This is a genomic window from Clostridium sardiniense, from assembly GCF_019753795.1.
Taxonomy (GTDB): domain Bacteria; phylum Bacillota; class Clostridia; order Clostridiales; family Clostridiaceae; genus Clostridium; species Clostridium sardiniense.
In genome coordinates, this window is sequence record NZ_JAIKTU010000005.1 from 173,014 (window position 1) to 288,356 (window position 115,343).

Below are 115,343 nucleotides of genomic sequence, written 5' to 3' on the forward strand. Positions count from 1 at the left end.
AGACTTAAAACAAATCCATTTCCACTATCATAAATAGTAATACCTATAACACCTAATATCACTATAATTCTAAAGACTAAATTATAACTTTTCATCTCAAAATTTATCATTTTATCACCTAAGTAACCTTAATTATTTTACATTATTATACTATAAAAAAATGTATATAAGATATCTTATATACATTTTACATAAATTATTATTTATATAAATTTCAATTCATATAAACACTAATTTTCCTTTTGTATTTTTCTTTTTCTAAAGTAATATGCTAAGCTCACCATCACAGATGGTACCGTAATTCCTATAAGCATTACTATAGAGATTAGATATAATATAAATAATAAATTATTATCATTTAAAATTTCTTTAAATGATAATCCAAGTAAAATTATAAATATCATTATTACTCCACTTATGATCCCCATCTTATTACACCTGGATCTAATTACCTCATACTTATTTTTGTAGCTTTCTTTATCAGTATATATTGGTGTAGTTCCTCTATCTGCTCTAAAGAAATGGAAACCTTCAGTAGAATCTACATGCTCCCACCCACCACTTTTAAATATATCAAAATACTCATCTAAATCTTCTTTGCTTTCATTATAGTCCATTGAATAAATATAGTCATTGCACTCTCCTCTAACTAACTTGTATCTAAGTGGACCTACACTTTCAAGTATCCACCCTTCCTTTGATAAATCACTAAGTTTTTTAGTTATTTTTTCTTCATCAAAGGCATATCCCCCATTAATTAAATATTTATACTTTTTCTTTTCTCTCATAATTAAACTCACCCTTCTAAAATTTTTAAAGCTTTTTCTCCATAGGAGACCATAAGCCTTCTTCTTTCAATATCCTTTTTAATTAATTCTTTTCCCTTATCTGTTAGTATATAAGTTTTTCTTCTATCTCCATTATCATCTAGTAATTTTATTAATTCCCCATCTTGTAGTTTCTTTAAAATAGTATATAGACTTGCAGGTCCTATATCTATCTTGTTATTTGATAGCTCCTTAATCTCTTGCATTATCCCATATCCATGCATTGGTCTTACTAAAGTTAATAAGATATAGTAAGTTGAATCTGTTAGTATATCCTCTTCTAATGCTTTCTTTCTAGCCATATTACCTCCTTATATCATTAAATGATATATCGTTTAATGATAGTATATATTATATCTTCTAATTTGTAAATATATACCACGGAGAATTTTTCTATAATTAATGTTATAATATGGTTAAATAGGATGAGGAGGTATATACTTTGAATAAAGAACTTAAGATTAAAAAAATTGATGAACTCATTAAAGAGCTTACTGAATATAAATTATCCATTGAAAAAGGAGTTCCTTATTTTGAAGAGAAAAAATTAGATAAACTTATGTACGATAAAGAAAAGAGCGTGGAAGAATTATTTAATTGGAAATCCTCAAAAATTAAGATTGAATACACTGAATACACTGATAGTAAGCATGAAGCTGTTCTTATGAGTAGAACTGAAAATTTCTTTGCAAAAGATACCCTTGATGGATACGAAGTGGCTGATGAAAATGGTAATACAATAATACGTCCACTAGAAAGACTAAGCGATTTTGTTGCTGAGGTGGAAAATAAGTTTATAATTGATGAAAAATATATTCTTGAACTTTGTAAGTTAAATAAAAACAGACAATTAATTATAGATTTTATGGAAGATTATAAATATGATTCAATGAATGAATCTCCTGGAGATATCAGATTTGATTTTGATTGTAATTATATCTCTTTTAAATATGATAATGAAGAAATAGAAGTTATAGACCCTTCATTAGAATTATTTGATAAGTTTAAAGAGATATGCCCTCAAGCTGTAATTAGCAGTATAAGACCACTTTGTTTTTAATATAATTATAATTTTCAAATTATAATTAGTTATTTTTAGCAATCATATAATTTAATGTTGATTTTTTGATATTTTATATTGACAGAGCTTCTCATTGTTATTATATTTATAACCATGGGATACCTTTAAGATAGTCCAGAGAGGCTAATAAGGCATATACATAATAGTCATTATACTATAGTATTTTACCTTAGCATCTTAATTGGTGTTAAGGTTTTTTTATGGTGTCCTATAAAAATTATTTACTTAGGAGGACATTATGAAAATTAAATCACTTAAAAACAATCAAAACAAACTTGCAATTCAAATGGGAATTGCACTTATCTTAGGTCTACTACTAGGTGGCGCCTTTATGCTTCTTAGAGAATATCTAATTAATAATTCTAATGCTGATTTATGGACTAAGATAAATCAAATTCTATTTCAAGATATAACAACACCTGAAGGTAAAAATTCTTTAGGTATATTCTATATAATTGGTCAATTATTCGTAAATTCACTTCAACTTGTTATAGTACCTATGGTATTTACTTCAATAGCTCTTGCAATGTGTCATATAACTGATACTAAAAAGCTTGGACGTATATCATACAAAACTATAATGGCATTTTTAATAACTTCTATATTTGCTTTAATCCTTGCAGGGGTCTTTGCACTTACTGCTCATAATCTAGGATTCTTTAATGTAAGTATAAATGGAGTCTCAGCTCAAGCTGGTAATACTGGTAATAATCCATTGCTTGTTTTAGTACAAGCTGTGCCAAATAATATAACATCAGTATTCTCTGAAAATGGTAAGATACTAGCTGTTGTATTCTTAGCAGTTTCTACAGGACTTTGTGTTAATAAACTTGGTGATGAAATTAAGATTTTAAAGAAAATATTAGAAGAAATAAATAAGATAATAACAGTATTCTTAACATTTATAATAACTAAGTTTGGTCCAATTGCAATATTTGTACTTATCACAAGAACTTTTGCAATATACGGTATTGATCATTTAAGACCTGCGCTTGCTTATGTGGGTACAACAACTGTTGCACTTTTAATTTTCTTAGTATTTGGATATGCATTATTTATATTCTTATCATCAAGACTTAATCCATTTATATTCGTAAGAAAGATCGCAAAGGTTGCTTTATTTGGATTTTCAACTTCATCATCAGCTTCAACACTTCCACTAAACACTAAAACTACAGTTGAAGAACTTGGTGTAGATAAAGATATAGCTTCATTTACTCTACCTCTTGGAATGACTATAAACATGAACGGAACTGCAATAATGCAAGTAATTGCTGCAACTTTTATAGCTTCAAGTGCTGGATATGAAGTAACTCCAACTAGCTTAACAATAATCGCTATACTTGCATTGATATCATCAATTGGAACACCTGCTGCCCCTGGTGCTGGTGCAATAATATTATTTACAGTTTTAACTGGAATGGGCTATCAAAATGATGCTGCACTTCTTGCATACTCACTTATCCTTGCAATTAATAGACCAGTTGAAATGCTTGTAACATCACTTAATGTTGTTGGTGATTCAGCAGCTGCTATATATGTTGCAAAGTCTGAGAATTCATTAGATGAGGAAATTTATAACAGCTCTTCATTAAAAGAAGAAATTTATAATAGCTAATACAAAATTCAATAATATTTATATCTTATTACTTTAATTGCAAATATTTTAAATATTTACCATCCAAAACCTCCCTTATTAGTTAATCTTATAGTATATTTATTATATACTTTAAAAACTAAGGGAGGTTTATTTATGGTAGAAAAGATTTTTTATAATGGTGATATATTAACTATGGAAGATAATATATATGCTGAAGCTATTTTTATAAAGGATGGATTTATAAAAAAAGTTGGTACAAAAGATGAGGTTTTAAAACTTAAAAGTGATAATACAGAATTAATAAATCTAAATAACAAAACACTTATGCCATCATTTATTGATTCTCACAGTCATATAACTGCTGTTGCAAACACTCTTACTTTAGTAAATTTAAGTAATGCAAAAAGCTTTGAAGATTTAGTTACTATACTAAAGACTTATAAGGAAGAAAATAATTTAAATGATACCGATTGGATTATAGGATTTGGATATGATAATAATTCACTAAAAGAAAAGATAAACCCAACTAAAGAAATATTAGATAAAGTATCTACTACAAATCCTATAGTTATAACTCATATATCAGGCCATATGGGTGTTTTAAACTCTACCGCCCTTAAAGAAATAGGAATATCAAAAGATACTAAAAATCCTGAAGGTGGAAAGATTGGACGTGTAGGTACATCAAATGAACCTAATGGTTATGTAGAAGAAACTGCCTTTGTAAATGCATCATCTAAAATCCCAGCTCCCTCTTTAAATAATCTAATTAAATTACTAAAAAAAACTCAAAACATTTATTTAAGCTATGGTATTACAACCGCTCAAGATGGGCTTGTTAAAGATGAATCATTTGCTTTACTTAAAAATATATCTGACAATGAAGACCTAGATATAGATGTAGTTGGGTATGTTGATTTAAGAAACTGTAAACATATAATTGATAATAATAAACAATATGTTAAAAACTATGTTAATAGATTTAAAATTGGTGGATTTAAAATCTTCTTAGATGGTTCTCCTCAAGGAAAAACTGCTTGGATGACAAAACCTTATCTAAATGGAGATAAGGATTATTGTGGTTATCCAGTTTATCAAGATAATGAAATTAAAGATTTTATTAAAACTTCTTTAGACTATAATGTTCAATTACTCTCTCACTGTAATGGTGATGCTGCTGCAAATCAACTTATAACTTCATTTAAGTCAGTCTTAAGCGAAAATCCTAATTCTAAGGCAATTAAACCAGTTATGATTCATGCACAATTATTAAGAAAAGATCAGATTACCTCTCTTAAAGACATTAATATGATACCATCTTTCTTTATTGCACATACTTATTACTGGGGAGATGTCCACATTAAAAACTTTGGAGAAGAAAGGGCTTTTAATATAAGCCCTGCAAAAACTGCTCTAGAAGATAGAGTTTTATATACATTCCATCAAGATAGTCCAGTTATTATGCCAAATATGCTTGAAACTGTTTGGTGTGCTGTAAATAGAATAAGCAAAAATGGAGTTATAATTGGAGAAGACCAAAGGATATCCCCTCTTAATGCCCTAAAAGCTGTAACAATAAATGCTGCATTTCAATACTCTGAAGAAGATAAAAAAGGCTCTCTTAAAGAAGGTAAGTTAGCTGATTTAATTATTTTAGACAATAATCCCCTTAAAGTTGATCCTATTAAAATTAAAGATATAAAAGTTCTTGAAACTATTAAGGAAGGTAAAACTTTATATAAGTTATAGTATTTAAAAATCACACTATATTATTAAAAACAAAAGTAATATGCATTGTTCTAATTCTGCATATTGCTTTTATTTTATACATTATGTATTTCATATATTTTTAATTCTATATATGATTTTTATTTTATATAAATTTATCTTCCCCAATCTATTGCTATTAATCAAATTTGTAATGATAACATATAATAATTAAAAAACGTCATGTTCTTGTTAATTATTTCAAGTGAGTACTTTTATTAAAAAAATATGATAAGATATTATATATAACTCAAATTTTATTATATCGTGCTTTTTATTGTCTCCCTTAATATTTACAATTTATTTATTAGGATTCCAAATATTAAAGATATAATTATATCAGTTTATGAAATTATTTTATAAAAGGGGGGAATTTTTATGTTTAATAGAAAAGTAGTATTAGAATTTACTAATGTTTACTATAACATGAATGATTTATTAGATGCAGTAGTAAAGTATTATAAAGATGAAGGAATATTATGTAGCGTTATTGGAAAAGATAATCTTGGTAATCCATTATTACTTATCAATTTTAGGACTTATGAGCTAAAGGTTAAGAATCTTAGTCCAGGATATGTTCAGTATACTTTACCTCCTGATGACGTGTGGCCTCCATTAATGGCAATTCAACAAATTGTTCTGAGAGAAATATAAAAAAGGTGATTCATAACTTTGAATCACCTTTTCTTTTTTTATTCATTAGTATATTTTTCAAAGCTTACTTTATTACTTTTTTATAACTTTGAAAACTTTTACTTGACCTAAAGCTCACTTTAAGGTTTATTATTAAATTAGACTATGTGATATGGGAGGGGTATTAAAATGAAATATTTAAACATTTCAAATACAGAATTAAAATCATCAAATATAATTATGGGTAATATGCGTATTAATGAGCTATCTTTAGATGGAGCTGAAAAATTAATACGTACTGCTATGGATGAAGGAATTAACTTCTTTGACCATGCAGATATATATGGTAGCGGAGAATGTGAGGAAATGTTCTCTACTGCAATTAAAATGAATTCCGATATTAGAGAAAAAATGATTCTTCAAAGTAAATGTGGTATTAATACAAAAGGAAACTATTATGACCTTTCAAAGGATTATATATTAAATTCAGTTGATGGTATATTAAGTAGACTTAAAACTGATTATTTAGATATTCTACTTCTTCATCGTCCTGATACTTTAGTTGAACCTGAAGAAGTTGCAGAAGCATTTTCAAAACTTAAAGAAAGTGGAAAGGTTAAACACTTTGGTGTATCAAACCATAATCCAGCTCAAATTGAATTATTACAAAAGTATACTGATGAAAAACTTATAATAAATCAATTACAATTTGGAGCAGCACACACTAACATTGTTGATTCAGGTATTGCAGTAAATATGGATATTAATCAATCCTTCGATCGTGATGGTAGTGTTCTAGAATATTGTCGTCTAAAGGATATAACTATCCAAGCTTGGTCACCATTCCAACATGGATTCTTTGATGGAGTATTCCTTGGTGATATGGAAAAATTCCCAGAGCTTAATCAAACTATTAATGAACTTGCTGAGAAATATGGAGTTACAAGTACAGCAATAGCTACTGCTTGGATTACACGTCATCCTGCTAATATTCAAGTTATTTTAGGTACTACTAAACCAAGTCGTATTATAGATGCTTGCAAGGGATCCGATATACCATTAACTAGACAAGAATGGTATAAGATTTATAAAGCTGCTGGAAATATGGTACCTTAAAACCAACATTTAGCTATATATTTTAAATTTAAATAATACAAATGAGAGGATGAGATTTATTCATCCTCTTATTTAATTTTTTATTTATTCTAAATATCTATATCGTCTAATTATTCCACATCCTATTTCCATTTTTTACTATAAATATCATAATAAGTACCAATAAAATCTACATCTCATATATTGAATTAAAACCTTGTTTCTATTGAGGTGTTTTTTTGATGAATAATGAAGAAGAAAGTACAAGACTCCCACCTGAACTGGAAGAATATCTTGCAAATCTAGGCTTAGAACTTGCGGATATTGAGATACTTGGATCAATATTTTTAATTGTAGGATATTCTTATTTTATAATTGCAGCTAATGAAGATAAAGAAAATATACTTAATCCAAATATCCCAATAGCCCCTGGTAGTAGGGGTAGACCTACACATTTACTTCTTATAGGTGAAGAATTAATTTTAGAAGGACTTATTATTCTTTGGATAGTTGCTATAAGAAGAATACATGAAAAGGCTTTAGAAGGTTCCGATGAGTCCCTTGACCCTTATAAAAGATTGGCTAATGCATATTTTCTAAGTGTAATAGCAAATAAAGAAAGAGTTATTGCACTTGCTGAAATTGATAGAACAAATACTGATGATGAAGCTTTTATATAAACTATACTTAAATAATAATTGTAAAATTCTTATTTAAATTACACTCTATGAGGTGTTAAATGGATATTAATAATTTTAATATGGATAATTTCTTTAGCCCTTATACGTTCAATGCAAATCTTGGTGATGAAAGCGGTAATCCTGAAGATGAAGAACGTAGACAATATTTCCTTAGAATAGATTTAGAGATAGTTAATATTGAACTATTTGGTACTTGTTTATCTGTTATGTCATCACTTTATTATCTTAAAGCCTCTCTTATTGGTAAAGAAATAGTACTTAGTGCACTTAACGGTATAGATTCTGGGCTTGATGCCACTCCTTATGTAAATGTTGGAGAAACCCTCGGTTTAATGGTTAACTTTATATTTGCTTACTCAGCATTTAAAAGATATGAGGAAAAATCTGAACAAGACCCTGAGCATCAAGATCCTTATAGACGAATAGCAATGAGCTATATTCCAACAATACTTGCTTATCTTGTTAGAGTAAATGCTAGAAGAGAACTAATTTCTACTCTTCCTAATATCTAAAAAGGATTGTTTAACATTACAATTAAACAATCCTTTTTAAGTTTCTTTTTTTATTATAATCACTTATTTATTATTTTTCTCTATATTAAGTAATTTTTCTTTTATATCAATTCCACCTAAATATCCAGTAAGCTTTCCATTACTCCCAACTATTCTATGACAAGGTATAAATATTGGTATTGGATTTCTATTACAAGCAAGCCCTATTGCTCTTGCTGCTTTTGGCCTACCTATCTGATCTCCCATTTCTTTGTATGTAAGTACCTCCCCATACGGAATTTCACATAATCCATTCCATACTTCATTCATAAATTCTGTACCTTTTGGTGATAATGGTAGGTTAAATCCTTTAAGTTCACCACTTATATATTTATTAAGCTGAATTGATGCTTCTTTTAGAAGCTTTGTCTCTTTAAATTCTATATTATCTTCAATGTCATCTTTCCCAAAATAAACATTTGATATAAACCCATTTTTTTCTTCTATCCCTATAGTTCCTATATCTGTTTCATAAAAAAATACTGCCATTAACTAATCCTCCACTATATAGCCTTATTTTAGTTATTATGTATTATACTACTTTATAAATTTATTTTCCTCTTTTTTAGTCTATTATATGATTTATCTGTTATATCAACTATACGAATATTCATTATAAAAAAGTATTTTATTATTATTTTTTAGTATTTTTTAATCTACATTAGCCCCATTATCTAAAATATTAAATTGATAACCTAGTAGTATTTTAGAATATGTAGGTGAATAGTAATTTAAAGATAGTCTTTATATAATTAATAAAATATAATAAATTAAAAGTATGCCCATTCAGACATCCTTTTAATTTATTCTTTAAGTAATTTCCTTTATCCAATTATAAAATCTAAAAAGTTTTGGATGATTTTCTCGCTCTTCTCTTTCATGCATTAATTTTGCCATTATTATAGCTGGTTCTAAAAGACTTATAGTATCATTATATCCTTCTTTTATTCTCATTCTCTTAGCTGCCATATCTAAATTAAGAGTTCCCTTAAGAGTACTTTCATTTAAATTTCTAGGAACTAATTCTAATATCTTAGTATTTGGATAAAGAGTCTTATCAACTCTTTCCTCCTTTGATAACAATACAACTATGATAATATCGCAATTTTCTCCATATACAGGCTGTATTGGAGTATTATCTGCAACACCTCCATCAATATATTTGCCACCTAAAACTTCTGTACAATCATATATCATTGGAAGAGATGCAGATGCAACTATCATCTCTTTAGCTGTTATATCATCATAGTCATTTATTCTAAAATACTTTGCTGTAAAATCAGGTAACTCCGTACATGCAGCGTAGCATATCTTACCTCTTTCCTTTACTTTTCCTATATTTAAATAATCCTCTATTATTTCTCTTGCACCATCTTTTGGAACTCCACCTTCTTCTAGCTTTTGAACCATATATTTCTTAGCTAAGTTTAAATGATGTGATCCTATTGCAAGTTCTATTCCTCTTTTTAGAAGTTGAAATTTACTTATAGGAACAAGCTTATCCATAGTAACTTCATCCCATAAAGCTTCAGCAGCATTTATATCATCTTGAGCAAATAAAACTGCGTTAAATGCACCTATTGAAGTACCTGCAAAAACATCTATGTACTTGTCTAACCCTAATTCTTTTAATGCTTTCCATACACCAAGTTCGTAGGCACCTTTGCCCCCTCCCCCTGATAGCACTAATCCTATCTTCATATAAATCTCCTTTTTTTAAACTTATCCACTATTATATCCAAATAATTATTATTAAAACTAAGTATATCATAAATTTGTGTATAAATTTAAAGATACTATATTACTATATTTTTAATAAATCATATACAATATTCGTTTAAATATAAAAAGCAATCTTAGTCTTAATAATATTAAAACCAAAACTGCTCTTTATGTTTGTTCAATAATTTTACTAGTAAATAGTTTTTCACTTTATTATATGAATTTATTGCTTTAAATATTACATATAATAAAATTATTTTTCAGTTAATATGGACGTTATAACTATCTTTCTTTTTCAACTACTATGTGCAAATATTCTGTGGAATCTCTATATTGAGGATATTCACAAGTTTCTGCTGATACATTAGTCCATTAATAATATTGCATCATAGGAATCACTTTCAAGCAAACGTAGATTTAATGCATTTTCGCAAATATACGCCTGTGCTTTAAATCCTAACCTTTCAATACTCTGTATAGCATATTAATCAACATATTAATTATACAACAATGTTAATATATGTATAAATCATTCCAGAGATTTATCCACTAATTTTTTACTAATATTTGAAAAGAATCTATTTACTTCATTGAAATATTATATAATTAGTATATAAACTAATGATTAGTTATATTAAATAGCGAATCAACAATTATTTTTATATGAAAGGGAAAAAATAATGAATTTAAATATTATTGATATGGAAAAGTGGGAACGAAGAAAGTGTTTCGAGCACTATTTTAATAATGCAAAATGTACTTATAGTATAACTGTAAATATTGAAATAACAAATTTATATAAATATATTAAAAACAATAATTTAAAGTTATATCCTGTATTCACTTGGATTACCACAAAGTGCTTAAATAATCATAAAGAATTTAAAATGGCAATTAATGATGAAGGTAAGCTAGGATATTATGATGAAATTAGTCCATGTTATTCTGTGCTGAATGATAAAACAAAAATTATGGACGAATTATTTACGTTATATAGTAGCAATTTCAATGAGTTTTATAGCAATATGCTATATGATATGGATATGTATAAAAAAGACTCAACATATTCTCCTAATTTTCAAAAGAATTTTTACTTAGTTTCATGTATTCCTTGGATTAATTATTCATCCTTTAACGTTAATAATGAGACTAATATGCCTATGTTATTTCCAATGGTTACTTGGGGTAAATATTATAATGAAAATGAAAAAGTATTTATGCCACTATCACTTCAAGTACATCATTCAGTTGCTGATGGCTATCATTGCTCATTATTTTATGATGAGGTCCAAGATATAGTATCAAATCCAGAATTATATTTGAATTAACTAGAAAATTTAATCAGTATATATACATTAGAGAATAACTTTAATATAAGACAAATTAAAACTCAGCAATTGATTGCTGAGTTTTTTATTTGTACTAACTTCATTTAACTATATTTATTATAAATCTCTATATTTTCTATAGTAGAAGTAACTATCACTTTCCATGTTCGGTTGTTTATGTCCAATAGGTATTCTTTTTTCAAATAATTCAAATCTACATTTCTCTGCAAGATTACAAGAAGGGATATTTGCACAATCAATAGTTAAAATAATATACTTTATATCTGATACATCAAAACACCAGTTAACTAATGCATTTACCGCTTCTCTTGTATACCCTTTCTTTTGATATTTTTCTGACATAAAATAAGCTACTTCAACTTCATTTAAGGTATCTTCAATCCCCATACCAACCATTCCAATCATTTCATCTGTATCATTTAATGCAATTACATATCTTTTGTTTTCATAAATATCAGTTAAATTTTTTTGTGCTTGATGCCAATCAATATAACCAAAATATGATTGTGGTGAATCTCCGATTTCTGCCCAATCAGGCATAAATCTTAAAATCTCCTTCTCTCTAACAATTCTATAAAGGTTTTCTGCATCTTTCCTTTTAAAATCTCTAATTATTATATTATTTGTTTCTATTCTCATACCATTTCTCTCCCCATAAATTAAAATAATTTTACAATCAATAAAATACTATTATTAGTTAACTTTCGAATTTATTTTACCATATATTTGATATTAAAGCAGTTACAGAATTAGCTTTATTATAAATTCAATTAGTTTAAATCTAGCACTATAGTTGATATTAGTTATATAAGAGAAATCTCTGAATAAATAAAATTTTTATCTATCTTCCATTCCTCCCGTAATTTTCTCTTATAGATTTTCAAATAAAGTTTGTTTTATATCCTTAACTAATCTCTCATTATTTTTTGCAGCATAATTAAATTCTATAAATGAAACTATAGGATCTACTATCATATTTAAAGCAAAATTTAGAGTTATACCAATCAATAGATCCTTTAGCTGCACTTTCTAATCTGAATATCTGTTCTAATGTAAAGTTAAGAATATTAAAGACTTACTATTTTAAATTTATATTGTAATTTAAAATTAACATATCCAATATTCCCATAAATATTATATATTCAGAATCATACATTGTTTACTCTATAGTTAATATATAATATAATTTAGTAATATATGGTATTTTAAATAAATTTTTTCTCTTGTCTGGAAGGATTTAAATATATGAAAATTTCTAGCTGCCTAGGTTGTAAGCTATCACATAAGCAATTACCTGTTTATGTTGTTTACGAAGATGAGTATGTAATTTGTATTTTAGACCACAGCCCTTTTAATAAAGGCCATACATTAATATTAACTAAACATCATTTCTTTGATTTAAATGAATTTGATGTTGAAACTTCAAATGCAATTATGAATGCATCAATACTAATTTCAAAAGCTATAAAGTTAGCTTACAATCCAGATGGTATAACTATTTGCCAAAATGGTGGTATTTTTAATGATTTAACTCATTATCATATGCACGTTATTCCAAGATATAGAGATCAATGTTTTTCAAACTTTTATTTAGATGATGAAATTAATATCAAAGATCAAAAAACTAATCTAAAGGAAGTAATGGTAGATATAATAGATGTTTTAAAAACAATTTAAATAAGCACTTTAATCTATCTATTAAAAATTATGATCTGAAACCTTAAAATATTAGATGTTAGGAGTTATTATGAATATTTATTTAAAAGATATTAATGAAGATAATTGGCAAGAATGTATTTTTCTAACTACAAACAAAGATAATAGCCACTCTATTTGCGAGGAGTTTGTAGCTTCTAATGCTTTATCTATTGCACAATCTAAAATTGAAGATGGTTGGATTATAAAAGCTATCTATAATGAAACCTCTATGATTGGTTTTACTATGTATGGTTACTGCTATAATCAAAAATTTTATGAGATATGTAGACTTATGATAGACCATAAATATCAAGGAAATGGGTACGGAAAGATAGCCCTTATAAAAATCATTAATGAAATGAAAAAATTTAAAGATTGTGATGAAATTTATTTATCCTTTGAACATGATAATAAGATTGCTCAAAAGCTTTATGAAAGTCTTAATTTTAAAGATACAAATAAAATTATTGATGATGAAATTTTATACAAGCTATCATTATGACGAACTTATTTTTAAAAAGCTCTAAAAAACGTTTTATTATGACTACACTATCTGATATTACTACATTCTGTTTCTTTTACACAGTCTTATCAATATAATATTTAGTCTTAAATTATATTAACTTTATTTAATATTATTAATTTTCTAATGAAAATCTATCTATTATTTTTTGTATTATTTTTTGGAGGTAACGGTATGAATAATTTCTTTGAATTAATAGAAAAACGTGAAAGTTGCAGGCGCTATACAGGAGAATCTATAGAAAAAGAAAAACTTATAAAATGTATTGAAGCTGCTCGTTTAGCTCCTTCTGCTTGTAATGGTCAACCTTGGCAATTTTATCTAGTTACTAATTCAGATATAAAATCAAAATTAGTAAAGCTTACTCAAGCATCTAGTAAAAATGCTTCAGCCTTTATAGTAATTTTAGAAGAAAAACCTAGACTTCAAACTAAGATTGTAAATAATCTAAAAAATCAAGAATATACACAAGTTGATATAGGTATAGCTACATCTCATATATGCCTTGCTGCTACCGAACTTGGATTATCTACTTGTATTCTTGGATGGTTTAATGAAGATAAAATAAAAGAACTTTTAAACATACACCTTTCAAAAAGAATTAGATTAATTATAAGCATTGGATATAGTTCAAATAAAGAACCATCTAAAAAGACTCGTAAATCCTTAGATAAAATCTTAACCATTATTGATTAATAATTATAATATTTAAAACTAACTGATGAAAAAGGACTGATTAAAATAGATATAAAATTAAGATTATATAAAAAAGATGACTTAACTACCCTTTGCTATTTCATTTAAGCACTCTTCAGCTTTATAGCATAGTACTTTAAATCTAAGTCTAGTCTTAATACTCTAATTAAAATAAAAAGCATTACTGACCTAAGTAATGCTTTAAATATTTTCTAATTATTTTCTAAATGACTTCTTTATCTTTGATTTTAGCTTATTAAACTCACTACTTGATGGATACTTAGTTTCTGATTTTGATGCTCTGCTTATTGTATCATTTGCTCCAATATAATCATATGTCCTATACTGTGCCATAGCTAAATGATATAAATAAATTGGTGAATCTTCATCCTTATCTAGCAAAGCATCATAATATTCTGCTACCTTTTCAAAATATATATCATCATATTTATTTGTTTGCCTTATTCCATCCTTATAAAACTCATAAATAGATACATTATAAGCTTCATCAATATCTCTAGTCCATAAAATTAACTCTTTCCTGCCATCACCTTTTATATCTTCTAAAAACATCTTTTCATAAGGTGGTAAATTATATCTAAATGCCTTATTTATCTCTCCATCTTTAAGTGATAATATATCCATACTATTTTCTGTATTACCATCTCTCCAGCCAACTAATATATAATTTTGCCTATTAACTTCAACTACATCTAAATCCTTAATACTATATCCCTTTCCTTCAAATCCATCTATAAAATATATTCCATCATCATATTCTTTATTTAGTCCAACATAGGGCTTACCCTTTAAAGTATATGCAATTAATAGTTCCTCTTCTCCATCACCATCAAAATCTCTCTTTATAACTTTACTATTAGAGATTTCATTTAGTGGTATGTTTATAGCCTCAGGTGGTATATTAAGAATTTCTTCCTTATCTACCTTTTCATCTCTTGGCACCATACCTTCTTTTGATCCTGGTATTAGTATCCATACTTCCGTAATTCTTGGAATATTATTTATTAATGTAACATTGCTTTCAATAACTCCAAGTAAATCCTTATCATCTACTCCAAGTATAGATTTAGCAAGTACCAAATTATATATATCTCTAACATTAGATTCAATTGGATCTACACCTCTTAAATTTGCTACTCTTATACTTGCATTTTCTTTAACTTTTCCCTTCTCATCATAAATTTGATTTAAGTATACTTTAGGTCTTAATGACAAATCAACTATATACCTTTCCTTTGTATCTTGTGATATTACTTCTGCTCTATAATTATCTAAGTATCTAGCATCAAACTTAAACATTGTATTAAATATATTATGATTGTAAATCTCTTCTAAGGAATTATTTTTGTAAGTGTATACAGCAAGGAAGTATGTCCCTATATCATTTTCAAGGATACCTCTTATCATAATTTCTGCTTTTCCATCTCCATTTAAATCACCAAGAAATAGGCTTATATTATATCCGGAATATGGAACATCTTTTTTTATAACCTCTCCATTTCCTTCTGTGTTAACAGTTATTGATATATTGCTGACATAATTACTATCACCATCTTTTTTAAAACCTGTAAGTATTACTTTATCTAAAGAAAATTTATCAGTTACATTTCCATCTTTAACATCAATAATGCTTTTTTCATGATTTTGTGGCATCTCTATCCTCCAAAAAAATTCTTTTAATACCATACTATTACTGAATATGTCTTATTGATATAGTTTGTTTATTTATCTTATAGAAAACTTATACTCCTATCTTTTCATTCTAATAAATCTTTCCAAAATCTTTTTTGTATATATTTTTTTATATATTTTTCTTTAGTATATATAGCATTAGTATTCTTTGGTACTGATTTTTGATCGTCTCATCCTGTGTCAAATTCGGACCCCCTATGTGAATTTTTACCGCCTCCTTTTTGGCGCACTTATCTAAAGGTATTTTATAGTATAAAAATACCCCTATTATAGTTAAAATTAATTTTTTTCATATATATTTTATAATCTAATTAGATTGAAGCTTCCAATTATTATATATGCAGTAATTACAATTTACTAAAATAAATTTTTATATTTTTACGTGAGTTTTTATAATATTTCTAATATTAATTTTAATTATGTACTTACATTAACTAATTTAAGTTATACAAATACATTGAATACAATTTTTAATTAATATAAAAGACAGGTGAATATTTTAATTATTCACCTGCCTTTATTTGCTATATTTCTTATCACCATATATCAATAGAATTATTAGAGCTACTATTAATATAGTATCAATTATAGCTGCAATTAACACTGATTTACTAAGAAAAGTAACTAGTGCTATTACAATAATTAAAAGCCCAAAAGCTAATAATACTAAGCCAATCCAATTTAGATAGGACTTCTCATCTATTATATTTTTGATTTTATAATCATTTATAAAGATTGACCTTTTCTTAAACTTTATTTTGTATCCAAAGAATATAGCTAACGCTCCTACTATTAGATTTAATACAATAAAGAAGTTCATATTATCCCCCTTTTCTATGTCTAATTAATATGCTTTTATTGGTTAAATTCTATTCCAATGTTGCATATAAAACAGTATCTAAAATTGATTCAGAATAATGTCTTAAATATAATTTATATTCAGGCACTAGCTTCTTTATAAGAAGTGGAATTTCATATATATCACGTGCTCTATGATAGACACAAATAGCTAATTTAGGCTTGTACTTTTTTATTATTTTTTCTGCCCCTTCAATAGTTTGACATTCTGCTCCTTCCACATCCATTTTAATAAATGTTACAGGTGCAATATCAAATAATACATTATCTAAACTATTAGCATTAGTTGTTGAATTACCTTTACTATAAATTTGAGATATAAAGGATCCATCTTCATAAAATCTAAGAGTCTCTTTTTTGTTCCAACTTGCTAATTTATAAGTTACTACATTATTTATATCATTTTCTAATATATAACTATTTAAAGAAAGCATATTTTCATGATCAGGTTCAAAAGCAATAATCTTTTTATAGCTTCCATCAGCTTGCTCAATAAAACTCTCTATAGTATCTCCTGTATAAGCCCCTAAATCAATAAAGAATTCATTATTTGATAGTTTAATTATATCTTTATCAAAATACTGTTCATTATATGTTGAAATATCTTCTAGTAAAGACGTATCTCCAGTCTCATATACCTTAATACGAGTTTCTAATACTCTTTTTGATTCTTCATCCTCTAATAAATTCTTTACTTCATCTATTTTATACGTTGTATCATCTGACTTACATTTATTCCAATCTTCCATAAAATACTTAATCATCTCTATGCCTCCTACTAATATTACAATCGATTTCAATCTTTAAATTACTAATATCTATAATCAAATTTAGAATTATTCTAATATCAAATTTTAATAACTTAATTCTTATAAATAATTATATCACCTGAACTTATTTATTTCCATATTTTTACTTTTTTATTTTATAATTTATTTATTTTTAATCATATAAGAAAAACTTAAATAACATTTTATTACGTAATCTTTTCTTATTATATCAACATAATAATTCATATGGTAAAATTAACAATTTCTAATAATGCTATATATTAATATCCTTCTATTTTAAAATTTACTATTAATCCAATGTAAATTAGTTATTTGAGAAGATCACTTTGAAAGAAATAAAAAATGCTAGGAATAATCCTAGCATTTTTTATTTCTTTAATTTATCTTCTAAAATATTTTTAAATGAACTTAATGATTCTTTTGACTCAAATATATTCTTAGGAATAATAATAATAGCATATGGATTTTTAGGACTCTTTTTATAGGAAATCACAATTCCAAAAATATTATCTAAATCCGATACTTCTTGCAAAATACTATTACTTAATTCTATTTTTCTATCATCAACAGTATAATATATTTTTTTATTTTCAATTTCCAAATTATGAACGTATCCCTTATCATACTCTTTAAGCAAAGTTTTATTTTCTATAAAATTAATATAAATATTTCTAAATATCCAAACAACAGATATAGCAGCAATATATATTATAATATATTCTAAAAATATATAAATGAAATCCCTGTCATATTTGTTTTCAATAAAACTTTTTATAAATAAAACAATTGCTAAAATTGCTCCTAAAATTGCTCCCAAAAGCATTTGTTTTTTTCTGATTTTTTTTAAAGCAACGCTATTTTTTAGGAAATCGTTTATTTCATTATTATATAGTCTATCATCTACCGAATACTTGTAATTCATATTTCCCCACCTTAATACCAATTTTGATATATTTTAGCATAAGAGAATAGTTTGTACAAGTTAAATCTAATAATAATGTTTATAATAATACTAAACATTATTATACTTATATTAATCAAAATAAATTTATTATTTGATTAATACCATTTAGAAAAATATACTATTGGTTTCCTATACTATCTATCTTCCAGCTCCCATTTTCTTTTATTAAATTATAATATTTACTATCATCACCACTATCTTGTGGCTCAATATTCTCATCATTATATTCTATATGATAATCCACATTAAAAATCTTTATATTATTCCTACTTATATTATTTATGCTTCCCAAGCCACTTGAAAAATATTGATTATACATTTCTTCATCTTTAATTAATTCTACTTTCTTTAAAGAAACCTTTTTTATATTATATAATCTGAAATCTGAATCCTTATTTCTATCTGTATAGCAATCTAATAATTTTTCCAAATTTTTATTATTAGTATAATCAAAGGATTTTTTTATTGTATTCTCTGGCATTTTATATTTAAATACACATAATCCAATAAAAATTATTATAATGCTAGCTATATAAAATACCTTCTTTTTACTTATTCTAAAAAAACTTTTCCCCATATACCTCCCATAACCCCCATAAATATTCTATTTATCATTTATATCAAAGAAACCAAGTTTAAATATATACTGAATACTTTCATTAATTCAGCTCCCTATCTTTAAATTTATAAATGTGAATTATAAAATAATTAGATCACATTACATTTCTTCCATATACACGCTACCATATTTTAACATATTATTGCGTATTGTGTTATTTGTAATATGCTTTAAATAGAAAATTTTTAAAGTAACTTTACATCATACTCTTTAAGTCCCTCAATAATATTCTCACTTGGCAGTTCCTCTGTAATAATACAATCAATATCTTTCAAATTAGAAAAATTAAATGCTCCATCCATATTAAATCTTTCATTTGGTGCTATCAAATATCTCTTTCTTGATATGCTTATAACCGCTCTTTTAGTACCTGCATCCTCTGACTCTGATACACTAACACTTCCATCTTTAATATCTATACCACTACACCCTATAAAAGCTTTATTACATCTATAAAGTTTAATTTGATCAATAGCATACGAGCCCACACTTCCACCTACAAGTGCATTATAATCTCCTCCAATAAATATAAAATTTATCTTTGAATTTAATGGAATTAGAGATGATATTTCAAACATATTAGTAATTAAAGTTATCTCTCTGTCACTCTTTATAAGTATTTTCGCAAGGATATATGAAATACTTGATGCATCTAAAAATATCGTATCTTTATCATAGACCTCCTCAGATGCTTTTCTTGCTATAACCTCTTTAAGTTCAGTATTTTTTCCTACTCTTTTTAAGAAGCTCTCCCCATTTACTATAATACGCTCTCTCTTAATAGCACCTCCATAAGTACGTTTAAGAAAGTTTTCTTTCTCTAATACTTGAAGATCCTTTCTTATCATGCTTTCACTTACTTTAAATTCCTTGCTTAAGTCTTTAACAAATACTTTTCCATCACGGTCAAGCATTTCTAATATATATTTATGTCTTTCTTCAATAAACATAATATTCTCCACCTATTCCTATTTATTATCATTATATTAATGATAATATAACTCCAATATAAATTCAATTGACTTTTACAATTATTTACTTTAAAATGATAATAAACAGTAATAAATGATAACAATTAAATGTGGACTAGCTATGAAATTTAATATTAAATAGAAAAGAGGTTGGGATTATGAAAAAAGCAATATTTTTTGATATCGATGGGACTCTTATAGATTGTGTAAATGGGTTAACTGATATCACTCCTAAGGTAAAGAAAGCAATTAAAAAATTACAATCAGATGGAAACTATGTATTTATAGCAACTGGTAGACCATATGCATTTCTTAGTGAGTCCTTATTAAATTTTGGATTTGATGGATTTGTTCTTACAAATGGTGCTCAAGTAATTGTTAATAACAAAATGATTTATAAAGAACCTTTGGACAAGGATTTTGTAAAAGAATTAGCTGAAAACTTTGATGAACTTCACATTCAATATATTCTGCAAGGTGAAACCTACTCATATATAAAGAATGAATTTAAAGAATTTTATTCATTATATACTAGTATAGATATACCTGAAAAATATCTAACTAGAAATTATGATATTAATGATATAGATGTTTATAAGATAGAAATGTTATGTCCAGATGATAGAGCTATGGATTACTGCTTATCTATAGTAAATACCAATAAAGATTATACTAATACATACGATATAAATTTAAAAACTTTTGAGCTATATTCAAAGCATAATACTAAAGCAACTGGAATCTTAAAAGCATTAGAATATTTAGATATTCCACTTAAAAATAGCTATGCCTTTGGTGATGGCATGAATGATATTGAAATGCTATCTACTGTTGGTTGTGGAATAGCTATGGGAAATGCTAATGATGATGTAAAGATTTATGCCAAAGAAATAACTGATACAGTTCATAATGATGGTATAGCTGTAGGAATAGACAAGTTTATACTTTAAAAGCTTTATTAATAAAAAGTAGAAATACCTTTATGTATTTCTACTTTTATTTAATACCTTAAAGTCTATTTACTTTTTATTAATCTTGCCTTTTCTTGCTATACAAGAAAATTAATCCAAATCCAATTAAAGCAATCAAAGCACCTACCTTTACTAACGTACCACTCATACCTGTTTCTGGGAAATCGTCTTTATTTTCATTAGGTTTATTACTATTGCTTGGATTTTGTTGCTTATCAGGATCTGCTGGCTTCTCATTATCTGGCTTATCCGTATCTGTTGGCTTATCCTCGTTTGGTTTATCTGGGTCTGTTGGTTTATCTTCGTCTGGTTTATCTGGGTCTGTTGGTTTATCCTCGTCTGGTTTATCTGGGTCTGTTGGTTTATCCTCGTCTGGTTTATCTGGGTCTGTTGGTTTATCCTCATCTGGATCATTAGGATTTGTTGGTTTTTCTTTAAGTTGATTAATTGCTTCTTGAAGTTTTTTAATCATTGAATCACGTTCTGCTTCTGAATTAATACCATTTCCTACGCCTTCTTGCACCTCTTTAAGGACTGATATAAATACTTCTTTTGTCTCGTCTGTAATATTTTCTAAATTTATATTCTCAGCCTTTTCAATTAATGCAGTTAAATCTCTAATATCTATTTGCTCCTTTGCATTTTCAATCGTAAATGTTTTAAATTCAAGTGAACGTCCATTTTCATGAATAATTCTTATAACAATTTCATCACCATTTTCAACTTCAATTGTATCTGTTCCTTTTAAAGTCTCTACTTTAACTCCACTTCGCTTCATAACTGATACATTTGCATTCTTATCATTAGCTTTAGCATCAATTACAACTTTATTTGTCTTATTTTCTAAATCAATTTTATCTGATTCAAGATCTACACTATTATTATTTAAAACTATTGATTTAATACCCTTTTCGATTGGTGCATATCTCATTACATGTACAGTATGCTTTGTCTTTGTAATACCATCATGAGCAATAGCTTCAAAAGCAATACTATTTACACCATTATATACTGGAGCAGTAACTGTTGCTTTATTATCTACTTGGTTTACTTCATACTTAATTCCATGATCATGATTTTTTGCAATAAGCTTATTTGTCCCTTCAGTTAATTCAACTTCAAATGTTATAGTGCTATCTTTTTTATCTGTATTAATAAATGAATTTTTATCATCAAGATTAATTTTTCCAAACCCTTTTGTATTAATAGATTTAATTCCAGTAGCACTTGATTTAATTTTATTAAGCTTTATACTACCAAACTTTCCATTTAGTATATCTTTATTTTTAATATCAACAACTTCTTCAGTTTTATTATCATAATCCTTAACATGAAGCTTTGTAATCATTGATGGTATAGTAATTGTATCTCCATCAACAACTTTCTTTCCATTTATATATACACCTTCAAGTTCTTGTGCTTTATGAGAAATTGTTGTATCAAGTATATTTGAAAATTTGCCACTTGGTAATTGTGAAACAACATATATCTTATAATCACCATCTTGTGATAACATAACCTTAGTTCCTTCTATAAGATGTGTATTACCATTTCCATTAACAATTACAAAGTTCTTACCTTCGTAATTTGAATCAAATGTCATATTTATAGATTCATGATTAATAACTTCATGACTTAAATTTGAAATTGTAAATTCTGATCGATCTAAAATCATAATTGGCAAAGATTTAATTCCCATCACGTCATCAACTGTACCATTACCTATTTTTATATCTGTAATCTTTAAATCTTTATTTGCTTGAGCATTCCCCCATCCTGCAATAGCAAGTTTTAAATTATCACCAAAATTTTTAATGTCAACTGTTTGTACTTTATTTTTAACTCCATCTATTATTGAATATAAATTTACTAAAGTTCCTTGTTTTTCTATTGCAAATGTTGCTTTACGGACACTATTTTCACTTGTATTATTAGTTGAATATTCAGATCCTCTAGCATTTACTTCATGAACTGTACCAATTCCATCTGCATGAGCTCGTTTCCCTATTGATAGATAATTATTACGATCAACTGTGCCATCAGCCTTTTCCTTCATAATTAAGAAATATGCTGAATCCCAATTAGAACTAGCTCTCTCTGGTAGACCATCAATAGTTACAATTCCTGTGAAATTATTTTTATCAGCGGAATCTAAATTAATAGTTACGAGATTACTTAGTGTATTATCATTTCCCCATAGATCATTTCCACTTTGACGTGTTATATTAATGCTATCTTCACTAATTACACTATGATTATCTTTATCTTCAATTTTAATAATAGGGTTTAAAACTTTTTGATCATCATTTTTATTTACAACCATAAATAGGTTCTTTTCTACACCTTCATACTTTGCAGTAATTCTTGCTAATCCTGATTTTAACCCATAGAATTTATTATTATCAAATCGAATAATATCTTCATCATGAATTACATATTCAATTTCATCAGCATTAATATCTCCCTTAACTTTGAAGCTTACACCTGATTCATCATTTATACTCATTACATCTGACTCAAATTCAAAATCTATTACTGGTATATCTGATGCTTTTGAAACTTTTATTTCTTGTTTATTCGATTCAATAATTGTATCGTTCCATATATAATATGCAAACACTTCAACGCTACCTTCTTTATGAGCTGTCATCTTTCCATTTTTATCAACACTTAAAACCTCTGGATTTGTAGATGCGTACTGAATATCGCTTACTGCCTCAGAAGGTTTTGTATTTTCACGTTTCGTTAGAACCTTTAGGTTATCAGTCATTTTAAGATTATCAGTACTCATTCCTTCTAATAAAACATTTTGTTTTAATCCATCATCATAAAAATTATTTTCTAATACAACATTCTTACTATTTTTAAATTCTAAAACGTTTGCAACACTTCCTGAGTTTCCTTCTGGTCCACCTGGTAATGTCTTAGGACCTTCCACTACATTACCATCATAAGTTAGCTTTAAATTACTTTGGTTACCAACTTGTAATTCTGTCTTACCTTCAATATTTAGCTCTACACCTGGATCTAATCTAAATACTTTATTATTTCTAAACGTTAGATTTTCTACACTCTCAGCACGTACTGCTCCATCACTTTCTAAATAAAATGTATTATCCTCAATTAAGATATTCTTGTGTATTGGATTTGATTCATCTGGCAGACCTCCACCTTTTGTTACTGGATGAACATATATTCCTGGTGCATATTTCCACCATGTACGTCCTAGTGTTCTAATATTAAATGTATTATTTCTAATTTCTAAATCACGAATAGGTCCAGATTCATACCATTCATCTGAATCATTTGAGAAAAACATTGTTGGCATTGATGGTGACTCAAAATAGTTATCTTCAATTACAACCTTTTTACGTGATGTTGCAAGAATCATACGAGTAAATACATTTTTAAATTCATTATTTTTAATTAATATTTCTGGAGTGTATGTGCTATTCTCAGCAACAAATTTTGGCTCGTTTCCAATACGCTCATTTAAAAATGATGGTACTTCTTCTTCAAATTCTACAATCATCTCTTTTAAATTATCACTTGTTGGTCCTTCAACACTTTTAACTGTATATTCTTTTTCATTATCACGAGACTCTAGTGTATCACGTGTATAGAATACAACTTTATCACCTTTATAATACTGTTTAAATCCACCTTGTTGTGCATGAACATATTTAAGTTTAAGCTTATGAGAACCTATAATCTCTTCTACTCGTGTAAATGTACCATGAATGTTTATTGGGTCATCATGTGTGTTATTAAAGAATGAATTTTTTATTTCAATCTTACCTTTTGCACCTGAAACATGTATTCCGTCTGCAAAACTTGATGTATTACGTCCAGTTTCTATATCTGTTTCCATACGGATACCATCAAAAGTTACGTTTTCTGCCATCTGTACTAAAAAGCCAAATCCATGCATATATGATATTTTTGTATTAATAATATTTACATCTTTACTTTCCCATACAAAAGCACCTGCTGTAGGACGTTCTGCATTAGATACTAATTGAAAATTCATTCCTTTTACTAGATCAAATGCTGGATTTGAATTATATTTAATTCTAACCCTTGAATTATCTAATTTTTCAATTGATTTAGCATTAGTAAATGGATTCTGATGTGAATAATAGCTACGTCCCATTAATTCTGTAGGATATTTAACTGAAATCCCATAATTTCTGTGATCATTACGTTCTTGCCAGTAATATTCACCATTAGATTTTTGTTCTGATTTCCACAAAATATTTGCACCTTGAATTTCATAATTTAAATATTCTGGAATAAAGTAGTCAACAGTCTTGTTGTCCATATCATAATCAAGTACTGTCATTTCTGATGTTGTAGGTATCTGATAGTCTATGCTTATATTTTTAATCGTTATATTTTCAGACTGTAAAACTGCAAGAGCCATCATATCTCCATTAATAATAAACTTTGCTCCTCCCCCATCAATAGTTAAGTTTTTTTGTCCTTCAATTAATATTCCTATTGATTTATTAGGAAATCTTACACTATCAGTATTTGAAGTATGAATTTCACGAATCTGAGAATTCTCTTTATGAACCTGATAGATACCATTGTCAAATTTTAAAGTAACATTCTTTCCCTGCTTACCTAATTCTTTTACTGCTTCAAACACTTTAACTAACGCCTTTGCATTATCATTTTTTCCAGTTGGATCAACCCCATAATCATGTGCATAAATGACTATATCACTATCATCTGCTGCAAATGCCATAAATGTTGTACTACTTATGTTTGATACTGTTAATGCTACTAACATAAAAAATATTATTGTTTTTTTATTTATTTTTTTCATTTCCCCCTCCTATGAAAACCTTTTCTAAAATAACTATATTAATTTATTGATACTATCTTTTCTTCCCCTCCTTTTGTTTATATTTGTACAAAATTAAATATTTTTTCTATATTACGCATTTTATTTAAGATCTCTAAATCAATTTTTAAAGATCTAAAGTACACATCTTTTTTACTTAACAATTTTAAAATTAACTGATTTAAGTTATAGGTTAATTTATCTTATTATTAATTGTATTTATTGGATACATAATTAATATATTTGTCAATTTGATATTTAATGAGTCATTATAAATACTTTTTATTAATAAAAAATGATTGAGTTTATTTAAAAATCAATATTTTTAATATACATAGGACATTAATATCTACTGTTTCTTGTGGAATTGCTATGGAAAATGCTAATTATGTAAAGATTTATACTAAAGAATTAACTGATACAGCATATATTATGGTCTTGCTTTAGTAATAGGCAAATACTTTAAAGTCTGATAAAAAGGATCTATTTATATAAATTCTTTTTGTCATAATAGAACCTTAAATATATAAAAAATAAGATTTTCATCTTCTGAGTATAATAGTATAACTATTTTTTATAGAATATAATTATTATTTTTACTTTTATTGTATATCCTTTTTTCAATTTCGATATATGAGTGTAGATATATAGTATAAAGTTTCTTATGTAATGATAATAATAAGCTTGATAACGGTATATTAGTTGGGCTACAAGGTTTTAATCCAAATGATATTGATCATTATTTTATAATAAAAGATTATGATGCTATTAAAAATGGTGGTAATTGATTAATTGATAAAGGTACAATATCTAATAATGGCCAAGTTAAATTTTTTCGATAACTGATACAGTGCATAATGATGGTATAGAAATAAAAATAGACAAGTGTACACTTTAAATTTAAAAGAGTAGAAATCTACTCTTTTTCTGTCCAAATATCCTCGCAATGTTTATGCTCTTCCTTATTCTAGCTAACTCTATAAAACCGAAAGTTGTATATGGATAAATTGTTATTGTCAAACCAAATGATATAAAGGGTAAGACTAGTCCACATACTCCCCTTTAAAATTTCCCTCATATTTCCATTATATATTAAATATTATTCCTTATCAACAAGCTCTTATGTCATATTAATAACTGAATTTATTTATAAATACTATTCTACTTAGGAAATTTATTTAAAACTAAAACATTATTTGTATTTTAGAATTATACTAACAATATTTTATTCTCTTTTAATTCTGTAACAACAAAATAGTTAAATACCTACTATTAAATAAATCATGCTTAATATATTAAGAGTGTCCTATATATCCCAACATATCACCAAATAATTTAACATTCTATGATGCAGTATTAGAGCCAAATATTGTAGCATTTATATATTTTGTTATCTTAGTTATAATTTTAAAATATGATATAATAAAATTAAACAAGATAGTATTTAAACTAAAGATAAGATCAAATATATTTAAAAACTTTAGTTATAATACATAGTTGAAGGAGAAGAAAAATGAAATATTTTATGGTTGAAGGGATATTAAAAAATCCAGATTTAATTAATGATGATATTATGAAAGAACATATGGCTTATTCTCAAAAAGCAATGGATAACGGATTAATATTAATGTCTGCTCTTAAGTCAAATATGAGTGGTGGACTATTTGTTATGATAGCAGATTCTATTGAAAAGATAGATGACTACTTATCTATTGAACCATTAAAAGTTCATGGGATACAAGATTATAAAATTATAGAATTTACTCCTCATTACTTTAATCAATCCTTAGCAAATGATTTAGTAAATAATTAATAAAGTGATTTTAAATTCTTATCTCATTATTTTCTCGTTTATATAATTCACTTTAACGAATAATATAAAAATTATATAGAGTAACTTGTTAATTTTCAGCAAAACTATAAGGTAGTCCACCATTGGGCTACCTTATAGTTTCGCTTCTTCATATTAAATTTCATCTAATTTTAGTCTGTAGATATGCTGATTTTTAATTATTATAAAAGTTAAACTTTTTTCCAAATAATTTCAATATATAATTTATCATTATCCAACTTAGCTCTTATATTATGTCCAAGTTTTTCAACAAATGTCTTTGTTATAGCTAATCCTAAGCCTGTATTGTTTTTTGTTCTTGATTTATCTCCTATATAAAATCTATCAAATATCTTATGAACCTGTATCTCTTCACTATGATCAACAGAGTTTATGAATTCAGTTACTATAAAATTCTCCTCTTCTTTTAAATTAATACTTATAAATTTCCCTCCATGTTTTATCATATTTCCAATAAGGTTTGAAAATACCCTATTGACAGCATTCTCATCAGAAATTATATTTGAAGTATTATCTTGAATTTCAATACTAGGTTCAATATCATTACTTATAAAACTACCATAATATGTAGCTATGTTTTCAACTAAAATATCCTTTAAATTGATATTCTTAAAGTTAAATATATAATCATTACTGTTTAGCCTTGATAAATCATAGAAATTTGTAATCAATCTTTGTAAACTTCTTGCTCTTTTATCTACTATATCAAGATACTTCCTTTTTTCCGCTTCACTACTTTTATCATTTTTTATAAGTTGTATATATCCACTAATAGAGGTTAGAGGTGTTCTTAAATCATGTGACATATTTGATATACTTCTTCTAAGCTCCTCATCCATTCTTTTATTTTCTGCTCTAACCTTTTGATTCTCATCATAAATACCATTTATATCTTTTACAAGTTCCTCTATTTCATTATCTATATAATTAGTTTTTATGTTAATATTCTCCCCACGCCACTCCCTTATCTGTCTTGATATATTTTTAATTTCCAACTTAATCCTTACTATGTAAAATACTAAACATATAATAAGAAAAATCAATACGCTCTTTATACCCATACTACTCTCCCATAAAATACTAATAAGGTGACTCCTAAAAGAAGCACCTTAATTTAGTAAAAATCTTATTTTATATCCTGTTTATCAAATATCTTAGTTCCTATTCCTAAAGAAATACCCATTGTTACTAAAGAAATTCCTATAGATCTTATTAAATCGCTAGTCTCTGCATTCTGTGATGTTGCTAAAGCATTATTATAGTATGGAGTCATTTCATATATGGAATCAAATGTAGGATAAGTTCCATAGAATATACTTATTATTGTTGGAATTAATACAAATAAAACCACTGTAATTCCTATGGTTGCTCCATTTCCTTTTACCAAGGAACTTATTATCATAATTAAAGCTATTACTGCTGAACTTGCCATTATTGAAGCTAAGAATGTCATCGCCATTTTACCTACATCAGCTAACACTATATCTTCGAAACCATTAATAAAACCCGTTCCTATAAAAGATATTAAAGTTATAATTAATGTGAATATAGAAACTCCTACCATCATAGCTATAAACTTTGATAAATAAAATTTTGTTCTACTTTTTCCATAAGCTAGTATATTTTTCATAGTTCCTTCCGAATATTCCTTGGCTAAGAACCCACCAACTAAAACTCCTATTAAAATTTCAATAACACCTACTCCAAAGGATACATAATAAATATCTAATGGGCTATTTCCCCTTGGCATATTAAAGCCTATTCTTCCTGGAGTAACAATTGCTCCATTGGCTTCGCTTGTTTGAACCATTACCTGTACCTCCTCAGGAATATTAGACATGGATTCTTTCATTAAATTATTCATTGTATCTGAAACTGAAAATATACTCATAAAAGCGAATATAACACAAATCATGCATAATACCTTAAAAGCCTTATTTTTCATTAGTTTAAATACTTCTGCTTTAATTAATCTATTCATTATTTAGCACCTCCAACTAGTGTCATAAAATATTCTTCTAAACTTTCACCCTTTAAACCTATACTTTCAACTATAACTCCATTTATTGAAAGTGTTGAATTTATTAATCCAACTTGGTCTAAGTTATCAAAGATTTTTATAATATTGTTTTCTAGTACTATATAATTTTTTATTCCCATTTCTTTCTCAATTAAAACAACAGCTCTATCTTTATCATCAACCTTAATCTCTACATTTTGTCTACATTTTTCATTAAGCACTTCTTCTGAAATCTCTTCTATAAGCTTACCTTCACTCATAATCCCATAGCAAGTTGCAAGTTCTGAAAGCTCCCCCAAAATATGACTTGATATTATTATGGTCATATCTTTTTCTCTATTTAATTTTTTAAGAAGCTCTCTTATTTCAATTATTCCCATTGGATCTAACCCATTTATAGGCTCATCTAATATAAGTAGTTTTGGATTTCCAAGTAAAGCATTTGCTATCCCTAATCTTTGCTTCATACCCAAAGAAAAATTTTTAACTTTTTTCTTGCCTGCATCACTTAATCCAACTAAATCTAAAACTTCATCAACACACTCCTTGCCTGCTATATTCCTAAATATTCTTGAAACCTCTAGATTTTCCCTTGCTGTCATATTAGGATAAAAAGCAGGAGATTCGATTAAACTTCCTATCATAGTTCTAGAATCATTTAATTTCCTTTCTCCACTTCTACCAAATAGCTCAATATGTCCACTTGTTTTATGAGCCAAACCCGTTATAACTCTAATCAAAGTTGTTTTTCCTGCTCCATTTTTACCTATTAATCCATAAATATCACCTTTTCTAACAGTGATGTTTATATCATCATTTGATAGCTGATTTCCGTATTTTTTAGTTATGCCATATGTTTTTAAAACTAAATCTCTCATTTAAAATCTCCTCCTGATATCTTATGGCTTATTCTATAGAGAATTTTGTAAGATATCATAAATCAAAGATTAAGCAAATCTTAAGTTTTTATTTAGCTCTCTTAAGATATTTATTTTATATCTAGGCTTTAATAACTAGTTAATTAATCTCTTCACCTAATTTAAAGCCTATACCCCACACGGTTTTTATATATTCGTTTTCTTGGTCTAGTTTTGAAAGCTTTGTTCTTAAATTGCTTATATGGACATTTACTGTGTTATCATCACCTAAGAACTCATTGTTCCATGCGGATTCAAATAAGTTTGCTCTTGTAAAAACCTTCTTTGGATTTGATATTAGAAGTTCTATTATAGAAAATTCCCTTGCAGTTAATAGTACTTCTTTATTTCCTATAAAAGCTTGTCTAGTTTCTAAATCTAGAACCAAATTTTTATATGTAAACTTAATTTTTTTAACTTCTTTTTTAGAAAACTTTTTATATCTTCTAAGCTGAGCCTCTACTCTAGCAAGAACTTCATCATTATCAAAAGGTTTACTTATAAAATCATCAGCTCCTAACTTAAGTACATTTATTTTGCTCTGAACTCCTTCCTTGGCAGATATAACTACTATTGGAACAACACTCTTATCCCGGATCTTTTCTATAAGCTCTTCTCCACTAATTCCAGGTAGCATTAAATCAAGAATTACAAGATCATACTCAAATTGCTCTATACACATCATTCCTTCTGAACCAGAATATGCCGCCCTTACTGAGTACCCTTCAGTCTCAAGTATTCTAGAAATAAGATTATTTATATCAACATTATCTTCAACAATTAAAATATTCAATTTTATCCCCCCATAACCATACTCAAATATTAATTTTATACATATAAATATTTATCATATTTATTTTTCCTACTACTTTATTACTATCTACATCAATTAAATTTTCTTCACCATCTATTTTTAAGTTTCTATAAATTGTTCCAGTAGCAATCGCAATTATAATGAATATATATCATAAAAATACCCATATTATAAGATTAATGATACTATAGTACCATTAATTTTATCAATAATTTTAATTTATACATTTATATTCTTTGGATTTAACCAATTAAAAGTACCAATAAATTATGATTTATTAAATACTGAGACTATTTAACATAACCTTTTTATTAAACAATCAAGCATTACTACTTTTTATAATTTAATTTCTCAGATAAGTTAGAAATTACTTTTTCTTAATGTTCATCCCTACAACCATTCCACCAAGCATTCCAAAGCAGATACCATAAGTAAGAGCACTTGTCCCAAATGCCTCCATAAATGCTGAACCTATTGCTACACCAAAACATATTCCGAGACTCATTCCAATTGACATATAATCTTCTTCGGTATTTTCTTTTTCCTTCACAACATTTGTATCTTCAAAATCATTTTGACTTTCTGTAGTATTTCTACTTTTCTTTTTCTTACTGAAATTAGTTAGAACTACTGCAATAGTGATTCCAAAAACTACCCATGACAAAGCCGCTAAAGTAAAGTCTGTCATAACTTCTCCCCCTGTAACTTTTATAAAAATTTTTCCTTAGTAAATTAATATTTCTTTTTCCCTATGTAACACACTACTTGTGAACTAGTCTTTCTACATAATATATACAAAAATATATTACTTTTAAAAAGCATATATAAGAATTCCTATAATTATAAGCATCAACCCAAATGTTCTTGTAATAGTTATACTTTTCCTTGCCCCAACTAACTCTATAAAACCAAAAGTTGTATAGGGATAATTTATTATTGTCAAACCAAAAGATATAAAAGGTAAAACTAATCCCCATACTCCATTTAAAAAGCAACCCAATATAGATACAATACAGCTAATTATTATTAGTAATAAAAACTTATTTTTGTTTTTCTCTATATCATTATAGTATTTATTAAATCTCTTCTCACACTCATCACAGCATGTACAAAAAGTGATATTATCTATAGATACTTTTCTACTAGTTTCTGTACATCTCTTTCCACAGTAAATACAATTCAAAAGCCACCATATCTTTCCTCTTATTTCCATTGTATCTTAAATATTATTTATTATCCAACAAACGTTTCTATCGTATTGATAATTAAGTTCATTTATAAATATTATTTTACTTAGTAAACTTATTAAAAACCGAAATGTTATTTATCTTTTAGGGAAATATTAACAATATTTTATTCTTTTTTAAATTCTGCAGTAACAAGATAGGCAATACCTATTATCAAAGAAATTATGCTTAATATATTAAGAGTTCCCCCTACATATTCCAACATAGCACCAAATAATTCAGCATTCCATGATACAACATTAGATCCGAATATTGCAGCGCTTATATATTTTGTTGAAAATAAAATTACTGATATTAAACAAAATACTGACCCTGTAAATCGTCTTCCCATACTTACCTCCATACTTATTAATGAATAAGTTATTACTATTACCCTATATTTTATATATTAATCACACCATCCATAACCATATGAATCTTATTTTCAATAAATAAAAATAAGGTAAATTATATTAACCTATAACTTACCTTACTTTTACTTATACATCTATATATTTGATTGCTGTATTAAAGACTTATTTAATATGACATTCCTCTTTTGATACTTCACTAAGAGATAAGAATATACTAACATTACCTGCTAATGCCTTTTCCATGAAGTCTATTCTAGCTCTATCTACAGGTCTATGACAATAAAATTCTTGCATTGGTGAATATCCAATAGCTGGCTTCTTATCTCTTCCTGCTATAACAGATAAATCTGTTCCAAAATCCCAATAGCCATACTTAACTTCTTGTCCTACATTCTCTAAAGCTTTAGCTGCTGCCTTTACAAATTCACTATCTCTATCAATCTTCCACGCCTCTTTAATATTTGGTACCTCAACAGTTTTTCCTGTATAAGTTGTTCTAGGAACTGATGCAACTTTAACATTAGCTCTAAAATCTTTGTCTTCCTTTGAAAGTTCATCAATTACACCTTGTATTTGCTTTATGCACTCTTTATACTCCTCCCCTGGGACAAATCTTCTATCATAAGTTATATAACATCTGTCAGGAACTATACACATAGAACCTGGTGTACAATTAATAATTGTTAATGCTATACTTGATTTTCCTAGATGCTCATCTTCCTTTGTATTTTTACTAACAACCTTTTCAATTTTATCTATGAGTTTTGTGGATTTATTAACTGCATTTACTCCAAGCCAAGGGGCACTGCCATGTGAGGTCACACCTTCAACTGTGACTAAAATTTCAACCCGTCCTCTATGTCCTAAATATAACTTCAAACTTGTTGCTTCACTTGAAACAACTCCATCATATTCTATTCCCCTCTCTTTAAAAGTATTATCTAAAAGCATTTTCATACCTAACTGTTCAGCAGGTTCTTCAAGGACAACTCCTGTAAACATATATCTTCCTTTAAATTTATATCCCATCTCCCTAAGCTTTATCAAAATGCCTCCTGAATATATTTGACATGCTCCACCAACTTTAACATCAGCTGCTGCCCTTCCATGTATAACTTCTGTTTTTTCTATTTTAATTTGGTCCTGATCAAATATCTCACAGATATCTATCTCTCCTCCATAAGGATCATATCCTCCCCATTCACTTAAATCACCTGTATCCACATGATCCAAGTGGGAATTATACATTATTGTTCTGCCATCTTCTTCTCCATTTATTATCCCAACAACATTTCCAAAATCATCTCTAAATACTTCATCATAACCTAATTCTTTCATTTCTTTTATATAAAGATCTGCAACTCCCTTTTCATCTCCTGAAAGAGCTGGCACTTTTAAAAGCCTTTTTGCAAAGTCTACAGCCATTGGATGCATATCCCTTGCAAGCCTTGTTATTTCTTCATATATATTCATAAAAAATCCTCCTCTAATTAGTAGTTTATAAAATTATAGGAGAATTTCTCCTTAAGAACTCTCCTCTTCCAATCTTTCCAACAAACTCACCTTTATTTGCAATAATTTCCCCTCTACTTAATGTAACCTCTGGAAATCCCTTCAGCTTAAATCCTTCATAAGGTGTATAATCTACATTTTCATGAAGCTTTTCTGAAGTAATATCTACTTCTTTTTTAGGATCAAAAATAACTAAGTCAGCATCACTACCAACAGCTATAGTTCCCTTCTTAGGATACATTCCATAAATCTTTGCTGCATTTGTTGATGTAACTTCTACAAATTTATTTACACTAATCTCTTTATTAAGAACACCATAAGTATATAAAAGAGCCATTCTAAGCTCTATTCCAGGTGCTCCATTTGGAATTTTATCAAAAGATTCCTTTCCGAGTTCCTTTTGCTTCATAAAAAATGGACAATGATCTGTAGCAACAACTTGAAGTGTATTATTCCTTATAGCCTTCCATAAGTATTTAAAATTCTCTTTATTCCTAAGAGGTGGAGACATAACACATTTTGCTCCTTCAAATCCATCCTTGAAATACTCATCTTCTGATAACAATAAATATTGAGTACAAGTTTCACCCATTATAGGATATTCTTCCTCCCTTGCTCTAGCTATTTCATCTACAGCTTCTTTGCAAGTATTATGAACTATATATAGTGATGCCTCTGCCATCTTAGCAATTTTGATAGCTCTTCCTACAGCCTCTCCTTCAACTAGTGGCCCCCTTGATATAGCATGATATTTAGGTTCTATCTTTCCTTCATTAAGTAATCTTTCCACATTGCATTTTATAATATGAAAATTTTCAGCATGTACACAAGTAAGTCCACCACTTTCATTAACCTGCTTTAAAGTTTTAAATAGGATTCCATCATCTACTCTCATACCTTCATAAGTCATAAACACCTTAAAACTTGGATACCCGTCCTTAATCATTAATGGAATTTCATTTAGAATTTCATCATCCATATTAGTTATATTCATATGAATTCCATAATCAATTACAGCTTTCCCCTCTGCTTTTTCTCTCCAAATACTTGCAGTTTCTTTTAGATTCGCACCCTTTGGTTGAACTGCAAAATCAACTATAGTAGTTGTACCTCCACAGGCCGCGGCTATGGTTCCGGTTTCAAAATCATCACTTGAAAAAGTTCCACCAAAAGGCATATCTAGATGAGTATGTGGGTCTATTCCCCCTGGAAATATATATTTCCCTGTGGCATCAATGGTTATATCTCCATCCTCATCTAAAGAAATACCTATTTTATTTATCTTTCCCTTTTTTATTCCTATGTCACCTCTAAAAATGTCGGTAGCAGTTATAATAGTTCCATTTCTAATAATAGTATCAAACTTCATATAATCTCCTCCTTAATTAATATTTAGTTAAACATAGCACGCTACCATATTTACATTATATCAGTTATATGTAAATGTCTTCCTGAACTTAAATATCAATATCCCTCATTATATTTGACTAGTAGTCAATTATTCTCTTTTTTATAATACATATATAGATTTTCTTCAATTTAATCCACTTTTCTCTATATATCTAGATATCTAGTTTTTTTAAACTTTATTTTACTATACTAAAAGATCTCAATTTAATAGTTTTTAATAAGAAACTTAGTACTCTCAGATAAAAAAGAGAGATTAAAAAATCCCTCTTTACTTTATTTATTATATTATCCTTTATAAGGTCTTATAGTTTCTGAAACTTTAATAGGTCCTATCTCACCTGATGAAAGAGTTGCAAACTCATTTATATTTGGATCATCTGGAGGGATATTAAAGTCCATTGGGCCACCAACTGTAAATACTTTTCCTCCAACACTCACTGTTCCTCCATCAACAAAATCACTTTTGTCACCTTTATATATCTTAACTAAAAGTCCACCTTCTCGTGCTTTGTTATAATATATAGTCATTCCATCATTAACATACTCTATTCTATACTTACCTCTATAGCTTGCTGGTAGATCAAATTGTATCCCCAATTTAGGAGAAACAACATGAATTGAACCTCCTTGAGTGGTGCCTTGTGAAGGTATATTAGTTGCAGCAAAACTATCTATAGACTTTACTTTTGCCTCTTCCTTGGCTTTTTCAGCTTTTTCTTTTGCTGCCTTTTCCTTTACTTCTTTTTCTTTTTGTATCTTTATATCTTCTTCTTTTTTCTTTTGCTCTTCTCTTATCTTTTTCCCTTCACTTATAATATTATCTATCTCTTTTTTCTGCTCATCTGTAGCATATGCTGTATCTATTTTTATTAAGTCCTTCTTACCTTCTTTAAACTCTTGAGTTTTTAATATTTCTTTATTTTTTTCTATGTCTTTTGATACAGTTTCTATTCCTTTTTGAACTTTATCTATATTATTTTTAAGATTATCTATATCTTCCTTTATAGAATACTCTTCATATTCCTTTGGTATTTCATCAATGTACTTCTTAGCCTCATTATAATCTTTTTTATTATAGCTTTCATTTGCCTTTTCATAGGTTGAAATTATGTTTTGAAGTAATTTAATATCTGAATTTTTATCATATATATTTGCAGCTGCTTGTAAATCTTTAAGTGCCTCATAATAATTTTTATTATCAATAGCTTGCCTACTTAGAACCAAGTACTTTTTATACTCCTTATATTTATAACCTAATGTCCCAGCTGTTAATACTATAACTACAGCTAATCCCCCTATTATTAAAGTTAAAGTCTTTTTCTTCATATATTTTTCCCTTCTCATTTGTCCAATTTATATATTAAATATAAACACATATTAATATATCCAATTTTATTTTTCTATATTTTATATTTTATTGTACAATTTTCTAACAGAAATTTTCTTAACTAATTCATCATTGATTTCTATATTTTCATATTTTTTAACTTCCTCTTCACTCATAATGTTTTCTTTATTCATAAGCTCTTCCTCCTTTGTAATAAAATATTTTTAAATTACTAGTAAATGAATAACAAACAAATTTTTATATTAATAATTATAAAAGGAGCTATGTCTGAATAATTAAGACACAGCTCCTTAAAAATTAAAAATTCATTAATTTAATGATATATAAATATTTTTATGCAGAAGTTTCTCCAGAATTAATAACTTTAGTTTTACTTTCATCGTCCCACATGTAAATTTGAGCTCTAGATTCATTCTTATAAAATATTACTAATACACTATATGGAAAAACTCCCCCTTTAAGTGGGTTATAGAATGAACTTATACTTTTTATATCATCCTTAGTATAACCTTCTTCAGATAATTGCCATATAGTAGCTTCTAATATTTGTTCTCTTTCAATTTGATTTCCCTTAAAATATACTTTCGATCCTAAAGTAGCAATAATAAGGATTAATATTACAATTAATATTATCTTTACAAACTTCTTCATCTTACCTATCCTTTTTACTTTTATTTTATCCTTATAAATTTTTATTGAGATTATTGTACCTACTCCTACTAAATAATATTATTAGTAGGATCTTAAAGTTTTTTTCTCATATGTTTTCTCTTTTCATTTAAATACTATATTAAATATCTTTGTCTGTTCATACATATAATTACTCTCCTAACTATTCCTTAAAACCATATAATTTTATTCTTAAAGTATTACATGCCTCTTTATTTCCTTTAAATAGATTAATTTTAACTTTCATTATAAATCAGCTCCTATTTCATCTTTTGTTTTAGTAAAAATTCCTTATTAAGTTAGATTAATATTTATTTTCTATATTGTCAAATAATTAACAGCCCTGTATTTCTGTAACTTATTAACTAAAATCTTAGCTAATAATTATATATAACCTTATTGGGAACAATTATTTATATACAAATTAACTTTAAGGAGACATAAAAATGTTAGTAATAGGTTCTCATTTATCAATTGCAAAAGGATTTACAAAAGCAGCAGAAACAGCTTTAGAAATGGGTGCAAATACCTTTCAATTCTTTAGTAGAAATCCAAGAGGAAGTAATTCTAAAATTCTTGATGAAGATGATATAAAGCAGTTTCAGAAAATAAGAATAAAAAATAATTTCGGGCCTCTATCAGCTCATGCACCCTACACTATGAATCTTGCAAGTGCAAAAGATGAAGTATATGAATTTTCAAATAGCGTTATAAAAGAAGATATACAAAGAATGGATTCACTCTCAATAGAATATCTTTGCATGCACCCCGGAAGTCATATAGGTTGTGGCATTGATACTGGGATAGATAAGATAATAAGTGGTTTAAATCAAGGTATGACTAAAGATCAAAATATAACAGTGCTTTTAGAAACTATGTCTGGTAAGGGTACTGAGATAGGCTTTAAATTTGAACATTTAAAAAGAATATTAGATGGTGTGCACCTTAATGAAAAGTTAGGAGTATGTCTAGATCTTTGCCATGTATTTTCTGCTGGATATGATATAGTCAATAACCTAGATAAAGTTCTTGAAAATTTCGATAAAATTATAGGACTTAATAATCTAAAAACAATTCATTTAAACGACAGTATGATGCCCTTTGGCGCAAATAAAGATAGACATACAACAATAGGTGATGGTCAAATTGGAATGCAAGCTATAATTAATTTTATGTCTCATCCTAGTATAAAAGGTAAACCATTTTTCTTAGAGACTCCACTTGAACTAGAAGGTCACAAAAAAGAGATACAAACTTTAAAAAATATTTTAGGTTACATTTAAATTATAGCTTAGCCTATGATCTTCTTATACCGATATACCTACTTTAAGTAAATTATTTATCAAAATATATTTTCTACTTATCATAGAAAACATATTGTAATAAAAAGAGACAGTAATACTTTAAATCTTACTATCTCTTTTTATTGCATATCTATACCTTTTCTATACTTTTAAAAATATAAGAAAATTACCTTAGATATCATATTAACATTAAACTCTAAATATTTATAACACTCCCAGTTGATAAATACTTAATCTGTTCCCCAAGTTCATCTCTTAAAATATTAAAAGCTCTTATCCCAGTACAATGACAAGTATAAAATTCAGTATCTTTAATAGCTAAAATATCACCTATAGATTTAATTAATTCCTTACTCTCATGCTTTCTCATTGCTGGATTAAATAGATGGAAACCACCAATTACAGTATTTAGGTTTTGTCCTACTATTTCTTCACCTTTATCTAAGATGTTTACTATTCCATTATGAGCACATCCAGCAATTAATGTATGTCTATCCTTCTCTGTTATTATTAGATTTTGCTCATGTTTAAAATTATCCTTAATATACTTATTGTCAATCTTCATAAGTAATGAGTTATTAGCTTTTGCTACTAACTCTCTCCTTGATACATTTGAAAATAAATATAGCTCATCATCTATCTTCAAATTATTATCTACAAATATAATTCTATCATTAAATTTATTAGAAATATCTAGTCCTATAAAACCTTTAAATATACCAAATATAGATACATAATGTGGCATAAAAGCATTTCTATTAATATATATCTTTGCTTTTTTATTTTCCTCTAAAAATGTACTAAGTCCTCCACCATGATCCCTATGCCCATGAGATATAATTACTATATCTATATCTTTTATATCAATATTTAACTTTTTAGCATTTTCAATAAATAGATCATCTGATCCTAAGTCAAATAATATATTATGATTTGAAGTTTTTATATTCAAACATAATCCATGCTTGCACCTATAGTCAGTTGATACAGTAGTATTCTCTACTAATGCTGTTACTTTCAAATATTTCACCTCTACCAATAAAATTTTATTATTAATTCTAATTAATTTATATTATAAGTACAATCTTTCAATTCCATAAATTTTGTATATTTTTATTTTTTATATAATTTAATATCCTAAATAAATTTTTATATTAGATGATATTATAAATAAAAAGCATGTCAATTTAACATACCTTTTATTCATACTTTATATAAATTAAACAGTAATATTACTTACTTTTCCCCATTCGTTCTTATAGATTTCATAAATTTTCACATTGCAAACTCCCTTATCATTAGGTTTTTGAATTCCCTTAACAGTTTTAATATACTTCATTCCATTCTTAATCATAACCTTGCCTGAAGCAATATTTCTTGTATCATGCCTTGCTGTTATCTTATTAAAATCAACTTCTCCAAATAAATAATCAATTACAGCATTTAAAGATTCAGTCATTATTCCCTTGCCCCAATATTTCTTTGACATACAATATCCTATATCACAAGATTTATTTTTTTCATCAATTTCTACTATAACAATGCTACCAATAACCTCATTTTCATCTTTTAAATGAATAGCCCAATTATAATTATCATACTTCTCATATTCATTAACCCATTGCTCTATTAATGATCTTGTAACACTTAAATCACCATGTGGATTCCATGTTAAATATTTTGTAACTTCAAGATCATTAACCCAATTCTTAAAAGCAGCCTTGGCATCATCTAGTTTAAATTGCTCTAATGATAATCTGTTTGTATCTAATTTTTGAGTACCTTTATGTATCATTTTTACTCCCCCTTAAATCCAAAATTTAGTTCAATCCAGTATATTCCATAAATATATGTTATATTATAACTCTATCATAACCAATAATTTTATCTGTTTTATATAAATTTAAAATATTAGCCACCTACCCCTTAGATAATCTTTTTTAGTATATATATTTAATTTATTATATATACTAAAATTTCGAATAGTTTTGTAAACGTTATATATAAGTGTTTAATATTAAAAAAATACTGCCTCAAAGCCTAATTTCTCTTATAAAAGCTAAATTTAAAGAATACGATATTAGCTAAAATATACTAATTCGCAGTATAATATTTATATACAAACATTGGATAATAATATAAACTAAAGCATTTTATTACAGGAGGTTATTATGGAGATTTTTTTCTGGATTGTAGATTTAATAATACCAATAACAATGATAATTATAGGTAAAATATATAGTGTTAATCCGCCTACTGAAGTAAGTAGTTTATGTGGTTACAGAACAACTCGTTCTATGTCATCTAGACAAGCTTGGGTTTATGCCCACCGTTTAAGCGGCAGAATATGGAGTACATTAGGGATAATATTACTTATTTTTGTTGTTATCCTAAAAATAAATGCTCCTATGAATTCTGAATACCTAAGTCTTATAAATTCAGTATTAGGACTAGCAGCACTAATAATTCCTATACCTTTTGTTGAAATTAAATTAAAATCAAAATTTAATATACAATAAATACTAATACCTAACTTATAAATGCAAGAAAGGACTGGTTTTCAGTCCTTTTAGTTTTGTGGCTATATTTAAGAATTACTTTCTAAAATTTTTATAACTTTCTCTATAGATATAACATCAGCAAAACGTTTATTCCAAATCTTATAGTTATAAAACTCATAAAGTTTTTCACCAGATAAATAATCATTATCAAAAGTTGTATTTGTTTCTTCTGGCATAATTATTTTATAACCATAATCGAAGGCACTTTTACAAGTAGCATCAATACAATATTCTGTTTGAAGACCAACCAATATTATAGTATCTATATTATTGTTGTCTAAATATATCTTTAAATCAGTTTTATAAAAAGCACTATTATACTGTTTTTCAAATATCAACTCATTACTATTAGGTACTATTTCATTATAAACCTGCCATCCATATGTGCCATTTTCAAATTCAGTACCTTGTCCACCATCATGACGTACATATACAACTTCTTTTTTATTATCTCTTGCAGTTAAAATAAGTTTTTTAATATTTTCAATTACTCTTTCTTCATTATAAGGATGTTCATTAATTAATGCATTTTGAACATCTACTACCAATAAAACAATATTACTCATATATTTATTTCCTTTCATTTTAAAATACAATTGACTTAAATATATAAATTACAGCATTTAAAGCATTAGATATTGTTCACTCGTTCAATCCTTCTATAATATGCAATATCCTATATCATAGAATTTATAGTCTCTAACCATTTCTTTAATACATCAATAGAATTATGTGATGCTTTGCTGCAATTTTCTTCAAAGACTTCTATTCCGCAATCTCCTTCAGTATCAGTTATTGATCTTATTGCTATAAAAGGAATCTTATTTGCATAACACACATGTGCAATTCCCCCAGTTTCCATATCTACGCAAAGTGGATTATACTTAGAAACTATCGCTGTCCTACCCTCTTTAGTTATAAATGCCTCTCCTGTAACCATCCTACCTAATACTACTTTCTGATTAAATTTATTTTTCTTTATTATATCCTCACATATAGAAAGCATCTTATTATCAGCCTTAAAATATATATTTTCCATCCATGGATGATACTCTGTTAAAATTGCTTCATCCACATCATGATATGCAACTTCTGTTGATATTACAGTATCACAAACATTTAATCTCTCATCAATACCACCAGCTACTCCAGTTATTATAATATGAGTAACAGCAAACTTATCTATTAATACTTGAGTTGCTATTGCCGCATTAACCTTACATACTCCACAGTAAAGTGCTACCACATCTACTTTTCCATAATTTCCACTATAAAATTTTAATCTAGCAAAGTTATCTACTTCTTTATTCTCTATACATTCTATAAAAGGCATAATCTCGTCTTCTGATGGTCCAACAATTCCAATTCTCATAAAACTTCCCCCTTAAATTACCTAATGAATTTATTCCATATTTTCCAGTAATGTATTAATTATAATCCTATATCATATAAAAATTCTATCTATTTTATATAGATTTTAAATTTTAATACTAATACTTAAATACTCTTTTTAAAAGGTTTTGTTTTAAATTATTGTGTAGTAAAGGTAATACTATAAAATTAAAAGTAATGTAAGTGTAAAGTGGTTGGAAATTAAAAATATTAAATTTGTAAGACAATGAAAACTTCACTGATAGGAAAGTGATTAAAGCAAAATAATAGAAAATATTTTTAATATATATTTTTTAAAAATCAGTTTAGTATTGAGACTCCACTGTAATTATTATACAATAAAGGTAAATTAAAGTGAGGAGGGGTTCTTTGAATAAGAAAATTAGCATATTTATTATTTTACTTACTGTAACTTTATTTTTAGGATGTACTGCTATTACTAAAAGAAATATTAATGAAAAAAATATTAATACTATGACTATTACAGAAAAAGATGAAGAGACTATTAGGGAATATATCGACAATAAAACAGGAAATGATATAGTTGTGAGTGATGAGGAGACATATAGTGCTTTTAAAATTTTAGGATCAAGTGATAATGAAATATATCTTTGGGTTTTAAAAGAAAATGAAAGTGGTGGTGGAGGTTCTGTACCTCTAGTATTGGAAATTAAAAAAGAAAATAATAATTTAAATATATTGTCATACAAAATGCCAGGCTCTGGTGATGACTATGGAAAAGATATAAAAGAGATGTTCCCAAAAGGAGTACAAAATAAAATATTTAGTAAACCAGATGCCCACAATGAAATGATAAGTGAATTACAGAAAGAACTACAAGAAATAAAGAATAAATAGCTATATATAAATAGAGAATTAATTTACAACATCAATTCTATATTTTAAAGTTAATCTGAATTTTTATTTTAGGCTGTATTTTAAGTGTTAATTACGATGTACTTACAGCTCTACCTGAAAATCAACACTAGTTTAAAGCATATCCTTTATTTAATGTAAAACCCCGAATAAATTTGTAAACGTTATGTACAAGTACTTAATCTAAATAAATGATGATTAACAGCATAATTTCTCTTATGAAAGCTAAATTTAAGGAATTTATCATTAGATAAATAATACTGAAATCCAGTATAATATTCATATACAAATACTGGATAATAATATAAACTAAAACATTTTATTTCAGGGGGTTTTTATGGAGATTTTTTTCTGGATTGTAGATTTAATAATACCATTAACGATGATAATTGTAGGTAGAACATATAGTGTAAATCCATGTAAACAAATAAATAGTTTATCTGGTTATAGAACAACACGATCTATGTCATCTAAAAAAGCTTGGAATTATGCAAATCATTTGATTGGAAGGATATGGGGTGTATTAGGATTATTCTTATTAATTTTTATTATTATTCTAAAAACAAATTCTCATATGAAACCTGAATATCTAAGTCTTATAAATGAAGGGCTCGGAATATCAGCACTAATAATTCCTATACCTTTTGTTGAAAGCAAATTAAAATCAAAATTTAATATATAAACTATATTAATCCTTTAAAACTATAAGGAGATGATAATCTTGATTTCTTTAATAGCTGGATTTATATTTATTTTCTTTGGATTCATACTAAGGAGATGTCCACCTGAAAATATAAATGGATACTAACATCAGTATCCATTTTCTATTTACTTGATAACTTAACTAATAAAATAGCATTATAATACTTAGATTTTTTTATTTTATTTCTTTATCCTTTTATATACGAATGCCTTTCCTATCATAGCATTCTTTGCTTAATTTATAATCAATTAACATAGTAGATAATCCTATATTTCAACCTTACTTAACATTAAATTCTATTGATACTAATACTTCATTTACATTAGAATAAAATTCATTTATTACTCTATATCTTCCACTTTCTAATTTTCCATAGTAGTCCTTTAATAAAATTTTCTTCTCTGTTTTATCTTTTTTAGGAATTATATGCCCTATATCATTCCATATTACCTTTGGCGAAATTGTAACTACATGCCAAGCTCCATTATGATTTATTTCTAGATGAGTTTCTTCACCATAACTATATTCCATATCAGAATTATTTGTAAAAAGTAATGTTATATCTTTAGTATCAGTGGTTATTTCAGTCTCCTTTATACTTACTGATATCTCTTTACTTTCTCCTATATCTCCATACTTAGATTTCTCTAATTTGCTAAAATTTATTTTTTGAGAACAAGATATCAATGTAACTAGTATTATTAATAAATAAGAAACAAGTGAAATTCTCTTCATACATCTCCCCCTATATTTATTTACACATTTTTATAATTGTTATTTTATTACATATAATAATTATATAATATTCTAAAGAATTAATACTTGATTTATAGAATATAATAGTAAATAAATGTGACATACATTAACATATTTTAATATATAGCTTATAAAGAAAGGTTGTTATAATTATGAAATCTACCACTTGCTTTAAGTGCAGAAAAGAAATTCCATTATCAAAAAAGATTTTTAATTTAAGTAATTCCTGTCCTTTTTGTAATTCAAAACTTTCACTTACTTCACAGTCCCAAATTTTATACTTAGCTATTTTATTACTTCCAAATATACTTTTAATTTATTTAAATAACTTCAAACTCGCTATAACTTGGTCACTTTTATGCATCTTTATAATCCAGCCGCTTCTTCAAACCTCAAAAAAATAAATCTATACAAAAAAAGCTTCTGCATAATCAAATACAGAAGTTTTTATTTTATCTAGATTTTAATATTTTAGTAATTTAGGCATTAAAAAAACCATCCGTTACTGTAAATAAAGCCATATAAAATTAAAATCATAATTGATATTAAAATTATAAGCTTTAAAACCCTTAATGTCTTAAGTCTTCTTCCAATCTCAATATTAGAACTATCAATATTCTTAACCATACTACTCATCCTACTTTAAATAATTCTAAATTTCTTTATATTAAAAGTAATATAAAGATTCCTCCAATAAGTTTTAAACTTATATCTTTTTATTAAATTTTAAAAACCATACTAATCTTCTAAATTCTAATAATTATATAGTAAATATATAATTAGAACTCTACCTCTTAACCTACTTTCCGTAATAAATATACTTCCAAAGTTAATTACAATCTATAAATTTTCTTAAAACTTATAATATTAATTTTAATATTCGATTAACAAATAATAAATTTTCAATCTAAACTCTTTTTAAGAATACAAAAATTTATTTAAACAAGTAAAGATAAGAATACATTCTTATCTTTACTATTAATTACCCTATTTTATTGTATATTATCTTATTAATTATTTCAAACTTCATATAATTCTAATGGAAGCCCATCTGGATCTTCAAAGAAGGTAAATCTACATCCTGTAAATTCATCTATTCTTATAGGTTCAACTAAAATATTATTTATTTTTAATTCTTCTACAACTTGCTCTATATCATCAACTTCAAATGCTAGATGTCTAAGTCCACATGCCTCTGGATAGCTCGGCCTTTTTGGAGGACTTGGAAATGAAAATAATTCTATTTGGCTATCTCCTATTTTAAGATCAAGCTTATAAGAATCCCTCTCCTCTCTATAAACTTCTCTTATAACTTCAATACCTAATATATTAACATAAAAATTCTTAGACCTTTCATAATCTGATGCTATTATTGCTGTATGATGTATTTTATTAAGTTTCATATTATACCCCCTTAATAATCAGTTAGATTCCTAATTTTTATTATACTTTTCTTACTAATTAATTCATCTAAAAATAAGAATACTATATAAAACATCAAATGTACCATTTTGCTTTCATGAATATTTATTTAATATCATTTTAATTGATTCCAAATAATTGGCTTTGTATATCACTCATAATTTTCCAAACATCATCACCAAAATTACTTACAATTGTAATAAGAATATTCTCATCTAATTTATAAGTGCTAATAAAGCTAACACCTGGATCGCATCCTGTAAAATATGGTAAACTATTATTTTTAGAATTCTTATTTAACCAAATACCATACCCGTAATTATCATCATGCTCACAAGAACTTTGTACACTTAACATTTTTTCTGTCATGTCAGGTGATAATAATTTATTAGATAATAATGCATTCCAAAAACACTCAATATCTCCAATAGTAGTAAATGCTCCACCAGCACCTGTCCCTTTTACTTCAACACTAAAAATATTAGTATAATACTCTTTTGTATCTTCATCAAAAATGTAATTATTTGCACATTTTGCTGGCAGCCTATCTAATTCATAATATCCTGTACTCTTCATACCTATAACATCAAATATATTTCCCTTAAGATATTGATCAAAAGGCTTTTTAGTAATAGCTTCAATTATTAAACCTAGTACAACAAACCCTGTATTATTATATTGAAATCTTTCACCTTTAGTATACATCATAGGCTTTGTAATAAATAATGGCAATAAATCTTCTGATGTTCGAATTTTATAATTAGGATAATCTATCCACAATTCTTCATAGTTATCCATTACGCTTTCATCAAAATAATCTGGAATTCCAGACTTATGAGTAAGTAATTGCTTAATTGTTATATCTGGATCAATATCATGTAAATTAAAATTAAGTAACTTACCAATAGTATCATTTAAATTTAGTTTTCCTCTTTCAACAAGCTGTAAAATTGCTACTGCAATAAACACTTTTCCAGCAGATGCAGTTGCAAATTTTGTATCTATTGTGTTTGCTAATTTGTTAGCTAAATCAGAATATCCATAAGCTGATTCAAAAATAGTAGTACAATTTTTCTTTATAGATATACACCCATTAAAATCATCTTCAATAATTATATTAGTATAAATATCTCTCATATTACCTCCCCCTTAATAATCCTTAGATTTCTATCTTTTATTATACCTTTTATTTCCATCTAGTTCATCTAAAAATAAAAAGACTAGATAAATTATCGATTGGTTCTGTTGATAAAATATCTAATCTTTTTCATAACTATCTAAAATATTCTCAAGATTTATATAATTAATAATGTATTGATCTCTGACCTACAGTATATTAAATTAAAACCTTAAGAAATAGTTTCTCTAATACATTTTTTTCTACTTATTAAATAAGCAATGAATTGAATAATCGCTCCAATTATAAGTATAAACATTGATTTTTTCATGATAGTCTCTGTCATTCCTGAATTATAAGTCATAAGATGCAAGTAATACATTCCCATTCCTCCACCTACAATAACAGGAACAAAGAATATTATTGAAAGTTCTTTACTAATTATAGATTTAACTTCTTTTTGTAATATACCAATTCTAGTTAATGATGTTATTCTCTCTTCTTCTTCATTTATATCTGATAAAACCTTATAGTATAAAACTACACCATTTGCTATTACAAATAATAATCCTATAAATATCATAGTAAAGAATATTATTCCACTATTATCAAGTTGTAAACTTACAAGCTCCTCTTTATAAATAGGTCTATATGATTCTTTAATTCCTCTTTCATCATATGAATATTTTCCAAACAAACTACCATCAGCCCAAAATGAATTATCAAGGTTATTTATGTTCATTAGATAGCCAAGTAATCCTTCAAAGGCTTTATCTCCATTTTTAATATTAATTAAGTGTAATTTTTTATATGACTTTTCATTAGAATTATTTTTTAACAGTTCATAATCTTTATCATCTAAAACAAGTGCATTTCCTGCAGCATAATCTTCACCATGTCTAAAGTTTGCAAATTGCACATTACTTTTCCCACTTATATTATCTCCATCCAAATATAAACTTTTAGATTCTCCTGCAATTTTCTCATACTCATCTTTGCTTAATTTATACCCATTCTCTGCTGATACATCTTGTATTTTCTGTAATTGATCTTTATCCATAATAGTTAAAATAGATGATGGAAAATCTACTACCTTTTCATCTAATGAACTTATATAAGTAGCTTCACTTGGTTTTACATCAATCTCCGTTCCCATATGCTTATTATAATTTGTCTCACTTACTATAGACTCCTTATCACTATAATATGTTATCATACCATCATCTTCTTTAAATCTCGGTACTTCTACATACTCTAATACATCATACTTTTCCATTTTTCCATCATTATCTTTTATTACTTCTTTAACCTTATCCTTATCAGCTTTATTATATTGAGCTGTTTCAACAAACATAATATCATAAGGATTTCCTATATCAGTAAACTCTCTAACTGATGTGTATAGAGAGTAGCTATATCCAACAAAGAATATTGCACCAGCAATTAAAAGTGATACCATATACAATATGTTTTTATATGCTGTAAATCTATGAGATAAGTTTGATAAAACTAATAAATTATTATTATATAATTTAGGGAATCTACTTAATATATTTTTTACTACAGCTATTCCTGAACCTATAATCATATATGGGCATATTAAAGTTAGCCCTACGAAAATTGCAATCATATAGGATTTGCCATCTAATATTTCTCCAAGCATAACCTTAGGTAAGCAGTAGCATGATATAATTAATGCCACCAAAGATATTAATCCTATAAATATGTTAGATTTTCCTGCTTCCTTTTTCTTTGAAGACTTTATAACATCTATTATTGATACTCTTTTTATATAGAATATATTAAATATAAAATTTCCTATAAATATTAATGCAAAAATTCCTATACTAAGTAAGAAACTCTTATAATTAATTGAGTATGGAATTTCAGCACTATTTAATACCTTATTTAACCCCATATAAAATAATCTTGAGAATATAGTTCCACCTAAAATTCCAGTTGCTAATGATGCTAACATTATTCCTAAGTTCTCTACAAAAATAAGCTTAGTTAAATCCTTCGTTGTCATACCTAATGTTAGATACATTCCAAACTCTTTCCCTCTATTTTTTAAGAAAGCTACATTAGTATAAGTAATAAAAACTATAGAAAATAGTATAATTCCAAACAATGCCATATTAACTGTCTCATATAGTGATGTCTTTCCTATACTATCTACGATTGTTTCATTAAATAATAAACTTCCATACATAAATAGCATTGCTATAATCATTGAATTAACAAAATAAAATGATATATACTTATTAAAGTTATAAATAAAATTCTTACGTACTATAGAAGAAAACTTCATTAGTTTTGTCCTCCTATAACACTTTGAACTTCAAGTATTTTATCAAAGAACTTCTTTCTATCACCATTTGATGTAATTTCCATTTTGATTTCTCCATCTTTAATAAATATAATTTTCTTACAAAAAGATGCTGCAAAAGGATCATGAGTTACCATTAAGACTGTACTATTTATATCATTATTCATCTTACTTATTGTATTCATTATATTATTAGCTGACTTTGAATCTAAATTTCCAGTTGGTTCATCTGCAAATATTATAGAAGGATCGCTTATTAAAGCTCTTGCAGCTGCTACCCTTTGTTTTTGTCCACCTGAAATATGATATGGATATTTGTTTTTTAATCCGTCTATATCAAAAAACTTCATAAGCTCATTAACACGCATTTTAATATCTCTTGTATTCTTTTTATCTAAAATAAGTGGTAAGCCTATATTCTCTTCTAATGTCAAACTATCTAATAAGTTAAAATCCTGAAATATATATCCCATATTTGATCTTCTAAATAAAGCTAATTTATCCTTTTTCATATTACTTATATTCTCATTATTTATAACAACTTTTCCTGATGTACTCTTATCTATTCCCGAAAGAATATTAAGCAATGTTGTTTTACCACTCCCACTTGGACCCATTATCCCAACAAATTCACCCTTATTTACTAATAGGTTCAATCCATTTAAAGCTTTAACCTCTTTTGCTCCTTTATATGAACTATAAACTTTAGTTAAATCACATACTTTTAAAATCTCCATACTTTTCTCCCTTTCTCTATACCAAAAATTATATTTATTTTCTATCTATAATCTTAGTATAAAGGGGAACCCATAACTCTCAAATGGATTCCCCTTACATAACCTTACATTTTTGAAAGGTTTATAATTATTAATAACATTTTTATACTTCAATTAATATTAAGTCTAATTCAAATGTCAGTTTCTAATTAAATTTTATAAATTATAAATATTAATTAGAAATTTTATAAACCTATTTCTAATAAACTTAGATAACACTTTCATCTCTAAATATAATCTTAACTGTTGTCCCTACTCCGAATTCCGATTCTATCTCAACACTGTGTCCAAGTTTTTCTCCTATTATCTTCACCATATAAAGACCTATACCTGTTGCATTTCTATCTTCTCTTCCATTACTTCCTGTAAAGAATGGATCAAATACTCTCTGTAAATCCTCTTCTCTTATTCCTACTCCGCTATCTTTTACTGATAGTTTTATTTTATCTTTTTCTTCTATAGCAAATATATCTATTTTATTTCCTTTTTCATTTTTTGAATACTTTATAGCATTAGATATTATTTGTTCTAACATATATGCACACCATTTCTTATCAGTATAAACAAATATATTTTTATCTATAAAAACCTTAGGAAATACACCCTTATATATAAAATCTCTCTTTTTTAAATTAACCATATTATTTATTAACTCACTAAGATTACACTTATCAGTTATATAATCTCTTGAAAAATCATCTAATCTTATTACATTTAAACACTCTTCTAGATTCTTTTTAAGCATATTATTTTCTTCTTTTATATCCTTAGTATATTTATTACTTCCTATATCCAAATTACTTTTTTCACATGCTAAATCTATTACAGTTATTGAAGTTTTCATATTATGAATCCATTTAGAAAATACTATATCTCTATTTCTAACTTCTTGTTTCAATGTATATATCTCATTAAGATAATGCTTATGTACATCACTAATTACACTTAATATTTCTTCTTCTCTATAATTAATATCTGCATTATTATAATCAGGACTTACCTTGCTATCCTCTAGTTTCTCTATAAATTTTTTATATGATATAACTTCAATAATAAAATATACAATTATCACAGTTATGCTAAGTATTAGTGGATATAATGTTTCACTATCTTTAAAGAATAAATAGTAAAATAATAATATTATAAAAGTGTTTATTGTAAATATTAATAAATCTCTACTCTTTATCTTAAATACTCTAATTATCAATTCCATTAAAGACATACCCAACCCCTCTTTTTGTTACAATACAATTATTTATTCCTAAATCACTTAATCTCTTCTTAACCCTAGTCATATTAACAGTTAAAGTATTATCATCAACAAATGTAGTATCATCCCATAAAGCTTCTAGTATCTCTTCTCTAGTTATAACTTTATTTTTATTCTGTAATAGTATATTTAATATTCTATATTCATTCTTTGTAAGCTCTATTATCTCTCCCTTATACTTTAATTTCATACTTTCATGAATTAAATTTAAACCATTTTCATCTATAGCATTTGCATCACTAGAATCATCTTTATATTCACTTACTCTTCTTAATAAAGCATTAATTTTGGCAAGCAATATACCTATAACAAATGGTTTTGTAACATAATCATCTGCACCAAGTTCCATACCTCTTATCTGCTCTCCCTCTTCACTTCTAGCTGAAAGTATTATTACTGGAGTTTTATACTTTTTCCTTATCAGTTTTAAAAAATAAAATCCATCGAACTTAGGTAAATTAATATCTAATATTATTAAGCTTGGACTTATCTCCTCAACAGTTTCCATGACCCTTTCAAAATCATCTATTACTGTTACACTGTAATCATAGGCTTCTAAATATTCACTAATGTATTGTTTTAATTTAATATCATCTTCAATTAATAAAATCCCCATCTCAAACCCCTATATAGCCTAATATAATCAAGCTTATTTTCACTATATTTTACCATAGTGTTTTACATAAATAAATAATATTTATACCACAATTAAATTATTTCAAAATTTAAAAAAGACTAGATAAAATATCAGCTGGTTCCGTTTTGAGGTGCAAATATATTAAATCACACCTTAAATCACGGTAATAAATTAACATTTAAAAATAGAGTATTAATTTCTTTAATCAATACTCTATTCTTTCCCTATATATTTTTTAATTTTTCTTTTTATCTTTTACTAAAAAATTCATTGACAGCAAGTATACACCTATTAATGCTGCAAATATTATATTTCTCACCAATATAGTTATAATATTGTTTTGAACAAGATAGAAGGATACAGGTAAAAAGATAATCATTGTTATTGCAAATATTATTATAATAAATTTTTTACTCATAAACATTCACCCCTTTTTAATTAATATCTTCAAATTGGAATATTTCTTCTATTGGTGCTTTTACTGCTCTTGATATTTGAATTGCTAGTTTTAATGATGGATTATATCTTGCAGCCTCTAAATGAGATATTGTTTCCCTTCTAACATTTACTTTTTCAGCAAGTTCTTCTTGAGTAAGATTTGATAAAAGCCTAAATTTTTTTAAGTTACATATAAAACCTCCCATATCTACATACCTTTTGTTTCATAGTAATATGTTAAAAATGATTTTCCAATCGCTAAGAATTCAAAGTATAACGATAGTATAATTTTAAAAATTTCGGCAGTAACTCCATTATTAAATGCTAAAATACAAACTATCATCAGAATAGATGAAATATCAAATAATGTACTCTTTGCTTTCATTATATTGTATTGAAGCCTTTCATCATCTAATTCGTAATTTATCTTACCTTCCCAAAAGAAACTAAAGAATGCGAAGAATATAAAGAACATGTAGAAGCTAGAGTTTAATATTCCTGCGAAACCACCAAATCCAGAAAATCCTAAAATTCCATACCACGATTTAACTTTAGACTTTTTCAAAAGAATTCCTCCTTAATGTGTTATATTTATAACATTATGTTATAAATATAACACCATTAACCATATATTTCAATATATTACATAAAATATAATTATCAAAAAACAAAAAAAATCACATGCGAATGCACATGTGATTTTAATTATGATTTTTACTTAATCGGGTCATCTTATACCTTAAATCTGAACCTATTAATAAAATATCTAATCTTTTTATAACTACTAATTACTTATTTAAATATCTAATTATGTAACTTAAAGTATGGAAATCTCTATCTAATTCTGTTTGTATCTTATTTAATCCTTCAATTAAAGTTTTTTCATCAAAGTTTTCTAATAAAATCATTAGATTAAGTAAATTTATGTCTCCATCTTTTGTATCTAAAATTCTTGCCTTCTTAACGAATTCATTTTCCATTGCACCTAAAACTGCATTTCTTAATTCTTCGCTAACTTCTATCTTTGGCATTTCTTCAAATATTCTAATCTCTTTATTGCTTCTATCTAAATTCTTAGCAGCCTTTAAGTCAGTTCCTAAGAATATAGTATTTTTAAATGTTGCATCCTTAAAGTTAGCACCATCTAATTTTACTGAATCAAAAATAGTATTTTCAAATACTGCTTCTTTAAACTTACTTCCCTTTAAGTTTGCACCAACAAATTCTGCTCCCTTAAAAGTACCATTTAAGAAACTACATGATTTAAAATGTGCTCCTCTAAAGCTTACATAATCAAAATTTGATCCTGCAAAATTACAATTATAACAATTGGCTCTTTTCATATCTGCATACATAAAATTCTTATCTTTTTTCTCTGTATTATTATAATGGAAATTTCCATTACCATTTTGGTTTCTAGCCATATATTTACCTCCATCAGAAATACAATAGTTTATATTTCAACCTAAATCATATATATAATTCATCTAAAAGTCAATTTAAAGTAATATTTTAATGTTTTTATAAAATATTGCATTTACTTTTCAATATATTTATTACTTTTTGTTTTCCTTCACTCTTAAAAAGTCTATTTGGTATATACGCAATCAATAAATTATTCTTTAATAATATTAATCCATTTGATTCCTCTATGGATTTAATTGCCTCATACTTAATAGTACAAATATTATCTTCTTGATAAAATTGAATACCATTTTCTTTAAAAGTAATACTTCTATTTTTGTTTTTGTTATTAAAATATTTAATATCTTGTTCTAATGTTATCCTTTTTATTCGACCTGTTGACCACCTTGTTCTTGCAATAAGTATTACTATAACAAAGAATATTATAGATATATAAGCAGCTTTAAAGCTACTTAGACAAGCAATTAGAATTATAGTTAAAACAGCAACTAATATTGAAGAATATAAAAACACCGCTTTAGTTGCTTTTATACCAATCTTGCCTTCTTTTGTAGTAAAAATATATTTATTTAAGTTTCTAATATCATCTTCTGATCTTATATAAGTAATATCAGCATTATCTATAGTTAACTTTTCACTTTTGCAACTCTTTATATTTTCTTTTATTATTTTATAACACTTCTCTAATTCATCTTCATTATTAAATGCTTCTAAAGGAATATCAATAACATCATTTTTTAAATATTTAATATGAATAAAATCTTCAAAAATATTTACTGTATCTATCGAACAATAAGCTATCTCTTCACTTTTTAACTCATCATAGAATCTCATACTCTTTTTATCAATTTCTATTACAGCTTTTATTAATTTATTGATATTAGATAATTTATTTTCAATTAAAGAATTTCCCTTTTTCATTAATATCTTCTTTTGAATTTTAGGTATAATCTTAAATAATAGTTCATAATAGAGAAAAATTAAAACTATATAGAATAACATTTTTGAAAATACTTTTATTGCTAGATCTGTCCCAGCTGTCAATATGGTTATCAAAAGCAGAAAAGCGAATAGTGGTATAACAATAGCTAAAAGTATCTTATAGAATTTACTTCTCTTCATAGTATTTAGTGATTCAAGTTTTCCATTTAAGGATTTTTCTAATATCTCCTTATATCTTTCTTTACTTATTTCATAAGTTAACTTCAATTTTAATTTCCCCCTTAATTTTGTAAAACGCAATTTGAATTTATCCACTATCCCCATTAAATAATCAACAAACCACCACTACCATTAGTTAAAATTTAAAATTTATTCTACCACATTTTTCATATTGAAACTGTATGTTTCATGTTTAAACTACATATTTTTAATATAAATTTATTTATAATGTAAAAACTTAATATATATAATTATAGATATTAGATTTAATGTATAATACCTTCATGTTTATAGACTAAAGAAAGTAATTCTTATCCTCTAATAATTTAATCACTATCATAAGCTAATCTAATACTGATTTACATTCTAAATATTTACTCTTTGATTTAATCATTCTTACAATACAACTATAAATGTATATTCCCATAGTAAAACCTAAAGTATTTGTTATTATATCATTTATATCAAGGATTCCTCTATTTAAAGTAAATTGAGTAATTTCTACAATTATTATATAGACTAAAAAAACTGATACTAGATTTTTATTGCTGATTCTTGTTTTAAATTTAATATAAATTGATACTGGTACATATATAAATATATTAGAAATTAAAAGAAGCAATGCATGTCCAAAATAATCATTAAATTCATTTATTATTTCAAAAGGATTTAGATTTACACCTGAATAATTCCCTTTAAAAAAAGTTAAAATCATTATTATAATAAAATACATAATAGCTATTATATCAATATACCCCTTATTAAATTTCTTATCTATAATGGATCTAACAATTATAAATAACGTTATTGCTATAATAACCATTATAGACAAATATGCTAATGGCGCATCTGAAATAACTCTAGAAACTATATCTCCTAAAAAGTTATAATATAAAAACCAAATTATAAAAAGACACCCTATAAATATGCATATATTTTTTACTATACTTTTCATATTTCTTTCCTCCCGTGTAAAATATTATTTTATCTATAAATATATTTTATAATAATTAAATCTTCTGTTTTAATACGTAAACTCATATAAATTAATCTCACTTAGTTGATTTAATATTTTTATCTATTAAACTTTCTATAATCTTCTTTGAATTTATTATATCTAAATTACTATTTACAATTTCTAGTATTATCTTCCCATTATATTCAGGTAATAAATTACTAAATATATACTCAAAATCTATATCTCCATTTCCTATAGGCAAATGTTCATGAATCACATTAAATCTTCTATCTGAGATATGAAGTATTTTAGGTTTCTTAATCTTAATCATCTCCTGTAAATGATTAAGATCGTCTATGTGTGCAACATCTAATAAAAATTCTAAATCTTTATTTTGATTAAATATCTTTTCTATCTCATGAGTATCTGTAAATATTGGATCCAATTTGCTATTGTTTTCTAAATACACCGTAATACCATTTGTATTAAATATATCTAAAGCATATTTAATACTTTCATCTAATTTATATATTGTTTTTTCATCAATTATCTCATTTTCACAAATTGGATGAATTATTAATTCCTTATTATTTAATTTATTTAATATATCTAATAATTTTGGTATATGTTCCTTAAATTCATTTATATTTAGAACTGCATGAATAATTGTAGGAAACTTGTACTTATTTATTGTATCAATAAACTCTTTATCAGCTTCATGTAAGCGTAATCCTCTATTGTCATACCATAGTTGCATAAAATCAAATTTATTTTCTTTAGCAAAGATAACTTCATCTTCATATCTATTAAAAAATCTTGCTAAGCATCCTATTTTTATCATTAATAATTTTCCTCCAGTTTTATTTTCACTTCTCTCTGTGTAAAATATTATTTTATATATAAATATACTTTACCAAAACATTAAATGGTATTAAACTACATTTTTATTAATATTTGCTTTGTAATTATAATATAATGTATCTAACAAAATATCCGATATGTATCTAGGAGGCACTACTATGAAAAAATATATTATATTATGGATTTTACTAACAGTAACTATATGGATCTCATTATTTTTTATATCATCAGTCCTATCAAATATAATAATTGAAAATATCTTCTCAGATTTTGATACGGTATTACTATTAACTGGTTTTTCATCACTTTTATCAACATTATTTGTTTGCACTAATTTTTTAAAAGATAAAATAGAAAAAGGATATTGATTTTAGTATCCTTTTTCTATTTATTAAGGTTATTAATTATCTAAGAAAATAAATTAATCCAAGAAATACTGATTTTTATTACTTCCATCACTTCCCCATGCTCCATTTATTCCTCTAAATTGGCCATTAAAAATATCAATAAAATCTTTTGAATCCAATTCTTCAAGTTCTCTAATAATCAATCCTTCTGTTTCAATACGTAAACTCATATCTAATCTCCAATTATGCTTTTATTTTTAAATATAAAATAACTATTCATCATCTCATATATTGATAATAAACATTTATGTATAATTAATCCATATAATATTTTCTAAATTATTTATAAGTATATAAATAAAAAAAGTGTCCCAGGAAATATCCTAGAACACAATACTATTTATTTTCATCTCTCCAAGCCTTTATAGCTTCTCTTGCACCTGAAATTGTAACAGGAATATCTTTAAAGCCAAAGCCATCCTTCTCTTTTAATATCTCCATTAAGTGACCAATACGTGGAAGCCTTAACTTAACACTTCTAATGGCCTTCTTTTCATTAAACACTTCCTTTGGAGTACCTTGTAAAACTACTTTTCCTTCATTTATAACATATACATTATCACAAAAAAGTGGAACTATATCTATATCATGAGTTGATATAATTATTGATATACCAAGAGCTTTTTGAGTCTCTTTTAAAAGATTCATTATCTCACTAACTCCAACTGGATCAAGCCCTGCTGTTGGTTCATCTAATATAAGAACATCCGGTTCCATAACTAATACTCCAGCAATTGCTACACGTTTCTTTTGGCCAAAACTTAAACAGTGAGTTGGTTTATCTTTTAGATGCTCTATCCCAGTCCTTTTAATTGCATTATCCACACGTCTTCTAATCTCATCTTCTGGAAGCTTCATATTAACTGCTCCAAAAGAAACATCTTGATACACGCTAGCTGAAAATAACTGACTATCTGGATCTTGAAATACAACTCCAACAGATTGTCTAAGCTTTATAAGCCCTTTTCTTGAGTAATCTATAGGACTTCCATTAAATAAAACTCTTCCTTTAGTAGGTTTTACTATTCCATTTAAGTGATGAAATAAAGTTGATTTACCTGCTCCATTTCCACCTAATATAGCTGTTACCTCACCTTTTTTTATCTCCATGTCAATCCCATTTAATGCATTAGTTCCATCAGGATATTTGTAATGAAGACCCTCTAATTTAATTATATTTTCATACATTTTTATCTTCTCCTCCTATGTCTTCTAATACTTTAACATTAATGCAATCACTAGCAAAATCACATTTATAACTATTGCTGCAATATATATCTTTCCACTCTTTTTATATGGTTCTTGGAGTACAGTAAGCTCTCCATCATATCCTCTTGATTCTAATGATATGTATAGATCATTTGCCCTTTTAAAGGAACGAATAAAAAGTGTAGATGCAAGTGCACCTAAAGAACGATATCCTGATCTTAAATTCACATACCCAAGTCTTGAGTTTTGAGCCGTAAACATAGTATTTGCTGTATCTAGAAGTATAAAAATAAACTTATATACAAGTCCCATCATTTCTATCATAAGCTTTGGTACTTTAAGCTTTTCAAGTACTGAAAGTATATCAACCATTGGTGTACTTAATGATAAAAAGTACAGACATGATACTGAACCTAAAACTTTAAAGAACAGTCCTAAAGCCTTATATAATCCATACTTTGACACCCCTATAAATGTATTAAACATATGTACTGAAAATAAAAACATATTAGGATCTTTAGAAAAATTAACAGTTATAGTAAGTACTCCAATAATTAAAAATGCCATTGGTACTAATAAAAGCTTAAAATAAACTTTTTTAGGAGTGCCACTAAATTTTAGTGTGGCAACTCCCATAATTAAAAATACAGCTATTGATACTGGTAGCCTGTCTGCAAAAAGACAAACTATTAGAGTAAGTATTGCAAATACAAACTTCTCCATTGGGTTTATCTTTTTTAGTTTTGATGAATAGGCATACTTATCAATATTTATCATTTATTTTCTCCATCTAATCTCTTTCTTTTTCCCTTAAAGTATCCAAGACCAAATCCTATAACTCCAGCACCAATTGCAGCTTGAAGTGCAAATAATAAACTTTCTATTTCTCCACTTTTAGGCTCAAATATTGGAGCAAACCAAGGTTCATAGTCCTTATCTATTTGAGTTATAGCAGCTTCTGCTGCATCATCTGATCCACCAAACTCTCCATCTTTTGCAATGAAAAATGGAACTATTGCAAGTGCTACAACTATTAATATAAGTATAATATTAGTCTTTAGACTGCTTGTCTTTTCTTTCTTTTCTACATTATTACTCAAATTAAATTCCCTCCTTTGATAGGATGTTAAGATCCATTAAATCTTCTTTATCATAAGCTGCTATTGCATTAAATATTACAACAGTTAATATACCTTCACTTATAGCTAGAGGTATTTGTGTTACTGCAAATATACCCATAAATTTAATTATAGACGCCATAGCACCACCTGCTTCTGATGGGAATGCAATTCCAAGTTGTATTGAAGTAGTCATATAGGTTGCTAAATCACCAAGTGCAGCTGCAAGGAATATTCCAAGCCATCTTGGTCCATTTAATTTTTTAACTAATTTATAAATTCCATATGATACAAATGGTCCAACTACCGCCATTGAGAATGTGTTTGCGCCAAGAGTTGTAAGTCCTCCATGTGCTAAAAGTATTGCTTGGAATAAAAGTACTATAAGCCCTAAAACAGTCATAGCAGTAGGTCCAAATAAGATTGCACCTAGACCTACACCAGTTGGATGTGAACAACTTCCAGTTACTGATGGTAATTTTAATGCAGATAAAACAAATGCAAATGCTCCTGCCATTGCAAGTAATATCTTAAGACGAGGGTTTGCACTTATTGTCTTCTTAATTGAGAATATACCGAAAATTACAAATGGAATAGTAAATGCTCCCCATTCTATACACCATTTTGGTTGAAGGAATCCTTCCATAATGTGCATAGCTGATGCCTTAGTTGGTATAAATAATATCATTAATGTGATACCAACAAAAAGTTGAATTCTTTTTGACATATTTGACATAATATAAATCCGCTCCTTAAATATAATAGATTATAAATTGTTAATACTGCTCTCTAAATTATCTTTTTTAAAGTCAGGACACTTTAAGTAAACCCAATAAAATTGCATATAAAAAAGCCTCTTGACACAAAATCAAGAGGCTCGATGAATTTCAAAAAACATAATTTATTCATAAGCAAAGCACCCCCTATATCCCGTAGAGTTTGTGATCTTTTAAAAATAGGCAGGTCTTCTGGCTCAAGTATCAACACCTATTGTAGCCTTCCCAGAGAATAATCCAGTGGCATAGTTTACAATAAGCTCCTCTATTACAGCGGCGGGACCGCGTGGGATTCAAACCCACTTCCCTTTTAATCTTCAAATATATTAATATTTGTTAAACCTATTTTCAAATTTTCAATTTTTCCTAAACTCATTGTACATTATTTAACAATCCTGTACAAGTTAAATACCCAAAAATTTCAGGTATTTATTTAATTTAAATATATTTTATACACAAAACTATCCCCAAGTATCATTTTTTTAATAACACTCAGGGATAATATTACAATATTTTATTCACAAACCTTACCAGGATTTAAAATATTCTTAGGGTCAAAAGTTAACTTGATTCCTCTCATGATACCAATTAATTCATCACTTAATGATTCATTTAAGTATCCTTTCTTAGCGAATCCAATTCCATGTTCTCCTGATACTTGTCCTTTTAATTCTTTTGCTCTGTCATACATGCATTGCATAACTTTTTGAAGTTTTTCATGCCAAGTCTTTTCATCTAATGCATCTCTTAATAGATAAATATGAAGATTACCATCTCCGGCATGTCCAAAACTCTTAATTCTAATATCATATTCTTTTTCTAATTTATGAGTGTACTTAACAAATTCAGCAACTCTATTTCTTGGTACAACTACGTCAACTTCATCCATTTCAGTAGTTGATGCCTTTATTGCTTCTAGGAATGCTCCTCTTGCAGACCAGATTGATTCTTGTCTTTCTTCTGTATCTGATATGAATGCATCTATAGCACCTTCTTTAAGGCATATATCTGCAACCTTTTCATAATCCTTTTCTATTTCTTCTCTTGAATTTCCATCAAAAGTTAAAAGTAAGTATGCATCTGAAGTGTGGTCTGGGAATTTCTTTCCTAGATATTCTTCTGCTGCAACTATTGCTTCTTTTTGCATAAACTCAATAGCTGTTGGTATTGCTTTTGATTTAATTATTTTAGGAACTGTTTCTATTGCAGTTTCTAAATTTTCAAAAGGAACAAGTAAGCTAATTGCCTTTTTAGGTAATGGTAATAGTTTAAGTGTAGCTTTTGTTATTATTGCTAAAGTACCTTCAGCACCTACAACTAAATCTTTAAGGCTATATCCTGAACTATTTTTAACAACCTTACCACCTAAATTCATTACATGTCCATTAGGTAATACAACTTCTAATCCTCTTACATAATCTCTAGTTACTCCGTACTTAACAGCTCTCATACCACCGGCATTTGTACTAATATTACCACCAATAGTAGCTGTTTTTTCTCCTGGATCTGGTGGGTAGAATAAATCATTTTCTTCTACAAACTTTGCAATTTCCATTAATAACACACCAGGTTCTACAGTTAGTGTTAAGTTTTCTTCATCAAGTTCTAGTATCTTATTCATACCACTTAAATCTAAAACTATTCCTTTGTGAAGTGCAACAGCTGCACCAACTAGTCCTGTTCCTGAACCTCTTGCAGTTACTGGGATATTGTGTTCATAAGCATACTTCATTATTTCTGATACTTCTTCTGTATTAGCAACCTTAACTACTATATCAGGAAGCTGTTTTATAGAACCTAATTCATCATGACTATAATCTTCATTTATGTTTTCTCCATAAAATACTCTATCCTCATCATTAATTATCTTTTCTATATCTTTTATAGTATTTTCTGAAACTTTGCTGTAACTCATGACTATTCCCCCTTATTTCCTTTTATTTCTTCTATTAATTTTGGAACTATTTCATATATATCTCCAACTATTCCGTAGTGAGATACTTTAAATATTGGAGCCTTTTCATCTTTATTTATTGAGAAGATATAATCTGAGTTATTCATACCTGCTGTAAATTGTACTGCCCCAGATACACCACAAGTTATTATAAGTTTTGGTCTTACTGTTCTACCACTTAATCCAACTTGCTTTTTAGCATCTTCCCATCCAGCTTCTATTAATGGTCTAGTTACTGCAAGTTCTCCACCTAATAGATCTGCAAGTTCTTTTATCATTTCCATATCTTTTTCTGATTTTACAGCTCTACCTGCAACTACTAATACCTCAGCTTCTGATATGCTATGTTCTTTTTCTTTAGCTACAACTTCTTTTACTTCTATATTAGAAGCTAATTTAGAAGAATCTATATCACAGATTGTTAATGTACCGCTACCCTCTTCATTTCTTTCAGGTGCTGACATTACTTTATATCTAACTGTTGCAAGTTGTGGTCTTGAATTTGGAGTGACTATTTGAGCCATTATATTACCACCAAATGCTGGTCTTATTTGTACTAAATCTGTATTATCTTTTATATCTAGTATTGTACAGTCTGCTGTTAACCCAGTTCTACATCTTGCAGCAACCCTTGGAGCTAATGATCTACCAACTGTTGTTGCGCCAACAAGAAGCACAGCTGGTTTAACCTTCTTTATAAAGTCATCAATTACTGCTGCATATGGTTCTATTCTAAAGTTTTCAAGTTCTTCTTTGTCATATACCATTACTTCATCTACACCATAGTGTAATAATTCTCCTGCTTTTTCTTCTATGTTACTTCCTATGAATATACAATAAACCTTTTGGTTTACTTTATCTGCAAGTTCTCTTGCCTTACCTATTAATTCAAATGTAACTGGATGTATATCTCCATCTACGTGATCTACGTATACAGCTACTCCATTCCATTTGCTTTTATCTATCTTAACGACTTCTTCCTCTATGTATTCTATAGCCCCTTTAGGACCTTTTCTCACACACATTTTGCACATTTTACAACTTGCATTTATTTCAAGTTTTCCGTCCTTCTCTTCTAAAGCACCAAATGGACAAATCTTTATAATTTCTTCTATATTGCCTACTTTATCTTGGTTTATTACTAACTTTGCCATAACTTACTCCCCCTTAAATAAACTTTAATTCCTTTAATCTTTTAGTCATTTTTTCACTTATCTCATCTGAACTACCTGTCCACATTTCGTGGTCATCATTTGATTCTGGTGGGAATATTCTTTCAACTTGAGTAGGAGATCCATTTAATCCATACTTCTTCTCATTTTTATCCTCAAAATCTTGTAAAGATATCATTCTTATTTCTCTATCTTTAGATTCTCTACTTCTCTTATAAGAAGGTAGTCTTGGTTCAAATATATCCTTCTCTACTGTTATAAGACATGGATACTTAATATCTACTATTTCTAGTGTATTTGGCATATCCATTTCTACTGTTATAAAGTTATCATTTACTTCTAATATTCTTCTTACATTTGCAACATGAGGAATTTCAAGATATTCTGCCATTTCAGGTCCAACCTGTGCAGTATCTCCATCTGTTGTTTGTTTACCGCAAATTATTAAGTCAAAATCTCCACATTGTCTTATTCCTTGTGATAATGTATAAGATGTTGCAAGTACATCAGCTCCTGCAAACTTTCTATCTGAAACTAGAGTTCCTTCATCAGCTCCCATTGCGAAAGCTTCTTTTATTACTTCCATAGCTTGAGGTGGTCCCATGCTTATTACCTTTATAACCCCACCTTTTTCTTCTTTTATATTTAGTGCAGTTTCTAAAGCATATAAATCATAAGGATTCATTTTTGTATCTATTCCATCCCTTTTTAACACTCCTGTTTTTTCATCAACTTCAACTTTTGATGTTCCTGGTACTTGCTTAATACAAACTATAGTATTCATAATACATTTCCTCCATTTCTTTTTATCACATACCTATTAATGTTCCGATGTATGTTAGTACTCCTAAGAGAATTACATATGAAACACAATACTTTAGTGTTGAGTTTAAAATTTTACCTTCACTACCTTCAAGTCCAGTAGCTGCTGTTGCAACCGCTATACTTTGAGGTGAGATCATTTTACCTGCTGTTGCACCACAAGTGTTTGCTGCGGCAAGCCAATAAGAATTTACTCCTAATGATTTTGCAGCTTCAACTTGAAGTCCTCCAAATAATACATTAGCTGAGGTATCACTACCTGTTACAAAAGTTCCAAGAGCTCCAATTAATGGAGATATTACTGGATAGAAGCTTCCTGTTGCCATTACTAAAACTAAAGCAATAGATTTTATCATTCCGCTGTATCCCATTACCTTTGCTAGTGCTACTATTGCTATTATTGTTATTGCTGATTTAAACATCTGCTTAACAGTTTCTAGGAAAACCTTTACAATAGCTCCAAAAGAAGCTCCTTGTATTAAACCACCTATAAAGGTTGCTACAATTATTATAGTACCTGGTGTTGCAAGCCAGACAAATGTGTATGGATGCGCCCCAGCCCCTTTATAAATGCTTACAGATGTTTTAACTGCTGCTATTGGTTCATATATTGCTGGAAATAATGGACTGACTAAAATTATAAATATAAATATAAGTATGAAAGGTAACCATGCTATGACTCCTTGCTTAAAGGAAACTTTTTCTTCTTCCTCTAAACTCTTATCTTTATAAAATACCTTTGCAATGAATATAGTAACTCCCATTGATACGACTGACCCAAGCACCGCAGGTAATTCTGCGCCTAAGTATTTTGCAACAATCATTTGTACTATAGCAAAAGAAAGGCCTGATGCAATAGTTATTCCAATAACTCCTTTTAACCCTTTGAATCCCTTACCTGTTATCATTACTAGAACGAAAGGCAATATTACAATGAAAGCAAAAAGTTGAAGTGATATTGTGTAGCTTAAAGGTCCTACAGAAATATCTGACACTTTAGCTAAAGTGTTAACTGGAAGCCCTATTGCTCCGAAGGCTGTTGGTGTTGTATTTGCAATTAAGCATATAGTCGCTGCAAACATTGGTTCAAATCCGAGTGCTGCAAGTATTCCTGCTGGTATTGCAACTGCAGTTCCAAACCCTGCTACAGCTTCTAAGAATCCACCAAAGCCAAAGGCTAGAATTAATACTAAAATTCTCCTATCATTTGTAACACCTGTTAGCATTTTCTTTATAACATCCATTCCCTTTGTGTAGATTGAAAGGTTATAAGTAAATACTGCTGCTATAATTACTATCATTATAGGCCACACTGCAAGTGCAATGCCTTCTAATGCTGCTGATACTGTAATACCAAATGGCATTTCCCACATAAGTATTGCGAGTATAATAGTAACTACCAAAGTTATAGGACAAATTATATGTCCTGGAACTTTAAAGACTCCAAGTGCCACCATAAGTAGAATTATTGGTAATAATGCAACTATAAATTTTAAATAAATATCCATCATTTCCTCCTTCTTATTATATACTAATTAGGTGGTATGACCAATTTTCAATTTCATTGTACTCCTTTATTCTAAGCATTACCAGTATTGTTATTTTTTTAACTATAAACATTTGTAAACGTATTAAGTATAAATAAAGGAGTTGCCAAAGGCAACTCCTCTTTAAGAACAAACTGTGAACTTTCAATTTCCATTAGTTTCCTTATTAAATTGTTATTTTTTTAACACTATCTATTTAATATACTCTTTTATTAATTCAAAATGTTCTTTAAGAGCTGTATAAGCTTCCAAAGAATTTCTGTTTTCTAGTGCAATATATACTCTTTCATGTAATTTTAATAATCTCTCTTTATTCTCACTACTCTCTAGAATATTTTTTCTTGAGTCAGTTATAAACTTATCTATTACTTGTGATAAAACATTTAAAAGATTTGTTATAAGTGGATTATTTGCAGACTTAACTATAGTGTAATGGAACTCCTTATCTATAATTACATTATTGGATTCTATATCACTTTCTTTAAACTTCTCTATTAATTCCTTTAACTTTTTAAGTTCTTCTTTGCTTATCCTTTCAGCTGATAGCATTATTGTTGAAAGTTCTAAAACTTCTCTAAGCTCATATATATCAATAGCTGAACCTTGTTGTAGCATAAACATCATTGATAATGGCTCTAAAAGAATTTCACTAAAATCATTTTTTATATAATTTCCAGCTCCTTGTATACTTTCTATAAGGCCTATAACCTCAAGAGATCTTATAGCCTCTCTTATAGAAGCTCTACTAACATTTAATTCTTCAGCCATAGCTCTTTCTGTTGGTAACTTATCCCCTATTTTAAGCTCGCCCTCTTCAATCATTTTTTTTATACGCTCTACAACTTCTTCATAGACCTTTGTATTCTTTGCTGGCGCGTCCATACCTTTTCATCTCCTTGTATCTTCTCTACTTTGATTCTATTACATTAATCTATTATATTAATTTATAATCATCATCTTATTAATTCATAGCCTCAATTATTTAATTCATAACTCTTATTATAAATTAAAATTGCCATTTTAGTATTACTATAATATTAACATGATTATAACAAAAATAAATTTTTATAATCAACTATATACATTAGTGGATATTTTATTTATTTAATTAACTTTTTTATAAATTGAGGGTAAATTTATCAAGACCACAAAAGAATAACCCTCCAAATTGGAAGGTTATTCTTTATAAGCTATAATATCAATATTTCTTTACAACCATTTTTAATAGCTATATCTTTTAAATAATCCATATATTCATCTGTTGGGGTTTTAGAATTAACCTCATTTTTTCTAACTCCCATAGGTCTATATTTTATAAGTTTATATCTTATCTTAGGATCTAAAGATACTAAAAGATTACTTATCTTATATACATTATTCTCATTGTCTAAAAGGTCTGGAACTATAACAGTTCTTATCTCAAATAATTTATCTATACTAGCTAAATATTTAGCATTTTCAAGAACTATATCATTTTTTCTCTTAGTTAACATTTCATGTTCTTCAGAATCAAATGATTTTATATCTAACATAACTTTATCTATAAGATCTATAAATTCTTTATCTTTAGAAAAGTCTAATGATCCATTTGAATCTACAAAAATACTAAGTCCTAATTCCTTAACTTTCTTAAATAACTCTACAAGGAAATCTCTCCAAAGAGTACATTCTCCCCCTGATACAGTTATTCCAGATATAAATGGTTTCACCTTTAATATCTCACTTACTACATCTTCTACACTCATATATTTAGTTCTTGGCCCACAATTTTTTGTACAATTTTCAAGGCATAAACCACAATTTTCACATCTATCTTCATCCCATTTTATAGTACCATTTAAAAGTTCTACAGCACCATGAGGACATATCTCTACGCACTTACCACAGTGCTTACAAGTTTTTATAGTTTCAGGATTATGGCAATATTTGCAGTTAAAATTACACCCTTGAAAAAATATTGCAGTTCTATTTCCAGGTCCATCGACTGAACTAAAAGGAATTATCTTATTAACTAACCCATTAGTCATTATCTCTAACCTTTCTATCTAAAACCCTAGAATTTTTAACAGCTCCAAGCCCTAATACTACAGTATCTTGCAGTACTTGCTCGCCCTCTTCTAATTTCTTTATATCAGATAGCTTAACTAAATATCCAGTTATTCTTATTACATCACAATCAGAAGAATATAATGAGAAATATCTCATACCTTCTTTAAATGCTCCATTTATTATGTCAAGGATAGCTTCTGGATTCTTCTTTGCTGTTGATTCGAATGGGAATATATCACCTATACCTGATGGAAAATACTTATGGAATTTAGCACTTTGCATAAGATGAATAGGTAAATCTGGCTCTTCTCCTATTGGTATCCTACATCCAGGGCTTGTACCATTGTCTGTATCTATCCCCACTTGTGCATGTAATAAGAAATGTCCATCTGTAATAGAACAATCTTTATTAACTCTGCTATTTACTATCTCATACATTTTATCTATTATTTCTAAGCCTAATTTATTTGCTTTTTCACTGTGTCCAAATCTATCTTTTAATTCCGTTGCATTAAGTAGATTATTTACGCACTCTGCGAGTCCAAACATACCAAACATAGCTGTAAATCTATCTTTATGTATCAATCCTTCTTTTACTAGGAAATTAGTTTCAAAGAAATTGCTCTCCTCTACTATAAACTTTATTCTCTTATCTATATATTCACTCATTTGGTCCATAACATAAGGTAATACATTCTCTAAGAAATCTTCTTTAGATGTAGCCTTCTTAGAAGCTCTATAAAGATTAAGTCTAACAAGTGTAAGACTACCTCCCCCTATGTATAATCCGTTATAACAACTAGCTATTGCATATTTATATGGTGCAAATTCCTTTGAGAACATCTTATCATTTGCAAAGCTTGGCTTAGCTGTAACTAAAGCTGTATTTATAGAATCTATAGCAAATTCTTTTGATGTTCCTTCTCCATATTTTAATGTTATATTTGGTATTGCAGTTTCAAGTTCTCTCTGCGCTTTTAATATAATCCTTCCAGCTTTTGTTTCTATAGGACCAATATTTGCATGACAGAAAGAATCTGTTATTGTTCTATCTATTTGAAGTAAAAATAATTTTATAGCTCTATAAGCCTCCTCTTCATCAACTACAAAAGGCTCTAAAAGAGTATCAATATTTCCTATGTATACTGGCATAGAAGTTATAGATGGTACATGCTTGTACAAAATAAGTAAATTAGTTGTAGCTTCCCATATATCCTTTGGTGGATTTAAATTAAGAAATTCACTTCCTTCTTTGATAAATTTTTCATAATCTGGACAGATATATCTAGGTCTATATGGTGCATTTCCTTCGTATAAATCACATATTACACCTTCATCTCTTAAACTTTGAATCTCTTTTGAAAGGTTTAGTACATCTAATGAATTTTCAGCTTCTCTAGCAAGAGATAGAACCTTTTGTTCGTAAGTTAAAGTTTTATCTTTTATTATGTTTAAAGTATTATTCAAGAATCCTCAGCTCCCATTTATAAAATTTATTATGTATTATTGTATCTTCAAACCCTCCATTATGCAAACCTTTTCTAAGGCCATGATATTCCAAAGTACTAGGTATAATAATTTTACCTCCTTATTACTATTTATAAATGCTATAATTACTTATAAATAGGTATTTAGGATTAAAGGAGGTTTATAATATGCATAAAATTGCAGTCTTAATTAGTACTGATGATTCACAAAAAGAAAAGTTTAAAAAAGCTTGTGGCAATACAGAAATTGTTTTTAGAGGTGGAGAGACTCCTGTGGGCGACCTAAATCAATATACTATAATAGTTGGCAATGTAGACCCTAAGAAGCTTAAAAAGGCTACTTCTCTTAAATTTTTACAACTTTGTAGTGCTGGAGCAGATAATTATACAGATAGAAGTATATATGCAAATAATGATGTAATTTTAGCTAATGCATCTGGTGCTTACGGTTTTACAATATCTGAATATATGCTTGCTATGCATCTTAGTATGATAAAAAAGCTTCCAATATATCGAGATAATATGAAAGAAGGCTTATGGGAAAGTGCTGGTACTATAACTTCAATTAGTGGCAGTACAGTAATCTGTGTAGGTATTGGCGATATTGGCTCAAGATATGCTAAAAAGCTTAAAGCTCTTGGTGCTTATGTTATTGGTATTCGTAGAACTAAAGGTGAGAAACCAGACTTTTTAGATGAGGTATATACTCAAGATGACTGCAAAGATGTTCTTTCTCGTGGAGATGTAATTGCATTATCTCTTCCAAACACTAAAAAGACAGATAGATTCTTATCAAAGGAAACTATAACCTCTTTAAAGGATGGTGCATTTATTATAAATGTTGGTCGTGGTAATTCTATAGATATAGAGGCTCTTTGTGATGCTCTTATATCAGGTAAATTAGGCGGCGCTGCTTTAGATGTAACAGATCCAGAACCACTTCCTAAAGATCATAGATTGTGGAGTATATCTTCTGCATTAGTAACTCCACACATAACAGGTGGATTTACTCTGCCTCAGACTAAAGATTTTATCTTTGATATAGCTTGCGAAAATATAAAACGTGTCCTTGATGGAAAATCACCTAAAAAATTAGTTAGCTTTGATGAAGGCTATTAAAAATAAAAGTAAATATTAAAGGTGGTAACTTTATTTAAGTTACCACCTTTAATTTTATAAATTTAATATATTTCTATCTGTTAATTATAAAAGTGACTTGTCTGGAGTTACAAGTATTTTTACATGCTTCTTCTTTTCTGGTCCAGTTAAAGTACCAAAGCCTTCTTCTACTATATCATCAAGTGCTATCTTCTTTGTTATATAACCTTCAGCCTTTACTCTTCCATCACTCATTAGTGCAATAGTTGCTGGGAATTCATGTCTATATGCTAATGTCCCAACTATTTTCTTTTCACTAAATACTAATGAATTAGGATTAAAGCTTACTTCCTTTTCCCAAATACTTGTTATAACCATAGTTCCTTCAAATTTTAAACTATTAATTCCTGTATCAAATCCTATTTTTGCTCCTGTAGTTTCAAAGGCTACATCAACACCTAATCCACCTGTAACTTTCTTAACTTCCTCTGCTATATCTACTTCATTAGGATCAAGAACTAAATCAGCACCAGCTCTCTTTGCATATTCTTGTCTTATTGATTTTCTTTGAAGTACCACAATAAGCTTAGCACCTGCTGCCTTTAATAATTCTATTGTTGCAAGACCAATTGGGCCTGAACCTAATACTAATGCAGTATCTCCTACTTTAAAATTAGCAATTCTTATTGAATGAAGTGCTACTGCCATTGGCTCTATTAACGCTGCTTGTTCATAAGACATATCATCTGGAATTTTGTGAATAAACTCTTCTGGGAATACAGTATATTCTGCAAGCCCTCCACCACTTCCGCATAATCCATGGAAGCCTAATGATGTGCAAAGATTATACTTTCCTTCTTTACATGCTGGACATTTTCCACAAGCTACTATTGGTTCAATTACTACCCTATCGCCAATCTTAAATTTAGTTACATCTTCACCTATTTCAACTACTGCCCCTGAACATTCATGTCCTAATACTACTGGTGCTACATTTTTACTTAAAGGATGTGGTGTTCCTACTGGAATAAATATAGGTCCTCCTAAATATTCATGTAAATCTGAACCACAAATTCCACACCATTTAACCTTGATTTTCACTCCATCTTTTGTTACCTTTGGTTCTCCAATATCTTCTACTCTTACATCCTTTTTATCGTACCATAATGCTGCTTTCATTACGCATCCCCCTCATATATATGTATTTGTTAAATTATTCACATATATAATAAGCAATTGCTATGCCAATAAAATAATTTATTATATATCAACTATCTTAAATAAATCTGTTTCAATAAGACACACTTTCTATGTAGCAATATGATACACTAAAATACAAATTCTCAATTTGATACAATTTATTTTCTATCATTGTTAATATTATATTTTTTAATTTTTCTATATAATGTAGACCTGCTCATATTTAGAAATTTTGCTACCTTAACTATATTACCATCACATTTATCTAAAGCATTTTTAATTATCTTTTTCTCAGCTACATTCATAGGAATTATATTTAGCTTTCTACTTCTTTCTCTATTTTTTGTTTCAATTTTTTCTATTTCTAAATTATTATGTTCTTCTATTAAATCATTATCACTTAGATAATAATCTCTCTCTATTACATTTTTAAGTTCTCTAACATTTCCAGGCCAATCATACTTTTTAAGTTCATTTATATAATAATTGCTTATATGCCTAATATAAGAATTATTTTTTGAATTTAATTCCTTAATGAAATATCTTGCTAAAACACCTACATCATTATTTCGCTCTCTTAAAGGGACTGTTTTTATGTTTATTACATTTATTCTATAATAAAGATCATCTCTAAAGTTTTTCTTTTTTATTTCATCTTTAAGAACTCTATTTGTAGCCCCAACTACCCTTATATCTAATTGTCTCTCAAATTCACTTCCAATTCTACTTACTCTACCACTATCGAGTACTCTTAATAATTTTGTTTGTATATCTAATGGTAATTCTCCAAGTTCATCTAAAAATATAGTTCCTTTATCTGCAAGCTCAAATTTTCCTATTTTTCCGTCTTTTGATGCTCCAGTAAAAGCTCCACCTTCATATCCAAATAATTCACTTTCGACTAATTCTCTAGGTATTGCACCACAATTAATTGCAATAAAAGGTTCCGATACTCTATTACTGCAATTGTGTATAGATTGAGCGATTAATTCCTTTCCTGTTCCACTTTCTCCCTCAATTAAAATATTACACTCACTTTTAGCTGCTTTTTTTGCAAGACTTATCATTTCAATCATTGCTTTATCTTCAGTTATAATATCATCAAAATTATACAATGCTTTATTCTTAGTATTATTTTTGTTATTTATTCTATAATTTTTATTTTTAAATTTTATAAGTATACCAATAGACTGTGCTGCTGCTGTTACCATTCCTAGTGTATGAGAGTGTACACTATTACAACATCCTGACATATCAATGCACCCTATAATATTTCCTGTATCATCATGTATTGGAGCTGCTGAGCAAGTCCATGAATGTTGATCCAATCCAAAATGTTCTGCTCCTACAGTTTGAATTGGCTTATTCAGATAAATGGCTGTTCCTATTGCATTAGTTCCAACAGTTCTTTCACACCATAAAGCTCCTCTTTTAAAATTTAAATTATTTGCCTCTTCCAATATTTCTTTATCCCCAATTATATCTATTATGTATCCATCTCTATCTGTTAAAAAGATTGCAAAGCCTGACCCCTTTACAATACTATATATATTCTCCATTATAGGTTTAGCTACAGACACTAACTCTTTGTTTTTCTCAGTTATCGCCCTAATACTTAGCTTTTCTGTATCTAATCCCTTTCCACTCATAGGATTTACTTTATAACCTTTGCATCTCCTCCATGAATCTGCAATTTCTCTCTTTACTTTATGGCTTATATCTCCTGTTTTTATAAACTCATTCCACTCATTAGCCATGAACTTAATATAACTTTCCAAAATCCTCACCTCATATTAAACTAATTTTTTATTAATTGAGATTCTAGAATAGGCGTTCTCATAATAAATAACTATCTTATTTTTAATATATCACAATTTAGTGGAATAAATAAGTTTATATGTATTATAAGAGTAGTTTTACTAAATATTAAAAACTAATTTATCTACTAAAATTTTCAGTGAATTAAAAAAGAGATAAAACTTTGAATTTTATCTCTCAAACCAAACATAAACTTATGATAATTTACATAAAGATTCTAATTGCTCTCTCAAATTAGATTCATCACCCTCATCTACTAAAGCTGTTATAGTATCTCCTGCTCTTATTATAGTATTTCCATTAGGAATTATTTCTTCTCCTGCTGTCTTAATAGTAATAACTAATGCATTATCCACTAATTTAATCATTTTTAATCTTTTACCAACAATAGGTGAACCTAAATCCACAACATATTCAACAACAGATTTTCCTGCATCCTTTTCAAGATTATCTTTTTTTTGAGATGCTATTCTAAGTTTTAATAATGACTCATATACTGGCTCACTTCCAAGTAAATCTGCAACTAAATATGCAATACCACAAACTACAGCAAGTGGTCCAAGCTGAGTAAATGATCCGCTCATTTCACACACTAAAACAAGCCCTGTTATAGGTGCTCTAACTATTGATGCAAACATTCCTGCCATTGCAAGAAGAATAAAGTTAATTATAAATCCACTATCTCCTCCAAGTATACCAATTGACACCTGTCCAAATATTGCTCCGACTAAAGCTCCAAGTGTTAATAGCGGAAATAATATTCCTCCTGGAATACCAGATGCAAAACTAGTCATAGATAATATAAATTTACCTACTAATAATATAATTGCAAATTTTAATATTACTCCATTTACTAAAACATGGTTTATAAGGTCATTACCTCCACCTAAAACCTCTGGAAGATATATCCCAAATATTAATACAATTGCAAATGGAATCATCATTCTTACCTGTAAAGATACATTTATCTTTTTATAGATATCTATTGTTTTAAGTAGAGTACTATTATATAAGGCTCCGCATACTCCAACTATTATCCCAAGTATTATTAATAATATATAATATTGATATGGTAATACTAATAATTTATGTACATCTAGAATAGGTTGTCCGCCAAAGAATATCCATGTAACTAAATCAGAAGTCACACAAGCTGATATAGCTGATACAAACAGAATTGGTGAAAAGCTTCTATGAACCTCTTCAAGAACAAACATCACGCCTGCAAATGGTGCATTAAATGCAGCTGCAAGTCCCGCCCCTGATGCTGCTGATATTAGAAATCTCTTTTCAAGTTTTAACCTTTTAGTTATATTTCCATAAATATGTGCAGCACTAGCTCCTAATTGAATAGATGGTCCTTCTATTCCAAGTGATAATCCAGCACCAATTGCAAGAACACCACCCACAAACTTTCCTATAAGAATTTTAACTGGATTTTTTATATCAAAATACCCTTTTAATAAACCCTCAATCTGTGGAATACCACTACCACCTATCATAGTGTCATGTTTTAGAATAAGTCCAACTGCATATCCTATAATTAATAACACTATAAGCCCAAAAATAATATATGTTTTATGAGTTGCCATAAATTCATAAGCTTTTAAACCATAATTTCCGAAATACTTAAGTACAAGCCTATATAAAGATACTATAAGTCCTGTAATAGCTCCAACTAAAACACTTTCTAATACTGTTCTTAGCTTTAAAGTCTGTATCATCTCATATATATTAGATGCTTTATTATCCATTACTATCCTCCTATAATTTCTTATAGATTAATTATATCTCCTATATAAGGTTTTACTCAAAGACTATACTATTAACATAGACTTAATATTTGGTGAATAACTTAAAGAACTTATTTAACTATTTATAGATAAATATCTATTATTCATATTAATTCCTACTTTAATTTAATAAAAATATCTTTATCTATATAGATAAAGATATTTTTATGTGGATTTTATTTTAAAACCAATATACTATAGCTTGTCCTATAAATTCTCCAAGCCCTGTCTTTTTACTATCTAATATAGTACTAAAACTCTTATCTTTTATGTAAACTTCGCTAAGCTTTTCAAATTCTTCAATTGAAAATATAGAGAAAGTATTATTCATATACTTTTGAAAATCCTCCATAACTACTTGTGTCTTCTTACTTTCTACTCCATAAGGCATTACCTCTACAAATAAATCATGAATTTTTTCACCTTCTGTTTTTATTGCTAATAAATTTGATTCCAAAACATCATCCCCTTTACTTTTCTTTATTTTACTATTCCTTAAATACTCCTCTTTAAACCCATCACTCCTGCATGCCTCCTCAATTCTTATTACCCGATTTTTATTAAAATCTTCTAGCATACTTTCTTTAAATTCTCCTAAAAGAGCACTATCAATAGAATCTATAAGTCCTTCTAAACGTTTTCTCTTATTATATAAAATATTCTTATGCTCTTTAAGTATAGCTTCTTCTTTAATCTTTTCTCCATCTAATACTTCTTTTATTTCATCAATAGTAAAATCAAGTTCTAAATATAAAAGAATCTTCCAAAGCCTCTCAACATCTCTATTACTGTACTCTAAATATTTTTCTCTCGTACTTTCACTTGCTACAAGGAGCCCAATGTCATTATAATGCTGAAGTGTCCTTTTACTAATTCCTGCAAGGCTTGCTACCTCATTTACTAATTTCACATCAATTACCTCCCTAGTTTAATATAGATTTATCTTATATAGTTCTTAAATATATATTTATCCTATATATGTTATAAATATATAAAAGGATTAAGCTTTAGATAACTTAATCCCCTTTAAACAAATTCAAGTTCTTAAAATGTACTTCTTATATCTTATGATGTTCTGAACATGTCTTTATTAGTTTATATTTTCTATCTTAAGCTCACTCTCTAAATATTCAATTAATTCTTCTTTAGTTGTATACTCACTATGTCCTTCAATACATATTTTAAAATCAATATTTTTTAAATCCTTAATTAATTTATATAATTTCTCCATACGGAAATGTGGCTCTCCGTTATACATATCTTCACAACAAGCATCTCCTAAAAATAAAACCTTTTCTTCAGGAATATAATAAATTGTAGAATCCTTAGAGTGGGATCCTCCTATTCTCATAATCTCGCAGCTAACTCCACCTAAATCTAAAGTTAACTCGTCATCAAAAACTATATCTGCTGTTCTTACATCTATGTAACCTCTATCTTCATACTCTTTTTTTATCATATTATCACAAAATTCAATTTCATAACCATTTCTAACTCTATCCTCCATGGATTTATCATCCCACTTCCATAAAGTCATTCTTTTAAGCTGATTATTTGTTACTCTACTTGCAATTGCAGTTGTTTTAATAGAAGAAAGTCCAAACGTATGATCCCAATGCCAATGGGTAATACCTACATAATTTGGATACGGTAAATTATTCTTTTGAGTTTCCTCCATAAATGCTCTTACATGCTTATCTGAATTTCCAGCATCAATCATAAGAGAATATTTATCCCCTCTTACATAACCTAATACTGGTCTATCTTTTTCTTCATTATGTGGTAAGTAATATATTCTATTACTAAGTGATACTAACAAGTTTCTTCCCCCTAAATTTTTTAAAATTTCTTACTTATCTTAATTTTATACTAATTTTCTCATATAAGATAATCTACGCTAAGTCAGTAATCTTTTATACTGCGCCAATATTACACTTTACCCCTACTTTTTCTACAATCTGCTTTAATTCTTCAATAAATTCATCATCTGGAGTTTTTATATCTTTTCCCATTTTATATTCTCGACCTATACAGCTATATTTGTTTACTCCAAGTCTATGATAAGGCAATATATGCATCTCTTTTACCATTTTAAGTTCTTTTGCAAATTCAGCTATTTTCTTTATACTTTTTAAATCTCCATTAAATCCTGGAATCACAGGAACTCTAATTATCATATTAACTCCAAGGTCTGATATTCTCTTTGCATTTTCTAATATAATTTCATTTCTTTGACCTACATATTCCAAATGTTTATCTGAATCCATACTCTTAATATCTAAAAGAACTAAATCTACCCAAGGTATTACTTTATTTATAACCTCTTTAGATGTAAACCCTGTAGTTTCAATTGTTGTATTCCATCCCTTAGATTTACTCATCTTTAATACTTCAAGCGCAAATTCTGGTTGCATTAATGGCTCTCCACCTGATAATGTAATTCCTCCATTTGAATGTCTAAATTGAGTTTCATCCTTTTTAACTTCATTAATAACTTCATCTACTGTCATATTTTCACCTGACATTACAAGTGCACCTCTATAACAATCCTCTATGCATTCTCCACAGTTTATGCACTTTTCCCTATCTATTCTATATTTAGAACCGAAATCTATAGCATTCTCCTTGCATAATTTTTCACACTTCCCACAACTTGTACAATTAACTTCGTTGAACATTAATTCACTATATTCATGTTGAGATTCTGGATTACTACACCAACGGCAAGATAATGGACACCCTTTTAAAAACACTATTGTTCTGACTCCTGGTCCGTCATTTACAGAAAATCTTTGTATATTAAAAACTCTTCCATGTTCATTATAATTAATATCATTATTTATCATGACTTTACTTATCTCCCCTTAAATATATAAGTATTTTATAAAGGCCCTGCATTAAGAAAATATTAAATTCAAAATATCTCTTTTAACGCAGAGCTTTAGTGTAACTTTTAATCTATAAGCATTGTTCTGTTCTCTTTATAATATCGTCTTGAACTCCTTTATCTAAACAAATGAATTGTGCACTATATCCAGCAACACGTACTATTAAATCTCTATATTTTTCTGGACTCTTTTGTGCATCAATCAATATTTTTTTATCTATTACATTAAATTGTACATGCATTCCTTTTTTATCAAAATAACTTCTAATTAAAGCTCCTAAATTTTTAAGTCCATTATCCCCTTCAAGTGAGCGTGGATTAAACTTCTGATTAAATAATGTTCCACTAGGTGCACTAAAATGATCTAACTTAGCTACTGAATTTGCCGCAGCTGTTGGTCCATTTACATCTGCTCCTCTAGTAGGTGATACCCCATCTGCTATTGGCTCTTTTGCCCCTCTTCCATCAGGAGTTGCTCCAACTAAGCTTCCTAAATGGACATTATTTGAAACTGGATATAAGCCTGGTATAAATTTACCTCCACGTTGATTAGTATGTTTTTCAACTTCTGTACAATAAATAAGTGATCCATCACGAGTAAGTTCATCAACTTCATCTATATCATTACCAAATTTAGGTGCTCTATGAAGAAGTATCTCTTTAATATCTTCGTAACGCATTCTTTTATCTTTATCTTCTTCAAACTCACCAAAGTTTGTATCTATAGCATTTTTAAGTTCTTCTAATGTTATCTTCTTTTCTTTAAATACAAGATTATCTATGGCCATAAATGAATCTCCAACATTTGCAACTCCAACTCCTAAAGGTCCTGAGAAACGATAATGTCCTCCACCTTCTTGAATTGATTTACCTACACTTATACAATCATCTAGCATACATGATAAAAATGGTAATGGTGCTCTTTCCGAATGTGCAATATCAACACAATTATCTGCTGAAACCATGTTATTAACAAAATATTTCATTTGACCTTCATATGCATCAATTAAATCATCTAAGCTTTTAAATGAAGTAAATTCACCTGTTTTTGGTCCTACTTGCTTTCCACCATTTATTCCATTATTTATACTAAGTTCTAAAACCTTAGCTAAATTAAAGAATGCAGCATCATACCACCCATCTGTCTTTCCTGGTTTTTGAGGCTCAACACACCCTACAATACCATAATCTCTTGCATCTTCTAATGTTAATCCTTGATTTATTAACATTGGAATTATAACCTCATCATTATAAAATGCTGGAAGCCCTGTGCCTAAACGAGTCAATTCACATGTTCTTATTAAAAACTCCTCTGGAGTTTTGCTCCATATTCTAACTGAGAGAGAAGGTTGAGGTAACATTAAACTACCTGTTGCTTCAAGGCACATGTATGACAAATCATTTGTTGCATCCTTTCCTTCTGGAGTTTGACCACCTACAATTAAATTTTGGAACATTGAGTACCCACTAAAAGCTTTAGTTGTAGTCTCATCACGAACCTTTGTAAGATCATTAAATTTAACCCATAAGCAATCTAAAATCTCTATATCAAATTCCTTACTTGCAATCTTAGTGTCCATATCACTCTTATAATATGGATACATATATTGATCAAAACGAGCTGGAGATATTGCATGTCCATTTGATTCTAAGCTTATGATTAATTGTACAAACCAGAATGATTGACATGCTTCATAAAATGTCTCAGCTGGATTTTCTGGAACTTTATCACATATCCTAGCAATCTCAAATAACTCTTCTTTTCTCTTAATATCATCTGTCTTTTTAGCAAGTTCTATAGCTAGCTTTGAATATCTCTTTGCATAACTTATTGCAGCTTTGCATGAGATTATAACAGCATCCCAGAACTTTCTTTTTCTTATATAATCAGCAGAAGATTTATCTGCCTTATCTATTTCTTCTTTAACATCTTCAATAATACCTTTAAAGCCTTTTTCTAATACCTTTTTATAATCTACAGATACATGTCCAAGCCCATTAAAATAATAGTTAGCTACAGTAAATACATTGGCTCCCATAGCTTCCTTTGTCTCTTCTGTCATATAAGACGTAGCAAGATCGCTTACAGTCTTTCCTTCCCAGTATTTAAATACTTCTCTTAACTCATCCTTAGTCTTTTCTGAAATTTTAAAAGCATCAGACGTTCTACTTTCAAATTTTTCAAATTCATCAACTAACCACTTATTAGAGAATTCAGGGAAAACTTGAGCTGATCTTGGCTTTTTAGTTAAGCTTCCAACTATTAATTCATTCTCTCTAATAACTATAGGAATTTCATTTAAAATAGCTTCTAGTGCTTTTGCTTTACGAATAATAATAGGCTCATTTTCAGTTTCCTTAAATGAATTAGTTAATATTATAGCTCTGTCAGCTTCTATTTCTGGAAAAGCTGACATTACTTCTTCTTTTAACTTTGATACTCTCTCAGTAGGTGTCTTGAATCCTTTTGCTAAAATATCCATATTTCATCCCCCTAAGTTTTATAGTAAAAACTAGCATCATAGAATACGTTTACTTTTGCTAGATTAATTTTTCTTACACCTTTATGTTATCTTAAATTCTAATATTTCTTTAATACTTAATTGTCTACTTTAGTATACTTTTTTTCTAAATTTATATATTTTTTATAATTTTAAAATCTAATGATATTTTTTTATTTAAATATGTTAATTTTGTGCTATTTACCTTATAAAAATTTTTCACTCTAATATAAATGTTAATTTTTAGTTTATTAAGTGTAAACTTCCTCCTAAATTATCCATTTTTTAATATGTTTAGTGATAAACTTATATATAACTTACAAAATTTAAAGGGGGAATACTTATACTAGATTACATATCATTTCTTTTATTTTCTCTGTTTTACATATTTATAATGTATAGGATGATTCATTCATATAGGCTTTTCAAAAATGAAGATTTCAGAATTTTAAGCGTTTTTAAAAAGAATATTTCTTTAAAAAGTTCTTCAATAACTACCAGATTTGTTCTTACTACAAATATCTTTATTTTAGGCTTAATATCCACATTATTTACTGATAATAGTACATTTAAAATAATATTATTCTTCTCACTATTATCTACATCTGTTACGGCTAATAATATTTTGATAATAAGTAGCTCATATATATCAAACTTATTCTCTGTAGTTCCTATATCAAACTTAGACTATATCATAATAGAAGAGCCCTCATATACATCATTTAAATTAATTTTTCATTCAAGGGATAATACCAAATATAAACCTATTGTATTATCCAATAAAAATATGAATCATATAAAAACTACTTTAAGAGAATATGGCTGTGAAGTTCATGTATCTACTACATACAAATAATTTTATCAATTTTTAATATTGTTTTAGGATGCTAAATTAATATTCTCTAAAAAAATAAATTGTTTCATTTTTTATAAAAAGAACCCTTTTTTAAAAAAGGGTTCTTTTTATGTATTCTTAAATTTTTCTCTATATTCTAATGGTGTCATTCCTTCTATTTTTTTAAAAACCTTACAAAAATAATTTGGTTCATTGTATCCTATGTTAAATGTTAACTCACTTATAGAAATATTTGTGTTAGATAACATATGCTTCGCCTCTTCAATCCTTCTATTAGTAACATACCTATTAAAATTAGTACCCATATGCTTTTTAAAGGTCTTACTTAAATAAGGTGTACTAACTTTAATATGATTTGCTACATCTTGAAGCATTATATTACTTCTAAAGTTTTTCTCTATATAATTTAAAATATATTTTAATTCATAGTCGCTACTTCCATCTTCTTCATTTATTAAAATATCAAATAAATCATCTAATATGGTTATTAAATTATTCTCTATATCATTTATACTTGTACAACTTCTTAAAGTATTCTTATATTCTATAGCTTTATTTATTTTATTATTTCTAAAGGTAACAGCATCATTTATATCGCAAAGTATCTGCTCATAATAATCTTTAGCTACGCACATACTAAGCTCTTTTAAATTAATTATCAATTCGCCTAAGTTATCCTTAGACTTCTTATAATCACCTTCTCTTAAACCTTCAAGAAAATTATTCTTATTTTTATTAATACAATAACCTTTATCAGTATTTATAAATTCATCTAATACCTCAACTATTTTTTCAGCCCGTATAGGCTTCAAAATATAATCATCTACCTTTATCTTAAGAGCCTTTTTAACAAATTCAAAATCATCATAAATACTCATAAGTACTATCTTTTTATCAGGATATTTCTTTTTTATAATCTTAGCCACATCAAACCCATTTATTCCTGGTATTGATACGCTTATAAATATAACATCCGGATTTAATTTTTCAGTTAGACTTAAAGCTTCTTCTCCAGAATTTGCTACCCCAACAACACGAGCATTATTAAACTTTTTATTTATGATTATCTTTAATGCTTCTATTTCTAAACTCTCATCATCTGCAAGTATTACATTAATCATAAGACTCCCCCTATTTATTACTTATTCAAAGGAAATTTTATTCTTATTATTGTTCCTATATTATCTCTACTGGCTATTTGAACTCTATATTTTTCACCATAACAATTTACAAGCATATCATTTATACCATATATATTTGCTCCTATAGTTTTCTCATTATAGATTCCATTCAATATATGAAATAATTCATTTTCTGAAATACCAATACCGTCATCTTCAATTGTTATTATGGCATCATTTTCTAAAACTTCTCCATTTATATATATAGTTCCCCCTTCAATTTTAGGGGCTAATCCCTTTGTTATTGAGTACTCTATAAATGATAGTAAAACCATTGGAAGTATTTTTATATCTTTTATATTTTCGTCTATATTAATCTTATATTTTATTCTATTTCCAAATCTTATTGATTGCACTTTTAGATATGTAATAATATTTTCTATATCCTCTTCTAATGTTACTTCACAACCTATATTTTTTGAAGAGTATCTAATCAAATCTGCTAAGTAATGGCTCATCTCTTTAACTCTTGGTGCATTTTCAATTACTGCAAGATTGGATATAGAGTTTAATATGTTAAGTTCAAAGTTTAAATTAATTGGAGTTTGTAATAACTTAAGATTAGAAATTAATAATTCCTTTTTAAGATTCTTATTTACCTGAAGCTCTCTATTTAACTTTATATTGTTAAAATTCGCCTCTTCTTTTATTAATTCTAATTCTGATTTCTCCACTAATTGATTTATAAATATACTTACTAATGAATGTATAGATTCTATCTTTTTATAATCTATAAATTTAGTTTCATCATAGTATTTCTTTAATTTAGAATTCTTTTTTATAAGTTTCATGCAATCTTTAGATTCTTTTATTATGTTAATTTCCTCATTATTTGTTCTTACTTGCCCAAAAAAAATAGCTCCAATATAGTGATTATTAATTATTATTGGTGTAGCTACATCAACTAATCCAGCTGGGCATTTAAAAACATATGGTTTCTGCCTTATTGCAGCTTCAAGCCCTGCATGTGCATTTGCTTCGTAGCATAATTTCATTCCCTCTTTTGTGCTTCGCATTTCTTTGCAAAAATCACAAAAGTTTGAGTATTCGTTCATAGGTTCTCCTCTAAAATCTACTATGTTAAAAGCCAGTCCAGTTATTTCTGCTAACCTATTTTGAATACTTTGTAGTAAATCTATATCTATTAAATTTTTTAGTTTTTTAATGCTATACATTTAAAATCAACTGCTTTCTTGAAAGTATAATTTTAGCATTTTTTCAATAAATAATTTAATATAATTATCTCATACTACCCTAACCTGTCAAGCTTTACACTAATTTTATTCCCTATATAAAATAGCACTATTTACTTGTTTAATTTCTTTTTGTTATATAGATTAAAGCTTATTAACCCTATATAAAATCCAACAAAATTTAATATAACATTATTAATATAAAATATATCTAATCTAGATATATAATTAATACAATTTATTACTAAAATATATATAAAGAAAATTATGATTAACCAGACATTAGTAATATTTTTTAAATTTAACTTCATTGCAATTCCAATAGGAATATAAGCTATTAAATTTCCCCCAATAACAGTAATTATACTTACCAAGTGACCTATATCTGAGCTATTTCCATCACCTAAGCTCATAACTTGTCTTACATACAAGTGATCCTCTTTAAATATAACCATCATTAAGAGTAAAAAATATGATATAAAAAATATATTTAATTCAAATTTAGTAACTTTTTTATTTATGATAATACAAATAAATAAATACATTATAATTCCAATAAAAATCTTTAAAGCTAATAAAGACACATCTGAAGTACATATTCTTAATCTAGTAAATATATTATCTAGGCAAAGATAAAATATTAAAAATGTAACACTAATAGAAAATATAAATATTATTGTATTTTTCAAAATTTTATTCATCCTTATGTCACCTCCTAACCACAAGTATTAGAATATCACATAATTAATATTTTTTTAACATTTGTAATACTTTTTTCACATTTAAAATAAATTATAAAGACATTGTCTTTCCATATAATAAAGGATTACCTTCCATAAATCATTTTTAATATACATATAACGAAAATTTTTTAAACTAGTAATTATTCTATATAAACTATATTTATAATTTAGGAGGATATACTTTTGTATAAAGGTGAAGAAGTAACTAAAACCTTAGCAGGACATAACTTTGGAACAATTGATATAATATTTATTTTAGCTATTATCTTTATTATCTGCTTTATAGGATACAAAATTTATAAGCTGAAAAAAATTAATATGAAATGATAATTTTTTATTTTACTTTACTAATACATTAAATAAAAAATGCTAGATTATAAATCTAATCTAGCATTTTTCTTATATTATTTTATATATTTTTATTGTCTACTGTTATTCCTTGTGGAAATTCAAATATATTTTGTGGGTCATATTTGGCTTTTACTTCTCTTAATTTTTCTGCATGATTTCCATAATACTCTTCTTCATAATTTGGAAGTTCTGCTATAGGGAAGTTAACAAATGATCCTGTAGTCATATCTTTCATATATTTAAATTGTTCTTTAACCCACTCTCTATTTATTGGTGCATATTTATCCTCTTCCCACACTGATTGTAGTCCCATTATAAATTTAGCATCTCTATAATAAAAAGCTGTAGTATCTTTATCTATATCACCTACTGCTCCTCCAAGCCCATAAAATGAAAGAGCTGAATATACTGAGCCTTCTGGTCTCTCTTCTACTAATTTAATAAGTTCTCTTATTTCATCTCTAGTATAATCCTTACAAACAAATCGTCCTGTTGATTTGTATTTTTCGTAATCTGGATGACTATCTTGTATCTCTCTATTTGCATCCAATACAGTTATATAATCTAAGTCAAAATTTACTCTACTAGTAACATTTCTAAGAGGCTCTAAAACCTTATTAGCCTCTTCTTTATTCCCATAAAATAACCCTGTGATACGTACGCCTCTTCCTTTTTCCTTTGAATTATATATTCCAGTCTTTAAGTTCATACGTCTATCTAATATTTTGTATGTATTTTGTAGAGCTTCAATTAAATCAATATTCTCTTCAATATCTATATGAGGATACTCAATGCTTATTAATGTGGCCATCTCTCTCTTGCTTGGTAGGTTAAATGTCATAGAGGTAACTACTCCAAAGTTTCCTCCTCCTCCACCTCTACATGCCCAGAATAAATCCTTATTTTCTACCTCATTTGCAATTATAGTATCACCTTTATAATCTATAATTTCAACTTCTACTAAAGAATCACAAGCTAATCCAAACAATCTACTTGAATATCCCCAACCTGCCCCTAAAACAAACCCTATAACTCCAACTGTTGGACATCCTCCTCCTGGAAATGGATATCCTAAGTTTCCTGTAGCTTCATATAATTCTCTATTACGAACTCCAGCATTTATTGTAACTTTATTATTTTCTTCATCAATATGAATGTTATTCATCTTACTAACATCAATTACTAATACATCATTTCCTGTTGAATAACCTTCATAGTTATGACATCCAGATCTTACTCTTATTTCTACTTCATTTTCCTTAGCCCAATTTATTGCATTGATAATATCTTCTTTTTTTGTGCAATATACAAATACTAGTGGGTATTTTTGAATCGCTCTATTCCAAGATAATCTACTCTCTTCATATTCAAAATCATCTCTTGTAATTACTATCCCAGTTAGTTTATTATAATCGAATTTTTTCATCTGTCTCACACCCTCTATAAGCAATTTTTTATTTATTATAATGGTATCATATCTTTCTTACATTTAAGCTTAGTTTTTAAAGTTTTATATAAATTTTAAAAAATTATTTTATGCATAATAAGAATTTTAATGTTATAATACCTCTAAGCATTTATTTTTGTATAATCTTTAATTTTATTCAATATTAATTGCAAATTAGATAAAATAAGATGATTATTATACTTTAAAATAATTTTAAAAGAAAGGAATTTTAATATGTGGAATGAATTTAAAAAGTTTGCTATGAAAGGTAATGTAGTAGATTTAGCAATTGGTGTTGTTATTGGTGGTGCTTTTGGTAAAATAGTTACTTCACTTGTTAATGATGTTATAATGCCAATCATAGGTAACTTAGTAGGTAAAGTAGATTTTTCTAATCTATACATAAATTTAAGCGGACAGCACTTTAATTCACTTAAAGAAGCTCAAGCTGCAGGGGTAGCCACTATTAATTATGGTTTATTTTTAAATAATGTTATAAACTTTTTAATTATAGCTTTCTCTATTTTTATAGTTATAAGACAGATTAATAAATTTAAATGTTTAGCTATAAAAAAGAAAGAGGAAGTAGCTACTACCAAAGATTGTCCATATTGCTTTACTGAAATTGATCTAAAAGCAACTAGATGCCCTAATTGTACTTCTATATTAGAAAACTATAATAACAAACTAGAAAATGTTGATTCTACACTAGAAGATACTAATTCTAAGTTAGAGGGTATTGTACATAAAGAATAATAAATAATGCTGTAACATTTTAATGTTACAGCATTATTTATATTACCAGAACTTATACGTGTAATGTAGAGTTCTATAATTTGTGATTTTATATTTTAATTTAAATATAAGTACTGATCAATGCTATCAATTTTTAAAGATCAAATTTTACTTCCATGATATAACTGCATCTTTTCTAGGTACAGTTCTCTTATATGTTACATTTGGATATCCAATTACCATACAAGTAACTATTTGCTTACCTTCTTGTAATCCTAGGAATTCTCTAATCTTATTATCATCATTTGAAGCTCTTACAAAAAATCCACTAAAGAATGTTCCAAGTCCTAATGCGTCTGTCATAAGTTCCATATTTGAAGAAGCGAGTGCAGCATTTACTGGTGAATCTGAAACAACAACTATAAGAGCTGGTGCTTTGAAGAATAAGTTATCTTCGCCATCAGGGTTTTCTTTATGACTATTATACATTTGTAGCCACATTTGTGCATATCTCTTATATTGTTTATTTTGTTCATCTTTGCTATTTAGAATATATTCACCTAGGTTTTTAAGACTCTCTAGCACTAATCCTCTTAATTCCTCTATCTTGTCTTTTACTACTATATATGAAACATTTTGGCTGTTACTTCCTGTTTGAGTGAATCTTCCTGCTTCTATAATTTTAAGTAATTTTTCATCTTCTACCTTTTTATCTTTAAAGTTTCTTATAGTTCTTCTAAATTTAATAAAATTAAGAAGATTTTCTGGTTCTATATTAAACGTTTCTTTATCATATTCTTTTACGTCATCCATATTATATTCATCTGTAGATACTGCATTCTTTGGACAAATTGCTATACAGTGTCCACATTTAATACATGTAACATTATTTATTTCAGCTTTTTTATCTACTATTTGAATGTCATTAACAAAACAATCCTTTGCACATAATCCACAACCTATACACTTTTCCTTATCAACTTTCATCATAACTCTGATACACTCCTCTTGTCTTTTATAATCTTAATTCCAATTTTTAATTCTAAGTTTATAAATGATTTACTATTAAAATAATATTTATATAAGCTAGCTTTACAATGATTACTTTTTTATATAAGCTATTATAGTAACTCAATTAATGTAAAACAAGTACTGAAAGTTTATTAAGTAGGTAACAAAAAAGTTAGTAATGGAGGTTTACTTATGTCTGATTGTAATATAAAAAATTATTCTGAAAGAGAGTTTGCAATAAAATATGCTTTAAATATATTAAATGGAAAATGGAAATTACAGATTATGTGGGAAATTTCTAAACTTGGCACTGTAAGATTTAATGAATTACAAAGAAATTTAGATGGTATTTCTAGTATTATGCTATCTCGTTCTTTAACTGAACTTGGTGAGCATAATTTAGTTTCAAGAAAACAATACAATGAGATTCCTCCTAGAGTTGAATACACATTAACTGATCTTGGTAAATCTTTATGCCCTGTACTTCATGCTCTTGAAGATTGGGGATATAAAGTATTTAAAGAATCAAATAATATTAGTGATAAATAAGGTTCATTGAAAGCAAAACCTTAATTCATTCTTTCTCCAATAATGAATTAACATTGGTACTAAATAGATTAAACTCCTCTCTTTTATAAATTTTGAGAGGAGTTTTTTATTTTACATAATATTATTACTATATCCAATCTTTTTATCACTCATATAAGTTATATTTTTATTTAATATAATTTCATTATTATATTTTTATTTATCATCATTTCATTCTTATATTTTTAATCTTGCACTTATTTTTTACGAACGCTTCTGTTCCATCTTCGCAAGCTGTATCGTAATACTTAACTTTTTCATTTACTTTTTTAAGTTCTTTCATAAGTTGAGATATCTTATTTTCTACTGCTTTTTTGTGATCTGTAACTATAGTTCTTCTAACTTCTAAAGTTGAGTCCCCTTCTTTTTTAAGATCCATATAAGTCTTTATATCCTTAATTGGCATACCAGTATTTTTAAGACAACAAACTATAGAAATCCACTCTAAATCATCATCTGAAAAAACTCTGTTTCCAGCTTTATCTCTACTTACGGTTGGTAGGAGCCCTTCCTTCTCATAGTATCTTATTGTATATGTTGATAAATTTGTTTTATTTGCCACTTCTTTAATTGTATATTCCAAAAGCTACCCCTCCCTTAATTATGACTATATCATAATATATTAGAGGAATTTATAAGTCAATCAGTAATTTTAATTAAAATATAAATAAAATTTATATAATTAATTTTCAAAATATTTATCAAAAAATTTATTACATAATTTTTCTAAATGTAAAATATACTTATATTAATTCTTTATTTAAGTAATGAAAAACTTATCGGAATCTACTTATTATAATTTTATAATTCTATTTTTAAATAGGGAGGTTGTGTTTTGTCTGTGATGCAGTGTTATATTTTCATGCTATTTATTCTTGGAACCATGTATTTTATAATGAAATATATGGGTAAGGATATCCTTGGCAAGATGTCTTGTATATTCTTATCAATCTTTGGCTTGTTATTTGCATTTTATAATTTATTTGAGCTTCATTTTGAGTTTTTAGACCTTATACACAAAGCTAGTAACATAATAAAATAATATATAAATTATTAAAAAGGTTGTCATATTGACAACCTTTTTAATATGTTAAATCCTTAAATATACTAAAATCCTTTTCTATTTAAAGATTGTAATCAATGAAATTAGTAATTTAATAGATATAAATGTACATCCAAAAACAAATATAAAATTGCTACATTTATTAATTAAATTTGCCTTAGAGTATAAATTTAATGATTTAAGTATTCCATTTATAAAAGCAAATAAACCACATATAAATACTATCATAATTAAAAACTTTAAATTTATTATATTCATAGACGTAGCAATATCTAATTTATTCATAAAATCACCCCTCTATAAAATATATGATGATACTTCTTTAATTAATCCTTTTTCATTTAAATAATTATGTAAATTATTCTTTTACTAATGAAGACATATTTTTTAACCTATTTTTTACATTATTTCTTTCTATAGTAAGTTGAAATAACTATTTAAAGGAGTATAATATCATTAATTAAACTATTTAACTTAGGAGAAATACATATGGCATTTATGAACTTCTTCAAAACTGAAGATGAAAAAGAAGATAAGAAGCAAGATAACAAACCTACTAATATTGGTGGATTTGACAATTGGGAGGAAGCACTAAAATCTATGGTTAATGACCAAATTTCTAAACATGAAGAATCTATGAAAAGTGCTTTTACTAAAATATCAAAAGATAATAATTTATATTCTCTAACTGATATAGAATTTGATAAATTAATAAGAGATAAGGCTACCTATTTTGAAAAAAATAAAAAGAGTTTAGAAGATAAATATGATGAGAAAGATTATGATAAATTAATCTACAAATTCACAAAGGATATAATAAAAGAGTACAAATAAATTGTACTCTTTATTCTTTATACTCTCTAAAAAATATATTACTTGCCTGTAATACTCCATCCTTAAACATATAACTTATTACAACTTCTCCAAACCGTAATGTTGGTGATGCACCTGCAGCTATTATAGCAATTAATTTATTGTTTACCACATCATAATTTATAACATTCCCAAAAACAACATCATCAAACCATAACTCTGATTCCGATTCCTTTATTGATTTCTTAAATAGCTTTCCATTTATATCAACTTTAATATCAATATTATTATCTTCTTTAGTCATTTTTGTTTTAACATTTTTAGATATTACTTTAAGTGGATTTATAACTTTTATTTCATCTAAGCTATTCACTTTAACAACATGTACTTCTTGTGTATATACTCCTGTTCCATGTCCTGTAGTTATTATTATAATTAATTCATCTACCCCATCACTATTTATATCACTTAATATTAATATCGGCTTAAAGGATTCTCCAATATCAACATGCCAAGAAAATTCCTTCTTTTTATCCTTTACCTTAAGCATTATTTTTCTATACTCTCCATTCTTTTCTACATCTTTTTCTGAATCTAAAGAATATAGTTCAATATGGTTTTCTTGTATCTTAGCTAATAATTTATTATCTTTTTTATAATTACTACTTAGATCTTGTATATTATAACTATATGAATGATAATAACTTAATCCTGATAATACCGATGTTAAACTTATAATAACTATAAATACTCCTAACCTTATATTAAAAAACATAGTAATCACCTCAATATATTTAAATTCATTAATCTCATTTATTAACAATTATTAAACTTTAATATTTTACCTCTTATACAAATACAATTTTATGTAATTAATGGTATTATTAACATAACAATAGATGTATTTATTAGGAGGTATAAAATAATGAAAACTACTAATATAAAACAAAAACTTCCTGCTATAGTATTATTAATTATAACCTGCATACTAATTGCACTATCATTTGCAGGTATAAACTGGGCATTATTACCTGTATCTATATTGCCTATTATTCTATTCTTTTTTCCTCTTGGAAATTATAATGAAAATAATCATTACCACTTGTTAAAATAATTATTATATTATTTATCTTAGATTTAAGATTAAAATAACTATACTATAAAATTTCTATAGTATAGTTATTTTAGTTAATAAAAAATAGTAAGTATATTTTTTAAACATATAAATATACTTACTAGCTATTGATTTATTTTTCTTTATTCTTTAAATCATTATCTACTTTTTCTAAGTAATCTGTTTGCTCCACTATATTTTCTTCAAAGCTTTGTACAGCACCCTTTGTATAGTTTCCCATCATATAAGGATTTACTTTACCTTTTAATCTATCCTTTGACATATAATCACCTCATAGATTAGTTTTCCATTTAGCTTATTATATATTCATATAATCTCCATACAGACTTTTCTATATAAAATATGACTCTTATTTAAAATATATTTTTAATAATTACCTATTTGGAAATTAATTACTTAATATGTATAATTAACATATACTTTAAATATATTTCATTTATAATTTGTATTAAAAGTTTATTATAAAAAGGAGTAGATAATAATGAAAAAATTTATATTAATTCTATTTACATTAATTCTTTCGTCACTAATTATTAGTTGTAGCTTTGTAAATGATAAGAAGAACACTGATAATACTAATTTAAAAATTGAACCTAAAGAACCTAAAATATCTTCAAACGATACCTTAGGTGCAGATATGGCTACACTCGATTATGCATCTGATGATATTATTATTTTTCATGGATCTTTTGGACTTTTCGTGTTTGATACAAAAGCTTCAAAGATAATTAAAAGTATTGATCTAAAACCTATTAATTGTAGCTCTACTCAAGGTGATAATTTTTGTGAAGTATTAGTAAATAAGGATGGTACCATAGTACAACTTCATAATAGTTCAAGTGAAAAAATGTATGTATACACTATAGAAGATAATTCATTGATTGAAGCTCCTCATAAACCTATGGAGGATTCTTTTGAACTTATCTCTACACCTGAAAGCATTACAATAAATGATGATATTAGTTATAGTTATGAAAGTGTAAAATTTGATAATGGAGAATTAGGATATTTAATCGCCTCAGACTTTACAGTTGGATCATTGAAATATATTAGAGGAGATAAATCTTACTCTATATTTAAATAAATAATTTTTTATATTATAAAAATAACTAAAATAATCCTGTAAGCTATAAAATAAATATTTTATAGCTGTTTGTAAAATACTTATTATATGAAAGGAGTGTTTAATATGACTACTAAAGATATAACTTCATTTAAAAACTGGGTTGTTATTGGAGATATAACAAATAGCGAAAAATATGCTTATAAAATTCTAAAGAAATTTAAGGACAAAGATTATAATGTATCTGGAGTTTATCCTAAAGGTGGCGATAATGTTTATAAATCTTTACATGACGTTCCTTATAAAATTGATGCTATAGATTTATGTATTAACCCTAGAGATGGATTAAAATTTATTGAAGAAGCTAAAGAAATTGGTATAGAAAATGTATTAATTCAACCTGGTGCTGAGAGCGATCAAATATTACAATACTGCAAAGATAATGACATCAAAGCAATACAAGGATGTGCCTTAGTTAAGTTAGGTAAATAGCCTAATACTTTAATACTAATTTAGTATGAAATATAAGCACTAAATTATAATAAATTAATAAAATAAAGAGGCTTATTAAGTTGATTTTAAAAGTCAACTTAATACACCTTCTTTTTATTTATACAAATATTACTTTCTAGCTAATTTTTATAGCTTTCTAATCTTTGCACTTATTATTTTATATAGAATCTAACTCATCTCCATTTGATTCAATTACTTTTTTATACCAGTAGAAGCTCTTCTTTCTTGATCTTTCTAATGTTCCATTACCATCATTATCCTTATCTACATAGATAAATCCATAACGTTTTTTCATTTCCCCAGTACCTGCACTAATTAAATCAATACATCCCCAAGGAGTATATCCCATTAGATCAACACCATCTATTTCTACAGCCTTTTTCATTTCTACTATATGTCTTCTTAAATAATCAATTCTGTAATCATCATTTATTGAACCATCTTCTTCTACCTTATCAACAGCACCTAATCCATTTTCCACACAGAATAGTGGTATTTGATAACGGTCATATAGATTATTTAATGAAATTCTAAATCCTTCAGGATCTACTTGCCATCCCCAATCTGAAGCTTTTAGGTAAGGGTTTTTAACTCCACCTAACATGTTTCCTCCAGTTTGATCTTCTCCTTTAGCTGATTTTACAATTGTCATGTAATAACTAAATCCTATATAATCAACCTTACCTTCTTTTAAGATTTCTTCATCACCATTTTCCATCTTAATCTCTATATCATTTCTTTCAAAGAACTTCTTAGCTTTATTTGAGTAGTATCCTCTTACTTGTACATCTGCAAATAGGTATGTTGTATCCATAAATTCATTAGCAGCTTGGACATCCATTGGATTACAAGCTTCAGGATAAGTTTGAGGATAAAGTATCATACATCCTATTTTAAATTCTGGATCTATTTCATGTCCAAGTTTTACTGCTTTAGCACTTGCTAAGAATTGATGATGTGCTGCTTGATAGCATACTTGTAATTTATTCTCACCTTCTCTAAATCTTAGTCCTGCTGGGATAAATGGATGTAATGCTAATACATTAATTTCATTAAAAGTCATCCAATACTTTACTTTATCTTTATATCTATTAAATATAGTCTTGCAATAATTCATATAGAAATCTACAAGTCTACGATCTCTCCATGCTCCATATTTTTCAACTAATCCATATGGCATTTCGTAGTGTGAAATAGTAACTACTGGCTCTATTCCATACTTTAAGCATTCATAGAATAAATTATCATAGAATTTTAATCCTTCTTCATTTGGAGTTTCTTCATCTCCAACTGGGAATATTCTAGTCCAATTTATTGAAGTTCTAAAACACTTAAATCCCATCTCAGCTAATAACTTAATATCTTCTTTATAGTGGTGATAGAAATCTATCGCCTCATGAGATGGATAGTACTTTCCATCTATTACTCCTTCTGTATATTCTCTAGCTTTATCTACAGCTCCACCTGTAGCAACATCCGCTGTACTTACTCCTTTTCCATCTACATTCCATGCACCTTCACATTGGTTAGCAGCAACAGCTCCTCCCCATAGAAAGTTTTCTTTAAATCCAGTATTTTTCATCATACTCACCAATCCCTTCTCTTCTTGTTTGTATATAATCTTATAATTGTATTTTACTAAACTAGTACTGTTAATAACTCGTCTTTACAATCAACTCTCTTTTTATCTGTTTCTACGATATCTAAGCAAGAATCGCTATTAGTAATAACTATAGGTGTTACTACTGAGTATCCTTCCTTTTTTATTGCATTTATATCAAACTCTAGTAGAAGTTGACCTTTTTTAATTTTTTCTCCTTGATTAACTTTAGGAGTAAAATACTTACCATCTAATTTAACTGTATCCATACCAATATGGATTAATACTTCAGTTCCGTTGTCAGTTGTAATTCCTAGTGCATGACCTGTTGGGAATAGTGTTGTTAAAACTCCATCTGCTGGTGCAAAGATCTTGCCTTCAGTTGGATTTATTGCAATACCTTTTCCTAATGCACCTTTTGAAAATGCTTCATCCTCTACCTCTGATAATGCTTTAACTTCACCTTTTAATGGACTAATTAATACTTCTTGCTTCATAAGCTCTTTTTCTTTTATAGAATTTTTCATATCATTTCCATTATTATTTGATTCTGTTTCATCGTCTTTAAATCCGCCAATTAATGTTAATATGAATCCTACTACAAAGGCTACTGCTATAGCAATAAGTGCTCCATAGAATCCCTTATCAATCCCTGTTTGTGTATTGATAAAAGTAGGTATACCAAATATTCCAAGCCCCCCAATTGTATATGTCATAGTTCCCATAGCGCCTAATATACCACCACCTACAGCTGCTGCAACACAGCTTAATATAAATGGTTTTTTACGAGGTAATGTAACTCCGTATATAGCTGGCTCTGTAACTCCAAATATTCCTGAAATAAATGCTGGTATACATAATGATTTTAATTTCTTATTTTTTGTTTTAATTAATATTGCAAGGACTACACCTATTTGAGCAAATGATGCTGCGAACATCAGTGAAAGAACTGGATCATAACCTAAAGTTGTTAAATTATTAATAGCTACTGGTATTAATCCCCAATGCAATCCAAACATAACGAATACTTGCCAGAATGCTCCCATAAATATTCCTGTTACTATTGGACTAAGATTATACATACCTACAGTGATTGCTCCTAAAACTTGTCCAGCCCAAGTTGCTATAGGTCCAATTACTATAAATGTTAAAGGTACTACAACTAATAAAGTACAGAATGGAACAATGAAATTTTTAACTACATCTGGTATTATCTTCTTAAAACCTTTTTCAACCTTTGATGCTACATATGTTGCAAGAATTATTGGAATAACAGTTGATGAATAGTTCATAAGTATTACTGGAATTCCTAAGAAAGTTATATGAACTGATGATTCAATTATTGTTCCTTGGAATAATGTAAATAACGGCTCACCAGCAGTTAATCCTGATAATGCTGGATAAACAAGTGCTGCACCTATTGCCATTCCTACGAATTGATTTAACTTAAACTTCTTAGCTGCTGTAAGTCCTAATAAAATTGGGAAGAAATAAAATAATGAATCTCCTATAGCATTTAATATTTGATAAGTTCCTGACTCTGGTGTAAGTAAGCCTAATGATATAAATAAGGCATTGAAACCTTTAATCATACCTGTTGCACATAATACTCCTAAAGTTGGTGCAAATACACCTGAAATAATATCTATAAATTTATTAAAAGGACTCATTTTTTCCTTTGATTCTTCTTCATTAGCTGCTCCGCCAAAGCCGCCAATTTCAACTACAGTATCATAAACATCTGGAACATGATTTCCAATAACCACTTGGTATTGTCCACCACTCTTAATTACAGTTACGATTCCTTCCATCTTTTTAAGCACTTCTGTATTAGCTTTGCTTTCATCCTTTAACTTAAATCTTAATCTTGTTATACAATGAGTTAATCTGTTAACGTTTTCTCTGCCGCCAACATTTTTTATAATATCTTTAGCCAATTGCTCATACTTCTTCATAATATCTTCTCCCCTTTTTAATATTTTTTTGTATAAAAAAAGCGACACCATATTGTGAAATAATATATTTATAAGTATATCTATTCCACAATAAATGGTATCGCCTGCTTTACCAGTAACAATCCAAAATTTTATTCTATTATCTTTGAGTTACACGTTGTATATGAAGTGTCAAATATAATTGCTCCTCACCTGATAACTCTACTTCTAAATATTTTTCTATTTTTAACATACATTTATATGCATTTTCATACTTTACTTTAACTTGTTTTAATAAAAAGTCGTCTTCTGAATCTATTATTTCTTTGTTGTTTAACCTTTCAAAGAAGAACTTTAAATGAGTTACAAATCTTTCGTAATTAAGAGATCCCTCATCCAACTGAATATTATATGTATATCGTACAATATTTAATATATCTTGTATCTTCCTTGTTATTTTAGACACATCTTCTATTTTAGATGAAGTGTTAACCTGTGCATTGATTAAATGAAGTGCAATATTTCCTGCTTCATCTTCTGGTAATTCTTTTCCTGTTTCCTCTTTGATTAATTCTAAGGCTTTTAATCCTATCTTAAACTCTTTAGGATAAAACTTTTTTATCTCCCATAAAAGTCCATTAGATTTATTCAATCCTTCATCATACATCTTAAGTGCATAACTTATGTGGTCTGTGAGTGTAACATATATATAATCACTGAGTTCTGTATTTAAAATGTTTTTAGCATATTCAATTATGTCATAACATAGTGAAACTTCTTCAGGGGGTATATCTTCTAATAACAACTTGAATTTTTCTGATGCTTCTTTTTGCTTTAAAATAAATGTTTTTTCTATTAGATTATCTTCTATCTTATCGCCTATCTTTTTCTTAAAGGCGATTCCGCATCCCATAACTACAATTTCTTGTTTATTAGAAGCCTTTGCTAAGACTGCATTGTTATTAAAAATTTTCTTTATTACCATAGACCTCACCCCCATTACCACCTATTATATAACTTTATAGTATTTATAAAAAAAACCTCAATTAATCAAAATAGACTTGTACATCTATTCTCATTAATTAAGGTCTCGCCTGATCTAATCAGTAACAATCACACTATTTAAATGTAAGCGTTTTAATATACTATTAATATACCGTTTTTCATAATAACTGTCAATACTTGTTTTGAAACTTTTAGAAAAAAAGATAAGATATATTGAGCTATTATTTAATTATTTCTTACCTTTCTTTCTAGAGTTTATATTCCTATTATGACATACCTATAATCATACCTATAATATAAGGTACTAACCATACAAACCACACTGCTATACTAAATTTGTGGAATATTGCTTTCTTCTTTTCATCATTTTTATATAGAACCCAAGTTGCCCATACTGCATGAAATAACATTAATATTATTGCTAATGCTCCTGTTATACCATGAATAGCAAGTTGAGTTGATGAAATTGACATATTTCCTATTCCTGCAATACTCTCCATAGTCATTGTACCTGTAGTATCAAATAATAAACCTATCCAAAATACTACTACATGCCACTTTTTTAATGTATTAGCTTTTCTTTCTGACCATACGCCTATAGTATAAAATATTAAAGCTAATGTAATTGTAATAATTGCAAATATTAATTTTCCGCTCATTTTAACTTTCTCCTCTAATCCTATTAATTTTATTCCTTAATTTTATTTCTTAATTTTATTAAGTTACCTTTGACTTCTGCAATTTCTTCTTCCGTAAAATTTTTAAATATTTCGTCAAAACTCTTATTTATATGATTTCTGAAATTTTTTGCAAATTCTATTCCTTTATCTGAGAAGACTACATAAGTATTTCTCTTATCCTCTTCATTTTTAATTTTCTTAACATATCCTGCCGCCTCTAATCTTGTTACTATACCAGATACTGTCCCCTTAGCCAAAAACATCTCATCGCATAATTGTGATATAGTGACTTGTCCATTATGAGCAATTAATTTCATAACCATAATTTGTTGATTAGTAAGACCACTCCCTTTTAGATTTTCACTAACTATCCCCATAGTACTCGCATATATTTCTTTTATAAGCATTGCTATCTCAAAAGAATCGTATTTCATATTAATATTCCTCCAAAACTTAATTAATGTATTTTAATTTAGTATTTTCAAATTTTAATGAGCTTATTAAGAAAAATACTCCAGCCATAAATAATGCAAATCCCAATCCCATATAAAATGTTCCTATATAAACAGGATTAAATATTTTTAAACTTCTTATAGTTACCCCAAAGAAAATCATAAATCCCATTATTAAATAACTCTTTACATCAAAAAATGAAAATATACAATGTTTATCTAATTTACTATTTATAATTCTAGTAGTATGTTTTCTAAACATCTTGCTAAATATGAATTTGAAGAACACATAAAATATAATAGCTGCAAATATTAAGCTAATAATCCATGTACCATGATTAGTTTGTACATCTTCCCCTCCTAAAGTTAAGACTCTAAATCCAGCGAACATCCAAACAATTCCTGCAATTAGTAATAAAGTTCTTTTATTTACTCTAAATATATATTTTTTTAAATCCATAATATCATCTCCTAAAATTTCATAAATTTGTTTGTATACAAACAAATTAGTTCCTATGCAAACTATTTTATGCTCCTTGTAGAAATTTGTCAATAATATTAATGTAATTTTTTTATAAATTGATATAAATAAAAAAGGAACACATATATGCTCCTTTTCATTAATATTTATATAATTTTATAGGTAAAGTCTTGTTTCAAGTCTTCTATCATATTCTGACCATGTACCACTCTCTGTTTTATCTTTTACTTGAGTTATTTTGTTCATAGTAGCATCTATAGAGTCAGCAAAATTAACTATAAAAGCTTCTTCCATCTTAGCCTCTCTAGGAGATCCATATTCTAACTTTCCATGATGCTGAGCTATACAGCCCTTTATTCTACAAATAAAATCATCACTATACATTTCTGGATTCTTTCTAGTTGCTTCATCAATCATTTGTATTCCGATTACAATATGTCCTTCCATTTCCCCTCTAAGAGTATATTTAAAAGGGCCTTCATAGTAAAGTTCATAAATCTTCCCTATATCATGAAGCTTTGCTGAGAGCATTGCTATTTCACTTCTTCTACATTCATACCTATCACAAAGAACAGAAGTTAAATGCATAACATTTAAAGTATGTTCTGCAAGTCCTCCAATGTAATTATGGTGCATAGATACTCCACCTATTCCCTTTTTAAATTTCTCTACAAACTCTTCATTTTTGAAGAAATAATCATTTAATGCTTTTCCCTCTTTAGATGTTATATATGCTCTTGTATACTCTTCAATTTCATTCATTATATCTTCAATTGGTTGTTTTACAGTTGGAAGATAGTCTGATACATCATATTCAGATACAAATTGAAACTTTTTAACATCTAAATTAATATCACGAGTCCCTTCAACTGCTAATACTTTTCCTACTGTAATATCATCACCTTTTCTATGTATATTAGCCTTTATATCTCCACTTTTATCAGCTAGCATACATACTGTTTTAGATGCATCCTTATATATAATTTTCATTACCATTAAAGATAGCTTTATATTCTCCCCATTTTTTATATCACATAAAAATTTATCTTTTGCGCTCATATTGTCCTCCAGTTTATATTTATTTTCATTTAAATAGTATATGTAAATATCTATTATTTATATTTTAGACTAACTAATTATAACAAAATTTCATATTAATTAATTGAACAAAATAAAAAACATAGATAGATTCTTAAAAATAATTTAAAGATATTTATTCAAATAAAAAGCTACCCAATTCATATAGAGTAGCTTTTTAGTAGTTTAAATATTCATTTATTATTTTATTGTTATTTGTAATCTTAATTTTTCCTACCTAAGAATAATTGCTTTACCTTAAAAATTTTATTAAATTATGCTTAGCTAAATTTATTTCATATATGCTCCTGTAAATAATTCATTGAATCCTTCTATTATTGTTGGGTGAGTATAAATATTATCTCTTAAATATTTATAGCTAATATTGTTGTCCATAGCCATCTTTATAATATTTATTAATTCACTTGAATCTACGCATAAGAAGCTAGCTCCTAGTATTTTATCATTATCCTTATTGATTACTACCTTTAAGAATCCATCTGTTTCTCCAATTTGCTTAGCTCTTGGAATTGTATTTACTGGCATCTTAGCTATCATTACATCATAGCCTTCTTCTTTTGCTTTCTCTACAGTTAGACCTACTCTAGAGAAAGTTGGATCTATAAATGTCGAAGTAGCTATATTCCTTCTATCGCTAATTTTTCTCTTCTTCTCTCCAAATAAATTATCAAAAACTATTCTAAAATCATCTAGTGATATATAAGTAAATTGTAATCCTCCATTTATATCACCTAATGCCCATATATCATCAGCTGTAGTTTTAAGAGTATCTGAAACCTTAATAAATCCTCTTTCATTAGTTTCTACTCCAGCCTTTTCAAGATTTAACCCTTCTATATTTGATTTTCTTCCTGTTGATAAAAGTAAAGCATCTCCTTCAAATGTTCTTCCATCTTCAGTTTCTACAACTACTCTTTCACCCTTGTTATATACTTTCTTTGTATTAACTTCATTTATTAAGTCTATGCCCTTTTTCTCATATAACTTTAATATTTCTTCTACATCATCCTTATCTTCATTCATAAGAATTTGAGGAAGATTATTAAGCAGTGTTACTTTTGATCCAAATCCACTATAAATAGATGCAAACTCTTGACCTATAAATCCTGCACCTATTATTATAAGTTCTTTTGGTAATTCTCTTAAATTCATTAATGTTTCACTTGTAAATATATTCTTTGCAGAATTTACACCTTCAATGTTTGGTATGAAAGGAAGTGTACCTGTATTTATAAATATTTTATCTCCCTTTAATACTTTAACTTCTTTTGTATCTTCCATAACAACTTTTACAGTTCTATTATCTTCAAAAGATGCTACCCCTGTAAAAACTGTTATATTTTCATTAGAATTTGCTTTATTAAAATTAGCTTTTCTTAAAGCTGTAATTAATACTTCCTTTTTATCTATAGCCTCTCTATATGCTTTATTCTTATCTTCATAACTTTCAAAGCCTTGTCTCTTAATTTCATTAGATGAATTTTCTAAACTCTTTGTTGGTATACAAGCTAAATTAATGCAAGTTCCTCCGTACATCTTAGGGCTCTTTTCTATTAACGCTACCTTTAAACCTCTATTTGCCATATTAGCTGCTAGTGTTTTACCACCTTTACCAAATCCTATTACTATTCCATCAAATCTTTCTTCCATAATTCTCACTCCTATACTACTAATTCATTTATTATCTTTTGCTTTTTTAATTATATTTACACTTTATCAACTTATAATCTTTCTTTCAATTAGGCACTTTTTAGTAACCTGTCGTTACTTTTATTTGGATTTAATAAAATTCTTTTTTATCTATATACTATTCTTGTTATGATATAATACATTTTATAAATAATGTTATTTATTATATATAAATACAAATATAGGAGGTAATTAAATTATATATGAAACATCTTTTAGAAATTCTAATATTAATATTGAATGCTTTATCTATAATAGTTATAGTCTGGGGAGCAGCATTAACTTTTATAAGCTTTATTAAATCAGAAATAAATTTTAAAAATAGAGAAGATACTGTAATGAAAATTGGTACTATTAAAAATCATTTAGGCTCATACATATTATTAGGACTTGAAATTTTAATTTGTGCAGATATTATTGAATCTATTTTAAATCCAACAATTAATGATATGGTAATCTTAGCATCAATTGTTGTTATACGAACCTTTATATCTTACTTCTTAAATAAAGAAATAGAATCTAGTCATAAAAAAACAAATACATAAAATTCTTATAAGCTACACATATAAAAGAAACTGTCTCATAATAAAAAAAACTATAATAAATTGTATCTATATAAAAATTTTATACTATGCATAGTTTAAAGGGACTGTTTTAAGACAGTCCCTTTATACAGTAAGTTACATATATAATGTATAATCAACTTTATCCAGCTTTTTAATTTTTTCAAAAACTATAATCTCTATATCTTCTACTCTTAAGCATATACACTAATAATATTTTACTAAAATACTAATATATTATTGATAAAATTTATATTAGAAGCTATAATATATTGTTATTTTAATTTACAACATATAGGGGTGAATCAATTTATGGGAAAAGAATTAAATCTTACCGAAGGACCTATTATAAAAAAGCTTATAGCACTTTCATTGCCTATAATGGGAACTTCTTTTATTCAAATGGCTTACAACATGATAGATATGATATGGGTAGGTAGAGTTGGTAGCTCTGCTGTTGCAGCTGTTGGAACTGCTGGCTTCTTTACTTGGCTTGCTATGGCATTTGTTATTGTCTCAAAAATGGGTGCTGAAGTAAAGGTAGCCCAAAGTGTAGGTAGACAAGATTATGATGGTGCTAAAAATTATATTAAAGCCTCAGTCCAAATAAACGTTGTTTTAGGTATTATATATTCATTAGTTATGGTACTTTTTAGAGGACCACTAATTGGATTCTTTAACCTTGGAGATACAACTGTTATACATATGGCTGAAACTTATTTAGTTGCAATTGTTTTTGGACTACCTTTTTATTTTATTAATCCTGTATTTACTTCAATCTTTAATGCTATTGGTAATAGTAAAATGCCATTTTTTATAAATACTTGTGGACTTATTGTTAATATTATTTTAGACCCTATTCTTATACTTGGTATTGGTGACTTTAAAGGTCTTGGGGTTTTAGGAGCTGCTATTGCAACAGTTATTGCTCAAGTAGTGGTTTCTGCACTTTTTATAGTGAATATACTTAAAAGTAATCACGACTTTTTAAAGGTTAATATTTTAAAAGGTGTTAATTTTAGTCACATAAGAACAATATGTAGAATCGGTCTACCAACAGCTTTCCAAAGTGGCTTATTTACAGTATTTGCAATGATCTTAGGTAGAATCGTAGCTGTTTGGGGTCCTGTGCCTATTGCTGTTCAAAAGGTAGGTTCTCAAATTGAATCTATATCTTGGATGACTACAGAAGGTTTGGCTATCTCGCTTGGTGCTTTTGTTGGACAAAACTTTGGAGCCAAAAAGTATCATAGAATAATGGATGGATATAAAGCAATACTCGGAATTGCACTAGGTGTTGGTATATTTGCTTCTATCTTGCTTATATTCTTTGGGAATTATATTTTCTCAATCTTTATACCAGAACAAGATGCTATAATACAAGGTACATCTTATCTTAAAATACTTGGATATTCTCAAATATTTATGTGTATAGAGATAACTACATCAGGAATATTTAATGGTGTTTCAAAAACGTATATACCATCATTGATTAGCATAATTATAACTGGCGCTAGAGTTCCTTTAGCTTATATTTTATCTAGACCTGAAATTCTAGGAATAGATGGTGTATGGTGGGCAGTAAGTATAACTAGTATATTAAAAGGTATTATAATAATTATTGTACTGATAAGATTTTACAAAACTAAAAAGTTATTTAAAGATAATTAGAAAAATCTTAGTTTTAAACTAAGATTTTTATATATGCAAAAGGACTTTTCCACTCAGTGAAAAAGTCCTTTCTAACATCCTAAAAAATTAGTGTAAAGGTTTTGGTCTGTATCTACAAAGCTATTTTCTTTAGAATTTATTTTTAAACAAAGTCTAAAGAGGTATTTTTTAATTATATATCTAAAAATAAGCACATATTAATTTTATATTATTATGAGTTTATTTTTATATCTTTATCTAACTATAACTGATACTCCATCAGGTATTAATGCTACCTTAGCATCTCTTCCTTTAAGCTCATACGCCTTCTCTAACGCTTCTTCAAAAGTATATGCATGTTTAATGTGCATACTTTCTATCATCTTAGGATCACACATATCAGTTACTATATAAACTGTGTACTTATCAAGAATTCTAGCTAGTATTTGGAATTCCCATTGATCTGGTACAGTTTCATTTCTAGGAACTGTAGCTATTCTATCTAAAAGTTCTCTAGGTGATGCAGCATTTGCTAAATTATCATAGAATGATTGTCCACCATGACCATCATCACAGGCTGCTACCATAATTATAACTCCACCTGGATTACATGTAGCTTCAGCAGCAGTCATTCCTTTTACCGCTTGATATATATTTTGATCTAAAGGATGACCTCCATTAGTTACTATGGCAATATCGCAATCAACTTTTTTAACTTCTGAAAGATCAAGTACAAACTTACATCCTTCTTTATGTGCTTCTTCACTATCTCCTGCAAAAGCATTTATAACTTTCTTTTCACTATCTATTACAACATTTAATATAAATGCTAAATTTGCTTTATTAGCTGCATATAGCATATCTTTATGAATTGGGTTGTGACATAGTTTTCCTGTTCTTGCATGAGGACTTGATATAAATTCTCCACAATGATTTGCCATTATAGTTGTTGCAGAGGCTACCCCTGGTAATACACTTTTTCTTCCACCTGAGAATCCTGCAAAGAAATGAGATTCTATAAATCCTTCTGCAATAAGAAGTTCTGCTTCCATTGCATACTTATTTAAAACTAAATCTCCACCTGATGGAAGTTTTCCCACATTTACTAACATATTTTCGTCTGTTGATACATGAATAATTATATTTTCATTTTCTACTATCTCTTCTCCAAGCTTATTTATAAGCTCTTCTCTTGTAGTAGGTCTATGGAATCCTGTAGCTATTAATATTTTTATATCTATATCTGGATTTACTTCTCTTATCCTTCTTAAGAGAATAGGCATTGTAACTTTACTAGGAACAGGTCTTGTATGGTCACTAGTTATTATAACCATGTCCTTCTTTCCTTTTACTAAATCTTCTAGTCTTTCGCTTCCAATAGGATTATCTAAAGCCTTCTCAACTATTTCTTGCTGAGTTAATTCTGTCTTGTATTCATCTGCCTTAGATTCTAGTACTCCAACAAGATTGTTATCATCCACTTCTATACTCATCATTCCTGTATGATATGGTATCTTAAAGTTTGCCATATTAACAACTCCTTATTATTATGTATTTTTATATTAAATAAATTTTATGATTATCTTATTAAAGTTTATTTATCATGCTTGCAGTATAAGCTGCACCAAAACCATTATCTATATTAACAACCGTAACTCCACTAGCACAGCTATTTAGCATTGTAAGTAATGGAGCTAGTCCATTAAAATGTGCTCCATATCCAACGCTAGTTGGTACAGCTATTATTGGCTTATCTACAAGACCTCCCACTACGCTAGCTAAAGCTCCTTCCATTCCAGCAATTACTATTAAGACCTTTGCACCACGTAAAATATCTAATCTATCAAACAACCTATGTATGCCTGCAACTCCAACATCATATACTCTCTCTACCCTATTACCAAATATCTCACAAGTAATAGCTGCTTCTTCAGCCACTGGTATATCTGATGTCCCTGCAGTTACTATTGCGATATAAGAATCGCTAACCTTTTTAGTAGATTTTTCTATTGTTATTGTTCTTCCTAGCTTATTAAATTTAGCATCATCGCATATTGAAAGAACAGCATTATACATCTCTTCAGTTGCCCTAGTTGCTAGTATATTTTCATTTCTTAAAAGCATATTCTCAATTATCCCAACAACTTGCTCTGTTGATTTACCCTCACAGTAAATAACTTCTGGATATCCATTTCTTAGTTCCCTATGATTGTCTATCTTTGCATATCCCAAATCTGTAAAAGGTAGTGTTGTAAGCTCTTCTAAAGCATCATTAATAGAAACCTTGTCTTCTTTTATAGCTTTAAGTAAATTTTCTAAAGATTGTTTGTCCATATTTTTACCTCTATTTCTTCTAATTTAAACTACCAACCTTATATCCTTCTATATCTAATGTTATATATTTATATCCAATGGCCTTTAATTCTAGTGCTATAGATTCTAATATCTCTTTATCTAAAATATTTTCAATATCCTTTGGCTGAACTTCAATTCTTGCAAGTTCTCCATGGTTTCTTACTCTAATCCCTTTAATTCCTAAGGATGAAATAAACACCTCTGCTTTTTCCGTTCTATCTAATTTTTCTTCTGTGATTTCTTCACCAATTTGTAGTCTAGTTAATAAGCAAGCATATGCTGGCTTACTCCAAGTTGGAAGATTTAATTCTTTAGAATGGCTTCTTATATCATCTTTTCCAAAGCCTAATTCTAATAGTGGGCTTTTTATTTTCAACTCTTTTAATGCTACCATTCCTGGTCTATAATCACTTTCATCATCTTTATTAGTTCCATCTATTATATTAACTATTCCAAGACTATTTGCTTTTTCTATAATTTTAGAAAATACCTTCTTTTTGCACTTATAACATCTATCCTTTGGATTAAATTTAATTTCTTCTGCAATAGGCATGTCTATAATTATATGTTCAATTCCTAAAGAAGCTGTTAGCTCTTTTGCCTCCTCAATTTCCCACTTTGGAATATATGGAGATGCAATTGTTATTGCAACAGCATTTTCTTTTAATACATCTTTGCATACCTTAACAAGAAATGTACTATCAACGCCCCCTGAAAATGCTATGGCTACCTTTCTTAAATCTTTTATGTACTCTTTTAAATTATTTATTTTATTATTATCAACTGATTTAATATTTGAAGATTTATTTTTTGAATATGATTTTATTACCTCTCTACGAACTTCTCCTAGTGCAATACATTTAGCTTTAGCTATTTTTTTGCATACTTCATATTCTGGTTTTATATTTGATACCTTTCCATCATAAAAAGCAACCTTAACTGGTACATCTCCAAATTCACATTTAATAATTTCTTCTTTTCTCTTTAACTTATCTCTTAATACCTCATATTGTCTAAGTCCTATTGTTGATGAATTAAGAAAAATTATTTTCTTTAGCTCCTCTAGATTTTTATTATTACAAATAACTGATAGTTTATATGCAGGCCTTCCTTTTTTCATAAATATTGGTGTATAAAATACATCTAAAGCACCCTTTTGAAATAATCTTTCCATAAGTAGGTCAAATTCTTCTCCTATCATGTCATCAATATTACATTCTATTACATATTCTTTTGAAGAAGTTTCTTTGCTTTCACCTATCATAGCTCTTAAAACATTAGGCATATTTACTCCTTCTTTACAACCTAAGCCATACCCTATATGTTTTATTTCAAAATCTTTTTCATATGTAAACTTAGATGAAAGAGCTTTTAATATTGCTGCTCCTGTTGGTGTAGTTGCTTCAAAAGGAGCATTTTTAGCAATTATAGGAACACCTCTTAATATCTCTGCTGTAGCTGGAGCTGGAATTGGTAATATACCATGGGCACATTTTAAAACTCCATATCCGAGTTCTATTGGAGATGATATTATTGAATCTACATTTAAATAGTCAATACAGATTGCTGCACCTACTATATCAATTATAGAATCTACTGCTCCTACTTCGTGAAAATGAACTTCATCTATATTTTTATTATGTACTTTACCTTCTGCTATAGCTACTTGATCGAATATTCTTAAAGCCATCATCTTTATGTTGTCATTTAGATTAGATTTTAAAATAATATCCTTTATATCACTATAACTTCTACCATGATGATGATTATGATGATTTTCTAAAACGTTATGTAAAATATTATCATCTATTATTACACTAATCCCTGTTATTCCTTGTTTTACTGATTTTTTTATACTAATTCTAAATTCATCGTTTATACTTAATTTACTTAGCTCATTTATTAGATATTCACTAGGAACTCCTAAGTCAACTAAGGCGCCTAAATTCATATCTCCACTTATGCCTGAAAAACAATCATAATATAATACTCTCATATTGGTATGACCTCCTATTATTATATTTTGATTATATATGTAATCATTATCATTGTAAATGTTAGTAATTTCTTCTAATTAGCTTTTATAGACCACTAATCACTACTACATTGATATAATAAGACTTTTTATATATTTTCTATTATCTTTAAAATTCATATTTAAGTAAAAAGCCTGCTTAAGCTTTATAGCTTAAACAGACTTAAAATATTAAAGATTTCTTTTTCTTTTACGTAATACTGCAAAGATTCCTGAAGCTGCTACTAATACGCATCCAACACCTGCAAGTATAATTCCTAATATATTTTCTTGGTATCCTGTTTTAGGAATTTCTGTATAATCTCCATTTCTCTCCTTATTATTAAGATCAAGGTTTTCTGAAGCTTTATCTCCTACCTTACCTTTTATATTTTTTCCCTTGGACATTCTTGATTTATCTTTTGACATTTCTTTATCATCATTTATTGGATCTGCTTTTATTCCATAATCACCATTATTATCCGCTGGAACTGGTACTGGAGTTGGATTTTCTTTCATATTTGCAGGAACTGGCTTATCAACTGCAAATCTTACACTCTTTTCTGATGTATTTCCTGCAGGATCTGTAGCTAAAACAGTTAAAATATATTTTCCATTATCCTTTATAGGCTTTCCATCATAGTCTTCTCCATTTAACGTAGCTTTTACTTTGCTATTTGGCTCATTAACTTTAATTGTTGGTTTTACTTCTGAAGCATATTTACCGTTATTTTCTATTCCATCTACAGTAACAACTGGTGCTGTCTTATCTATAGCAAAGTTTATTAAGTAGTCACCTATATTTCCCGCTAAATCTTTTGCTTTAACATTTAACTTATGATTTCCTTCTTCTAAAACTGCTGAAAAATCATAAGGCTTTCCATCTAAAGTCGCACTAACAAGACTTGATCCATCCTCAAGATTTAATGTAGGTACTACTGCTGAATTATAAGCTTTATTATTTTCTACGCCTTGAACTTCTATCTTTGGTGCAGTTTTATCTATAGAAAATTTAACAATTTGCCTAGCTTCTAAAACTTTTACATTTTTAAGCCCTGCACTTATTTCTAAAATATACTCTCCTTCATTAGTTATTGGAGTTCCTATTTTGTATGGTTTTCCATTCAATGTAGTATTCACATAATAAGTATTTTCATCAAAATTAATACTTGGGTTAACATCCTTGTTATAAATTTGTCCATTTGATATATTTCCTAATGAAACTCCAAGCATAGGGTTAATATTAATCTTATACTTATTAATAGTTGTATTACCAAATGAATCTTCTGCTTTTAGTGTAACAACTTCATTATTATTAACACTTAATTCCTTATTGAATGTTCTTCTTGTTACATCTGATCCATACTCTCCATCAACTGATACATTTAACAGTACTTCTCCGTTAATTGAGAATTTATATCCTATAGTATTGTCTGAAACATTTCCCTTTAGCACTAATTTATTTGAAGGTATTGTTATTACTCCATCTTTTGAAACTGCTAAATTATCAAGAGTTATTACTGGTGCTATTGTGTCACAATATATTTTTTCTGATGAATCCATTACCACATTTCCATCAGTATCTTCTGCATATACTGATATATAATTTATTCCCTCGTCTAATGTAACTGGCACTTCAAAGTTTCCATCTACCCCAATTTTCACATCTATTCCTTTGATCTTTAACTTTCCAATTCCCTCATTGGCATTCCCTTTAATAACAAGATTTTTATTATTAGTCTGAGAACCTGACTCTAGATTATAAAAAGTCACTTTAGGATCTACCTTCTTCTTAGTTGATACTCTAACTTCTTCCTTGCCTATATTAAATGCATTATCTAATGCTGCAACTTCAATTACATTGTTTGTATTATCTTTTAGCTTAACATCTGCAGTATAGTTTTTTCCATCTGTTGATTTTGCATTAACTTTGTCTCCATTAACAAATACCATGCTAGCATTTACTCCTGAATTATTTTCATCTACTGTATATGTTAATTTATAATCATTATTATCAGAAACAATTTTTGAAGTTATATGAATTTTAGGAGCTGTAACGTCAACTTTTACAGGTATTAATGTTTGTTGTGTTTTAGCATTTTTAAAATCTATTTTTGAGTTAAGCCTCATATAATATTGACCTTCTGGTGCAACTTCTTCTTTGCCAGTATCCTTGTTATAAACTTTACCATTCCAAGAAATACTTCCATTAATGCTAGCTGATTTTCCACCCTTTTCTCCTAAAACTTTTTTATGAAAATTTATATCCTTATTAACATTTTTAGCTATAACATTATTATCTTTATCTAATATATCCACTGAAATTTCTTTAGCATTTCTTAATAAGTATAAAGCTGGTGTTATTTCATCTGATAAATTATCTTTATTAGGAGAGATTGCTATCTTGTTTTCATTTACCTTAACCTTACCATCTTTATCTCTTCCTTCAAAGCCAGCATAATTGTAATTGCCACTTTGAGGTACTACTGCAAAAGATGAAATATCATAGTTCTTACTTTCATTATCCCATATCATAGGACTTATTATTTTTTCAGCTGACCAATCTCCATAGAAGCCCATGTATGGAACTACCAAAGAAATTCCATCTTTATTTTCATTCTTAAATCTTATATATCCTTCAGCGTAATTATTCTTCTCTGCTCCTTTATCTATATCCAAAGTTGCTTTAACTTTCACTGTACCATTAGCTGGAACTGTTACCTTTTTATTATCAAAGCTTAATTTTGCATTTTTAAAAGGAATATCATAGCTCATTACTTGAGTTTCAGCCTTTTCTGGTTCATATGACGTTAATACTCCTCCTGGAGTTTCTAGACTATATGTCTCTTCCTTATCTCCATAATTTTTAAGAGTTATATTAAAGCTCGTACTATTCCCAACTTCTTTAAGAGATATTGTTGCTTGTCCATCATCACCTACTGCTATTACATTATTTTTTAAAGCATTTTCAGCTTGAACCATACCTGAACCTTGTCTTCTTGGTGAGTATGGTAAATTATTATTTTCATGTGTCTTATCATTTAATATTTCTGCTGTATTTATTAAAGTATTTTTTGTATAAATTACTAGGTCTCTTCCTGAAAGTTTTATTCCTCTTTCTTTTAGACCTTGTAATACTAATGCAGTTACTCCACTTGTGTTCGGAGCTGCCATAGATGTACCACTTTTGCTACCATATCTATTATTATTTAAAGTTGAGTATATATTTCCACCTGGCGCTGTAATTTCAGGTGCAAATTGTAAATCTGGTGTTGGCCCCCAAGAGGTAAATGATGACATTTCTCCAGCAGCTACATTAGGAATTCTTGAATTTTTACCTTCAAACTTAATCTTTGCACCATTAGATTTTAATTTTAAACCATCACTTTTTGAAACAAATAATGCCGATATCTTTAAACTATCGGCTTCCTCCATATTTAAATACCCTTCTTCTTTGTTATAGACAATTACAGCTGATGCCCCAGCATTTTGTGCATTATTTTGTTTATCTACAAAGCTTATTTCACCTCTTTGTACAAGAGCAACTTTTCCTTTAACATCTTTTCCTTTAAAATCACTTTCTTTACCTAATCCACAATCTACTATCTCTAACTCTTTATCACTTTTAAATACATCGCTTGGGTCTACACGCCCCTGAGTAAAACCTATATACGAAGGCTCTCCATTCTGTTTCAATGTTAATGCATTTAAAGTAGTAATTGTATTTTCATAACTTGCTACTTCAATTGCATCATCTGCAAGTCCTGGTGATCCTACTGTAGCAGTATCTTTTTGATTTTTATGTACAAATGGATCTGTTGATGTTGCTGAGTTTCCTGCTGAAACTACACATACTACCCCTGCATCTGTTGCTTCTTTAATGGCCTTTTGCTCTGGATCATTAGCATCTACATAACCTGCTACAGATCCTAAACTCATATTTATTACATCTGCTCCAAGCTCTACTGATTTTTCAACTGCAGCTACAATATCGTCTGAATATGCTCCTTTTATATTTGGATTATTTGAGAAAACTTTCATTGCTAAAAGTTGTGATTCTGGAGCGACTCCTTGAACTGCCTCTCCTTTTTCAGCATCTGAAGCATTTCCATCTGCTCCAACTATACCTGCTACATGCATTCCATGCATGCTTCCAGACTGATCAATAATTTTATCATTTTTATCTGCAAAATTATATCCATATGGAATCTTTTCAGTATAGTATTTACCAGGTCCATTTGGCTTTTTATTAGTTATTTTTAATTTTGCTTCATTTGATGGTGATTTCATATCCTTATGAGTATAATCAATTCCAGTATCAATTATAGATACTACTAGACCTTCACCTTTATATTTATAGTCTTTCCAAAGATTTATATTTTGAGTTAATTTCTTAGCTGTTGCCATTGTAGGATAATAAACTTTAGCTTCTGTAACTTTTTTTACTCCAGACAAGTCTTGAATTTTATCAATATCTTTTCTTTTTGCATCAATTGAGAATCCATTGATTACATTCCCATAAGAATTTCTAACTTTACTGTCTGTAATTTGTTCTACCTTTGCCTTTACATTTGATTGTGACTTTACAACCCAATTAACATCTGCCTTTGTTGCCTTTTTAGCATCCCCAATTTTTTCAGCAGCAGATTTTTCATTTAATTGTACAATAAGTCTTACTACTTCATCAGGATTATTTGAGTCTGTTAAGTCTTCATTCTTCTTTATCCCAGTTGAATTTTTGTGGGCAAACTTATCTCCAGTCTTAATCTTGCTGGCTGTTTCATTTAATAGTTCTTGTTCAATAGATGATACATTTTTATGTTCATCAGCCTTTACCATGCTAGGATTTGCTGTAACTAGAATTGAAGTCAAAACGGCTCCACTTACTAAGCTAGAAGTAACCCTGTTAAATTTAGATTTCATTAAAAGCCCCCCTTATTAATTGAAATCTATTAAGCAATATGAAATTTTATAATTATAAATACATATAAATATTAGGCATGCCTTTAAGCTAAATATTTTATATAAAAATTGATTTTATATTTAAAATTATTTATCTTTCATATTAGCTCAACAAAATTCATTAAATTATTTATATATATACTTTTTTAAGTAATATATTCCCCAATTATAAATAAACTAGATAAATTTCCCGAACATTTTATTGTAAAATTTGTATTTTATT

At 27.6% G+C, this 115,343-nt stretch carries 111 protein-coding genes, 2 pseudogenes and 1 riboswitch (1 of these 114 running past the window's edge); of the genes and pseudogenes, 28 read left to right on the forward strand and 85 right to left on the reverse strand.

The annotated features are described in order from the left end of the window. The 3 genes from K5V21_RS07530 to K5V21_RS07540 form a co-directional block, all read right to left on the reverse strand. Positions 1-110 carry the 5' end (the start) of a sensor histidine kinase gene (locus K5V21_RS07530; protein WP_221860475.1) on the reverse strand. Its footprint begins 1,003 nt before the window's first position, so the window shows 110 of its 1,113 coding nt (coding positions 1-110); it begins with the start codon at positions 108-110; the stop codon falls past the left edge of the window. Positions 111-230: 120 nt separating this feature from the next. Further along, positions 231-788 carry a DUF2812 domain-containing protein gene (locus tag K5V21_RS07535; RefSeq protein WP_221860477.1) on the reverse strand — a complete coding sequence of 186 codons (558 nt, stop codon included), beginning with the start codon at positions 786-788 and terminating at the stop codon, positions 231-233. 8 nt (positions 789-796) lie between these two features. Continuing rightward, a complete protein-coding gene (locus K5V21_RS07540; RefSeq protein WP_221860479.1) occupies positions 797-1,129 on the reverse strand; it encodes a PadR family transcriptional regulator in 333 nt (110 codons plus the stop codon). A gap of 140 nt (positions 1,130-1,269) precedes the next feature. On the opposite strand from K5V21_RS07540, the gene K5V21_RS07545 reads away from it, so the two are divergent. From K5V21_RS07545 to K5V21_RS07575, 7 genes are all read left to right on the forward strand, one after another. After that, on the forward strand, positions 1,270-1,887 hold the full coding sequence (locus tag K5V21_RS07545; RefSeq protein WP_221860481.1) for a hypothetical protein: 618 nt from the start codon (positions 1,270-1,272) through the stop codon (positions 1,885-1,887). A 259-nt stretch (positions 1,888-2,146) separates the two neighbouring features. After that, positions 2,147-3,526 carry a dicarboxylate/amino acid:cation symporter gene (locus tag K5V21_RS07550; RefSeq protein WP_245000676.1) on the forward strand — a complete coding sequence of 460 codons (1,380 nt, stop codon included), beginning with the start codon at positions 2,147-2,149 and terminating at the stop codon, positions 3,524-3,526. 135 nt (positions 3,527-3,661) lie between these two features. Beyond that, positions 3,662-5,257, forward strand: coding sequence for an amidohydrolase (locus K5V21_RS07555; protein WP_221860484.1), 1,596 nt, complete (start codon positions 3,662-3,664; stop codon positions 5,255-5,257). Positions 5,258-5,653: 396 nt separating this feature from the next. After that, positions 5,654-5,929 (forward strand): hypothetical protein, encoded by a 276-nt coding sequence (locus K5V21_RS07560; RefSeq protein WP_204595063.1) that lies wholly within the window; start codon positions 5,654-5,656, stop codon positions 5,927-5,929. 168 nt (positions 5,930-6,097) lie between these two features. Then, complete coding sequence (locus tag K5V21_RS07565; protein WP_221860486.1) at positions 6,098-7,024, forward strand: aldo/keto reductase; 927 nt, start codon at positions 6,098-6,100, stop codon at positions 7,022-7,024. Between the two features lie 218 nt (positions 7,025-7,242). Then, the gene (locus K5V21_RS07570) at positions 7,243-7,683 is read left to right on the forward strand and encodes a hypothetical protein (protein ID WP_221860488.1); all 441 of its coding nucleotides are present in this window, start codon (positions 7,243-7,245) and stop codon (positions 7,681-7,683) included. A 59-nt stretch (positions 7,684-7,742) separates the two neighbouring features. Further along, the gene (locus K5V21_RS07575; RefSeq protein ID WP_221860490.1) at positions 7,743-8,216 is read left to right on the forward strand and encodes a hypothetical protein; all 474 of its coding nucleotides are present in this window, start codon (positions 7,743-7,745) and stop codon (positions 8,214-8,216) included. Between the two features lie 63 nt (positions 8,217-8,279). Here K5V21_RS07575 and K5V21_RS07580 read toward each other — a convergent pair whose 3' ends face one another. Beyond that, positions 8,280-8,744, reverse strand: a complete 465-nt coding sequence (locus tag K5V21_RS07580) for a methylated-DNA--[protein]-cysteine S-methyltransferase (RefSeq protein WP_221860492.1) — start codon at positions 8,742-8,744, stop codon at positions 8,280-8,282. Between the two features lie 321 nt (positions 8,745-9,065). Further along, positions 9,066-9,956 (reverse strand): patatin-like phospholipase family protein, encoded by an 891-nt coding sequence (locus K5V21_RS07585; protein WP_204595058.1) that lies wholly within the window; start codon positions 9,954-9,956, stop codon positions 9,066-9,068. A 701-nt stretch (positions 9,957-10,657) separates the two neighbouring features. On the opposite strand from K5V21_RS07585, the gene K5V21_RS07590 reads away from it, so the two are divergent. Continuing rightward, positions 10,658-11,305, forward strand: a complete 648-nt coding sequence (locus tag K5V21_RS07590; protein ID WP_221860495.1) for a chloramphenicol acetyltransferase — start codon at positions 10,658-10,660, stop codon at positions 11,303-11,305. Positions 11,306-11,422: 117 nt separating this feature from the next. On the opposite strand, the gene K5V21_RS07595 is transcribed toward K5V21_RS07590, so the two are convergent. Together K5V21_RS07595 and K5V21_RS07600 are read right to left on the reverse strand one after the other, a co-directional pair. Then, positions 11,423-11,965 (reverse strand): GNAT family N-acetyltransferase, encoded by a 543-nt coding sequence (locus K5V21_RS07595; RefSeq protein WP_221860497.1) that lies wholly within the window; start codon positions 11,963-11,965, stop codon positions 11,423-11,425. A gap of 231 nt (positions 11,966-12,196) precedes the next feature. Beyond that, positions 12,197-12,334 (reverse strand): hypothetical protein, encoded by a 138-nt coding sequence (locus K5V21_RS07600; RefSeq protein WP_221860499.1) that lies wholly within the window; start codon positions 12,332-12,334, stop codon positions 12,197-12,199. Between the two features lie 237 nt (positions 12,335-12,571). On the opposite strand from K5V21_RS07600, the gene K5V21_RS07605 reads away from it, so the two are divergent. The 3 genes from K5V21_RS07605 to K5V21_RS07615 all read left to right on the forward strand — a co-directional run bounded on the left by K5V21_RS07605 (position 12,572) and on the right by K5V21_RS07615 (position 14,243). Further along, positions 12,572-13,003 carry an HIT family protein gene (locus K5V21_RS07605; protein WP_221860501.1) on the forward strand — a complete coding sequence of 144 codons (432 nt, stop codon included), beginning with the start codon at positions 12,572-12,574 and terminating at the stop codon, positions 13,001-13,003. Positions 13,004-13,073: 70 nt separating this feature from the next. Beyond that, positions 13,074-13,526 (forward strand): GNAT family N-acetyltransferase, encoded by a 453-nt coding sequence (locus tag K5V21_RS07610; RefSeq protein WP_221860503.1) that lies wholly within the window; start codon positions 13,074-13,076, stop codon positions 13,524-13,526. A gap of 195 nt (positions 13,527-13,721) precedes the next feature. Next, on the forward strand, positions 13,722-14,243 hold the full coding sequence (locus tag K5V21_RS07615; protein WP_221860505.1) for a nitroreductase family protein: 522 nt from the start codon (positions 13,722-13,724) through the stop codon (positions 14,241-14,243). Positions 14,244-14,459: 216 nt separating this feature from the next. On the opposite strand, the gene K5V21_RS07620 is transcribed toward K5V21_RS07615, so the two are convergent. From K5V21_RS07620 to K5V21_RS07645, 6 genes are all read right to left on the reverse strand, one after another. Further along, positions 14,460-15,917: a hypothetical protein gene (locus K5V21_RS07620; protein WP_221860508.1), complete on the reverse strand. Its 1,458-nt coding sequence runs from the start codon at positions 15,915-15,917 to the stop codon at positions 14,460-14,462. Positions 15,918-16,473: 556 nt separating this feature from the next. Beyond that, entirely contained in the window at positions 16,474-16,776 is a 303-nt protein-coding gene (locus K5V21_RS07625; RefSeq protein WP_221860510.1) for a DUF3784 domain-containing protein, read from the reverse strand. 49 nt (positions 16,777-16,825) lie between these two features. After that, the gene (locus tag K5V21_RS07630) at positions 16,826-17,578 is read right to left on the reverse strand and encodes an FkbM family methyltransferase (RefSeq protein WP_221860512.1); all 753 of its coding nucleotides are present in this window, start codon (positions 17,576-17,578) and stop codon (positions 16,826-16,828) included. A 394-nt stretch (positions 17,579-17,972) separates the two neighbouring features. After that, positions 17,973-18,527: a hypothetical protein gene (locus K5V21_RS07635; RefSeq protein ID WP_221860515.1), complete on the reverse strand. Its 555-nt coding sequence runs from the start codon at positions 18,525-18,527 to the stop codon at positions 17,973-17,975. Positions 18,528-18,687: 160 nt separating this feature from the next. Beyond that, a complete protein-coding gene (locus K5V21_RS07640; RefSeq protein WP_221860517.1) occupies positions 18,688-19,146 on the reverse strand; it encodes a DUF4829 domain-containing protein in 459 nt (152 codons plus the stop codon). A gap of 227 nt (positions 19,147-19,373) precedes the next feature. After that, positions 19,374-20,138 carry a DeoR/GlpR family DNA-binding transcription regulator gene (locus tag K5V21_RS07645; protein ID WP_221860519.1) on the reverse strand — a complete coding sequence of 255 codons (765 nt, stop codon included), beginning with the start codon at positions 20,136-20,138 and terminating at the stop codon, positions 19,374-19,376. Between the two features lie 179 nt (positions 20,139-20,317). Between K5V21_RS07645 and K5V21_RS07650 the strand changes: the two genes are divergently transcribed. Further along, on the forward strand, positions 20,318-21,109 hold the full coding sequence (locus tag K5V21_RS07650; RefSeq protein ID WP_221860521.1) for an HAD family hydrolase: 792 nt from the start codon (positions 20,318-20,320) through the stop codon (positions 21,107-21,109). A gap of 79 nt (positions 21,110-21,188) precedes the next feature. Here K5V21_RS07650 and K5V21_RS07655 read toward each other — a convergent pair whose 3' ends face one another. Continuing rightward, positions 21,189-25,961 carry an alpha-1,3-galactosidase-related protein gene (locus tag K5V21_RS07655; protein WP_221860523.1) on the reverse strand — a complete coding sequence of 1,591 codons (4,773 nt, stop codon included), beginning with the start codon at positions 25,959-25,961 and terminating at the stop codon, positions 21,189-21,191. 1,531 nt (positions 25,962-27,492) lie between these two features. Between K5V21_RS07655 and K5V21_RS07660 the strand changes: the two genes are divergently transcribed. Then, positions 27,493-27,792 carry a YciI family protein gene (locus K5V21_RS07660; RefSeq protein WP_221860525.1) on the forward strand — a complete coding sequence of 100 codons (300 nt, stop codon included), beginning with the start codon at positions 27,493-27,495 and terminating at the stop codon, positions 27,790-27,792. A gap of 209 nt (positions 27,793-28,001) precedes the next feature. Here the strand turns inward: K5V21_RS07660 and K5V21_RS07665 are convergent, their stop codons facing one another. From K5V21_RS07665 to K5V21_RS07715, 11 genes are all read right to left on the reverse strand, one after another. Then, a complete protein-coding gene (locus tag K5V21_RS07665; protein ID WP_221860526.1) occupies positions 28,002-28,892 on the reverse strand; it encodes a sensor histidine kinase in 891 nt (296 codons plus the stop codon). 65 nt (positions 28,893-28,957) lie between these two features. After that, complete coding sequence (locus K5V21_RS07670) at positions 28,958-29,812, reverse strand: ABC transporter permease subunit (RefSeq protein ID WP_221860528.1); 855 nt, start codon at positions 29,810-29,812, stop codon at positions 28,958-28,960. After that, positions 29,812-30,729 (reverse strand): ATP-binding cassette domain-containing protein, encoded by a 918-nt coding sequence (locus K5V21_RS07675; protein WP_221860530.1) that lies wholly within the window; start codon positions 30,727-30,729, stop codon positions 29,812-29,814. Before K5V21_RS07675 ends, K5V21_RS07670 begins: the two co-directional genes overlap by 1 nt. 139 nt (positions 30,730-30,868) lie before the next feature. Then, on the reverse strand, positions 30,869-31,567 hold the full coding sequence (locus tag K5V21_RS07680; RefSeq protein WP_221860729.1) for a response regulator transcription factor: 699 nt from the start codon (positions 31,565-31,567) through the stop codon (positions 30,869-30,871). 382 nt (positions 31,568-31,949) lie between these two features. Beyond that, entirely contained in the window at positions 31,950-32,270 is a 321-nt protein-coding gene (locus tag K5V21_RS07685; RefSeq protein ID WP_221860532.1) for a hypothetical protein, read from the reverse strand. A 123-nt stretch (positions 32,271-32,393) separates the two neighbouring features. Next, entirely contained in the window at positions 32,394-32,765 is a 372-nt protein-coding gene (locus K5V21_RS07690; protein WP_221860534.1) for a hypothetical protein, read from the reverse strand. 170 nt (positions 32,766-32,935) lie between these two features. Then, on the reverse strand, positions 32,936-33,160 hold the full coding sequence (locus tag K5V21_RS07695; protein WP_221860536.1) for a hypothetical protein: 225 nt from the start codon (positions 33,158-33,160) through the stop codon (positions 32,936-32,938). 184 nt (positions 33,161-33,344) lie between these two features. Continuing rightward, positions 33,345-34,655 carry a M20/M25/M40 family metallo-hydrolase gene (locus tag K5V21_RS07700; RefSeq protein WP_221860538.1) on the reverse strand — a complete coding sequence of 437 codons (1,311 nt, stop codon included), beginning with the start codon at positions 34,653-34,655 and terminating at the stop codon, positions 33,345-33,347. A gap of 25 nt (positions 34,656-34,680) precedes the next feature. After that, positions 34,681-36,063 (reverse strand): dihydropyrimidinase, encoded by a 1,383-nt coding sequence (hydA, locus tag K5V21_RS07705; RefSeq protein ID WP_221860540.1) that lies wholly within the window; start codon positions 36,061-36,063, stop codon positions 34,681-34,683. 326 nt (positions 36,064-36,389) lie between these two features. Next, entirely contained in the window at positions 36,390-37,430 is a 1,041-nt protein-coding gene (locus K5V21_RS07710) for a pyst-b family protein (RefSeq protein WP_221860542.1), read from the reverse strand. A 355-nt stretch (positions 37,431-37,785) separates the two neighbouring features. Beyond that, a complete protein-coding gene (locus K5V21_RS07715; protein WP_221860544.1) occupies positions 37,786-38,103 on the reverse strand; it encodes a DUF3139 domain-containing protein in 318 nt (105 codons plus the stop codon). A 464-nt stretch (positions 38,104-38,567) separates the two neighbouring features. Between K5V21_RS07715 and K5V21_RS07720 the strand changes: the two genes are divergently transcribed. Beyond that, positions 38,568-39,404: a deoxyribonuclease IV gene (locus tag K5V21_RS07720; RefSeq protein ID WP_221860546.1), complete on the forward strand. Its 837-nt coding sequence runs from the start codon at positions 38,568-38,570 to the stop codon at positions 39,402-39,404. A 217-nt stretch (positions 39,405-39,621) separates the two neighbouring features. Here the strand turns inward: K5V21_RS07720 and K5V21_RS07725 are convergent, their stop codons facing one another. Both K5V21_RS07725 and K5V21_RS07730 read right to left on the reverse strand, forming a co-directional pair. Continuing rightward, positions 39,622-40,455, reverse strand: a complete 834-nt coding sequence (locus K5V21_RS07725; protein ID WP_407927698.1) for an MBL fold metallo-hydrolase — start codon at positions 40,453-40,455, stop codon at positions 39,622-39,624. A 189-nt stretch (positions 40,456-40,644) separates the two neighbouring features. Beyond that, the gene (locus K5V21_RS07730) at positions 40,645-41,220 is read right to left on the reverse strand and encodes a GNAT family N-acetyltransferase (protein WP_221860549.1); all 576 of its coding nucleotides are present in this window, start codon (positions 41,218-41,220) and stop codon (positions 40,645-40,647) included. 376 nt (positions 41,221-41,596) lie between these two features. Between K5V21_RS07730 and K5V21_RS07735 the strand changes: the two genes are divergently transcribed. Further along, positions 41,597-41,944 carry an SdpI family protein gene (locus K5V21_RS07735; protein WP_221860551.1) on the forward strand — a complete coding sequence of 116 codons (348 nt, stop codon included), beginning with the start codon at positions 41,597-41,599 and terminating at the stop codon, positions 41,942-41,944. Positions 41,945-42,012: 68 nt separating this feature from the next. Here K5V21_RS07735 and K5V21_RS07740 read toward each other — a convergent pair whose 3' ends face one another. Both K5V21_RS07740 and K5V21_RS07745 read right to left on the reverse strand, forming a co-directional pair. Next, on the reverse strand, positions 42,013-42,552 hold the full coding sequence (locus tag K5V21_RS07740) for a cysteine hydrolase family protein (RefSeq protein ID WP_221860553.1): 540 nt from the start codon (positions 42,550-42,552) through the stop codon (positions 42,013-42,015). Between the two features lie 110 nt (positions 42,553-42,662). Next, positions 42,663-43,358: a 5'-methylthioadenosine/adenosylhomocysteine nucleosidase gene (locus K5V21_RS07745; protein ID WP_221860555.1), complete on the reverse strand. Its 696-nt coding sequence runs from the start codon at positions 43,356-43,358 to the stop codon at positions 42,663-42,665. Between the two features lie 389 nt (positions 43,359-43,747). Between K5V21_RS07745 and K5V21_RS07750 the strand changes: the two genes are divergently transcribed. Both K5V21_RS07750 and K5V21_RS07755 read left to right on the forward strand, forming a co-directional pair. After that, positions 43,748-44,236, forward strand: a complete 489-nt coding sequence (locus K5V21_RS07750; protein WP_221860557.1) for a hypothetical protein — start codon at positions 43,748-43,750, stop codon at positions 44,234-44,236. A 355-nt stretch (positions 44,237-44,591) separates the two neighbouring features. After that, on the forward strand, positions 44,592-44,936 hold the full coding sequence (locus tag K5V21_RS07755; RefSeq protein WP_221860559.1) for an SdpI family protein: 345 nt from the start codon (positions 44,592-44,594) through the stop codon (positions 44,934-44,936). Between the two features lie 300 nt (positions 44,937-45,236). Here K5V21_RS07755 and K5V21_RS07760 read toward each other — a convergent pair whose 3' ends face one another. The 15 genes from K5V21_RS07760 to K5V21_RS07830 all read right to left on the reverse strand — a co-directional run bounded on the left by K5V21_RS07760 (position 45,237) and on the right by K5V21_RS07830 (position 58,087). Continuing rightward, on the reverse strand, positions 45,237-45,692 hold the full coding sequence (locus tag K5V21_RS07760; RefSeq protein ID WP_221860561.1) for an immunoglobulin-like domain-containing protein: 456 nt from the start codon (positions 45,690-45,692) through the stop codon (positions 45,237-45,239). Positions 45,693-46,199: 507 nt separating this feature from the next. Then, positions 46,200-46,340, reverse strand: coding sequence for a hypothetical protein (locus K5V21_RS07765; RefSeq protein ID WP_221860563.1), 141 nt, complete (start codon positions 46,338-46,340; stop codon positions 46,200-46,202). Between the two features lie 392 nt (positions 46,341-46,732). Next, positions 46,733-47,116, reverse strand: coding sequence for an SMU1112c/YaeR family gloxylase I-like metalloprotein (gene gloA2, locus K5V21_RS07770; RefSeq protein WP_221860564.1), 384 nt, complete (start codon positions 47,114-47,116; stop codon positions 46,733-46,735). A 139-nt stretch (positions 47,117-47,255) separates the two neighbouring features. Further along, complete coding sequence (locus tag K5V21_RS07775; RefSeq protein WP_221860566.1) at positions 47,256-48,272, reverse strand: serine hydrolase domain-containing protein; 1,017 nt, start codon at positions 48,270-48,272, stop codon at positions 47,256-47,258. 212 nt (positions 48,273-48,484) lie between these two features. Further along, entirely contained in the window at positions 48,485-50,563 is a 2,079-nt protein-coding gene (locus tag K5V21_RS07780) for an ABC transporter permease (protein WP_221860567.1), read from the reverse strand. Beyond that, positions 50,563-51,318: an ABC transporter ATP-binding protein gene (locus K5V21_RS07785; RefSeq protein WP_221860569.1), complete on the reverse strand. Its 756-nt coding sequence runs from the start codon at positions 51,316-51,318 to the stop codon at positions 50,563-50,565. Before K5V21_RS07785 ends, K5V21_RS07780 begins: the two co-directional genes overlap by 1 nt. Positions 51,319-51,565: 247 nt before the next feature. Next, on the reverse strand, positions 51,566-52,579 hold the full coding sequence (locus K5V21_RS07790) for a sensor histidine kinase (RefSeq protein ID WP_221860571.1): 1,014 nt from the start codon (positions 52,577-52,579) through the stop codon (positions 51,566-51,568). Next, a complete protein-coding gene (locus K5V21_RS07795) occupies positions 52,554-53,243 on the reverse strand; it encodes a response regulator transcription factor (RefSeq protein WP_221860573.1) in 690 nt (229 codons plus the stop codon). The genes K5V21_RS07790 and K5V21_RS07795 overlap by 26 nt, the downstream gene beginning before the upstream one ends. A gap of 256 nt (positions 53,244-53,499) precedes the next feature. After that, complete coding sequence (locus K5V21_RS07800) at positions 53,500-53,682, reverse strand: hypothetical protein (RefSeq protein WP_221860575.1); 183 nt, start codon at positions 53,680-53,682, stop codon at positions 53,500-53,502. A 16-nt stretch (positions 53,683-53,698) separates the two neighbouring features. Next, on the reverse strand, positions 53,699-53,908 hold the full coding sequence (locus tag K5V21_RS07805) for a helix-turn-helix transcriptional regulator (protein ID WP_221860577.1): 210 nt from the start codon (positions 53,906-53,908) through the stop codon (positions 53,699-53,701). A gap of 2 nt (positions 53,909-53,910) precedes the next feature. Beyond that, positions 53,911-54,267 (reverse strand): DUF3796 domain-containing protein, encoded by a 357-nt coding sequence (locus K5V21_RS07810; protein WP_221860579.1) that lies wholly within the window; start codon positions 54,265-54,267, stop codon positions 53,911-53,913. A gap of 223 nt (positions 54,268-54,490) precedes the next feature. Then, positions 54,491-55,126, reverse strand: a complete 636-nt coding sequence (locus tag K5V21_RS07815; protein WP_221860581.1) for a pentapeptide repeat-containing protein — start codon at positions 55,124-55,126, stop codon at positions 54,491-54,493. A 97-nt stretch (positions 55,127-55,223) separates the two neighbouring features. Continuing rightward, entirely contained in the window at positions 55,224-56,336 is a 1,113-nt protein-coding gene (locus K5V21_RS07820; protein ID WP_221860583.1) for a hypothetical protein, read from the reverse strand. A 295-nt stretch (positions 56,337-56,631) separates the two neighbouring features. Further along, positions 56,632-57,243 carry a VanZ family protein gene (locus K5V21_RS07825; RefSeq protein ID WP_221860585.1) on the reverse strand — a complete coding sequence of 204 codons (612 nt, stop codon included), beginning with the start codon at positions 57,241-57,243 and terminating at the stop codon, positions 56,632-56,634. A gap of 97 nt (positions 57,244-57,340) precedes the next feature. Continuing rightward, positions 57,341-58,087, reverse strand: a complete 747-nt coding sequence (locus K5V21_RS07830; RefSeq protein WP_221860587.1) for a TIM barrel protein — start codon at positions 58,085-58,087, stop codon at positions 57,341-57,343. A gap of 178 nt (positions 58,088-58,265) precedes the next feature. Between K5V21_RS07830 and K5V21_RS07835 the strand changes: the two genes are divergently transcribed. Continuing rightward, the gene (locus tag K5V21_RS07835) at positions 58,266-58,475 is read left to right on the forward strand and encodes a hypothetical protein (protein WP_221860589.1); all 210 of its coding nucleotides are present in this window, start codon (positions 58,266-58,268) and stop codon (positions 58,473-58,475) included. Between the two features lie 53 nt (positions 58,476-58,528). Here K5V21_RS07835 and K5V21_RS07840 read toward each other — a convergent pair whose 3' ends face one another. The 12 genes from K5V21_RS07840 to K5V21_RS07895 all read right to left on the reverse strand — a co-directional run bounded on the left by K5V21_RS07840 (position 58,529) and on the right by K5V21_RS07895 (position 70,628). Further along, the gene (locus tag K5V21_RS07840; RefSeq protein ID WP_221860591.1) at positions 58,529-58,684 is read right to left on the reverse strand and encodes a hypothetical protein; all 156 of its coding nucleotides are present in this window, start codon (positions 58,682-58,684) and stop codon (positions 58,529-58,531) included. Positions 58,685-58,850: 166 nt separating this feature from the next. Continuing rightward, positions 58,851-59,702 carry an ATP-binding cassette domain-containing protein gene (locus K5V21_RS07845; RefSeq protein ID WP_221860594.1) on the reverse strand — a complete coding sequence of 284 codons (852 nt, stop codon included), beginning with the start codon at positions 59,700-59,702 and terminating at the stop codon, positions 58,851-58,853. A gap of 24 nt (positions 59,703-59,726) precedes the next feature. Continuing rightward, a complete protein-coding gene (gene cbiQ / locus K5V21_RS07850; protein WP_221860596.1) occupies positions 59,727-60,500 on the reverse strand; it encodes a cobalt ECF transporter T component CbiQ in 774 nt (257 codons plus the stop codon). Then, the gene (locus K5V21_RS07855) at positions 60,497-60,823 is read right to left on the reverse strand and encodes an energy-coupling factor ABC transporter substrate-binding protein (protein WP_221860598.1); all 327 of its coding nucleotides are present in this window, start codon (positions 60,821-60,823) and stop codon (positions 60,497-60,499) included. The genes cbiQ and K5V21_RS07855 overlap by 4 nt, the downstream gene beginning before the upstream one ends. Position 60,824: 1 nt before the next feature. Next, entirely contained in the window at positions 60,825-61,568 is a 744-nt protein-coding gene (locus tag K5V21_RS07860) for an energy-coupling factor ABC transporter permease (RefSeq protein ID WP_204595080.1), read from the reverse strand. A gap of 214 nt (positions 61,569-61,782) precedes the next feature. Further along, positions 61,783-61,978: riboswitch (cobalamin riboswitch) on the reverse strand. Positions 61,979-62,131: 153 nt separating this feature from the next. Continuing rightward, a complete protein-coding gene (locus K5V21_RS07865) occupies positions 62,132-63,532 on the reverse strand; it encodes an FAD-binding oxidoreductase (protein ID WP_221860600.1) in 1,401 nt (466 codons plus the stop codon). A gap of 2 nt (positions 63,533-63,534) precedes the next feature. After that, entirely contained in the window at positions 63,535-64,725 is a 1,191-nt protein-coding gene (locus tag K5V21_RS07870; RefSeq protein WP_221860602.1) for an electron transfer flavoprotein subunit alpha, read from the reverse strand. Between the two features lie 13 nt (positions 64,726-64,738). Beyond that, positions 64,739-65,527 carry an electron transfer flavoprotein subunit beta/FixA family protein gene (locus K5V21_RS07875; protein WP_221860604.1) on the reverse strand — a complete coding sequence of 263 codons (789 nt, stop codon included), beginning with the start codon at positions 65,525-65,527 and terminating at the stop codon, positions 64,739-64,741. A 25-nt stretch (positions 65,528-65,552) separates the two neighbouring features. Next, positions 65,553-67,073, reverse strand: coding sequence for an L-lactate permease (locus tag K5V21_RS07880; RefSeq protein ID WP_221860731.1), 1,521 nt, complete (start codon positions 67,071-67,073; stop codon positions 65,553-65,555). Positions 67,074-67,304: 231 nt separating this feature from the next. Beyond that, positions 67,305-67,994, reverse strand: coding sequence for a FadR/GntR family transcriptional regulator (locus tag K5V21_RS07885; RefSeq protein WP_221860606.1), 690 nt, complete (start codon positions 67,992-67,994; stop codon positions 67,305-67,307). Between the two features lie 308 nt (positions 67,995-68,302). Further along, positions 68,303-69,139, reverse strand: a complete 837-nt coding sequence (locus tag K5V21_RS07890; protein ID WP_221860608.1) for a YjjW family glycine radical enzyme activase — start codon at positions 69,137-69,139, stop codon at positions 68,303-68,305. Next, positions 69,132-70,628: a YjjI family glycine radical enzyme gene (locus K5V21_RS07895; RefSeq protein ID WP_221860610.1), complete on the reverse strand. Its 1,497-nt coding sequence runs from the start codon at positions 70,626-70,628 to the stop codon at positions 69,132-69,134. Before K5V21_RS07895 ends, K5V21_RS07890 begins: the two co-directional genes overlap by 8 nt. A 497-nt stretch (positions 70,629-71,125) precedes the next feature. On the opposite strand from K5V21_RS07895, the gene K5V21_RS07900 reads away from it, so the two are divergent. Next, positions 71,126-71,767 (forward strand): D-2-hydroxyacid dehydrogenase, encoded by a 642-nt coding sequence (locus K5V21_RS07900; protein WP_407927702.1) that lies wholly within the window; start codon positions 71,126-71,128, stop codon positions 71,765-71,767. Between the two features lie 84 nt (positions 71,768-71,851). Here the strand turns inward: K5V21_RS07900 and K5V21_RS07905 are convergent, their stop codons facing one another. The 10 genes from K5V21_RS07905 to K5V21_RS07955 all read right to left on the reverse strand — a co-directional run bounded on the left by K5V21_RS07905 (position 71,852) and on the right by K5V21_RS07955 (position 85,876). Continuing rightward, positions 71,852-72,925 (reverse strand): 2,3-butanediol dehydrogenase, encoded by a 1,074-nt coding sequence (locus K5V21_RS07905; RefSeq protein WP_221860614.1) that lies wholly within the window; start codon positions 72,923-72,925, stop codon positions 71,852-71,854. A 179-nt stretch (positions 72,926-73,104) separates the two neighbouring features. Beyond that, on the reverse strand, positions 73,105-74,724 hold the full coding sequence (locus tag K5V21_RS07910) for a sigma-54-dependent Fis family transcriptional regulator (protein ID WP_221860616.1): 1,620 nt from the start codon (positions 74,722-74,724) through the stop codon (positions 73,105-73,107). A gap of 234 nt (positions 74,725-74,958) precedes the next feature. Further along, positions 74,959-76,518 carry a ClC family H(+)/Cl(-) exchange transporter gene (locus tag K5V21_RS07915; protein ID WP_221860618.1) on the reverse strand — a complete coding sequence of 520 codons (1,560 nt, stop codon included), beginning with the start codon at positions 76,516-76,518 and terminating at the stop codon, positions 74,959-74,961. 220 nt (positions 76,519-76,738) lie between these two features. Then, positions 76,739-77,467: a MerR family transcriptional regulator gene (locus tag K5V21_RS19640; RefSeq protein WP_221860620.1), complete on the reverse strand. Its 729-nt coding sequence runs from the start codon at positions 77,465-77,467 to the stop codon at positions 76,739-76,741. A gap of 180 nt (positions 77,468-77,647) precedes the next feature. Continuing rightward, a complete protein-coding gene (locus K5V21_RS07925) occupies positions 77,648-78,376 on the reverse strand; it encodes an MBL fold metallo-hydrolase (protein WP_221860622.1) in 729 nt (242 codons plus the stop codon). 94 nt (positions 78,377-78,470) lie between these two features. Continuing rightward, positions 78,471-79,403 carry a glycyl-radical enzyme activating protein gene (locus K5V21_RS07930; RefSeq protein ID WP_221860624.1) on the reverse strand — a complete coding sequence of 311 codons (933 nt, stop codon included), beginning with the start codon at positions 79,401-79,403 and terminating at the stop codon, positions 78,471-78,473. Between the two features lie 112 nt (positions 79,404-79,515). Continuing rightward, positions 79,516-81,927, reverse strand: coding sequence for a glycyl radical protein (locus K5V21_RS07935; RefSeq protein WP_221860626.1), 2,412 nt, complete (start codon positions 81,925-81,927; stop codon positions 79,516-79,518). A gap of 981 nt (positions 81,928-82,908) precedes the next feature. After that, positions 82,909-83,922, reverse strand: coding sequence for a response regulator transcription factor (locus K5V21_RS19355; RefSeq protein WP_245000678.1), 1,014 nt, complete (start codon positions 83,920-83,922; stop codon positions 82,909-82,911). 17 nt (positions 83,923-83,939) lie between these two features. After that, positions 83,940-85,157, reverse strand: coding sequence for a PocR ligand-binding domain-containing protein (locus K5V21_RS07950; protein WP_221860629.1), 1,218 nt, complete (start codon positions 85,155-85,157; stop codon positions 83,940-83,942). A gap of 131 nt (positions 85,158-85,288) precedes the next feature. Further along, positions 85,289-85,876, reverse strand: a complete 588-nt coding sequence (locus K5V21_RS07955) for a hypothetical protein (protein ID WP_204594987.1) — start codon at positions 85,874-85,876, stop codon at positions 85,289-85,291. Between the two features lie 225 nt (positions 85,877-86,101). On the opposite strand from K5V21_RS07955, the gene K5V21_RS07960 reads away from it, so the two are divergent. After that, positions 86,102-86,245: a hypothetical protein gene (locus K5V21_RS07960; protein WP_221860631.1), complete on the forward strand. Its 144-nt coding sequence runs from the start codon at positions 86,102-86,104 to the stop codon at positions 86,243-86,245. Between the two features lie 82 nt (positions 86,246-86,327). On the opposite strand, the gene K5V21_RS07965 is transcribed toward K5V21_RS07960, so the two are convergent. Then, positions 86,328-87,695 carry an FAD-binding oxidoreductase gene (locus tag K5V21_RS07965; protein ID WP_221860633.1) on the reverse strand — a complete coding sequence of 456 codons (1,368 nt, stop codon included), beginning with the start codon at positions 87,693-87,695 and terminating at the stop codon, positions 86,328-86,330. 255 nt (positions 87,696-87,950) lie between these two features. Here K5V21_RS07965 and mscL point away from each other — a divergent pair. Next, positions 87,951-88,391 (forward strand): annotated as a pseudogene (gene mscL, locus K5V21_RS07970) (large conductance mechanosensitive channel protein MscL); the annotation flags it as partial. Positions 88,392-88,619: 228 nt separating this feature from the next. Here mscL and K5V21_RS07975 read toward each other — a convergent pair. Continuing rightward, positions 88,620-89,441 carry a nitroreductase family protein gene (locus tag K5V21_RS07975; protein WP_221860636.1) on the reverse strand — a complete coding sequence of 274 codons (822 nt, stop codon included), beginning with the start codon at positions 89,439-89,441 and terminating at the stop codon, positions 88,620-88,622. A gap of 213 nt (positions 89,442-89,654) precedes the next feature. Here K5V21_RS07975 and K5V21_RS07980 point away from each other — a divergent pair, with 213 nt between their 5' ends. Further along, positions 89,655-90,011: a winged helix-turn-helix transcriptional regulator gene (locus K5V21_RS07980; RefSeq protein ID WP_221860638.1), complete on the forward strand. Its 357-nt coding sequence runs from the start codon at positions 89,655-89,657 to the stop codon at positions 90,009-90,011. A gap of 205 nt (positions 90,012-90,216) precedes the next feature. Here the strand turns inward: K5V21_RS07980 and K5V21_RS07985 are convergent, their stop codons facing one another. Both K5V21_RS07985 and K5V21_RS07990 read right to left on the reverse strand, forming a co-directional pair. Continuing rightward, positions 90,217-90,633, reverse strand: a complete 417-nt coding sequence (locus K5V21_RS07985) for a MerR family transcriptional regulator (RefSeq protein ID WP_221860640.1) — start codon at positions 90,631-90,633, stop codon at positions 90,217-90,219. Positions 90,634-91,170: 537 nt separating this feature from the next. Next, on the reverse strand, positions 91,171-91,398 hold the full coding sequence (locus K5V21_RS07990) for a hypothetical protein (protein ID WP_221860642.1): 228 nt from the start codon (positions 91,396-91,398) through the stop codon (positions 91,171-91,173). A gap of 204 nt (positions 91,399-91,602) precedes the next feature. Here K5V21_RS07990 and K5V21_RS07995 point away from each other — a divergent pair, with 204 nt between their 5' ends. Then, positions 91,603-91,947 carry a hypothetical protein gene (locus tag K5V21_RS07995; protein WP_221860644.1) on the forward strand — a complete coding sequence of 115 codons (345 nt, stop codon included), beginning with the start codon at positions 91,603-91,605 and terminating at the stop codon, positions 91,945-91,947. Between the two features lie 10 nt (positions 91,948-91,957). Here the strand turns inward: K5V21_RS07995 and K5V21_RS08000 are convergent, their stop codons facing one another. Further along, positions 91,958-92,701 (reverse strand): hypothetical protein, encoded by a 744-nt coding sequence (locus tag K5V21_RS08000; RefSeq protein WP_221860646.1) that lies wholly within the window; start codon positions 92,699-92,701, stop codon positions 91,958-91,960. A 150-nt stretch (positions 92,702-92,851) separates the two neighbouring features. Between K5V21_RS08000 and K5V21_RS08005 the strand changes: the two genes are divergently transcribed. After that, positions 92,852-93,040, forward strand: a complete 189-nt coding sequence (locus K5V21_RS08005; protein ID WP_221860647.1) for a hypothetical protein — start codon at positions 92,852-92,854, stop codon at positions 93,038-93,040. Between the two features lie 133 nt (positions 93,041-93,173). Here the strand turns inward: K5V21_RS08005 and K5V21_RS08010 are convergent, their stop codons facing one another. After that, positions 93,174-93,323: a hypothetical protein gene (locus tag K5V21_RS08010; protein ID WP_221860649.1), complete on the reverse strand. Its 150-nt coding sequence runs from the start codon at positions 93,321-93,323 to the stop codon at positions 93,174-93,176. Between the two features lie 219 nt (positions 93,324-93,542). On the opposite strand from K5V21_RS08010, the gene K5V21_RS08015 reads away from it, so the two are divergent. After that, complete coding sequence (locus K5V21_RS08015) at positions 93,543-94,145, forward strand: hypothetical protein (protein WP_221860651.1); 603 nt, start codon at positions 93,543-93,545, stop codon at positions 94,143-94,145. A gap of 105 nt (positions 94,146-94,250) precedes the next feature. Next, a complete protein-coding gene (locus K5V21_RS08020; protein WP_221860653.1) occupies positions 94,251-94,616 on the forward strand; it encodes a CoA-binding protein in 366 nt (121 codons plus the stop codon). A 178-nt stretch (positions 94,617-94,794) separates the two neighbouring features. Here the strand turns inward: K5V21_RS08020 and K5V21_RS08025 are convergent, their stop codons facing one another. The 8 genes from K5V21_RS08025 to K5V21_RS08060 form a co-directional block, all read right to left on the reverse strand. Then, positions 94,795-96,219, reverse strand: a complete 1,425-nt coding sequence (locus tag K5V21_RS08025) for a 6-phospho-beta-glucosidase (RefSeq protein ID WP_221860735.1) — start codon at positions 96,217-96,219, stop codon at positions 94,795-94,797. Positions 96,220-96,275: 56 nt separating this feature from the next. Then, positions 96,276-98,192 carry a PTS beta-glucoside transporter subunit IIBCA gene (locus K5V21_RS08030; RefSeq protein WP_221860655.1) on the reverse strand — a complete coding sequence of 639 codons (1,917 nt, stop codon included), beginning with the start codon at positions 98,190-98,192 and terminating at the stop codon, positions 96,276-96,278. Positions 98,193-98,331: 139 nt separating this feature from the next. After that, positions 98,332-99,156, reverse strand: coding sequence for a BglG family transcription antiterminator LicT (gene licT / locus K5V21_RS08035; RefSeq protein WP_221860657.1), 825 nt, complete (start codon positions 99,154-99,156; stop codon positions 98,332-98,334). Positions 99,157-99,442: 286 nt separating this feature from the next. Beyond that, positions 99,443-99,835, reverse strand: a complete 393-nt coding sequence (locus tag K5V21_RS08040; RefSeq protein WP_221860659.1) for an HsmA family protein — start codon at positions 99,833-99,835, stop codon at positions 99,443-99,445. A 29-nt stretch (positions 99,836-99,864) separates the two neighbouring features. Beyond that, complete coding sequence (locus tag K5V21_RS08045) at positions 99,865-100,290, reverse strand: MarR family winged helix-turn-helix transcriptional regulator (RefSeq protein ID WP_221860662.1); 426 nt, start codon at positions 100,288-100,290, stop codon at positions 99,865-99,867. A gap of 19 nt (positions 100,291-100,309) precedes the next feature. Next, a complete protein-coding gene (locus K5V21_RS08050) occupies positions 100,310-100,768 on the reverse strand; it encodes a hypothetical protein (protein ID WP_221860664.1) in 459 nt (152 codons plus the stop codon). A 177-nt stretch (positions 100,769-100,945) separates the two neighbouring features. Then, positions 100,946-101,848 carry a 3'-5' exoribonuclease YhaM family protein gene (locus tag K5V21_RS08055; protein ID WP_221860666.1) on the reverse strand — a complete coding sequence of 301 codons (903 nt, stop codon included), beginning with the start codon at positions 101,846-101,848 and terminating at the stop codon, positions 100,946-100,948. 309 nt (positions 101,849-102,157) lie between these two features. Beyond that, complete coding sequence (locus tag K5V21_RS08060) at positions 102,158-103,537, reverse strand: FAD-dependent oxidoreductase (RefSeq protein ID WP_221860667.1); 1,380 nt, start codon at positions 103,535-103,537, stop codon at positions 102,158-102,160. Between the two features lie 242 nt (positions 103,538-103,779). Here K5V21_RS08060 and K5V21_RS08065 point away from each other — a divergent pair, with 242 nt between their 5' ends. Further along, positions 103,780-104,121, forward strand: a complete 342-nt coding sequence (locus tag K5V21_RS08065) for a DUF1622 domain-containing protein (protein WP_221860669.1) — start codon at positions 103,780-103,782, stop codon at positions 104,119-104,121. A gap of 330 nt (positions 104,122-104,451) precedes the next feature. Then, positions 104,452-105,810, forward strand: a complete 1,359-nt coding sequence (locus K5V21_RS08070; protein WP_221860671.1) for an MATE family efflux transporter — start codon at positions 104,452-104,454, stop codon at positions 105,808-105,810. A 233-nt stretch (positions 105,811-106,043) separates the two neighbouring features. On the opposite strand, the gene larA is transcribed toward K5V21_RS08070, so the two are convergent. From larA to K5V21_RS08095, 5 genes and pseudogenes are all read right to left on the reverse strand, one after another. Then, a complete protein-coding gene (gene larA / locus K5V21_RS08075; protein WP_221860673.1) occupies positions 106,044-107,318 on the reverse strand; it encodes a nickel-dependent lactate racemase in 1,275 nt (424 codons plus the stop codon). Positions 107,319-107,376: 58 nt separating this feature from the next. Continuing rightward, positions 107,377-108,123, reverse strand: coding sequence for a nickel pincer cofactor biosynthesis protein LarB (larB, locus tag K5V21_RS08080; RefSeq protein ID WP_221860675.1), 747 nt, complete (start codon positions 108,121-108,123; stop codon positions 107,377-107,379). A gap of 19 nt (positions 108,124-108,142) precedes the next feature. Further along, the gene (larE, locus tag K5V21_RS08085; RefSeq protein WP_221860736.1) at positions 108,143-108,937 is read right to left on the reverse strand and encodes an ATP-dependent sacrificial sulfur transferase LarE; all 795 of its coding nucleotides are present in this window, start codon (positions 108,935-108,937) and stop codon (positions 108,143-108,145) included. 15 nt (positions 108,938-108,952) lie between these two features. Next, positions 108,953-110,140, reverse strand: a pseudogene (gene larC, locus K5V21_RS08090) (nickel pincer cofactor biosynthesis protein LarC); the annotation flags it as partial. A 210-nt stretch (positions 110,141-110,350) separates the two neighbouring features. Then, entirely contained in the window at positions 110,351-115,081 is a 4,731-nt protein-coding gene (locus tag K5V21_RS08095) for a S8 family serine peptidase (protein WP_221860677.1), read from the reverse strand. Positions 115,082-115,343 lie beyond the last annotated feature (262 nt).

Excerpts from the sequence above, each read along its gene's own strand:
- K5V21_RS07535 (WP_221860477.1), bottom strand. The coding sequence starts at position 788 with ATGAGAGAAAAGAAAAAGTATAAATATTTAATTAATGGGGGATATGCC.
- K5V21_RS07540 (WP_221860479.1), bottom strand. The coding sequence starts at position 1,129 with ATGGCTAGAAAGAAAGCATTAGAAGAGGATATACTAACAGATTCAACT.
- K5V21_RS07550 (WP_245000676.1), top strand. The coding sequence starts at position 2,147 with ATGAAAATTAAATCACTTAAAAACAATCAAAACAAACTTGCAATTCAA.
- K5V21_RS07555 (WP_221860484.1), top strand. The coding sequence starts at position 3,662 with ATGGTAGAAAAGATTTTTTATAATGGTGATATATTAACTATGGAAGAT.
- K5V21_RS07560 (WP_204595063.1), top strand. The coding sequence starts at position 5,654 with ATGTTTAATAGAAAAGTAGTATTAGAATTTACTAATGTTTACTATAAC.
- K5V21_RS07565 (WP_221860486.1), top strand. The coding sequence starts at position 6,098 with ATGAAATATTTAAACATTTCAAATACAGAATTAAAATCATCAAATATA.
- K5V21_RS07575 (WP_221860490.1), top strand. The coding sequence starts at position 7,743 with ATGGATATTAATAATTTTAATATGGATAATTTCTTTAGCCCTTATACG.
- K5V21_RS07580 (WP_221860492.1), bottom strand. The coding sequence starts at position 8,744 with ATGGCAGTATTTTTTTATGAAACAGATATAGGAACTATAGGGATAGAA.
- K5V21_RS07585 (WP_204595058.1), bottom strand. The coding sequence starts at position 9,956 with ATGAAGATAGGATTAGTGCTATCAGGGGGAGGGGGCAAAGGTGCCTAC.
- K5V21_RS07590 (WP_221860495.1), top strand. The coding sequence starts at position 10,658 with ATGAATTTAAATATTATTGATATGGAAAAGTGGGAACGAAGAAAGTGT.
- K5V21_RS07595 (WP_221860497.1), bottom strand. The coding sequence starts at position 11,965 with ATGAGAATAGAAACAAATAATATAATAATTAGAGATTTTAAAAGGAAA.
- K5V21_RS07605 (WP_221860501.1), top strand. The coding sequence starts at position 12,572 with ATGAAAATTTCTAGCTGCCTAGGTTGTAAGCTATCACATAAGCAATTA.
- K5V21_RS07610 (WP_221860503.1), top strand. The coding sequence starts at position 13,074 with ATGAATATTTATTTAAAAGATATTAATGAAGATAATTGGCAAGAATGT.
- K5V21_RS07615 (WP_221860505.1), top strand. The coding sequence starts at position 13,722 with ATGAATAATTTCTTTGAATTAATAGAAAAACGTGAAAGTTGCAGGCGC.
- K5V21_RS07620 (WP_221860508.1), bottom strand. The coding sequence starts at position 15,917 with ATGCCACAAAATCATGAAAAAAGCATTATTGATGTTAAAGATGGAAAT.
- K5V21_RS07625 (WP_221860510.1), bottom strand. The coding sequence starts at position 16,776 with ATGAACTTCTTTATTGTATTAAATCTAATAGTAGGAGCGTTAGCTATA.
- K5V21_RS07630 (WP_221860512.1), bottom strand. The coding sequence starts at position 17,578 with ATGATTAAGTATTTTATGGAAGATTGGAATAAATGTAAGTCAGATGAT.
- K5V21_RS07635 (WP_221860515.1), bottom strand. The coding sequence starts at position 18,527 with ATGAATTACAAGTATTCGGTAGATGATAGACTATATAATAATGAAATA.
- K5V21_RS07640 (WP_221860517.1), bottom strand. The coding sequence starts at position 19,146 with ATGGGGAAAAGTTTTTTTAGAATAAGTAAAAAGAAGGTATTTTATATA.
- K5V21_RS07645 (WP_221860519.1), bottom strand. The coding sequence starts at position 20,138 with ATGTTTATTGAAGAAAGACATAAATATATATTAGAAATGCTTGACCGT.
- K5V21_RS07650 (WP_221860521.1), top strand. The coding sequence starts at position 20,318 with ATGAAAAAAGCAATATTTTTTGATATCGATGGGACTCTTATAGATTGT.
- K5V21_RS07655 (WP_221860523.1), bottom strand. The coding sequence starts at position 25,961 with ATGAAAAAAATAAATAAAAAAACAATAATATTTTTTATGTTAGTAGCA.
- K5V21_RS07660 (WP_221860525.1), top strand. The coding sequence starts at position 27,493 with ATGAAATATTTTATGGTTGAAGGGATATTAAAAAATCCAGATTTAATT.
- K5V21_RS07665 (WP_221860526.1), bottom strand. The coding sequence starts at position 28,892 with ATGGGTATAAAGAGCGTATTGATTTTTCTTATTATATGTTTAGTATTT.
- K5V21_RS07670 (WP_221860528.1), bottom strand. The coding sequence starts at position 29,812 with ATGAATAGATTAATTAAAGCAGAAGTATTTAAACTAATGAAAAATAAG.
- K5V21_RS07675 (WP_221860530.1), bottom strand. The coding sequence starts at position 30,729 with ATGAGAGATTTAGTTTTAAAAACATATGGCATAACTAAAAAATACGGA.
- K5V21_RS07685 (WP_221860532.1), bottom strand. The coding sequence starts at position 32,270 with ATGACAGACTTTACTTTAGCGGCTTTGTCATGGGTAGTTTTTGGAATC.
- K5V21_RS07695 (WP_221860536.1), bottom strand. The coding sequence starts at position 33,160 with ATGGGAAGACGATTTACAGGGTCAGTATTTTGTTTAATATCAGTAATT.
- K5V21_RS07700 (WP_221860538.1), bottom strand. The coding sequence starts at position 34,655 with ATGAATATATATGAAGAAATAACAAGGCTTGCAAGGGATATGCATCCA.
- hydA (WP_221860540.1), bottom strand. The coding sequence starts at position 36,063 with ATGAAGTTTGATACTATTATTAGAAATGGAACTATTATAACTGCTACC.
- K5V21_RS07710 (WP_221860542.1), bottom strand. The coding sequence starts at position 37,430 with ATGAAGAAAAAGACTTTAACTTTAATAATAGGGGGATTAGCTGTAGTT.
- K5V21_RS07715 (WP_221860544.1), bottom strand. The coding sequence starts at position 38,103 with ATGAAGAAGTTTGTAAAGATAATATTAATTGTAATATTAATCCTTATT.
- K5V21_RS07720 (WP_221860546.1), top strand. The coding sequence starts at position 38,568 with ATGTTAGTAATAGGTTCTCATTTATCAATTGCAAAAGGATTTACAAAA.
- K5V21_RS07730 (WP_221860549.1), bottom strand. The coding sequence starts at position 41,220 with ATGATACATAAAGGTACTCAAAAATTAGATACAAACAGATTATCATTA.
- K5V21_RS07735 (WP_221860551.1), top strand. The coding sequence starts at position 41,597 with ATGGAGATTTTTTTCTGGATTGTAGATTTAATAATACCAATAACAATG.
- K5V21_RS07740 (WP_221860553.1), bottom strand. The coding sequence starts at position 42,552 with ATGAGTAATATTGTTTTATTGGTAGTAGATGTTCAAAATGCATTAATT.
- K5V21_RS07745 (WP_221860555.1), bottom strand. The coding sequence starts at position 43,358 with ATGAGAATTGGAATTGTTGGACCATCAGAAGACGAGATTATGCCTTTT.
- K5V21_RS07755 (WP_221860559.1), top strand. The coding sequence starts at position 44,592 with ATGGAGATTTTTTTCTGGATTGTAGATTTAATAATACCATTAACGATG.
- K5V21_RS07760 (WP_221860561.1), bottom strand. The coding sequence starts at position 45,692 with ATGAAGAGAATTTCACTTGTTTCTTATTTATTAATAATACTAGTTACA.
- K5V21_RS07765 (WP_221860563.1), bottom strand. The coding sequence starts at position 46,340 with ATGGTTAAGAATATTGATAGTTCTAATATTGAGATTGGAAGAAGACTT.
- gloA2 (WP_221860564.1), bottom strand. The coding sequence starts at position 47,116 with ATGAAACTTAATAAAATACATCATACAGCAATAATAGCATCAGATTAT.
- K5V21_RS07775 (WP_221860566.1), bottom strand. The coding sequence starts at position 48,272 with ATGAGAGATATTTATACTAATATAATTATTGAAGATGATTTTAATGGG.
- K5V21_RS07780 (WP_221860567.1), bottom strand. The coding sequence starts at position 50,563 with ATGAAGTTTTCTTCTATAGTACGTAAGAATTTTATTTATAACTTTAAT.
- K5V21_RS07785 (WP_221860569.1), bottom strand. The coding sequence starts at position 51,318 with ATGGAGATTTTAAAAGTATGTGATTTAACTAAAGTTTATAGTTCATAT.
- K5V21_RS07790 (WP_221860571.1), bottom strand. The coding sequence starts at position 52,579 with ATGTCTTTAATGGAATTGATAATTAGAGTATTTAAGATAAAGAGTAGA.
- K5V21_RS07795 (WP_221860573.1), bottom strand. The coding sequence starts at position 53,243 with ATGGGGATTTTATTAATTGAAGATGATATTAAATTAAAACAATACATT.
- K5V21_RS07800 (WP_221860575.1), bottom strand. The coding sequence starts at position 53,682 with ATGAGTAAAAAATTTATTATAATAATATTTGCAATAACAATGATTATC.
- K5V21_RS07805 (WP_221860577.1), bottom strand. The coding sequence starts at position 53,908 with ATGGGAGGTTTTATATGTAACTTAAAAAAATTTAGGCTTTTATCAAAT.
- K5V21_RS07815 (WP_221860581.1), bottom strand. The coding sequence starts at position 55,126 with ATGGCTAGAAACCAAAATGGTAATGGAAATTTCCATTATAATAATACA.
- K5V21_RS07825 (WP_221860585.1), bottom strand. The coding sequence starts at position 57,243 with ATGAAAAGTATAGTAAAAAATATATGCATATTTATAGGGTGTCTTTTT.
- K5V21_RS07830 (WP_221860587.1), bottom strand. The coding sequence starts at position 58,087 with ATGATAAAAATAGGATGCTTAGCAAGATTTTTTAATAGATATGAAGAT.
- K5V21_RS07835 (WP_221860589.1), top strand. The coding sequence starts at position 58,266 with ATGAAAAAATATATTATATTATGGATTTTACTAACAGTAACTATATGG.
- K5V21_RS07840 (WP_221860591.1), bottom strand. The coding sequence starts at position 58,684 with ATGAGTTTACGTATTGAAACAGAAGGATTGATTATTAGAGAACTTGAA.
- K5V21_RS07845 (WP_221860594.1), bottom strand. The coding sequence starts at position 59,702 with ATGTATGAAAATATAATTAAATTAGAGGGTCTTCATTACAAATATCCT.
- cbiQ (WP_221860596.1), bottom strand. The coding sequence starts at position 60,500 with ATGATAAATATTGATAAGTATGCCTATTCATCAAAACTAAAAAAGATA.
- K5V21_RS07860 (WP_204595080.1), bottom strand. The coding sequence starts at position 61,568 with ATGTCAAAAAGAATTCAACTTTTTGTTGGTATCACATTAATGATATTA.
- K5V21_RS07865 (WP_221860600.1), bottom strand. The coding sequence starts at position 63,532 with ATGAGTTACAGCAAAGTTTCAGAAAATACTATAAAAGATATAGAAAAG.
- K5V21_RS07870 (WP_221860602.1), bottom strand. The coding sequence starts at position 64,725 with ATGGCAAAGTTAGTAATAAACCAAGATAAAGTAGGCAATATAGAAGAA.
- K5V21_RS07875 (WP_221860604.1), bottom strand. The coding sequence starts at position 65,527 with ATGAATACTATAGTTTGTATTAAGCAAGTACCAGGAACATCAAAAGTT.
- K5V21_RS07880 (WP_221860731.1), bottom strand. The coding sequence starts at position 67,073 with ATGGATATTTATTTAAAATTTATAGTTGCATTATTACCAATAATTCTA.
- K5V21_RS07885 (WP_221860606.1), bottom strand. The coding sequence starts at position 67,994 with ATGGACGCGCCAGCAAAGAATACAAAGGTCTATGAAGAAGTTGTAGAG.
- K5V21_RS07890 (WP_221860608.1), bottom strand. The coding sequence starts at position 69,139 with ATGACTAATGGGTTAGTTAATAAGATAATTCCTTTTAGTTCAGTCGAT.
- K5V21_RS07900 (WP_407927702.1), top strand. The coding sequence starts at position 71,126 with ATGCATCTTAGTATGATAAAAAAGCTTCCAATATATCGAGATAATATG.
- K5V21_RS07905 (WP_221860614.1), bottom strand. The coding sequence starts at position 72,925 with ATGAAAGCAGCATTATGGTACGATAAAAAGGATGTAAGAGTAGAAGAT.
- K5V21_RS07915 (WP_221860618.1), bottom strand. The coding sequence starts at position 76,518 with ATGGATAATAAAGCATCTAATATATATGAGATGATACAGACTTTAAAG.
- K5V21_RS07930 (WP_221860624.1), bottom strand. The coding sequence starts at position 79,403 with ATGATAAATAATGATATTAATTATAATGAACATGGAAGAGTTTTTAAT.
- K5V21_RS07935 (WP_221860626.1), bottom strand. The coding sequence starts at position 81,927 with ATGGATATTTTAGCAAAAGGATTCAAGACACCTACTGAGAGAGTATCA.
- K5V21_RS19355 (WP_245000678.1), bottom strand. The coding sequence starts at position 83,922 with ATGATTAATGTAATACTTGCAGATGATGAGAGTTTAGAAATAGAAGCA.
- K5V21_RS07950 (WP_221860629.1), bottom strand. The coding sequence starts at position 85,157 with ATGTATAGCATTAAAAAACTAAAAAATTTAATAGATATAGATTTACTA.
- K5V21_RS07955 (WP_204594987.1), bottom strand. The coding sequence starts at position 85,876 with ATGAATAAAATTTTGAAAAATACAATAATATTTATATTTTCTATTAGT.
- K5V21_RS07965 (WP_221860633.1), bottom strand. The coding sequence starts at position 87,695 with ATGAAAAAATTCGATTATAATAAACTAACTGGGATAGTAATTACAAGA.
- K5V21_RS07975 (WP_221860636.1), bottom strand. The coding sequence starts at position 89,441 with ATGATGAAAGTTGATAAGGAAAAGTGTATAGGTTGTGGATTATGTGCA.
- K5V21_RS07980 (WP_221860638.1), top strand. The coding sequence starts at position 89,655 with ATGTCTGATTGTAATATAAAAAATTATTCTGAAAGAGAGTTTGCAATA.
- K5V21_RS07990 (WP_221860642.1), bottom strand. The coding sequence starts at position 91,398 with ATGAATAAATTAGATATTGCTACGTCTATGAATATAATAAATTTAAAG.
- K5V21_RS07995 (WP_221860644.1), top strand. The coding sequence starts at position 91,603 with ATGGCATTTATGAACTTCTTCAAAACTGAAGATGAAAAAGAAGATAAG.
- K5V21_RS08000 (WP_221860646.1), bottom strand. The coding sequence starts at position 92,701 with ATGTTTTTTAATATAAGGTTAGGAGTATTTATAGTTATTATAAGTTTA.
- K5V21_RS08005 (WP_221860647.1), top strand. The coding sequence starts at position 92,852 with ATGAAAACTACTAATATAAAACAAAAACTTCCTGCTATAGTATTATTA.
- K5V21_RS08010 (WP_221860649.1), bottom strand. The coding sequence starts at position 93,323 with ATGTCAAAGGATAGATTAAAAGGTAAAGTAAATCCTTATATGATGGGA.
- K5V21_RS08015 (WP_221860651.1), top strand. The coding sequence starts at position 93,543 with ATGAAAAAATTTATATTAATTCTATTTACATTAATTCTTTCGTCACTA.
- K5V21_RS08020 (WP_221860653.1), top strand. The coding sequence starts at position 94,251 with ATGACTACTAAAGATATAACTTCATTTAAAAACTGGGTTGTTATTGGA.
- K5V21_RS08025 (WP_221860735.1), bottom strand. The coding sequence starts at position 96,219 with ATGAAAAATACTGGATTTAAAGAAAACTTTCTATGGGGAGGAGCTGTT.
- K5V21_RS08030 (WP_221860655.1), bottom strand. The coding sequence starts at position 98,192 with ATGAAGAAGTATGAGCAATTGGCTAAAGATATTATAAAAAATGTTGGC.
- licT (WP_221860657.1), bottom strand. The coding sequence starts at position 99,156 with ATGGTAATAAAGAAAATTTTTAATAACAATGCAGTCTTAGCAAAGGCT.
- K5V21_RS08040 (WP_221860659.1), bottom strand. The coding sequence starts at position 99,835 with ATGAGCGGAAAATTAATATTTGCAATTATTACAATTACATTAGCTTTA.
- K5V21_RS08045 (WP_221860662.1), bottom strand. The coding sequence starts at position 100,290 with ATGAAATACGATTCTTTTGAGATAGCAATGCTTATAAAAGAAATATAT.
- K5V21_RS08050 (WP_221860664.1), bottom strand. The coding sequence starts at position 100,768 with ATGGATTTAAAAAAATATATATTTAGAGTAAATAAAAGAACTTTATTA.
- K5V21_RS08055 (WP_221860666.1), bottom strand. The coding sequence starts at position 101,848 with ATGAGCGCAAAAGATAAATTTTTATGTGATATAAAAAATGGGGAGAAT.
- K5V21_RS08060 (WP_221860667.1), bottom strand. The coding sequence starts at position 103,537 with ATGGAAGAAAGATTTGATGGAATAGTAATAGGATTTGGTAAAGGTGGT.
- K5V21_RS08065 (WP_221860669.1), top strand. The coding sequence starts at position 103,780 with ATGAAACATCTTTTAGAAATTCTAATATTAATATTGAATGCTTTATCT.
- K5V21_RS08070 (WP_221860671.1), top strand. The coding sequence starts at position 104,452 with ATGGGAAAAGAATTAAATCTTACCGAAGGACCTATTATAAAAAAGCTT.
- larA (WP_221860673.1), bottom strand. The coding sequence starts at position 107,318 with ATGGCAAACTTTAAGATACCATATCATACAGGAATGATGAGTATAGAA.
- larB (WP_221860675.1), bottom strand. The coding sequence starts at position 108,123 with ATGGACAAACAATCTTTAGAAAATTTACTTAAAGCTATAAAAGAAGAC.
- K5V21_RS08095 (WP_221860677.1), bottom strand. The coding sequence starts at position 115,081 with ATGAAATCTAAATTTAACAGGGTTACTTCTAGCTTAGTAAGTGGAGCC.